Origin of the sequence: Halococcus dombrowskii (genome assembly GCF_022870485.1) — an archaeon.
Taxonomy (GTDB): domain Archaea; phylum Halobacteriota; class Halobacteria; order Halobacteriales; family Halococcaceae; genus Halococcus; species Halococcus morrhuae.
Genome location: NZ_CP095006.1, coordinates 1 through 115,343 on the forward strand (window position 1 = coordinate 1; position 115,343 = coordinate 115,343).

The 115,343-nt window shown below is 55.1% G+C and carries 99 protein-coding genes, 1 tRNA gene and 19 pseudogenes; 55 read left to right on the forward strand and 64 right to left on the reverse strand.

The window, feature by feature from the left end:
• Positions 1-453: 453 nt before the first annotated feature.
• Positions 454-552, forward strand: a pseudogene (locus MUK72_RS20425) (hypothetical protein); the annotation flags it as partial.
• Between the two features lie 98 nt (positions 553-650).
• On the opposite strand, the gene MUK72_RS14310 reads toward MUK72_RS20425, so the two are convergent.
• Positions 651-774 (reverse strand) — tRNA-Ile (locus MUK72_RS14310).
• Between the two features lie 327 nt (positions 775-1,101).
• Here MUK72_RS14310 and MUK72_RS20310 point away from each other — a divergent pair.
• The 5 genes and pseudogenes from MUK72_RS20310 (at position 1,102) to MUK72_RS14330 (ending at position 4,415) form a co-directional block, all read left to right on the forward strand.
• Positions 1,102-1,194 (forward strand): hypothetical protein, encoded by a 93-nt coding sequence (locus tag MUK72_RS20310; protein WP_342346242.1) that lies wholly within the window; start codon positions 1,102-1,104, stop codon positions 1,192-1,194.
• 29 nt (positions 1,195-1,223) lie between these two features.
• Positions 1,224-2,438: pseudogene (locus tag MUK72_RS14315) on the forward strand (IS701 family transposase).
• Between the two features lie 122 nt (positions 2,439-2,560).
• Positions 2,561-2,854, forward strand: coding sequence for a DUF8137 family protein (locus tag MUK72_RS14320; protein ID WP_244705716.1), 294 nt, complete (start codon positions 2,561-2,563; stop codon positions 2,852-2,854).
• A gap of 197 nt (positions 2,855-3,051) precedes the next feature.
• Positions 3,052-3,723: an RNA polymerase subunit sigma-70 gene (locus MUK72_RS14325; RefSeq protein ID WP_244705718.1), complete on the forward strand. Its 672-nt coding sequence runs from the start codon at positions 3,052-3,054 to the stop codon at positions 3,721-3,723.
• Positions 3,720-4,415 carry a nucleotidyltransferase domain-containing protein gene (locus MUK72_RS14330; RefSeq protein ID WP_244705720.1) on the forward strand — a complete coding sequence of 232 codons (696 nt, stop codon included), beginning with the start codon at positions 3,720-3,722 and terminating at the stop codon, positions 4,413-4,415. The genes MUK72_RS14325 and MUK72_RS14330 overlap by 4 nt, the downstream gene beginning before the upstream one ends.
• A gap of 162 nt (positions 4,416-4,577) precedes the next feature.
• Here MUK72_RS14330 and MUK72_RS14335 read toward each other — a convergent pair.
• Positions 4,578-4,837, reverse strand: a pseudogene (locus MUK72_RS14335) (DUF790 family protein); the annotation flags it as partial.
• A gap of 41 nt (positions 4,838-4,878) precedes the next feature.
• Entirely contained in the window at positions 4,879-5,973 is a 1,095-nt protein-coding gene (locus tag MUK72_RS14340; RefSeq protein ID WP_244706025.1) for an MFS transporter, read from the reverse strand.
• Positions 5,974-6,652: 679 nt separating this feature from the next.
• On the opposite strand from MUK72_RS14340, the gene MUK72_RS14345 reads away from it, so the two are divergent.
• Entirely contained in the window at positions 6,653-7,894 is a 1,242-nt protein-coding gene (locus tag MUK72_RS14345) for an MFS transporter (RefSeq protein WP_425311090.1), read from the forward strand.
• Positions 7,895-8,029: 135 nt separating this feature from the next.
• Here MUK72_RS14345 and MUK72_RS14350 read toward each other — a convergent pair whose 3' ends face one another.
• The gene (locus MUK72_RS14350) at positions 8,030-8,206 is read right to left on the reverse strand and encodes a hypothetical protein (protein WP_244705723.1); all 177 of its coding nucleotides are present in this window, start codon (positions 8,204-8,206) and stop codon (positions 8,030-8,032) included.
• A 274-nt stretch (positions 8,207-8,480) separates the two neighbouring features.
• Here MUK72_RS14350 and MUK72_RS14355 point away from each other — a divergent pair, with 274 nt between their 5' ends.
• Together MUK72_RS14355 and MUK72_RS14360 are read left to right on the forward strand one after the other, a co-directional pair.
• The gene (locus tag MUK72_RS14355) at positions 8,481-9,260 is read left to right on the forward strand and encodes a ParA family protein (RefSeq protein WP_244705725.1); all 780 of its coding nucleotides are present in this window, start codon (positions 8,481-8,483) and stop codon (positions 9,258-9,260) included.
• Between the two features lie 44 nt (positions 9,261-9,304).
• Positions 9,305-9,664, forward strand: a complete 360-nt coding sequence (locus MUK72_RS14360) for a DUF8160 family protein (RefSeq protein WP_244705727.1) — start codon at positions 9,305-9,307, stop codon at positions 9,662-9,664.
• Between the two features lie 201 nt (positions 9,665-9,865).
• Here the strand turns inward: MUK72_RS14360 and MUK72_RS14365 are convergent, their stop codons facing one another.
• Both MUK72_RS14365 and MUK72_RS14370 read right to left on the reverse strand, forming a co-directional pair.
• Entirely contained in the window at positions 9,866-11,494 is a 1,629-nt protein-coding gene (locus MUK72_RS14365; protein WP_244705729.1) for a transposase, read from the reverse strand.
• Between the two features lie 126 nt (positions 11,495-11,620).
• A pseudogene (locus tag MUK72_RS14370) lies at positions 11,621-12,810 on the reverse strand (RNA-guided endonuclease InsQ/TnpB family protein).
• Between MUK72_RS14370 and MUK72_RS14375 the strand changes: the two are divergent.
• The gene (locus tag MUK72_RS14375) at positions 12,745-12,924 is read left to right on the forward strand and encodes a hypothetical protein (protein WP_244706055.1); all 180 of its coding nucleotides are present in this window, start codon (positions 12,745-12,747) and stop codon (positions 12,922-12,924) included. The pseudogene MUK72_RS14370 and the gene MUK72_RS14375 overlap by 66 nt on opposite strands.
• Positions 12,925-13,110: 186 nt before the next feature.
• Here MUK72_RS14375 and MUK72_RS14380 read toward each other — a convergent pair whose 3' ends face one another.
• The 6 genes from MUK72_RS14380 to MUK72_RS14405 form a co-directional block, all read right to left on the reverse strand.
• The gene (locus MUK72_RS14380; RefSeq protein ID WP_244705731.1) at positions 13,111-13,266 is read right to left on the reverse strand and encodes a DUF7563 family protein; all 156 of its coding nucleotides are present in this window, start codon (positions 13,264-13,266) and stop codon (positions 13,111-13,113) included.
• A gap of 69 nt (positions 13,267-13,335) precedes the next feature.
• Positions 13,336-13,509, reverse strand: a complete 174-nt coding sequence (locus tag MUK72_RS14385) for a hypothetical protein (RefSeq protein ID WP_244705733.1) — start codon at positions 13,507-13,509, stop codon at positions 13,336-13,338.
• Between the two features lie 314 nt (positions 13,510-13,823).
• Positions 13,824-14,003 (reverse strand): hypothetical protein, encoded by a 180-nt coding sequence (locus tag MUK72_RS14390; protein ID WP_152420341.1) that lies wholly within the window; start codon positions 14,001-14,003, stop codon positions 13,824-13,826.
• Positions 14,004-14,377: 374 nt separating this feature from the next.
• Entirely contained in the window at positions 14,378-14,608 is a 231-nt protein-coding gene (locus tag MUK72_RS14395) for a hypothetical protein (protein WP_244705735.1), read from the reverse strand.
• A gap of 61 nt (positions 14,609-14,669) precedes the next feature.
• Positions 14,670-15,461 carry an RPA family protein gene (locus MUK72_RS14400; protein WP_244705737.1) on the reverse strand — a complete coding sequence of 264 codons (792 nt, stop codon included), beginning with the start codon at positions 15,459-15,461 and terminating at the stop codon, positions 14,670-14,672.
• Positions 15,462-16,388 carry a replication factor A gene (locus MUK72_RS14405; RefSeq protein ID WP_244705739.1) on the reverse strand — a complete coding sequence of 309 codons (927 nt, stop codon included), beginning with the start codon at positions 16,386-16,388 and terminating at the stop codon, positions 15,462-15,464. It lies immediately after the preceding gene.
• Positions 16,389-16,630: 242 nt separating this feature from the next.
• On the opposite strand from MUK72_RS14405, the gene MUK72_RS14410 reads away from it, so the two are divergent.
• Positions 16,631-16,783, forward strand: coding sequence for a hypothetical protein (locus MUK72_RS14410; protein WP_244705741.1), 153 nt, complete (start codon positions 16,631-16,633; stop codon positions 16,781-16,783).
• A 77-nt stretch (positions 16,784-16,860) separates the two neighbouring features.
• Here MUK72_RS14410 and MUK72_RS14415 read toward each other — a convergent pair whose 3' ends face one another.
• Complete coding sequence (locus MUK72_RS14415; protein ID WP_244705743.1) at positions 16,861-17,142, reverse strand: helix-turn-helix transcriptional regulator; 282 nt, start codon at positions 17,140-17,142, stop codon at positions 16,861-16,863.
• Between the two features lie 161 nt (positions 17,143-17,303).
• Between MUK72_RS14415 and MUK72_RS14420 the strand changes: the two genes are divergently transcribed.
• Positions 17,304-17,609, forward strand: coding sequence for a hypothetical protein (locus MUK72_RS14420; protein ID WP_244706027.1), 306 nt, complete (start codon positions 17,304-17,306; stop codon positions 17,607-17,609).
• A gap of 112 nt (positions 17,610-17,721) precedes the next feature.
• Here the strand turns inward: MUK72_RS14420 and MUK72_RS14425 are convergent, their stop codons facing one another.
• Complete coding sequence (locus MUK72_RS14425; RefSeq protein WP_244705745.1) at positions 17,722-17,865, reverse strand: hypothetical protein; 144 nt, start codon at positions 17,863-17,865, stop codon at positions 17,722-17,724.
• 852 nt (positions 17,866-18,717) lie between these two features.
• Between MUK72_RS14425 and MUK72_RS14430 the strand changes: the two genes are divergently transcribed.
• The 10 genes from MUK72_RS14430 (at position 18,718) to MUK72_RS14470 (ending at position 31,003) form a co-directional block, all read left to right on the forward strand.
• The gene (locus tag MUK72_RS14430) at positions 18,718-21,579 is read left to right on the forward strand and encodes a hypothetical protein (RefSeq protein WP_244705747.1); all 2,862 of its coding nucleotides are present in this window, start codon (positions 18,718-18,720) and stop codon (positions 21,577-21,579) included.
• Positions 21,579-21,791 carry a hypothetical protein gene (locus MUK72_RS14435; protein WP_244705749.1) on the forward strand — a complete coding sequence of 71 codons (213 nt, stop codon included), beginning with the start codon at positions 21,579-21,581 and terminating at the stop codon, positions 21,789-21,791. The genes MUK72_RS14430 and MUK72_RS14435 overlap by 1 nt, the downstream gene beginning before the upstream one ends.
• Positions 21,792-21,842: 51 nt before the next feature.
• Positions 21,843-23,180, forward strand: coding sequence for an ISH6 family transposase (locus MUK72_RS14440; protein ID WP_425311096.1), 1,338 nt, complete (start codon positions 21,843-21,845; stop codon positions 23,178-23,180).
• 483 nt (positions 23,181-23,663) lie between these two features.
• The gene (locus MUK72_RS14445) at positions 23,664-24,659 is read left to right on the forward strand and encodes a ParA family protein (protein ID WP_244705753.1); all 996 of its coding nucleotides are present in this window, start codon (positions 23,664-23,666) and stop codon (positions 24,657-24,659) included.
• Positions 24,656-25,141, forward strand: a complete 486-nt coding sequence (locus tag MUK72_RS14450; RefSeq protein WP_244705755.1) for a DUF7970 domain-containing protein — start codon at positions 24,656-24,658, stop codon at positions 25,139-25,141. Before MUK72_RS14445 ends, MUK72_RS14450 begins: the two co-directional genes overlap by 4 nt.
• A 276-nt stretch (positions 25,142-25,417) precedes the next feature.
• Positions 25,418-26,569, forward strand: a complete 1,152-nt coding sequence (locus MUK72_RS14455; protein ID WP_244705757.1) for a DUF7282 domain-containing protein — start codon at positions 25,418-25,420, stop codon at positions 26,567-26,569.
• Between the two features lie 4 nt (positions 26,570-26,573).
• A complete protein-coding gene (locus tag MUK72_RS14460; RefSeq protein WP_244705759.1) occupies positions 26,574-28,337 on the forward strand; it encodes a hypothetical protein in 1,764 nt (587 codons plus the stop codon).
• Positions 28,338-28,519: 182 nt separating this feature from the next.
• Complete coding sequence (locus MUK72_RS20430) at positions 28,520-29,269, forward strand: DUF7282 domain-containing protein (protein WP_425311097.1); 750 nt, start codon at positions 28,520-28,522, stop codon at positions 29,267-29,269.
• 124 nt (positions 29,270-29,393) lie between these two features.
• Complete coding sequence (locus tag MUK72_RS14465) at positions 29,394-30,383, forward strand: hypothetical protein (protein WP_244705761.1); 990 nt, start codon at positions 29,394-29,396, stop codon at positions 30,381-30,383.
• Positions 30,384-30,436: 53 nt separating this feature from the next.
• A complete protein-coding gene (locus MUK72_RS14470; protein ID WP_244705763.1) occupies positions 30,437-31,003 on the forward strand; it encodes a PH domain-containing protein in 567 nt (188 codons plus the stop codon).
• Between the two features lie 74 nt (positions 31,004-31,077).
• Here MUK72_RS14470 and MUK72_RS14475 read toward each other — a convergent pair whose 3' ends face one another.
• Positions 31,078-31,755: a DUF8159 domain-containing protein gene (locus MUK72_RS14475; protein ID WP_244705765.1), complete on the reverse strand. Its 678-nt coding sequence runs from the start codon at positions 31,753-31,755 to the stop codon at positions 31,078-31,080.
• Positions 31,756-31,920: 165 nt separating this feature from the next.
• Here MUK72_RS14475 and MUK72_RS14480 point away from each other — a divergent pair, with 165 nt between their 5' ends.
• The 4 genes and pseudogenes from MUK72_RS14480 to MUK72_RS20560 all read left to right on the forward strand — a co-directional run.
• Positions 31,921-32,367 carry a hypothetical protein gene (locus tag MUK72_RS14480; protein WP_244705767.1) on the forward strand — a complete coding sequence of 149 codons (447 nt, stop codon included), beginning with the start codon at positions 31,921-31,923 and terminating at the stop codon, positions 32,365-32,367.
• Between the two features lie 301 nt (positions 32,368-32,668).
• Complete coding sequence (locus MUK72_RS14485; RefSeq protein WP_244705769.1) at positions 32,669-34,030, forward strand: TrbL/VirB6 family protein; 1,362 nt, start codon at positions 32,669-32,671, stop codon at positions 34,028-34,030.
• Between the two features lie 257 nt (positions 34,031-34,287).
• Positions 34,288-34,719 carry a hypothetical protein gene (locus MUK72_RS14490; protein ID WP_244705771.1) on the forward strand — a complete coding sequence of 144 codons (432 nt, stop codon included), beginning with the start codon at positions 34,288-34,290 and terminating at the stop codon, positions 34,717-34,719.
• Positions 34,719-35,093: pseudogene (locus tag MUK72_RS20560) on the forward strand (TraC-like domain-containing protein); the annotation flags it as partial. The gene MUK72_RS14490 and the pseudogene MUK72_RS20560, both read left to right, overlap by 1 nt.
• 72 nt (positions 35,094-35,165) lie before the next feature.
• Here MUK72_RS20560 and MUK72_RS14495 read toward each other — a convergent pair.
• Positions 35,166-35,594, reverse strand: coding sequence for a hypothetical protein (locus MUK72_RS14495; protein ID WP_244705773.1), 429 nt, complete (start codon positions 35,592-35,594; stop codon positions 35,166-35,168).
• 123 nt (positions 35,595-35,717) lie between these two features.
• Between MUK72_RS14495 and MUK72_RS14500 the strand changes: the two genes are divergently transcribed.
• The 4 genes from MUK72_RS14500 to MUK72_RS14515 all read left to right on the forward strand — a co-directional run bounded on the left by MUK72_RS14500 (position 35,718) and on the right by MUK72_RS14515 (position 41,091).
• Positions 35,718-38,195, forward strand: a complete 2,478-nt coding sequence (locus tag MUK72_RS14500) for a VirB4 family type IV secretion system protein (protein WP_244705775.1) — start codon at positions 35,718-35,720, stop codon at positions 38,193-38,195.
• A 661-nt stretch (positions 38,196-38,856) separates the two neighbouring features.
• Positions 38,857-39,153 (forward strand): hypothetical protein, encoded by a 297-nt coding sequence (locus MUK72_RS14505; RefSeq protein ID WP_244705776.1) that lies wholly within the window; start codon positions 38,857-38,859, stop codon positions 39,151-39,153.
• A gap of 154 nt (positions 39,154-39,307) precedes the next feature.
• Positions 39,308-40,687, forward strand: a complete 1,380-nt coding sequence (locus MUK72_RS14510; RefSeq protein WP_280518326.1) for an IS701 family transposase — start codon at positions 39,308-39,310, stop codon at positions 40,685-40,687.
• 101 nt (positions 40,688-40,788) lie between these two features.
• Positions 40,789-41,091: a hypothetical protein gene (locus MUK72_RS14515; protein WP_244705778.1), complete on the forward strand. Its 303-nt coding sequence runs from the start codon at positions 40,789-40,791 to the stop codon at positions 41,089-41,091.
• On the opposite strand, the gene MUK72_RS14520 is transcribed toward MUK72_RS14515, so the two are convergent.
• The 4 genes from MUK72_RS14520 to MUK72_RS14535 form a co-directional block, all read right to left on the reverse strand.
• Positions 41,088-42,425: an ISH6 family transposase gene (locus tag MUK72_RS14520; protein WP_244705599.1), complete on the reverse strand. Its 1,338-nt coding sequence runs from the start codon at positions 42,423-42,425 to the stop codon at positions 41,088-41,090. The two genes, MUK72_RS14515 and MUK72_RS14520, sit on opposite strands and share 4 nt — an antisense overlap.
• 370 nt (positions 42,426-42,795) lie before the next feature.
• Entirely contained in the window at positions 42,796-42,948 is a 153-nt protein-coding gene (locus tag MUK72_RS14525; protein ID WP_244705780.1) for a hypothetical protein, read from the reverse strand.
• Positions 42,949-43,199: 251 nt separating this feature from the next.
• Positions 43,200-45,173, reverse strand: coding sequence for a transposase (locus MUK72_RS14530; RefSeq protein ID WP_244705782.1), 1,974 nt, complete (start codon positions 45,171-45,173; stop codon positions 43,200-43,202).
• Positions 45,174-45,360: 187 nt separating this feature from the next.
• Positions 45,361-45,972 carry a site-specific integrase gene (locus MUK72_RS14535; RefSeq protein ID WP_244705784.1) on the reverse strand — a complete coding sequence of 204 codons (612 nt, stop codon included), beginning with the start codon at positions 45,970-45,972 and terminating at the stop codon, positions 45,361-45,363.
• A 288-nt stretch (positions 45,973-46,260) separates the two neighbouring features.
• Here MUK72_RS14535 and MUK72_RS14540 point away from each other — a divergent pair, with 288 nt between their 5' ends.
• Positions 46,261-47,502, forward strand: coding sequence for an MFS transporter (locus tag MUK72_RS14540; RefSeq protein WP_244705786.1), 1,242 nt, complete (start codon positions 46,261-46,263; stop codon positions 47,500-47,502).
• A gap of 272 nt (positions 47,503-47,774) precedes the next feature.
• Here MUK72_RS14540 and MUK72_RS14545 read toward each other — a convergent pair whose 3' ends face one another.
• The 7 genes from MUK72_RS14545 to MUK72_RS14575 all read right to left on the reverse strand — a co-directional run bounded on the left by MUK72_RS14545 (position 47,775) and on the right by MUK72_RS14575 (position 51,902).
• On the reverse strand, positions 47,775-48,731 hold the full coding sequence (locus MUK72_RS14545; RefSeq protein ID WP_244705788.1) for a LysO family transporter: 957 nt from the start codon (positions 48,729-48,731) through the stop codon (positions 47,775-47,777).
• 105 nt (positions 48,732-48,836) lie between these two features.
• Entirely contained in the window at positions 48,837-49,124 is a 288-nt protein-coding gene (locus tag MUK72_RS14550) for a hypothetical protein (RefSeq protein WP_244705790.1), read from the reverse strand.
• Positions 49,097-49,459, reverse strand: a complete 363-nt coding sequence (locus MUK72_RS14555; RefSeq protein WP_244705792.1) for a DUF7718 family protein — start codon at positions 49,457-49,459, stop codon at positions 49,097-49,099. Before MUK72_RS14555 ends, MUK72_RS14550 begins: the two co-directional genes overlap by 28 nt.
• 78 nt (positions 49,460-49,537) lie before the next feature.
• A complete protein-coding gene (locus MUK72_RS14560) occupies positions 49,538-50,254 on the reverse strand; it encodes a ParB N-terminal domain-containing protein (RefSeq protein WP_244705794.1) in 717 nt (238 codons plus the stop codon).
• Positions 50,255-50,337: 83 nt separating this feature from the next.
• Positions 50,338-50,745 (reverse strand): DUF8115 family protein, encoded by a 408-nt coding sequence (locus MUK72_RS14565; RefSeq protein ID WP_244705796.1) that lies wholly within the window; start codon positions 50,743-50,745, stop codon positions 50,338-50,340.
• Positions 50,742-51,617 (reverse strand): ParA family protein, encoded by an 876-nt coding sequence (locus MUK72_RS14570; RefSeq protein WP_244705798.1) that lies wholly within the window; start codon positions 51,615-51,617, stop codon positions 50,742-50,744. Before MUK72_RS14570 ends, MUK72_RS14565 begins: the two co-directional genes overlap by 4 nt.
• A gap of 114 nt (positions 51,618-51,731) precedes the next feature.
• On the reverse strand, positions 51,732-51,902 hold the full coding sequence (locus MUK72_RS14575) for a hypothetical protein (RefSeq protein WP_244705800.1): 171 nt from the start codon (positions 51,900-51,902) through the stop codon (positions 51,732-51,734).
• 92 nt (positions 51,903-51,994) lie between these two features.
• Between MUK72_RS14575 and MUK72_RS14580 the strand changes: the two genes are divergently transcribed.
• Entirely contained in the window at positions 51,995-52,294 is a 300-nt protein-coding gene (locus MUK72_RS14580; protein WP_244705803.1) for a hypothetical protein, read from the forward strand.
• Between the two features lie 285 nt (positions 52,295-52,579).
• Here MUK72_RS14580 and MUK72_RS14585 read toward each other — a convergent pair whose 3' ends face one another.
• The 4 genes from MUK72_RS14585 to MUK72_RS14600 form a co-directional block, all read right to left on the reverse strand.
• Positions 52,580-52,759: a hypothetical protein gene (locus tag MUK72_RS14585; protein ID WP_152420341.1), complete on the reverse strand. Its 180-nt coding sequence runs from the start codon at positions 52,757-52,759 to the stop codon at positions 52,580-52,582.
• Between the two features lie 142 nt (positions 52,760-52,901).
• Positions 52,902-53,132: a hypothetical protein gene (locus MUK72_RS14590; RefSeq protein ID WP_244705804.1), complete on the reverse strand. Its 231-nt coding sequence runs from the start codon at positions 53,130-53,132 to the stop codon at positions 52,902-52,904.
• 61 nt (positions 53,133-53,193) lie between these two features.
• Complete coding sequence (locus MUK72_RS14595) at positions 53,194-54,003, reverse strand: RPA family protein (protein WP_244705806.1); 810 nt, start codon at positions 54,001-54,003, stop codon at positions 53,194-53,196.
• Positions 54,004-54,930 (reverse strand): replication factor A, encoded by a 927-nt coding sequence (locus MUK72_RS14600; protein ID WP_244705808.1) that lies wholly within the window; start codon positions 54,928-54,930, stop codon positions 54,004-54,006.
• A gap of 238 nt (positions 54,931-55,168) precedes the next feature.
• Between MUK72_RS14600 and MUK72_RS14605 the strand changes: the two genes are divergently transcribed.
• The gene (locus MUK72_RS14605) at positions 55,169-55,321 is read left to right on the forward strand and encodes a hypothetical protein (protein WP_244705810.1); all 153 of its coding nucleotides are present in this window, start codon (positions 55,169-55,171) and stop codon (positions 55,319-55,321) included.
• Between the two features lie 76 nt (positions 55,322-55,397).
• Here MUK72_RS14605 and MUK72_RS14610 read toward each other — a convergent pair whose 3' ends face one another.
• Positions 55,398-55,679 carry a helix-turn-helix transcriptional regulator gene (locus MUK72_RS14610; RefSeq protein ID WP_244705812.1) on the reverse strand — a complete coding sequence of 94 codons (282 nt, stop codon included), beginning with the start codon at positions 55,677-55,679 and terminating at the stop codon, positions 55,398-55,400.
• Positions 55,680-55,841: 162 nt separating this feature from the next.
• Between MUK72_RS14610 and MUK72_RS14615 the strand changes: the two genes are divergently transcribed.
• Complete coding sequence (locus tag MUK72_RS14615) at positions 55,842-56,147, forward strand: hypothetical protein (RefSeq protein WP_244705814.1); 306 nt, start codon at positions 55,842-55,844, stop codon at positions 56,145-56,147.
• 116 nt (positions 56,148-56,263) lie between these two features.
• On the opposite strand, the gene MUK72_RS14620 is transcribed toward MUK72_RS14615, so the two are convergent.
• The 3 genes from MUK72_RS14620 to MUK72_RS14630 form a co-directional block, all read right to left on the reverse strand.
• A complete protein-coding gene (locus MUK72_RS14620; RefSeq protein WP_244705816.1) occupies positions 56,264-56,572 on the reverse strand; it encodes a hypothetical protein in 309 nt (102 codons plus the stop codon).
• 213 nt (positions 56,573-56,785) lie between these two features.
• Positions 56,786-56,953 (reverse strand): DUF1931 domain-containing protein, encoded by a 168-nt coding sequence (locus MUK72_RS14625; protein ID WP_244705818.1) that lies wholly within the window; start codon positions 56,951-56,953, stop codon positions 56,786-56,788.
• 104 nt (positions 56,954-57,057) lie between these two features.
• The gene (locus tag MUK72_RS14630) at positions 57,058-57,696 is read right to left on the reverse strand and encodes a CPBP family intramembrane glutamic endopeptidase (protein ID WP_244705820.1); all 639 of its coding nucleotides are present in this window, start codon (positions 57,694-57,696) and stop codon (positions 57,058-57,060) included.
• 480 nt (positions 57,697-58,176) lie between these two features.
• Here MUK72_RS14630 and MUK72_RS14635 point away from each other — a divergent pair, with 480 nt between their 5' ends.
• The 4 genes and pseudogenes from MUK72_RS14635 to MUK72_RS20440 all read left to right on the forward strand — a co-directional run bounded on the left by MUK72_RS14635 (position 58,177) and on the right by MUK72_RS20440 (position 62,799).
• Positions 58,177-59,307 carry an ISH3 family transposase gene (locus tag MUK72_RS14635; protein ID WP_244706029.1) on the forward strand — a complete coding sequence of 377 codons (1,131 nt, stop codon included), beginning with the start codon at positions 58,177-58,179 and terminating at the stop codon, positions 59,305-59,307.
• A 949-nt stretch (positions 59,308-60,256) separates the two neighbouring features.
• A pseudogene (locus tag MUK72_RS20565) lies at positions 60,257-60,541 on the forward strand (transposase); the annotation flags it as partial.
• Between the two features lie 132 nt (positions 60,542-60,673).
• The gene (locus MUK72_RS14645; protein WP_244705824.1) at positions 60,674-61,648 is read left to right on the forward strand and encodes a transposase; all 975 of its coding nucleotides are present in this window, start codon (positions 60,674-60,676) and stop codon (positions 61,646-61,648) included.
• Positions 61,649-62,457: 809 nt separating this feature from the next.
• Positions 62,458-62,799: a histidine kinase N-terminal 7TM domain-containing protein gene (locus MUK72_RS20440; RefSeq protein WP_425311091.1), complete on the forward strand. Its 342-nt coding sequence runs from the start codon at positions 62,458-62,460 to the stop codon at positions 62,797-62,799.
• Here MUK72_RS20440 and MUK72_RS14650 read toward each other — a convergent pair.
• The 8 genes and pseudogenes from MUK72_RS14650 to MUK72_RS14685 all read right to left on the reverse strand — a co-directional run.
• Entirely contained in the window at positions 62,722-63,720 is a 999-nt protein-coding gene (locus MUK72_RS14650; protein ID WP_160135853.1) for a transposase, read from the reverse strand. The two genes, MUK72_RS20440 and MUK72_RS14650, sit on opposite strands and share 78 nt — an antisense overlap.
• Positions 63,666-64,622: pseudogene (locus MUK72_RS14655) on the reverse strand (MFS transporter); the annotation flags it as partial. The pseudogene MUK72_RS14655 and the gene MUK72_RS14650, both read right to left, overlap by 55 nt.
• Before the next feature lie 225 nt (positions 64,623-64,847).
• Complete coding sequence (locus tag MUK72_RS14660; protein WP_244706031.1) at positions 64,848-66,191, reverse strand: IS4 family transposase; 1,344 nt, start codon at positions 66,189-66,191, stop codon at positions 64,848-64,850.
• A gap of 351 nt (positions 66,192-66,542) precedes the next feature.
• Positions 66,543-67,388 (reverse strand): DUF7260 family protein, encoded by an 846-nt coding sequence (locus tag MUK72_RS14665; RefSeq protein ID WP_244705828.1) that lies wholly within the window; start codon positions 67,386-67,388, stop codon positions 66,543-66,545.
• A 148-nt stretch (positions 67,389-67,536) separates the two neighbouring features.
• The gene (locus MUK72_RS14670; protein WP_244705830.1) at positions 67,537-68,784 is read right to left on the reverse strand and encodes an RNA-guided endonuclease InsQ/TnpB family protein; all 1,248 of its coding nucleotides are present in this window, start codon (positions 68,782-68,784) and stop codon (positions 67,537-67,539) included.
• Positions 68,785-69,109: 325 nt separating this feature from the next.
• The gene (locus MUK72_RS14675; protein WP_244705832.1) at positions 69,110-69,496 is read right to left on the reverse strand and encodes a DoxX family protein; all 387 of its coding nucleotides are present in this window, start codon (positions 69,494-69,496) and stop codon (positions 69,110-69,112) included.
• 308 nt (positions 69,497-69,804) lie between these two features.
• Positions 69,805-71,079, reverse strand: a complete 1,275-nt coding sequence (locus MUK72_RS14680; RefSeq protein ID WP_280518327.1) for an IS701 family transposase — start codon at positions 71,077-71,079, stop codon at positions 69,805-69,807.
• A 124-nt stretch (positions 71,080-71,203) separates the two neighbouring features.
• Positions 71,204-71,641, reverse strand: a pseudogene (locus MUK72_RS14685) (IS4 family transposase); the annotation flags it as partial.
• 369 nt (positions 71,642-72,010) lie between these two features.
• Here MUK72_RS14685 and MUK72_RS14690 point away from each other — a divergent pair.
• Positions 72,011-73,123 (forward strand): annotated as a pseudogene (locus tag MUK72_RS14690) (IS4 family transposase); the annotation flags it as partial.
• A 38-nt stretch (positions 73,124-73,161) separates the two neighbouring features.
• On the opposite strand, the gene MUK72_RS14695 reads toward MUK72_RS14690, so the two are convergent.
• The gene (locus tag MUK72_RS14695) at positions 73,162-73,377 is read right to left on the reverse strand and encodes a hypothetical protein (RefSeq protein ID WP_049913308.1); all 216 of its coding nucleotides are present in this window, start codon (positions 73,375-73,377) and stop codon (positions 73,162-73,164) included.
• Positions 73,378-73,845: 468 nt separating this feature from the next.
• Between MUK72_RS14695 and MUK72_RS14705 the strand changes: the two genes are divergently transcribed.
• A complete protein-coding gene (locus MUK72_RS14705; RefSeq protein WP_244705836.1) occupies positions 73,846-75,792 on the forward strand; it encodes an oxidoreductase in 1,947 nt (648 codons plus the stop codon).
• A gap of 192 nt (positions 75,793-75,984) precedes the next feature.
• On the opposite strand, the gene MUK72_RS14710 is transcribed toward MUK72_RS14705, so the two are convergent.
• The 4 genes from MUK72_RS14710 to MUK72_RS20245 all read right to left on the reverse strand — a co-directional run bounded on the left by MUK72_RS14710 (position 75,985) and on the right by MUK72_RS20245 (position 78,174).
• The gene (locus tag MUK72_RS14710) at positions 75,985-76,536 is read right to left on the reverse strand and encodes a transposase (protein ID WP_080503492.1); all 552 of its coding nucleotides are present in this window, start codon (positions 76,534-76,536) and stop codon (positions 75,985-75,987) included.
• Positions 76,508-77,044 carry a winged helix-turn-helix domain-containing protein gene (locus tag MUK72_RS14715; protein WP_244705838.1) on the reverse strand — a complete coding sequence of 179 codons (537 nt, stop codon included), beginning with the start codon at positions 77,042-77,044 and terminating at the stop codon, positions 76,508-76,510. Before MUK72_RS14715 ends, MUK72_RS14710 begins: the two co-directional genes overlap by 29 nt.
• A 29-nt stretch (positions 77,045-77,073) precedes the next feature.
• Positions 77,074-77,957, reverse strand: a protein-coding gene (locus MUK72_RS14720) for an IS1595 family transposase (protein ID WP_244705840.1) whose coding sequence is annotated in 2 segments (ribosomal slippage) — positions 77,074-77,495 and positions 77,495-77,957 — 885 coding nt in all. Because the reading frame shifts where the segments join, the coding sequence is not laid out codon by codon here.
• Between the two features lie 82 nt (positions 77,958-78,039).
• Positions 78,040-78,174, reverse strand: coding sequence for a hypothetical protein (locus tag MUK72_RS20245; RefSeq protein ID WP_280518328.1), 135 nt, complete (start codon positions 78,172-78,174; stop codon positions 78,040-78,042).
• Between the two features lie 542 nt (positions 78,175-78,716).
• Between MUK72_RS20245 and MUK72_RS14725 the strand changes: the two are divergent.
• The 3 genes and pseudogenes from MUK72_RS14725 to MUK72_RS14735 form a co-directional block, all read left to right on the forward strand.
• Positions 78,717-78,945: pseudogene (locus MUK72_RS14725) on the forward strand (RNA-guided endonuclease TnpB family protein); the annotation flags it as partial.
• Between the two features lie 1,094 nt (positions 78,946-80,039).
• Complete coding sequence (locus MUK72_RS14730; protein ID WP_244705842.1) at positions 80,040-80,972, forward strand: ParA family protein; 933 nt, start codon at positions 80,040-80,042, stop codon at positions 80,970-80,972.
• The gene (locus MUK72_RS14735) at positions 80,965-81,393 is read left to right on the forward strand and encodes a hypothetical protein (RefSeq protein WP_244705844.1); all 429 of its coding nucleotides are present in this window, start codon (positions 80,965-80,967) and stop codon (positions 81,391-81,393) included. The genes MUK72_RS14730 and MUK72_RS14735 overlap by 8 nt, the downstream gene beginning before the upstream one ends.
• Positions 81,394-81,735: 342 nt before the next feature.
• On the opposite strand, the gene MUK72_RS14740 is transcribed toward MUK72_RS14735, so the two are convergent.
• Positions 81,736-83,160 (reverse strand): IS4 family transposase, encoded by a 1,425-nt coding sequence (locus MUK72_RS14740; RefSeq protein ID WP_244701885.1) that lies wholly within the window; start codon positions 83,158-83,160, stop codon positions 81,736-81,738.
• 276 nt (positions 83,161-83,436) lie between these two features.
• On the opposite strand from MUK72_RS14740, the gene MUK72_RS14745 reads away from it, so the two are divergent.
• Positions 83,437-83,835 (forward strand): SWIM zinc finger family protein, encoded by a 399-nt coding sequence (locus MUK72_RS14745; protein WP_244705846.1) that lies wholly within the window; start codon positions 83,437-83,439, stop codon positions 83,833-83,835.
• Positions 83,799-83,950: pseudogene (locus tag MUK72_RS14750) on the forward strand (helix-turn-helix transcriptional regulator); the annotation flags it as partial. The gene MUK72_RS14745 and the pseudogene MUK72_RS14750, both read left to right, overlap by 37 nt.
• A gap of 196 nt (positions 83,951-84,146) precedes the next feature.
• Here the strand turns inward: MUK72_RS14750 and tnpC (MUK72_RS14755) are convergent.
• The gene (gene tnpC / locus MUK72_RS14755) at positions 84,147-85,574 is read right to left on the reverse strand and encodes an IS66 family transposase (RefSeq protein ID WP_244705848.1); all 1,428 of its coding nucleotides are present in this window, start codon (positions 85,572-85,574) and stop codon (positions 84,147-84,149) included.
• Positions 85,575-85,899: 325 nt separating this feature from the next.
• Positions 85,900-87,336 carry an IS66 family transposase gene (gene tnpC, locus MUK72_RS14760; RefSeq protein ID WP_244705850.1) on the reverse strand — a complete coding sequence of 479 codons (1,437 nt, stop codon included), beginning with the start codon at positions 87,334-87,336 and terminating at the stop codon, positions 85,900-85,902.
• Positions 87,337-87,638: 302 nt separating this feature from the next.
• On the opposite strand from tnpC (MUK72_RS14760), the gene MUK72_RS20315 reads away from it, so the two are divergent.
• Both MUK72_RS20315 and MUK72_RS14770 read left to right on the forward strand, forming a co-directional pair.
• Positions 87,639-87,764, forward strand: coding sequence for a DoxX family membrane protein (locus tag MUK72_RS20315; RefSeq protein ID WP_342346240.1), 126 nt, complete (start codon positions 87,639-87,641; stop codon positions 87,762-87,764).
• Positions 87,765-87,951: 187 nt separating this feature from the next.
• Positions 87,952-88,377, forward strand: coding sequence for a hypothetical protein (locus MUK72_RS14770; protein ID WP_244706057.1), 426 nt, complete (start codon positions 87,952-87,954; stop codon positions 88,375-88,377).
• 206 nt (positions 88,378-88,583) lie between these two features.
• Here the strand turns inward: MUK72_RS14770 and MUK72_RS14775 are convergent, their stop codons facing one another.
• The 6 genes from MUK72_RS14775 to MUK72_RS14800 all read right to left on the reverse strand — a co-directional run bounded on the left by MUK72_RS14775 (position 88,584) and on the right by MUK72_RS14800 (position 97,855).
• Positions 88,584-89,774: an ISH3 family transposase gene (locus MUK72_RS14775; RefSeq protein WP_049912841.1), complete on the reverse strand. Its 1,191-nt coding sequence runs from the start codon at positions 89,772-89,774 to the stop codon at positions 88,584-88,586.
• A 244-nt stretch (positions 89,775-90,018) separates the two neighbouring features.
• Positions 90,019-90,159, reverse strand: coding sequence for a hypothetical protein (locus tag MUK72_RS14780; RefSeq protein ID WP_244705852.1), 141 nt, complete (start codon positions 90,157-90,159; stop codon positions 90,019-90,021).
• A 1,135-nt stretch (positions 90,160-91,294) separates the two neighbouring features.
• A complete protein-coding gene (locus MUK72_RS14785) occupies positions 91,295-92,641 on the reverse strand; it encodes an orc1/cdc6 family replication initiation protein (RefSeq protein ID WP_244705854.1) in 1,347 nt (448 codons plus the stop codon).
• Positions 92,642-93,607: 966 nt separating this feature from the next.
• Positions 93,608-94,945, reverse strand: a complete 1,338-nt coding sequence (locus MUK72_RS14790) for an ISH6 family transposase (protein WP_244705599.1) — start codon at positions 94,943-94,945, stop codon at positions 93,608-93,610.
• Positions 94,946-95,765: 820 nt separating this feature from the next.
• On the reverse strand, positions 95,766-96,431 hold the full coding sequence (locus MUK72_RS14795) for an RraA family protein (RefSeq protein ID WP_244705856.1): 666 nt from the start codon (positions 96,429-96,431) through the stop codon (positions 95,766-95,768).
• Positions 96,432-96,556: 125 nt separating this feature from the next.
• Positions 96,557-97,855, reverse strand: a complete 1,299-nt coding sequence (locus MUK72_RS14800; RefSeq protein WP_244705858.1) for an IS4 family transposase — start codon at positions 97,853-97,855, stop codon at positions 96,557-96,559.
• A gap of 787 nt (positions 97,856-98,642) precedes the next feature.
• Here MUK72_RS14800 and MUK72_RS14805 point away from each other — a divergent pair.
• Positions 98,643-99,995 (forward strand): annotated as a pseudogene (locus MUK72_RS14805) (IS4 family transposase).
• Positions 99,996-100,518: 523 nt separating this feature from the next.
• On the opposite strand, the gene MUK72_RS14810 reads toward MUK72_RS14805, so the two are convergent.
• The 4 genes and pseudogenes from MUK72_RS14810 to MUK72_RS14825 form a co-directional block, all read right to left on the reverse strand.
• A complete protein-coding gene (locus tag MUK72_RS14810) occupies positions 100,519-102,162 on the reverse strand; it encodes a sodium:solute symporter family protein (protein WP_244705861.1) in 1,644 nt (547 codons plus the stop codon).
• Between the two features lie 61 nt (positions 102,163-102,223).
• Positions 102,224-103,652 (reverse strand): annotated as a pseudogene (gene tnpC, locus MUK72_RS14815) (IS66 family transposase).
• Between the two features lie 227 nt (positions 103,653-103,879).
• On the reverse strand, positions 103,880-105,343 hold the full coding sequence (xacF, locus tag MUK72_RS14820; RefSeq protein ID WP_244705865.1) for a 2,5-dioxovalerate dehydrogenase: 1,464 nt from the start codon (positions 105,341-105,343) through the stop codon (positions 103,880-103,882).
• Between the two features lie 8 nt (positions 105,344-105,351).
• Positions 105,352-106,629, reverse strand: a complete 1,278-nt coding sequence (locus MUK72_RS14825; RefSeq protein ID WP_342346241.1) for a saccharopine dehydrogenase family protein — start codon at positions 106,627-106,629, stop codon at positions 105,352-105,354.
• A 498-nt stretch (positions 106,630-107,127) separates the two neighbouring features.
• Here MUK72_RS14825 and MUK72_RS14830 point away from each other — a divergent pair.
• Positions 107,128-107,688 (forward strand): annotated as a pseudogene (locus MUK72_RS14830) (transposase); the annotation flags it as partial.
• Positions 107,689-107,732: 44 nt separating this feature from the next.
• Positions 107,733-107,894 (forward strand): annotated as a pseudogene (locus MUK72_RS14835) (IS1595 family transposase); the annotation flags it as partial.
• Between the two features lie 106 nt (positions 107,895-108,000).
• Here MUK72_RS14835 and MUK72_RS14840 read toward each other — a convergent pair.
• Complete coding sequence (locus MUK72_RS14840) at positions 108,001-109,218, reverse strand: IS701 family transposase (protein ID WP_244705869.1); 1,218 nt, start codon at positions 109,216-109,218, stop codon at positions 108,001-108,003.
• 79 nt (positions 109,219-109,297) lie between these two features.
• On the opposite strand from MUK72_RS14840, the gene MUK72_RS14845 reads away from it, so the two are divergent.
• The 4 genes and pseudogenes from MUK72_RS14845 to MUK72_RS20445 all read left to right on the forward strand — a co-directional run.
• The gene (locus MUK72_RS14845) at positions 109,298-110,470 is read left to right on the forward strand and encodes an ISH3 family transposase (protein WP_244705871.1); all 1,173 of its coding nucleotides are present in this window, start codon (positions 109,298-109,300) and stop codon (positions 110,468-110,470) included.
• A gap of 286 nt (positions 110,471-110,756) precedes the next feature.
• Positions 110,757-111,055, forward strand: a pseudogene (locus MUK72_RS14850) (transposase); the annotation flags it as partial.
• A gap of 145 nt (positions 111,056-111,200) precedes the next feature.
• Complete coding sequence (locus tag MUK72_RS14855; protein WP_244705873.1) at positions 111,201-111,965, forward strand: IclR family transcriptional regulator; 765 nt, start codon at positions 111,201-111,203, stop codon at positions 111,963-111,965.
• A gap of 363 nt (positions 111,966-112,328) precedes the next feature.
• Positions 112,329-112,415: pseudogene (locus MUK72_RS20445) on the forward strand (IS6 family transposase); the annotation flags it as partial.
• Between the two features lie 834 nt (positions 112,416-113,249).
• On the opposite strand, the gene MUK72_RS14860 reads toward MUK72_RS20445, so the two are convergent.
• Positions 113,250-114,554, reverse strand: coding sequence for an IS4 family transposase (locus MUK72_RS14860; RefSeq protein ID WP_244705875.1), 1,305 nt, complete (start codon positions 114,552-114,554; stop codon positions 113,250-113,252).
• Between the two features lie 59 nt (positions 114,555-114,613).
• Between MUK72_RS14860 and MUK72_RS14865 the strand changes: the two are divergent.
• Positions 114,614-114,793 (forward strand): annotated as a pseudogene (locus MUK72_RS14865) (ISH3 family transposase); the annotation flags it as partial.
• A 203-nt stretch (positions 114,794-114,996) separates the two neighbouring features.
• On the opposite strand, the pseudogene MUK72_RS14870 reads toward MUK72_RS14865, so the two are convergent.
• Positions 114,997-115,190: pseudogene (locus tag MUK72_RS14870) on the reverse strand (IS701 family transposase); the annotation flags it as partial.
• Positions 115,191-115,343 lie beyond the last annotated feature (153 nt).

Below are 115,343 nucleotides of genomic sequence, written 5' to 3' on the forward strand. Positions count from 1 at the left end.
CTCCCCGGACGAATCCATGCAGGTGGTAGTACCGGGGGTTTGTGTAAGACAGAGGAAGATCAAATAACTTCTGGCTGGTTGGTACTCATCCGATTTATGTCGCCTCGAAAACGTAGGGTAGAGGCGGTATCATGTCACCTCCCTACGTTTTCCCCCAATGGCAGTAGTACGGGGATTAGCACAAAGGAGCCAGAGCATGAAAAGCTTGTGGACAATAATTATACTTTGGGTTGATAGAATTTTCCGACACTATATCCCCCAGCGAAACTGTGACTGAACATGAGCAGCAATTGCCTTATCGGACGATCGGTACACGATATTGCAGCTGCAATCCGTGATGGCGATCAATACCACAGGAACTCGTCGAGAGAACACTGGACCGTATCGCAGCCTCCGGCGAACTGAACGCCTTCATCACAGTCACCGATCAATCGGCGCGTGAACGCACACAAGATGGATGCAGCAGCCGCACGCGGTACAGATCTCGGCCGACTTCACGGAGTTCCCATCGTCATCAAAGACCTCCGCAATCGGAAAGTTGGGATTAGACATACGATGGGTCTCGCTCCTCTTGCCGAAAACATCGCCCAAACCGATTCGATGTCGATCAACCCGTTGGGAGGCGTCACGTGTGTTGTGAGGTGGCGCGATGGGCCCTGTCGGATTCGAACCAACGACCACTCGGTATCTCCCGGCAGCGGCATCCATGTGATAGCACAGTGGACCCAGAGTGCCATTATGAGCCGAGCGCTCGTACCACTGAGCTAAGGGCCCGCGACTGTGTCGCTACGAGAACATTCTACGACAGCCCCATAGTGGTTCCGGGTTCTGGCGATGAATACTGCGGTGGGACCCCCATTTGCGGATATAAATGTACGAATAAAAATGCTAATTCAAAAGATGGGTATTATGTGAAAATATATATCCTCTGCTGGGATTTTGCCCGAATGCAATTCGACTTCCGAGAAGATTTTTCAATCAAATTTTACAAATGAGGGCGGTGAGATGCTCATTGTCGGGACAACTTGACACCTATGCGGCCGAGAGCTACCAAGTCAGTGTTGAAGCTGATGGGAAACGCTGTCTGAAGTCTCGACACTGATCGATAACGGAGCCGTCGTTCCATCAATTGCAAAAGTCTACCCGCTCGCAGATGCAACCGATGCGCACAACTCAGCTTTGCACGTTAAGTAGCGCCGCGTTGTAGGCGAGGGTAGCGGACGATGCTGCCAATCACAGATCTTCTGTCGTGTACGGAGCCAATCGACGAGTTCGAGTCACTGTCGCCCGAGCAACAGCATCACGCGAAAACCTACACCACAGGTCTTGTTGCCGCCAGCAACAAGACCGTGGCTGGGATCGCACGCGAGGTCATTCCCGCACAGGGCAAACGAGCAGTCAACAAGTTCCTCACCGAGTACGATTGGGACGAGGATCAGGTAAACCACGAACGCCTCGAAGAGTTGCAGAAACACGGTGAAACGCGCTGGTCACAGGATGGCTACATCATCCTCGATGACTCGGTGAACCACAAAACCGGGAAGGAACTTCCCGGTGTCGGCAGATTCTACGATCACGCCGAAGGCGAGACTGTTTGGGGACAGAATCTCGTCTACGCCTTCTACGCTGACGACAAAACCGCCTATCCGCTCGCCTTCCGGCTCTACGATGACGACGACCGCACGAAGTACGATCTTGCCAGAGAGATCATCACGGAACTCGAAGACGAGGTAGGTGTCCCGGCGGACACCTACCTCATGGATTCGTGATTCACTCACGATTCGAATCTCATCGACCACATCGAATCATACGACAAGGACTGGATCGGCCCGCTTCGCAGCAATCGGCAAGTGACCTACGGTGGCGAGGAGATCCGCGTCGATGCGCTGGCAGAGCGCATCGACACGGTTGAGCGAGAGATCGACGATGAAACCTACAAAATCTGGACTCAGAAGCGGTCTGTCTCGGAATTGGGCGAGGTACGACTCCTCATCGCGGAGAAAGTCACAGAGGAGGACGACGAGAATCCGGTAAGGTATTTCGCCTCGAACAAGATCGGCGCACCGTCTGAGCATTTGATCCGGTCGTACTCATTCAGATGGCCGGTAGAGGTGTTCTTCGAGGATTCGAAGCAGGATCTGGGCTTTGGAGACTGCGAGGTACGGGATGAGGGAGGTGCCAGTCGGCACTGGCACCTCCAGATGCTGGCCTACAGTCTGCTCCGGCTTGGTCCTGAATCGAGCGCCTCGGGAACGCAGTGCTCGAAAGCGTCGTCGATCCAAGTCCAGCTGGAATACGCTCTGAAGGAAGTCGTGTACAACCTGTTTTCGTGGGTGCGAGACCATCCAAAACAGGCTCTTGACGAACTGATGGAAGAGATCGAGCATCTCTTCCTTCACTCGGACGGCTCAGACGGTTCAAAAGGGTGGTATCTCTGAACGTGCAAAGCTGAGCGCACAAGTAATTCAAAAATGGCCACGCTCGTGGAAAGCTCGTCTTCGAACCCGACAACGATGCCGACAATTAGACCAATGCCCGGGGTAATATCGACGACCAGTACATGGACGTCGACCTTCTCGAACGGATGATCCATGACGATGCAGTTCAACACGAGATCACATACCGGCTGAATGAAACGATTACTGGGGCACGCTGGCTCTTGGATGCACCTGCTGGAGCCGCCAGTGATCAGTTCTGGCCCACGAGTCCACGGTACTGGGACTGGCACGACAACATCGGATTTGACTTCCAACTGGAGGACGACGTAGAACACCGCATCCGGAGCCTTGTCAGAGATGAGGGACTGGAAGATGATCTTTCACAGGATTGGGGAATTACTGACCTCACGCTCTGAGAAGGATTACGACTGCGACCATCTGTCTTAGAGTCCGCTTTTAGGGGAGATTGGCGTCCCTTCGAGCAACTTACGTCTCAGATGACCTCCAGATGGTACTCGGCAGGTTTCGAGCCTCCTACTGCAGACAGTCGTACTCCAAGCCAATCTTCTAACGACAAGTATTTTACTGTTGCACACAGTTGTGTAACTATACGATGTTCGAACAGTGTGGTAAAGCAGAGCTCAAGACACTCCTCGCCATCAAGCCGGGCGACTCCATCTCGGGTGTGGCTCGCAAGATCGATGAGAACCGCGAGACGATTCGTCGTACCGTGAACCGCCTCGAAGACGCAGGTTACGTCCGATACGATGGTGGGTTGTCTGTCGTTGACGACGCCGTCCGAGAGGCAGCTCTCGCCTTCCTCGCGGCCGCGGCGTCTGTCTCTTCGCCCACCATTTCGGAGGCGTACGTCCTCCCCCAGTTCGCCGACATGGAGTTTGCCTACACCGCTATCGACGCCGTTTACGTCTGGACTCGGGGCGGCTACCAGGTCGCACGTGATGAGACGGATTATCCGCTATTCATTGCCATTCGTGAGACTGATCTCGCCGACTGGGAGTGCTTCTTCGAACGATTCGAGATTCCAACTGCTCAACAGCGTCAGCCAGTCGGCGAGATTCCTGGGCCGCTGCAGGTCGTTCTCGAACCGCGTGCGCGGGTTGATGCGGAAGCTGTTGACGGGCGACCGGTTATCTCACAGTCTGAGACCGTGGCGTTCGCGCGAGAGCACTATGCGACCTTCGAGTCGGCACTGAACATCCTCGATCGTATGTACGACGACATCGAAACCGAAGCTGACTCCCACACGACGCCAGCCTTGCCATGAGCCAAGAAGAACGGAGCGAAGCCCTCATCGACGTGCTTGCGGACTTAGAGCGCTCTACTATCGACTTTGTCCTCGTCGGGGGTTACGCCGTCTCGCAGTTTGAGACGCGCTTTTCGACCGATCTGGATCTCGTCATCGCGCCCGAAGACACCGATGCCGTGGTGACGTTCTTAGAAGACCACGGCTTCGAACGAAAGAACGAACTCGAAGTACCGCCGGAAGAAACCACGTACGACCGCGAAATTGAACTCTTCGAGCGGACAGAAGGGCTTCCTTACCCAATCGGCGTTGATTTGTTGGTGAACGGTCTGGGGTGCCGCCAGACTGAGGCCGAGTGGTCATTCAACCACCTTCGCGATCACAGCTCCGAGACGACCATTTCCGGAGGAACACGGTCAACCACCGCTTCCGTCGCCGACGGCGAGGTCCTGGTGGCTGCCAAACTTCACAGCGCCCGCAAAACAGATCTGGCTGATATCCTCGCTGCCGTCCCCTACGTCGACTTTCCGACCGTGACATCGCATCTTCATCGAGGAGACGAAAACGCACTCCAAGCTCAGCTCAACGACGCTCAGGAGTTCATCGAAGGCGGTGGGCTAGACCACCGATTCAAAAGCATGTTCGGTCGATCATCGGCCTCGCCAGAGGACATCGACGCTTTGCTCAAATTCCTCCGGCAGCAACAGTACTGACCGATTTGGCGTTAGATTGTAGACCGCACTTGCCAACCACCATTCCCGAACGAATCGAATGGACTGTCCCTACTCAAGGATCAGCAGAGAGGGCCTGAAATTGCATACTTCTCTGCGAGGTCGACCACATCGTGACATGGATACCAGTTTTGAACCAGAGCACTCGCGCGGCTCGGCTGCCGCCACCGTCTCGAAGTCATACTTGTCACGCAGCAATTTCGCCAGCCCCTGGATGGTCTTGTAGTCGGTATCTGCCACCATCAGCAGGTCGATTGCCGTATCGAGATCCGCCTTTGGCTCACCCACGTGCGTCTCGAACAGTTCGTTCGCCGTTTCCCGATATCGTGCATCATCGGGATTGATGAACAGCGGCGTCACCTCGCGTCAGATATCCGCGAGCGCACGAGATTGGCCGTCAGCATGGCTCCAGTCCCACTCTACCGGTCATGGTCACGCTCTCGCTCTACTCTGTTTCACTGGGGAGTCGGAGAGTGAGCAGCGTGACAAGCGCCATGAGTAGTGCCAACGAGAGATAGCCCTCATCGAAGAAACCACGTTCGGCGATCGCGCCGAAGAGCACCGGTCCCAGAGAGGCCAACAGAGAAGCACTTGACCGGACGGCTCCCAGTCCAGTACCCTCAATCTCCGGTGGAATCGTCTCCGAAAGGTACGACTGAGTGATTGCACCCGAGCCGAGCATCGAACTGATCAGAACCGTATCCCCTGCGAGCAACCAGAATCCGTTGAGAAACGGCAGCAGGGCAAATCCAATGATGGCTCCACCGAGTACGAGTGGCAGCGAACGCCGAATACCGATCACGTCGTATGCAACACCAGCAAGCGGCTTGGCAGCGATGCCGAACGCGAAAAACAGACTGAACAATGCGCTTGCTGCCGTTGAGGAAAATCCCTTGTCGTGGATCAGATACGTGGGATAAAACGCCGAGAACGTCTGTAGGACGCCGATATACAGAAACAGAATAATCGCCATGACTACCAACGTTGGATGGTAAAGTTCCCGGAAAACAGTCCTTGCCCGCTGGAGAGACAGCTCCGTGCGTGCTGTGTCCGACGAGACGGTTGGTGGAAGAACTCGCCAGACAGCGATCGCAACAACCACGAGGAGTGGCACGACAAAGACGAGACCCACCTGCCACGTGAGACCGATGAGGACGCCAGCAATCAACGGCAGGACTGTCTGACCAGTGTCACCCGCTGCCATCGTTATTCCCAGCACACGACCGATGCGATCGGGGTAGAGGTCCGAAAGAGCAGTGATCCGTGCGACCGGGTACAAAGACAGTCCGACGCCGATCAATCCGGTTGCAGCGAACAGACTCCACGTCGTCGAAGTAAGAACCACCAACGACACGGCAACAGTGACGATCACCAATCCCGTTGTCAATATCGTCCGCTCACCGTACCGGTCAGCGAGAACACCGCTTGGTACCTGACCGATGGCGTAGGTGACCCAGATGAGCGTTACTAACAGCCCAGCAGTAGTGAGCGTGAGGTCGAAGCTCTCGCTCAACGATGGTAACAACACCGGATAGATCATCCGAGTTCCGTTTAGAAGGCCCCATCCGAGGGCAATCGCGATCAGCTTCTTTCCTTTTCCATCGGCCCATAGTGCGCCTATTTCCTGTTGTAGAGAAGGCAGTGTATCCATCAATTCCAGTTGTTCGCTTGTAGCCAACCTGGTTGCAAAACGCTTGCAGTGCCAGCACAAAAATCCGGTTGTCATATCGCCCTGGTCAGTATGGTCAGTAGTGAGACGAGAAAGATATCGGGAGTTTTGTGTAATCAGGTGAAACAGTCGTCCACGAATCAAGGGAAAGGGAGGGGACTGAGCACTATCTCGTCGGAAGACACTCCTAGCGAGAGTGGCTCTTGGCGGCGACGAGTAACTCGGTGAAAACACCTGGCGCAATCTCAGAAACGTAGGAATGAGGACCGACCATGATGCCCTTCCCACGCTCTCCCGGTATGATAGCGAGGTGGCTGTACCGGGATTTGCTCAACGACGGCAAAGTATCAAAAAGTTCCGGCCGACGAATCCGCTACTATGTTCTGGGCCTCGTCTTCTCAGAAGCATGAGGTTAGGGAACATATGACAACCAACGCTTCCCTATGTCTCCCGAATTAGCGAAGACCTTACAGAGTCACCAAGAAAAGTTGATTTCTCAGAACATCATACTGCAATCATCGGCTTCATGGTTCATAGTTCCCAACGATTAATGGACAGTATGGACCACAACGACCGGGCGATCACCAGTCTCGTGGTGCTTTCGCACTCGTTGGTGCACACCTACGAGTTCGCCATCCCGATTTTCATTCCGGTCTGGCTTGCACAGTTCGACGCGACGGCGGCGTTCGTAGGTGGCACTGTCACCGTCGGTCTCGCGCTGTATGGCATTGGCTCGCTTCCCTCGGGAATCCTCGCTGACCGCGTTGGCTCACAGCCGCTGTTGGTCGGCTGTCTTGTCGGTATGGGAATCGCTTTCGTCGGGGTTAGTGCTGCGCCGAATCTACCCGTGCTGGCAGTCGTGCTCGCTATCTGGGGAGCCGCGGCAAGCGTCCACCATCCAGCAGGATTGACGCTCATCACGAAAGGGGCGAACACCCGCGGCGACGTGTTTGCCTATCACGGAATGTCAGGGAACATCGGCACCGCCGTCGGTCCGCTGCTGGCAACGCTCCTCCTGGTTGTATTCCGTGACGAGTGGCGGCTTGTGGCGCTCGTACTGGCACTGCCAGCGCTCGCGGGAGCCATACTCGCCGCACGTATCGATATCGATGAGACTGCAGCCGTCGGTGCGGTGACCGATGGCGGGCAGGCTCACACGGGCGTGGAATCGATGGGTGAGTTCATTGAAACATCGAAGCTTCTGTTTGCGAGCGCGTTCGTCATCGTGTTTGGAATGGTAATGAGCTACGGACTCTACTATCGTGGCTCGCTCACATTCCTCCCGGAGCTATTCGCTGGGTTCAGTGCAATTCAGCCGATTCAGGCCTTCGGAGCGACGTTCGAACCGGGAAATTACGTCTTCGCTGGCCTGCTCGCCATGGGAATACTCGGCCAGTACATCGGCGGGAAACTCACTGATCGAGTTCCTGTTGAGGTCGGTCTCATCACCGGCTTTATCGCGCTGGCGTTGCTCGCTATTGGCTATCTCCCCGCGGCGAACGCCGGCCTCGGGCCGTTGCTCGTGCTTTCTGCCGTATTCGGGTTCGTTCTTTTCTATATCCAGCCGTTTTATCAGGCGTCCGTCGCCGAATACACCCCGCCAGCGGCCCGTGGTCTCTCGTATGGATTCACCTATCTTGGCGACTTCGGCATCGGGGCACTCGCCGCCTCGCTCGCCGGAGCGGTTCTCACCTACTTCTCACCGTTGGTTCTATTTGCGTTGCTGGCCGTCTTCGCCGTGTTTGGCGGGGGATTCAGTGCGTATCTGTTCATGCGGGCCAGCCCTGAGTGACCGACAGTCTGCGATCATGCTTCAATGTCGAATGGACACTCCAAACGGCTGCTTTTGGAACATCTCCTGGTCGCATTCACTGGAGACGAGTGCACTCGAAAGCGGTTTGTGCCGCAAAATCTCGTCAGTACAGAGCTACGCGCTTTCGCCATAGAACTCCTCAGCAGGCATTAATCCGCCGTCGCTGTCAGGCATCAGATATTCCTCAATGGCGGCATTGAGTTCTTCGACGCACATATCGAAGTCATCAGCGCGGTGCTGTTTGAATCGTTGTTCGACCTTCTCAGCATCGCCCTGAACGACGGTGGTCACACCATCCTCGTGAATGACGAGACGGGCCTCGTCTTCGGGGAGGTCGTTGCGATCAAACGAGATGTCGAGATCGCGGTCGTCGATTACCGATCCGTTTCGTGAAACGGATTCCTGCTTCTACTCTCTCCGTATTCCCACTCAAAGCCCGCGGTCAATCATCAGTCTACTGGTGAGGCCGCACACTTCAAAATGTACTGCATTATATAATTCAGAAATTTATGAAATGCTCTCCACCACAAGAATTATTGCATCTTCTAATGAATGACGTTTTACAATGCAGCGAATCGCGATCACCAATCAGAAAGGCGGGGTCGGGAAAACGACGATTGCCGCACACCTCGCTGCTGGTCTCGTTCAACATGGGAACGATGTCCTCGCTATCGACCTTGATCCACAGGGGTACCTCATGGCTCATTATGGGCTGCGAGAGGACCTCTACCGAGCGGAAGCTGACAACTTGGCGCTGCATCTTGTCAATGAAAGCGAGAACCCATTCGAGGATCTTGTCGTCACAACTGACGAGGGCGTTGACCTCATCCCGAGCAATTACGACATGCGCGGCGTCACTGACGCATTGCACAACGCTCGCAATCGAGAGCGGCGGCTTGAGACACTACTTTCGGACCTCCCGGAAGATGCGTACGATTTCGTCGTCATTGACAGCCCACCGAACCTCGGCGTACTCACAGATAATGCAATCCTCGCTGCGCAACGAGTTCTTGTCCCAATTCAAGCTGAAGATTCCTCGCTCGATGCGCTCGATATGGCACTTGATGAGTTCGAAGAAATCGAATCAGCGTTCGGTATCGACGTCGAGATTCTTGGCATCGTTCCGAACTTAGTGCCTCGTGACGGGATTGCCGACTCAACACTCGAAACGCTTCGGGCAACGGATGGACTCCAGGATCTCGTCTTCCCGTACGAAGTTCGTAAACGGGCCGACATCAAATACGCTATGCGCCACGGGCAAACGCTCTATACCTACAACGATGGGTCAGATATGGTTCCCGTCTTCGACCAGCTCACAAGCGATGTAGAGGAAGCAGTACATTAAATAATGCAGTGCCTCATATAGTGCAATAGATCAAGAGATCCACAATGCCAAACGATAACAACACAAGCGACCTCGAACGATCCAGTGACCGCCTCGGCCAGCGCTTCTCGAACGCATCCGAATCAGACGCCAGCGAAGACACGGGAAACGGACCAGCGGAGAGCACCCAATCAACGAACGCCGATTCATCCTCCACTGAGGAAGCAGAGGTGACTGAGTGGAAGCCAACCACAGTCTATCTGCCGGAGGATACCCGCCGCGAATTCAGGCGATTTCTGAAACGGCTCACGCTCGACCATCCGGAGATCGAAGATGCCGAAAAACGTCAGCTCCACACAGCCCTCATCCGTGCCGGCATGGAGCATCCAGATGAAGTCGCAGAGCTTGCAAAAGAAGAACTATAGTCAGTCAGGTGTTCGGAATGTGCATCGATAGCTGATGAGCGTCGGTTAACTACACCGCCAGAGAATGAGGAAATTTGTCGAGGCTGATCTCATGCGTCAATCCAAGGCATCGATTACTCATTCCAACGCTATTTCTACCGAAAACAGAACAACTGGGTTTAGATATCTCTCACAAGGCGGCGTTCCGCCGCCGCGGAACGCCTACGTCACCGGGATGTCCTTGCGGACGATGTTCAGAAACGTCCGCGCAGGCACGCGTGGTTTGAGTCGCTGTTCGATATCGAGGTTGACCTGTATCAGCAGGTCAACCAGCAGCCACATATCGTATAGAATCACGGCAAAGCCGAAGTAGAACACACGAACAGCAGTATTCTGTGATGTCGTCCACGTGAGGAAATCCTTGATCGACTTGTAGCTGTTTTCGATTCCCCACCTATGGGCGTACCGCCGCATCACGCGGCGGGTACGCCCTCGCGCTTCCTTCGTCTCATCACTCACTGACAGATTCGTCACGAACGTCACCGTCGCGTCCTCCTTGCGGTCCGAGGGAACCCCGACCAACGTCGGGGTGACCGCCACCTTCTCTCCTCGGATGGTTTTCTCCATCTCGTGGGTTTGTTTCGCGGCGACGTCGTGGTCCATGTCATCCACGAATCGGTCGACCCGGTCGTCCGAGGATTTCCGGATGAGATAGGAAAATCCGGCTTCTTCGACCACATGCATCACGCCGATGCTGTCGAAGCCAGCATCGGCATACACCGTCCCGATCGAGACATGCTCACTCGCTATGTCGAGAAGTTGCTCCATGAGAACCCTTCGAGGCATGGAGGGAAAGCGGCGGCACAGCGGCCGCATCGCCAGCGTGAACTTCACCTCATCGCCCACGATCGAGATGGTCGCCATTTCGTAGCACCACGAGTAGGATTTGTTCGATGGTGCGCCTGTCGACATCTGAAACTCGTCGCGATCACCGTAGTACGCGATGTACGTGATATCGATCGCCACGTCGACGTGGCGATCTATCGAGTAGTACTTCTTGGCCACGTCCAGCATCTCCGCAATCGCTCCGTTGACCATCGACGCGATTTCCATCGCGTCGAGTTGTTTGATGTAATGGAGGTGGGTATCGCTATCTGGCCCACCGCTCTCGCGGGTGGTTTCCTCGTTGAAGAGTCGGCTTCCCTGGTTGGCGGCTGTATCCGTCAATCCAAGATAGCTCTGGAGCTCGAGGAACGCGGTATCGTCATATCGCGTTCCGTCGTCCGGCCGGTCGAGGTCCATCGCCGGAAAGACGTACTCACACAGCGCTTGCGTCACCTTCTTCGCCTTGCTATCGATGTAGCGCTGTTCGGACCGACTGGAGAGATCGCTCTTGTCTTCGGATTCGAGAGCGCGCATCCCGAGTGGGTTGCCCACTTCGTGGGCAACGCCGAGGATACGCTCAGCAGACGCCTGGATGAAGGTCTTGAGCCGCTCGGGAAAGCGCTCGCGCCACGCACGCCCGAACGTGGTCCGGCCCGGCGCAGTCTTGTTCGGGGCGAACTGATCGGGGTCGAAGCCGAGCGTGCGGGCACGCTCGGCGTCGGTGAGGTACTCGTGAAGCTCCTCGGTCGTGAACCCAGCGAGTTCCTTGCAGTAGAACGCCCGAACCATCGGTTTGTAACCGTAGCGAGCGTTCCACTCGATTTCGCTGACTTCGTAGACCTCAGCCTCGCTGAGGTCAAACCCACGAACTACCGTGAGAAGATCCGTGTCTTCGTGAATCGATTCCGCGGCTTGGCGTTCGAGCCGCCTGATGGCCGGCTCGAACTCGGATGTCTTCTGTGACATCCACTCGTGGTTAGAGATCTGTCGCGGTTAGCCGCCCGTCTCATGCACACAAACTGTCGTTCCGAACTCCTGTCAGTAGTACAAGCGGTTTGGTTCGATTAGCACCTTCGGTGACTTCCTCCCCACCTACCGCTCGCCCACGCACCGCGGCGAGCGCTTGAGGGTGGGGCTTCCCTGTTCGATGACGCGGTTTGCAGACACCTGCTGAAAGGAGGTGTCCGTAGGGACCGCAGTCTCCGAGGGCGTTGATTCGGCACTGCCCGTGCCTATATCTAGTTTCTCAAATCCACGCTGAAGCACGTTCCACGCGGCGTTTTCGTCCCTATCCGCCTCGAATCCGCAGGCGGGACAGGAATGTTCGCGCACCCACAGCGGTTTCTCAGTCTCGACACCACACTGAGCACACTCTTTCGTGGTGCCACCGGGACGCACTTCTGCGAAGTGCGTTCCTTCACGTTTGCACTTCCACTTCAACATCTGACGGAACGTTGCCCATGCCGCACTCGCACGGTTGTGCGAGTTCGACGGCAGTTCCATCATACTCTTTGCGTCCAACTTTTCGACCGCTACGAGATCGTAGGTCTCGGCGTACCACGTCGAGAGTTTGTGAAGGAAACCGTGCCGTTTCCGTGCGATATCGGCATGGCGGCGAGCTACCTTCCGCTGCTGCTCGCGGTAGTTGTTCGACCCGTGTTCTTTGCGGGAGAGAACGCGCTGTTCGTGCTCAAGTCGTTCTTGTTCTGCCGAGAGGTCCAACGACCCGACGGCATGGCCGTCGGTGTCGTGTGTGTATTTGAGTATCCCCACGTCGATACCGACGCACCGTTCTGGATTGTCGGGTTTCTCCGGCGGCCGTTCGTCGTCGTTGACGACGACGGACGCAAACCATTCGCCGGTCGGTTCCTGCTTGACGTGAACCTCTTTGAGTGCCGCATCGTCAGGAACCTCTCGGTGATAACCAGCGGAATATCGCCGATCTTTGAGAGGTGTAACACAGTCTGACCGCTCTTCTTGTCGAGCTTGAAGCCAGATTGTGTGTACGTGAACGAGCGATATTCTCGTGGCGGTTTCCAGTTCAGTGAACCGACGCTGTACCCGTTCGCTTTGAGTTCTTTCAGACTCTCAAGGTTGTCGTACAGTCGTTCGACGACCTTCTGCAACGCACGGGAATACACATCGGAAAGGTCGTTCCACCACTTCTTGAGATCCGGCAGTTCATCACGAAGTGTCGTCATTTCCGGCACTCCGTCATGCTGGTTGAGTCGGTACAAGAAGTGGTTGTATGCCTGCCGGTAGATGTCCCGATGCTCGACCAGCGTGTCACGCTGGTCGGTGGTGGGTTGCATCCGGAACCGGAAGGTGCGGAACACGACGTATCGACTTTAGGTCTGGTGGTTAGTGATTCTTCTGATTCGGTGAAAGTCAGATGATGACGGGCGCTGTATCCCCTCCCTACTTCGCGCTCCCGTTCCGCCGTTCGGCAGAACGTCCGCGATCGTTGAGGGAGGGGGCTTAGCGCCCTTCACCGCAGCTAAAGCTGAGTCTGACTCGATCTCATTTGAGGAAGGTATAGAAAGTAGAAGCAGAAAGACGCGAGCGAAAAGAGATAACCACTGTTATTGTCGCGAGGATTTCGCCTCGCGCACGCCACCACCTTCACGTACCATATCGGGACATTGCGGGCAGACCCGTACGGTGTCCATGCCGGTCGGCGCAAACACTCGTACGTACTGCTCGCTCACGAACGCACCACAGTGTTGGCATTCAGCCATACTCGGAGAGGTGAGTGGATCGCGTAATATATTTTTCGCATACTACACACATCAAACAAGTGATGGCCGTCAATTAGATGGTGTGAGCGTGACGTGCTCGAACTCGTCGCCACCGCACTCGTGACACCGCCCACCGCTCGCCGTGCTATCCGGGACGAGGTCGCCGTCGTTGGTCGGCGATCCCACGTACAGCTCACCACACTGTACGCAGCGGAGTAGCAGCCTCTTTTCGCCCGGTGCCATATTCATATTTCCAATCTCAGCCGAACTCAACTTTCCGGTGGACTGGAGAGCAGTGTCGTCATTCAGAGAAAACCAGACCGTAGCGGGATTTCACTCAGAACACGGTATGCGGTAAGACATCGGACAGCAGGAGCCCGGGAGGGAGCCGATCCCTCCCAAGCGAGGACCAATGCCTACCACACGAGGGCGGCAAGAGTCGGTTCTCGGCCCCAACGGATACGCGCCTCGGTCCGGCGGAGCAGTGGTCGCGGCCGACCTGCCCTGCAATCGGGGCTGAAAGCGCTCTCTTAATTGCTTCTCCACCCGTCGGAACGCTATTCCGATTCGTCACGCGGGGTGATCTGATCGACCTCCTCCGAGTACACGTGGATCAGGCGGCCGCTCTCTTCGTCGAGCAGCCACCCATCCGACTGCTCTTCGAGGAGCGTCCCACGGAGCGTGTCGCCGTCGGTCAGCTGCACTCTCACCGACGCTGGAAGCTCAGGAACATCCATACCCCGCGGTCAGGCCTACCAGCAAGTAAGTCCATCACCCGGTTCAAGAACTGAAACAAGTGCTCTATTGAAAATGCGGTACGGCGGCAGGATTCACTGATTTTGAACTGAGACGTCACGCATTTGAGTCAGAAAAATCATGAATTCCCCGTCTGATTTTTGCAGCGATCGACGTGATCCATCCGATTGGGTATATTCCAGGCAACGAAGGTCCGGATTATACCAAGGAGTAATCACCTATACCACCAAATCCCTACGCCGTCGTCCATTTTCAATAGAGCAGAAACAAGGACTCTCTATCGGCGGATAGTCTCCCTCACCAGCCGAATCATGCAGCGACGGAGAATCATATCTGCTATCGTTGTATCCGCTGGTCAGTCGTCAGTTGGGGTAATGTAAACCTGCTCATCGACGTAGTAGATATAGCCCCGACTCTGCAACACGTCAAGCGCGTACTCGGCGTCGGCTTCCGCAAACCGCTCGTCAGCGACCAGCGCAGTAGCCGCCTCGTCTTTCGACAGGCTCTCATCGGCATCACTGGCCGTCTCTCGCAGCAGCTCAAGAGCGTCTTCGGCGAACGGCGGAATTCGCCGCGGCCCGTTCATACAGGACGTGTCAACTCCTTCCATACGACACTCCCGCTGACCAGCAGATGACTACTCTGTCTCATTCGTACTCGCCGAGTCCAGTATCCTCGGAGGTCTCTTCAGACCCTGAGAGTTCAGCAGAACTGCTCCCCTCGCTCTCGACGCTCTCACCAGTCTCAGCGGGAGAGTGAGCATCCTCGCCGGCCTGTTCGGTATCGTCAGCAACCGAGTCGCTACCCACAGCGTCCGACGCTGTCTCGCTTGTGGCGGCAGCCGCCGAAGCATCGGTGGCATCGAGACTTTCCAGCGCTTCGATGGCCGCCTCTCGATACGGGCTGAGCCGCTCACCGTACTCATCACGGGCCATCTGCGCGTAATCGTTGATCTCCTCGTCAAACGATTGGAGTCGTTCGATAGTCTTGTCGGCCGTTTCGACCACCCAGCGATCCCGGGTCGCTTCATCCACTTGGGTGATCGACTCCGGACGCACGGCGACGTTCGTCTCGCCGTCGTCAGTCTCGTAGCTCCGGGGTTTTCCGACTACCGCCACATACGTGGGCGTCTCGATCTGCCGCAGCGCGCTCGCCGCCTCTGGCTGATACTGGCCCGCATAGACGTAGAACGTCCCCGTCGGATCGACCACGCGCCCCTGCCAGTATTCCGAGTCCGACCCGACATCGTTCGTCTCAGTCAGCGTGCCCGCGAAAAACAGCCGGTTGACACGCTCACCCGTCGGGAGCAACGTGTAATTCGGCGCGAGTTCATCCTCGGACTCTTTGAACGTGTACGATGCGTCGTTGAACTCCCGGGCGAACGACCGCTTGGCGACCTCCCGTCCCGTCGACTCGCCCGCGTCTGTGTTTGTACTCATCTACAGCGACCTCGCTGTGATCAGCACTTCCTCGGAATCCGTGCGTGCGCCGAGCTGTTCGAACTCGTCAGCTAGCACGTATCGCCCGAGTTCAGGTCCGTTGATCCGGTAGTACTGCCCGAGAACGTCGTCACTGATATCGTCGGCGACGACTGTCGTATCCAGCGCGTCCATCGCCCGCTCTTTCGCCTCTGCAAGTGTGATCCCTGTCAGTTCCTCGGTCATCTCTTGGTTGAAGATCACCTCATGGACCACGTTACCGTCATCGAGGACACCCTTGATCCGAAGGTCGAACTCGCCGTCTACCTCGCCGTGTTCGGAACACCGCCCGTTCTGGAGCACGCGCGTGCAGTCCTCGTGGGGACAGCGCTTGATCAGGCCGCTTCCGCTCTGGATGTCCACTAGTGCACCCTCAACCTCCGTGGTGTTGTCACCGACTTCGATCTCCTCGTCGACTTCCTCGATAGTGGTGGTCCGGTTGAGTTTTACCGAAAACTGGCCCTGATATTCGTCGGTGACGACGTTCGCGAGCTGGTACACTGCGCCCTCTTCGAGCGTGGGCAGGTCGGATTTCGCCCACGAGGTGAACTTGATCCGGCCGGTTTCGTCACCCACGAGGCCGACCTGCGCGATCGAATCACTCCGTGGCTCCCACAGTTCGACGACCTTCGCGGTGATGTCGATCCATTCTTCAGCCGTGTTGACACTGCCGATCTCGCGCTGTTCGTTCGCGTCACCCATCGATTCCGGATCGGCATCGGCTTCATCGTAGTAACTGCTGGTGACGCTGCGGCGCGCTTCGTCGATCGGCACCTGATACTCGTTAACGAGCGTGTCGAGGCGCTCTTCGACTTTCTCGACGGTAATGTCCATCTGGTCGGCGAACTGCTCGTGGATCTCTTCGGCATGTGAATGTACATCGGGCATGGTTTGGTCTCTGCCTCCGCGTGTGTTCGATGGGAGACACTGGCTGTTCGCCGCTCTCAAGCAAAAAAGCCCGGAAAGGGATGTGAAAGTGGAAGCGAGCCTCGACTGATGCGGTGAAGTCAGCTGGACCGTGACTCTGAACAGGGGTATCACCGGATCATGCCGGAGCGTTTCAGCGCTAGCAGTCCAGAAACCACCGAAAGCGACTCCACTGAGAATGACGATACGGTCAAGCACCGACCATGACCGATACGGACGACGTCCTCGCCCTCAGTAGTGGCTGGGGCGCATGCGAGGAATGTGGCGAGGACAAATCCGACGTACTACGCGTCGGGACCCTCACCGACAAGCGGATTCTCTGCAAAGAGTGTCGACAAGAGGATCGCCGACAGTAACCACCCGACTGACGCGACCAAACCACCGGCCGACAGCGGGCGGTAACTCGTTTCTGTAGCTGTGTCAGACAGCCGGCCTAAGCCTCGGCAGCCACGTACTGGTCTTCCCACTCGCGGCGAGCGTCGATCTCGCGGCGGCCACGCTGAGTAATCCTGTAGTAGTTGGTCCGCTTGTCACGTTCGCCCTTCTCAACCAGACCTTTCTCGACTAGTTCGTCGAGGTTCGGGTAGAGCCGGCCGTGGTGGATCTCGCTTTCGTAGTAGCTGTCAAGTTCATCCTTGATCGCGAGCCCTTTCGGCTCGTCCTGTCCTGCAATCGCGTACAGCGCGTCGCGCTGGAAGCCAGTCAGATCGTACATATCCAACTGTTGGTTATTATTGCAGTAAAATATATCGATTCTCGAAACGACTATTTAGCGGTGGAGTGGCCCTCATATCCATCGATCTCATCGGTGACGCGTCCCTCTCCATCCTCTTCGATGACAAGATTTACCTTATCCGAAATGAGATAACAGACACCATGATAGATCGATTGGAGAAAGAGGCCGATATGCTGGAACGGCATCTACAGGTGCTGCGGATGGTGATCGAGAACGAACCGATCGGCATCGTGAAGATGTCGAACGAAACCGGCTACGCCCATCACAAAATCCGCTACTCATTGCGTGTGCTCGAGGAGGAGAGCCTGATCGAGCCGACCAGCCAAGGCGCGACCACGACTGACCAGACGAGTGGATTCGTTGGCGAACTTGATGGACGGATCGACGCGGTGAGCACCAAACTCGCTGAGATGAAACTCGATACGACAGGCGAAATGAGCCAGTAGTCCGGGTCAGCAAGGCGAGCAGATATCGAATCGCCACCGAAAACACCGTCTCACACAATGTCCAGCGGCATCCCGAAGCGATCGTCTGCTTGGGATGGCTGACGCAAGCGTCCTATTCGGCGCTGTAGCGATAATACTCAACACCGCTACTGTCGGCGTGGCGTTCGAGGCTGGAGCCTTCGACTAACGGCTCAGCCAACAGTTCGAGATAGACTCGCCCGATTGCCTGCGCGAGACCTTGCTCAGTACTGCTCATGGAGATTTGTCCCCCGCTGCTTGAAGCCATGACGACTTCGGTTTCGTCGGCGATTTCTTCCAACGTGTACGCCTTCGGTGCGTTGTCTTCGAGGAAATCGCACATGATCGCTATCTATGACTTGTTTGGCCCTAGCTGCTCCCAGTCCGACTCATCAAGCGGCATGAGTTAATATGACCGATTTTATTAGAATATATGGTGAACGGTTGTCTACCCCAGACAACCGAACAAGCCAGCTAACTCCTTGGAATATGCATCATGCGAATCAACCATATACCACTATACCAACTGCCAAACTAGTGTTGAGCCAATTTTACGGCTTTTGACTATATCGTCATCTTCTAACTCATGCATCTTTACACGGGTAGTCTCACGTGAACAACCAACTTTAGATGTGATATCAGCTGTAGTAGCTTCCCTCTCTTTATCGTTCAGAGCCTGGATGAAAAGATCTCGTGGATATGGGCTCTGGTATCCTTCATTTTCACTTGTCATACTCTGTTACTCTCCCTATAGAGTAGGTGGAGTTGTAGGGATAATGGTTCTAGTGATGATCTGCAGGCCTCCAAAATTCTGTAGGGTTCCAGTGGTTTTAAGTTCATGGAGGGGAGTATGAGATACACCAAGCTAGGTCAACGTAAATAAGTGTCGGCGGGGAATCACCAGTTCCCCGACGAAGGGTCACAGCCAAGAAAGTCGTTCGTGATCCTTCTTTCCGGCCTCCGGTAATAAGGTTTGCCCTTGCACACAGCGGCGGCGCTGGCGTTTACATCGGTGGAAAGGTGCATAACTACCATTATCGGATTGGCACGACGGTTCCCGTCCGTCAGCACTGTAACATCGGGCTCTAATATGAGCCAGCATACACACGAACATACCGATAGCGGTGCGTCTTCACAACCCTCTGAAAGCGAAACGGGCATCTCGATCAGCCCATCCGGGAGCGGTGGGCAACTCACGCTCACCCAACAATCGCCACTCTCAGCCGTTACGACCGTCACGCTCGATGTACCTGTTGGCGGTATCTGGGAACGAATCACCACAACTGATGGGTTCCAGAGCGCACTCGAAGCAGCAGTGGAAGAGCTCGTTGGCGATAAACCCGCGGGCGCGCGTGCGTACGCGCTTGAGCAGTTAGGTGTGACAGCACTCGATGGTCTCTACGCAAGCGCCGTCGCCGCACTCGCTGATGAAAATCCGATCCACAACCGATGGCAAGAGCAAGCACTACAGCTCACTCAAGACTTCGGAAGTGCCGAACGGTCAGTCGTCGGTCTCCATGCACCCGTTGGGGAGATTGTCGACGGTCCGCTCGCTGTCCTCCGTGTTTCTACGGCAATGCCCACGGTTGCCGTCCGGGTCGATGATGCTTTCGACGAACTACGTGCTGATCAGCGGGCTGATATCGTTGAACTGCTTGCTGATCTCGCCAACACTGTCGATCTTCGAATCGTAGCGACAGGTCGCTGGCAACGCAAGCTCGCGCAGGAGTATCGCGAACAACTCCCTGCTGTTAGCGAGCAATGCAGTGCAGGCCCCTCAGCAGGAGCTATTGCTGCGACCGTCAAGAAAGCACGTACCGCTCTCGATCCCGATGGCCGGAAAGTCCGTATTCTCCATCAACTCGCCGAACAGACCTCAGAGACACTTTCGTACAACCAACTCTATGCGCTCCACGAGGTATCGGATGGGGCCATCCGTCAGTGTCTCACGACTGGCGATCCATCGCTCGCCGAACTCGGACTCGTCGAAACGTTCTCGCGAGCCGCAGGTAGAGGGAGCGCGGTCGAACTGCTTGCCGCTGGTCGCGAATTTCTCGATAGGCTCGACGCCGAAATCGGCAGACAGCAACGGCTTAAGTCAGTCGTTAGCGAGACCGGAAATCCGTCAGACGATAGCCGTGTAACCCCGCCCGCACACGAGGGCCGCCACAGCCCTGACGCGGAGGCGGAGGCTGTTGCGGGGCGGAGCGGTTGCGGTAGCGGTGCGGGAGTGGCCGATGACCGCGACTTTGACCGCCATCGGTTGCCGCATCATCATCAGGTGCGGTCGGCAGCACGCCATCGCTACGCAGCAACTGCTGGAACCGCCACTGACGGTGGAATCACGCTTGTAGACCATCCTATCTCAGAGAAGGACGACCGAGGCGAACCGCACTGGTACTATGACCACGAGGACGACCGTCTACTCGTTGGTGCCGAGTACGATAACCCCATGAAGGGGTGGGTGTGCATTGCGTTGGCGTTAGCTGACCCGCAAACGTTCCGCCACGTCCTTACGCCGGAGCGCTTCGAGACGGGCAAACTCAGTGATATGCTCGCCGATCACACCGACCTCCTTCGGAATTCACGATGTCTCGGCTATCTCGCCGACCGGAACGCGACCGCCGAGGACTACACCGATGCGCTGCTCGAAGCTGCCAACGATCTCCGCGAGCTCACCAAGGATTGGTATCATGGAAATTTCGAGGACTCCAGTCGGTTTCGAGCGACTATTCTCCGCGAAGCCCACGGTCTCGCTGGGACGATGGTCCATCTGTTGGACCTCGCTGATGTCGATCTCGTTCGGGAGTTCCGCCTCCCGAATTTTGCACGAGACTACGACGAGTCCGACCGCCACGATCTTGCCAAAACCATCGCCATCGGAGCGTCCATCCAGAGTCGCTACCGGGAGTTCACCGCGTATCGCCAGTTGTTCGAGTGTCGTGAGGATAAACGCGAGAGCGCCATTCCGCCGCGGGTGGACGCCGACGACCCGTTAGGCGAATGTGTCGGGTCGTTCGTCCTCGTCGGCAAGAGCGTTTCCAGCCTTGCCGACCCGCTCCGCCGACGGCTTACGAATCAGGAAGTTCACGACGATGCCCCGGAGTTCGGGATTCGTGTTCCAGTCGAGACCGCCGATAAACGCCGCCATATCGCTCAGACTGTCAAATGCATGTGTGACCAGAAGTCGATCCGACCGACCCGTGCAGCGACTTCGATGCTTGGAGCACTCACTGGAACGCCCTACGACGCAGCGAAAGCACTCCACAACCTCGGTTCAGAGACGAAAGCACCAGGGCGGAGAGTCCGTCTCGATGAGGTTCGGTATGCACTCTCGACACTCGATACGGACCGCATTCTCTCCGCGATGGAGAAACCAGCGCTCTCGAAGATTGTCCACGCCCTTCTCGTGGCTGAAACACCCCTTGTGCAAAGTGAACTCGCCGAGCGAGCCGGCGTCTCGGCACGCTCGATTCGCACCCATACCGAGCGTCTCGCAGCGTTCGATTTCATCCACGAAACCGACGCTGGATGGCGCTTCACGCTCCCACTTCGCGGCGACGGCAAGCATGATGAACGGGGCGACGATGTCCTCCCGTGGTTCGTGGCAACGTCGGATGAGGGTGACGAGCAAGAGCAGGATACGTTTGTTCGAGACGTGCTTGCCGAGGTAGTCCACGACCTGCTTCCGCCAGATCAGTATGCGGACCCAGACGATCCGATAGCTGGAGCACTGTTCTCCGAGCCGCGGGAGCGGATATCGACGCTCCGTGAAGCGTGGGAGTGGCTTGACCCGTGGCTTTCGGTAGCCCAGATGCTCTGCGATAGTACCACTACGGACTGCTCCCACGCCGGTAGTGAGTGCGATCCGAATTGTAGTGGGGAGATTGCGATGATTGGTGTCGAACCCGACCAAGCGAGTCTCGCAGCGGCCGCTGGAGGTGGTGGGTGATGTCTGTTGAGACCACCGATACTACTGATACTGTGGACACCGCTGGCGAACAGTCCGAGAACAAACTCGTCGCAGTTCTCTGTGGCTTGGACGAGAGCGCCGAACCCTGGAAACTTCGACCACCCGAGAATGGGGACGATCTAGCAAAACTGCTTGGTCGCGTCGGAAAATCGTTCAGAACCGTCTGGGCAGTCGCTGAAACGAAGTCGTAGCTGACTCCTCGAAGGAATGGGGACTAGTTGATGAACGTGAACGAGTCCCCGATTGAGGTTACGGTCACGATCCACTTCGTTCTGACTATTGACCCAACTGAACAGTACCCACTTGCCGCCTTCGCGGAGTTTCTGACCGAGCAGCGTCTCGAATCGACGCTGCTCGAAGCAATTATCGAGAGCCTCAACGACGTACTCGTTGAGGCGTACTGTGGCGAAAAACACGCACAGGGAAACGGAACCAACCGATTCCAACGCTCGACAACGAAGATTCGCACAGCGGTTACTACCGTCGGCGAGCACGAGTTCTCCCTTGGCTACGTCGAAGACACTGCGGCAACTGACGACGAGAACGCTCACTTCCGCCCCATCGAACAATTCGTCGATTTCAACGGAAAGAAGCGATATCAGCAGGATATCGCTGCGCGAACAGTCGATCTTGCGACGGTTCTCTCCTACCGTGACGCAGCCTCACATGCTGAAGACCTCGAAAGGACGCCCTCGAAGGACACCATCCGCGACCGCGTGACCGAGTGCGGCAGGAAACTCACAGAGTTCGTTTCCAGCCGCATTGCCGGGTCTGAAGCTGAAACCGTCATCCCTGACGGAACCAACTGCTACAGTCAGGACGAGGACCGTGAGTACCACGACGTACGAGTAACGCTCGCAGAAGACACCGAAACAGCGTCACGATCAGTGCTTGATGTCTCGGTGAACACTCCCTGGAGTGAGATTGCGGATACTCTGGATACTGCTGAGGCGATCACTGACGACGCGAAAGTCGTCAGTGACGCCGAAAAGAGCCTTGTTGGGGCCTTTCAAACAGACACACGCGATCATCAACTCGATTTGTCTCACGTTCCGCGCACACTTGGCTACAAGCTGTGGGACGACGGTGCGCTCTCATTGGAGGACCGTAACGAGATCATTTCGGAGGTCTCTGGAGAGTTGTTTCACCTGAAGAACTCTGTCGAGAAGCATCGTCCGCAAGAGGAGTATTCGGCGATCCGCGAGCGGATCGCCCGAACGAAAGAGCGCATAGGGAAGACAGCATGGCAGTTAGAGCAACTCTCCTCGCCGAAAGCAGCATCATACCTTCGTAGTGGACTGGATTCGATGGTGACGTTTGCTGAGGACGCGACAGACGGGTTCGAGGTGCCGTGGACCTCGAACCCTGTGGAACGAGCAATGGGAGAGGTAGCCAAGCGATGCAAGCGTGACTGGATGCAGTGGAGCGAAGAAGGGTTAGATACGCTGTTGCAGTTGTCCCTCACGAAATACGCCAATCCCGAATACTACCGCGAGTTCTTCGATGAGTTCCTCCAGCGGTCAACTCACGGAAAGATACGATGTAGCGTGTCGGTCAGAACGAACGGAGGTGAACTCTGAACGGTTTTCCGACGCGACCAACTGCTTGTCGGTGCGCGGGCAGATTTCGTGCGCGACCGTTTGGAAGACGCAGGCTACGAGGTGCGTGATCTCAAGCTGCCGGTCAGCGCGCGAGGCTGGCTTGTTGCGTGGGAAGTATCGTTTGGATAACGCCTCCCACTCACTGATGAGACCGTTCATTTCATGCCTTATGTAACGTTCACCAGTCTTATTTAGCACTAGCTGTTACATAAGGTCTCAAATAAAGTCAGCGCACGCAGATTGTGGATATCGAACTACCGGCCATGACTGGGCAATCGGATGGACTGCTCGACATTCACAGAGCCATTACAGACAGACATTACAGGCAGACATTACGGGCAGACATTACAGGCAGACATTACAGATGAGTATTACAGATAGCTGTAACAGATACCAGTTCGGTGTTTCTGTCTGGATTGTCTGACACAGATTTATACCACGGGAGACCAGACCTCAGTATGCATGATAACAGCTGTAATCTACTCCGAATCCGGTGGGACATACAAGACGACGATGACGGCCAATATCGCCGTCGCGCTAGAGCGGATGGGGCAAAACACTCTCGTATTGGATCTTGATCCGCAAGAGGGTAATTTGACCAGTCTCTTCGATGTCGGCAAGCACCGAAGCGACCCAGATGCAGACAATCTGGTCAAACATATCCTTGACATGCCAGACGGCGACTTTCAGGATCTGATCGAATCAACCGCTGAAGGCGTGGATATCATTCCGAGTCACGACATGCTCAGCGATTTCACCTCAAATCTGGAGCAGAAGATCTCCTACGAAACAGGGATGCAGAACATGAATCGCGAGGAGTATCCGCGCTTTGAACTCTTGTATGACCTGCTCTGGAACACGCACCAACTGAACGAAGAGTACGACGCCATCCTCATCGATCCGAATGCACGAGCAGAAGACCTGCTCTATAACGCGATTTTTGCGCTCCGGACGCTTATCGCCCCCGTCAAACCGGCTGGGAAAGGAAATCTCAGCCTCGAAGGTCTCGAGGAGCTTGTCGGCAATATGGGAACCCAGCTGGATATTGAAATCGGTCTATCCTGCGTTATTCCGGCTGGCGTTGGTCAAACCAATGCTCACCAACAATATCAGCAACAGTTTGAGAACACGGAAGCGTTTGCGACGCCAGTGACCATCGGGAACCGGGAAAGCCTCATGGACGCTATGTGGGAAGCGAGAGGCTCAGCATTCAGAGTGATCGAAGAGCGCTGGAAAACGTTCGAGAGAGACGACAAGATGGTGAGTGAATCCGGCCAGCGGCGGATACGTGACCGAGAGATTGCGACTCTACGGAAACTGTATGAACTCGCACGATTCATCGCAACCCACACCTTCGGAACTGATATCGACCCAGTGTTAGAACTCGACATCCGTGATCACGGAAATCGTGTTATCAATCTTAACACTGACGAAAAAACGGAGGCACGGACCGTATGAGCAACTTCAAATCCGGTTCCGGTGATCTCAACTTTGGTGATGGTGGCGAAGATGATGAAACCGACACAGAGACAACAGAGGAGCAGACACCAGAAGAGAACGTTTCCGAATCACCTGTGACGGAAGAGTCCACACCAAATCCGCCGGACAACACACTATCTAGTAGTGAAGCCTCATCCGAGCAATCGGTGTCGGGGCAAGTTTCGGCCGGAAATTCAACAACTACTACACCAGCAGAGAAATATCCATATTTCGTTCGACGGAATAATGTCGGAGACGAACGCGACAACCGTCTGGAGGTGTATGTGCGAGATAAAATCGCCAACCAAGAAGCTGATTTTCGGAACGTGCTTGCTGATCACCTCGAAGCCAGTGAAATTACAAAGACAGACGCACGAGAATTTGCCCTTCTTACGGCATTTCATCATCCTGAGCGCGTTGCTGAATTGATGGAGGATGAAGGGTTCAATGCTCTCGATTGAAATCCGAAGATAACCATACTGACCGTAACGACTTTCATACAGTAAAGCAATCATATCATTATGTTCAGCGGCGTCTTCACGCCATCTAGCCCTACAACACTCCACAACAACTCGTTATTTTTCGGTTTCTCAGGGTGGAACAACCAATGATTTCACTACGATTACTGAATCTCGGTATTCGATCAGGGATTACCGATCATGGGCTCTCATTCGACATCGTGTCCGGAATGGGAGATGTCGCCAGCGGTTTGCCACTCGTTTCGGGGTGGGAGTAGAATGCGTCCGGCAGCTGCGACACTGTTCGGGGGCAGCGTACTCGTTGTAGTGGTCGTAGGCACGATCATCTCCGGGGGTTTTGCCCCCATCGAGACTGCAGCCGGACAAACACAAACCCAAACTCAAGCACAGAACCAAAGCAACGCGTCGGTTGAGTTCGTTAATCAAACCACCAACGGGTCAGACGTCACCGTCGAATCAGTGACGCTTCCCACCAGTGGATTCGTCGTCATAGATCTGAGCGGTGCTGGAGTCGAAGGCCTCCTTGAGGAAGATGCCGTCGCGGTCTCCGAACAGCTTTCGGCGGGAACTCACCAAAACGTCACAATCCCAATCAATCAGAGTCCGCCTGGAGGAGTCGCCAATCGGACTTCGCTCAACAACACTGGGAATTACGAGGCGATCGTGTACGAGGATAGCAACGACAATGGCCGCTTCGACTATCTCACATCCGCCACAAGCCTCGACAAACCGCTCATCGTGGGGTCGGGGGCACAAGAGCGTCTCGTGAAAGATAGCGCTCGGCTTACCATCCGTGGTTCACGTGGTGATCCGAACGCAACACCCACCCCATCCGCGAGTATCCAGTTTTCCGATCAACAAACGGATGGATCAACCATATCGGTGGCATCGGTAACGCTTCCGCAAGGCGGGTTTGTCGTCGTTCACGGCGAACAGTACCTCCAACCCCAGAACGATCCAGTAACGAGCGCGATCGGTCTATCGATGTATCTTCCAGCAGGCACTCATCAGAACGTGACAGTCGCGCTCACGAACGGCAGCGTTCAACAGCCCCAGACGCTCGTTGCTATTCCGAGTCGCGACACAAACCAGAATCAGACCTACGACTACGTCACTTCCGGTGGGTTTCAGGATGTGCCATATACGGATGGAGAAGCCATCACGGATCAAGCATCTGTCAGCAAACTCGAAGCCACAACGACGGTCTCGACAAGCAACCAGTCACCAACACCAACACCGACAGCGACCATCGAGCGCACGGATACAACAACGGACACCAACCAGACCGAACAAGCAGCAGACTCCGGTGAGGATGGTGGAAGTGGGTTATCCGGAGTCACTTGGATCGTCGGGATTGTACTCGTGATCGTGATCGTTGGGGGTGGATACCTCCTCATCACACTTCGCTAACCAGATGACCAGAAAATTAGAATGCTCTCGACGGACGTTCCTGACTGCAGGAGCAGTTGGTGCGCTCTCTGGAGCGACAGGTGGTTCGATCGTCAAAGCGAGTGGGATCACCGGGGAGCAAGCGGAATCGGTGCAGTCGACGGGAAGCCGCTTCGAGCAACCCGGAAATCCTACACGGGGGGCTGAACGGGCATGGGCGGCAGCCGAATACGACCACTTGAAGCAGATGCGCGAGGGAGCTGCACAGCAGGGAAATTCTAGTGGTGGCAATCAAAGCGGGAGCGGGCTCGGCTCACCGACAGCACCGAATTTCAGTAACGTCGTGAACGCGGTCGACGATCTCGGTGCAGATCCAACGGGCGGTCGGCCTATCAGTCAAGATCTGGGTTCGGCCATTAAACCAGATACGCTCATTCTCTTTCCGCCCGGGAAGTATTTGCTTGATCAGGAATGGGGAGTGAGTGTTGACGGAACGTTCGGCATGGCTGGAGAAGGATATAAACAAGCCAGCAGCCCGCCGGAATCCGGAAAGAATGCTGCGACGTTCGTTGCAGCCGATAATACGCGCGCAGCCATCAACTTCGAAGCAGAGACCGGTTTGCTCGCCAATTTCGTCTTGGATCAGACCGGAAACAACAACAGCATCTCGATCCTACTCCGTTCATCCGGTTTCGCTCAGGCACGAGATATCAGGTACGTCGGGACACAGGATAACACCGGCTCACAAGCAGACGAAGACCAATCAAACCCGATGTGTCGGTTTGCAGCTGATGACGGTGCAACCGCGCGTGCGGAACGGCTCATTGGAAAGTACATTGGTCTTCCGGGCGATAAAAACAGCGGCGGCGCACCGTTCTTTTGGGTTGGCGAATCGAACAAAGGCACCGCACAGATGGGCAACTGTGTCTCGGTTGGGGCGGCCGACAACGGGCTCTACGGCGGCCGGACACCAGGACATGCACAGGTCAAAGGCGGGAAATACGTCAACAATGCCGTCTCACAGCTTCGATACGACGGTGCAAAGTCATGGGCTGATGGCGTCAGCATGGTCGTTGATGCGGACAACTACAGCGGACCCACAAATGGCACTCCGTACAACGAAAAATTCGGTGTGCAAGGACTAAAAACCGAACGCAGGAAATACCAGGAGAAAAAGCCCAGCGGTGCGGTGTTGAGAAACGCCGATGTCCGCGTCCGCAGCATCAACAGCAACATGGGTGCGCCGATATACATCAGAGGCTGGGCTGGCTCCCTCAAGATCGAGAACTCTCGGATCGTCAACCAGCTCGATCAGACAACCATCCGCGCTCAGGCACCAGGAGACGGGAATCCTGCTACGCAACCTCCGCACAACATTACGATCACCGACTCAGAGATCGTTAGCTCATATGCAGATCCTGTTATCGATATCCGGGGGCGAGAGAACTCGAGCATCCGGAACACCTGTATCAAAGTCCCCGGAGCGGGGCCGAGCAGCATCAACGGTATGGACATCGGTGAAAACGTTGGATTTGGAAAACAATGTAACAAAGGCGGTCTCAGCGCTCCGGACAAGGTCGGCGCATCGGGTAATCTCTCAGCGGTCAATTTCTCGGCAATGGACTCAGGCAATGGCTCTTCCGGAGAGAATGCTCAACAACACCAACAACATCGCAAACAGAAATTCTTCCAACGGGTCATGTCTGTGATATTCAGTATGTTCCTATTGATCGCTCTGGTTGTGGTGGGAGTGGTCGCTACTCTGTTCTATCTTATTTTCGGTGACTGAGGAATCAACCCTCACAATACACTATGCACAGAAGAAAACAACACCGGGCCATGATGGTGATGATCAGCGTCGTCCTCGCTGCTGGACTCTTGAGCAGCGTGATTGTCGCACCAACAGCGGCGGCAAGTGACGGCGGGGGAGACGGGCGTATGGAAATCACCGATCATTTCGCTCAAACAGAAATGACCACAAATGAAACTGCGGCCTCGAACGAGACTACAACCTCGAACGAGACTACGGCCTCGAACGAGACTACCACAAGTGCGTCACAGGCGTCCCGGCCTGCAAACGCCTCCCTCAGTATCGATGAGAATGGGACGACACCATCACGCGTCAGTCTTGCTTCGGTATCGCTTCCTACGAACGGGTTTATCGTCGTTCACAACGATAGCTATTCGCCAACGTCGCCGGAATCCGATTCGATCATCGGCCGGACACAGTACGTCCGGGGTGGCAATTTCACTGATGTCTACGTCCCGTTGTACAACATTTCTGGTCGCGAGTTCGATCGCTCTCAAATCACCGGTACTCAGCAGGTTCATGTTCTGCTATACAATGATTCGAACGGCAGCCAAGCATTTGACTCGGCAGACGATCAACCGTATCAGAACAGCAGTGAGTACCCTATTTCCGGTAGCACAACTATCGATGGGATCGACACCGGGCGGTTGGATTCTGGAACTGACTCTCCAACGCCTCAACCATCCCAATCTCCTCAGTCGTCTCAATCGTCTCAATCGGCTCCGTCATCCGAATCACCGACAACTGTAGCGCCAGACCAAACGTCGCCAGAACAACCATCACAGCGTGCTACTGGTGGTCACCAGAGCGCAGAGACATCAAGCGATGAATCCGGATTCTTGCAGACTGCGGCAAGCGTCATGCTTGTTGTACTCGGGAGTATCCTTGTTTATCGCGGACTACACAGCTGATCGGCATCAGCGACAGCTGGCACCGAGGACTGTCTCTGGCCCCAGTGATTTATGGTGGTACCGGATAAAATAACAGTGAGTGTAGGCGCATGATCCACAACCGCCATTGCAGAGCGGGGACACAGTGAAACGAGAAACTAGCGGGAACAGGGTATCGCGGCGGCGGGTGCTTCAATATGGTGGGGTCCTCGCAGGAAGTGCTTTTGCCGGCTGTTCCAGGTTGATATCAGATGCAACCCAACAAACTGTCGACACAGTCTCGTTTAACGAAGGACAACTGATTATCAATCTCAACCCCGACACTGATGCCGATACAATCGAATTCCGAAGTCCTGACGGCAAACTCCTCCAAACATCTCAAATCAGTCGAAAACAACAAGTCACGGTGCCATTGCTTATCAAACACGGCAACGTACCCGGTGTCAGCAAACCACTCCCAGCAGGCGACTATGGGCTTATTGCGACGAAATCCAGTGATGACAACGATCACAAGACCGTCAGTGAACAGACTGTTGAACTCACCTCTTCGTTTTCGGTCGCCGATGTGAATGTCCTCAAAAACAACGCTCCGAGCGATTACGACAATAACGTCCCTGCCTACGCAGACAATCTCCAAGTGACAGTGAAAAATGACGGCAACCTACCACTCGGGATCAAATATATCGGCGTCACCGATGGTGTCCCATCGCCGATACCTCCACCACAGGAAGTGTTAGGGGGCGGAATGAGGGCATCGGTGTTCGAGCTGGCTGATCACAACAGTACCGGTCCGTTCTACATCGACAGCAACTCGACGCTTGCGTTCAAAACAACAACTGGTCCACTCTCGTACTACGCATACTGGCAGAATCCCGAAGGCGGCGACAGTCCAGGACCGCACACGTGGGGAGCCCCAAAAAACGGTGCATCATGGGAGACTATCCAAGCTAACTACTGCACTGGAGATCAGCATCCCGCGACGATCGTCGTTGCACCCATCAACCTCGAGTCTCAGCAAGCGACTGTGACGCTTCGCTGGGACGGCAAAGCAACTCGACGTCAGCGGTTGGACACCGACTACGCGTGTACAAATGTAAGCGTATCTAATATAAGTAACAAAAATAGTTCAGCTTGATTCGATAAGACCCAATATGCCAGCGGGATGCTTTACTAGAAGGCACCTGTACAATGAGTGATCTCAGTCACCCCGGGGCACCAAAATGGCTACACCTATCAACTGAAGAACAAGTGCTCTGGTTCGGTCGACCGCACTGGATCACAATTCTCCCTACGATACTCCTCATGGTGATCATGTTTGCTATAGCGATCACTGGAACAGTTTTCTTGGATCGAATGGATGTGGGTGCTACTGTTGGAAGTGACTTCCCAGGATGGATTTCGTTGCTCCCACTGGTGATTGCATTGATCGGTTTGTTTGGAGGGGTGTGGGTGTTTCTCAAGTGGCGCTATACAGCATACGTGATCACTTCTGGTGAGATATATGAAAAAAGAGGAATCATCTCACAGAATATCGATCATTTTCGCATCGAACGAATACAAAATACGACTTGCGATCAGTCAATCATCGAACGGCTACTCTCATTTGGTAATGTCGTGATCTATACTGCTGGCTCTGGCAAGCAAGATATGATCCTTGACAATGTTCCGAACCCGAAACAGGTTGACCGAACATTGGCAGTACAATACGATGAATTACAGAAAAAGACCGATCAAAAGAGTCAAACTGCGAAATAGCCATGAATAAATCGAATAAAATTTATTTGACTATTCAACCGGTCAGAATTTTCCACGGTATACTGTGAACGACTTCAATTCGAAGCAGTTGTGCTCCTAACAGATGGTGTCGAATTTATTGTTTGCATAGTCCGATTTATGACTTCTTTGTTAGATATATCACCACGTTGGCGTTGTTTCACCCATTGTGTTTTCACCTGAAATGTTCCTTGGGATTGGCGATCCATGTTCAATACAGTTCCTTGTAGTTTTTTTACGCCCCAACCATTACTTACCAGTCCATCATAGGCCCCGGCAATATATCCGATATCCTCTGTGATTGCACGTGTTGTCATGTCATTTGGCACCCATTCTATATAAACAACATTTCCTTGTGTATTAATCGACACTATAGTGATATTAGTGTTTTTATTGATATATTGTTTAAAGCCTTTCTCGAATTCTGTGTTAGTAGGAGTAGCTTTAGATTCGGCTTGGGCTAGACCTTCTGCACTTGGTGTCGGCAATGAATCCTGTGATGGGGATTGTGTAGATTGTCCTCTATTAGCTGGGTTTGTGGGGGTACTCGTTGCTACAGAATCAGCTCCAGTTTCTGCAGGTTGCGATGACGAGGGTGACGATAATATGGGTAAGAACACGTTTGCGATAACTAGTCCCGCAATAACAACAAATACAGCGATATACATAGTGGCAAGCACTGCATTATAATACGTTTTTCCGGGCCGGAATCCTAGTCTGCTTGATCCTGTCATTAGTGCATGACAGTTGGGGAGCAGAATAAGTGTTACCCGAATATTTTACCTTTCCCGATCGACAAATCGAATGGGCCCGGCGTACGCGTCCTCGATGGGGGGGGGAGGACGATCATGTAGAATATCATAGGTAATGTTTAAGTGAACGCAAAATTAGTGTAGATTATGGGATTGATCAGCAAGAAGAGGTCCGCATCGAGGCGGAATAGTGTGCTGGTCGCGGTGATCGTCATAGCAATGGTGGCTGGCATGGCCATTGCCATGGAACCAGTAGCAGCTGCAGAAGGCGGTGGTGGCGGTGGTGGTGGATCTGGTGGTGTTGGGAGCAGCTTAGGCGAGGCATTATGCAACGCAGGGGCGGGAATCTTGTTGACAGCAGTGTTTTATATTGCATCAATTGCATTGATATATCTTGGTGTTATTGACGGAATCAAAGCCTTTGCCGAAGGTGGTGGTGATGATCCCCGTCGTCGCGCTGGGACAGGATCAACATGGCGATCTGCTGTGAAGAAGTTCATTGGTGGAGTGCTAGTGGCCTCAGCGCCAACAATCCTCAGTGCGATCGGCTTTACGCTTCTGAGCTGTGTCTCAGCCATCGATATAATTTCATAGCATAATCCCGGGCGAGAACATGGTCGCTGGTGAAAAATCATAACCACCCTCGAAAATGGACACTATATATGGCAGAAACACTGAGAACAGTTCCATTCAGAGGGGTGGGAAAACTTCTCTCAAGAAAATACGGTTTCTCCTATTGGTCTTGGTTTGCTTTTGTCTCACCATTTCCGTCATAACTTCACCCAGTGCCGCACAGAACGCTGCTGGCGATCACCCCCCATTATCGGAACCCACTGATGGTTCTACAGAAGCCCTCCAAGCACAGCTTGGAGAGTTGGATCATGGGCCTGCCAAAATGGAGATCGGTGGCTATGCCCAGGTGGAAAATGATAGTAATAACACAGGTGGAGGATCCAGTGGTAACAATACCAGTAATGGATCTAATAATAGAGAGAATCAATCAGGCGATGAAACGGAAAATAATAGTAATAATACAAACAATGAGTCTGGTGGGAAATTAGATGGGGTTAGATCTGCCTATAATCGGTATCTTGGGAATACAACTAGTCACTATGTTAATGGCACCAAAGAAGTAGGAGCTGCTGCAAAAAATGCGATGAATACAGATTTTGATAATGCATCTAAAAATGTGGGTAATGCAACAGACGAATATGCGAATGGGACTGTTGATCTAGCCAAAGGACATAATAGAGCGAGAGACGACGCTATCAACGCAACTGAAAATGCTCTTCCATCGGGATTTGGCCTCTCAGTCAATATAGCAACGGGCTGGTTTGAATCGGCGGAAAACCGAACAGAGAGCATGATCAATGATTTGGGATGGATGTTGGTCTCTGTGCCAGCGCCGGGCAATACTACAGAACCAGGAACTTGGTATCCGGGCTTTGCGAGCCCAGTAAATTCCACTAAAGTCAACAATACAGGTAATTACACGGCTAGTAATGATGTTGGCTCATTAGGAACAATAAATAAAAGAACAGATCCAATATTGCCGGGATGGATAAGTCTTGACAAATGGTGGGAATCTTCCTGGAAAATATATGTGGGGCTAGCAGCACTGGTGACCAGCCCACTCTTGGTGCTCGGTGTTTTCGCTTGGGCGAAACCGGGACGAGCGCGGGAGCGAGAGAAACGCTTACAGGATGTCTTTGTCGCATTTATGCTTGTCCTGTTTGGGGTGGTGGTTATGCCGGGGATTTTGCATGGGGCGAATTTGCTCTCAACAGGTGTCATTCCCGGTGGACAGGAATTGCTCCGGACGCCAGGGAATATGGCGAAGCTAGGGATTGGGCTCCTTTCGATCAATCTGGCGACGGTGGCTATCGCTCTCGTATTCGGCTTCATCCAATGGCTAATGCTGTTTTTCGTCGCAGCTCTGTGGCCATTGTATGCCGCGTTGTGGGCGTCCGGTAGTAAAACTGCAAAATCGTATTCGAAGCTCGGTTTCTCGCTCTTTGGCCTCCTTCTTGGACTGAAATTTTTACAAGCACTATGGCTCAGATTCATCTTTTGGCTTCCTCTTGGCTTTGGAGATCCAGTCACGTCTATCTTCTCGCTTTTCATCATAATTTTCGGAGTGTTTATCGGATTTGTCGTCTTCCCAATATATGGTGCGGTGAAAGTCGTACCGTCATTTGTCGTGAATATTGTCAAGCAACCACTTGAAACAGGAGGCAGATATTTAATGTACAAATGAGGACATCTCCACTGCTCTACGCCGTGTTTTTTTTGGTATTGATTGGGGAATATCCACACAGACACGATATCGTTATTGGTAGGAATGGATGGCCTCTCTTGCTCGCTCGTGGTGTTCGCCGTGCGCTTCCTTTAGCTGCGATTTCGAGGATGGCCTTTTGGTGGGGGAGAAAACATAAAGCCGTGGAACTGCCAAATTACACCGGACTAGATCGGCATCAAGTGCCAAACGAGCTGCAACCAGCACTATGGTCGCCAATGAGTGAGCAAGAATCAGATACAGACGAGGACACGACTAGCGAAGTTGACGACCGGCGGATGATCCTGCCCTATGTCAACACCGACACTCGGATTATCCCTGGTTTCCACGGGATAGAGCCAAAAACAGTTCGGGAAGGGGTCGTGTACGTCCCGGCCGGAATCGCTATTATTGCAGCGGGATTGGCGCTGTGGTTCGGGGCGTTCATAGCAACGTTTCTGCTTCTTGCGTTATCGCTGCCGTTGTTAGGCGTGGGGGTCCATCTCAATGTAATGATGTCGCGGGCGTGGTATCTTACTCCTGATGGGGTGCTGAAAGAGTACCTCTCATATCGGTTTCTGAAACAAACACTGCCGTGGGGACATAAGGAGACTGTCCGGAATACGCATAACATCCGATGCATCCACGATGATGGAGAGGAAGATAACTAATGGTAGAAGAAAATAGTACCACTGGGAGTGTCGAGCTACAGGACGGGCGTCGAGCAACGCTGTTGCGGGTCGAAGGGACGAATGCGAGTAATCTGTCAGCGGGCAAAAAACAGACGAAAGTCCAGCAAGCCACTGAGGGGATCGAAAACGCTGTCGCACCGGAAGAGCGATGGTGGTCATACTATTCGACGACTCGGCCAGCAACGACTGAGACTCTCATCGAGCGTCGGAAGGAGCGTGCAGCGGACCACAGTAATGCTCTGAATCCGAGTCAGCGTGACGCGCTCGAAGAGTCCGCGGAGTGGTTGGAAGAACAGGATGAGGAGTACGATGCCAACGAGCGCCGGGATTACATCGTCGTGGAAGCTGATCCTCGTGAGTCAGCGGTGCGGGCTCCTTCGGGGAGCCTCGTCGCACGGAACAAACAGCTGAAACATCGCACCAAATCAGCACTCAAATCGAAACTCGGGATCGGAAGCGATGGTGAGAAGACTGATAGCGACGGCGCAGACGCCACCTCGACCGATACCGATAGTCAAGACGATTCGTCCGACGCTGACGATGAGGACGGTCAGAAGCGTCCCAGTGATGCCAACGCGACGGCCGACAATGGAAGCGCCCACTCCGACGTGGAGAATAGCCGTAGCAGGGAGGACGATTCCGAAGAGGTGCTCACTGGCAAGCCGTTGGAAGACGTTCTCGCAAACCGTGCGACGAACATTAAGCAAGCGTTCGAAGCTATTGACGGTGTCGCTGTCGAACGAGTGGGGCCGCGTGAGCATGTTGAAGTGCTGCGGGCGTACTGGACATCGCTTCCGGAGAGAGCAGAGCCAGGATTGATGGATCTGTTCAAACGCGATTGGGGAGAAGACCATCAGACTCCGACCGAGCGGATTCTTGCGCGCGGGGGGTACGATGTCGATGGCGATACCGTTTGTCTGGGGAACACGTATTGTCGAACGTTTTGGATTTCGGAATGGCCGCTCTATCCGAGTGAGATGTTCCTGGATGAGCTGTTTACGATGACAGATGTCAATTATGACACGAAAATCCATGCCACCCCGATTCACCGACATAAAGCTGCAGGCGAAGTCGAAGAAGAAGCACTCGATGTGGACGCCGAGGGGATCGAACGCGAGGAGCACACGCCGTTGTCGGCGTTGACAGTCGAGTCGAAGCGGGAGGCGTACACTCGTGCGCACCAGAACGTGGCAGAGGGGAACGCCCGCGCGTGGTATATGAACGGGTATATCACGATTCGAGCGGATTCGCGAAGTCAGCTCGATGAAGATGCCGAGAAGGTGAAACGGAAACTCGAATCACCACCAGCGAAATGTGTGCCAGTCGCCCCCGGGAACAGCCAGCATGAGTGCTTCATGTCCGCATCACCGTTCGGTGATGATCTGTATAACGAGAAGGCATCACCAGCGCGAGAGCGGATCGTGTTTTCGGGAGGGCTGGGTGCGATATTCCCGTTCGTGAGCATGTCGTACGATGAGATGGACGGTATCCGTTGGGGCCGGAACACACATACTGACGAGCCAGTATACCTCGATCTGTTTGACCGCGGGACGGCACCGCATATCATCACGATCGGGATGTCACGGGCGGGGAAGTCACATTTCGTTATCGAAGCGCTTGCAGAGTGGTTTTTGGATCGCGATGACCGCACGTTGATCGTCTGTGATACCCAGAGCGGGTTTGGTGACTTGACGAATCTGTGCGACGGGGAGCGAATCGTGATCGATAGCGGTCAACCGATCAATCCGATGCACATCGAAGCCCCACCAGAGGAGTATTGGGGGGAGGAAGATGATATGGCGGATGGGCCCGCTAGCCGGTACAATAAAGCCGATATCGCTGACGAGGCGAGTGGGGGGTACAACCCCTTCGCGCAAAAAACAGACGAGGTAGCGCAGTTGGTCGTAAGCCTCACCCAAGCAGGGGAGTTCATGGCGGGTGAGGACGGGAATACGAGCAATGTGAGTATTGGCGATAAGTATAAGACAGCACGATACATCGCTGGGATGACCTATCGACGAGCAGGGATCAAGGAAGACGATCTCTCGACCCATGCATTGCCGTCACCGACACTTGATGATTATATTGAGACGGCGAAGGCAATGTACGACGGTATCAGCGAAGATTCGCATACGGTGGGGGGAACAACGAGAGAGATCGAGAATCGGAAAAAGCATATCGACGCGCTGTTCACCGGCTTGCTTGAAGTGATCGGGGAAGGTCGATTTACTCATCTGATGGGTGAAGGCTCGAACAGCCTCCTGAACGAGGACGTTCGAATGGCGTATCTCGATCTGCAGCAGTTTGCCGGCGATGCCAACGTTGAGAAGTCGATCGGGCTACAGATTGCCCTCTCGCAGATCACGCAGAAGATCAAGCAAGCGCCCGGTCAGACGATTTTCATGATCGACGAGGCACACGTTTTGTACGGATCGAAGCGGATCGTAAGATGGCTTGAGAGGGCGTCACGCGAGTGGGCACGGTATGAGGCCTGCATGTGGAGCGTGTCCCAATCACCGGAAGAGTTCGTGCATCGACTGGATTCAGTCAGTTCCGGTCAGGAGAACAAACGGCAGGTCATCCGCGAACAGACATCGATGCGGCAGGTGTTCTACAGCCCCGAAACGGATGTCGAGACGCTGTCGAAATTCGGGTTGGAACCGGGTCAGATCAACACAGCAAAGAACGAACTCACGCCGGGAAGAGGGCACGACCACTCCGAATCTCTCATCCAAACGAACGACTATGACGGGTGGATACGGACGAAAATCGAGACTCTGCCGCTGTGTGCCGACAAGAGCGAGACGACTGGCGAGCAGGAAGAGGACAAGTTGAGTGAACTCCTGGAGGTGGGAGGGGTCGGGAGAACCTACGGCAAGCAACTCTCCGCGGAAGGGATTGAGACGCCAGAGGATCTGCTCGCGACTGATCCAGGGGCAATGTTGTCAATCACGACTGCAAGCGCGAGCGAGGTCGACCACTGGCTTGAGAGCGCGCTGGAGATCACGAGCGGTGAGACCGTATCCAAACCGACGCCGACGCCCGAACCCGAGTCTGAGCCCGGCTCTGTGGGCGAAGGCGATGCTCCAAGTGGACAGGCTGCCAGCGTCGAACAGAGTGAGACAATGGAAACATCGGAGGCATCAACAGAATCCAAGACCACATCTGCCACTGATACGTCGCAATCGAACGGGACAGGTCCGTCGGCGACCGGGTCAGCATCATCCACCGAGTCGGTCGAAATCACAGATGTTGAAGGAATTGGGAACATCTACGGTGAGCGGTTGTCGGCAGAAGGGATAGAGACGTGCAGCGACCTGCTGGATGCGGACCAAGAGACGGTTGTCTCAATCACCGACGCCTCCTCGGGTGAAGTCGGCCGGTGGTACGAGAACGCAAAAGCTGACGGTGATGGCGTGGCCGCAGCGGACGGTGGCTCTCCAAACGACGGTTGACCACGAGGGGTCAACCGTCTTCAGCTAGAAAGGCTACGGCTCACCTGATCTATGGTCATTTACAAGCCAATCAGGATTCACCACGGAAGCTGCAGAACATCGCATTGACGCTAGAAAACTCAGTGGTCAGATTCGTCCACCAGAAACCACGTCAATGAGTTACCAATCTCTCGACGTTCGACTGCATCTTTGTCTGCGAGGTCGTTCAACCGGAGATACGCAGACTGTCGTGAACATCCCACGTGGTCAGCTACATCGCTCGTTCCTGCTATTCCATCGCAATCTCGGAGAGCTTCGAGGAAATCTTCATCTGACCATGAAGCCGTGTATCGGCCCGTTTCATCATCTCGTTCAGGGGGCACTGATAGTGTACTCATGCCTTGTCTTATGGCGCTTATGGGATAATCGTTCCGGGTGTTTACATAACGGGAACACTTATCACCTTTGGTCCCAAAGAAAAAGGAATAGAACCCCGGTCCCTCGGGACACGAGAGCGTGTCCGGGTGAAAGCACCACCCGGACCGGGGTTTGCACCAAACAAACCCATGGCTGTGTACGACCGCAGCCGACATGAGAGTGGTGGTTTTTGCGCTCTCTCGTCGGCCACGACTATCGAACCTGCAACCGCGAGCGACAGCGACCAGCAGGGGGTGGCGGCCTCATGCTAGTCGGTGCGTTCGGACGAGTTCTTGACGCCGAGGCTCCCGAAACCATCAGGTGTGCCGGCTGTCGCGGCACCGCTGAACGCCTGTCGAGCGCGTGGCAGGGCAACGGAACCGCATATCACAACTATCAGTGCCGAGGAGAGGACTGCCCGGCAGGCGGTGCGCTAGTCGAGCGCGAAGACGGCCACAACCGACGCACCGGCCCAGTGTTCGGCGATCGTGATATCGCTGTGCGACTCGCCACCCGAAAGCGTCCCGAGGTGCGCAGCGAGACGCAGGAGACTGCGCCATGACTCAGACGTGTCCGTACCATGGCAGATCCTCACGTTTTGTTGAGCACACAAACCTCGGCTTGGCAACTCTACATTACGCTCGCTGACTGGTCAGCGAGCAGTAGGTCATGAGACCGAACGGCGGTTGCCGGTGTAGTCCTGATGTCTTCGTCCCGTGCTCGGTGTTACTCATCTTCCGCCGTGGTTCGAACAAGCTTTCTCGACGTTTGAGTCAGCATTCTCCGACAGCCGCAACGTCGATTCGTTCAAGCACCTCGTGAGTGCGCTGATTCACAGTGAAACGCAGTGGACCGTGAGTGGACTCTCCCGAGGGATTTCGCGTCCCGACGCGGACGCGAAATCCCGCAGAGCCTACGACTACTTCTTCGGTGGTGCCGACTGGTCGGCCACCGATCTCGCTCAGCTCCACGCTGAGTACGTCTTTGACCAACTTCAGGTCGGTGCTGGTGACGACGTACTCCTTCACATCGACGATACGTTCGCTCCGAAAACCGGCGACGCCACCGATGGCGTCGCCCGGTTGTACAATCCCGTCGCTGCTGAGACCGAACTAGGCAACAAGATCGTCACGTCTTGCCTCCAGATCGGCGACGTCTACGTTCCGTATCTCGCGCGGATGTACGTTCCAGAGGATCTCGCACCGGATTTCGACGAACCGTTCAAGAAAAAGACCGAGATCGCCGTCGAAGAGATCGTGACGCCGCTCCAGCTGCCGGCTGGAGCGGCTCTCACAGTTGTTTTCGACGCCGCGTACTACGGTGACGAAAGAGTCGCTACGATCCAAAATCAGGGCCATGATGTCGTCTGTCGGCTGAAATCCGACAAACACGTCTCGCCACAGGGTGTCGTCTGGACCCAACGCGTCGACGCCTTCGCGTCGACGCTGGAGTATGAATCGACAACGATCACCGTTCGTGGGAAGGAGAAAACCTACGACGTCGCGAGCGAGGTCGTCGAAATCGAAGGCGTTGGTCCAGTAAAGGTCGTCGCAAGCCAGACCGAGGACACGATTCGGCACTACTTGAGTACGGATCTCGGCCGGTCAGCGGCCGAGATCCTCGAACGCGTCGAACACAGGTGGAACATTGAGACGGTCCACGAGGAATCGAACGCGAAGTTTGGCTTCAAGCAGTACCAGCTAGAGCGAAAACAGGCAATCGAGCGCTACGTCCAGTTAGTGTTCCTCGCGTGGACGCTGGTAACGTTCGCTGAACGGGCAAATGTAGCTTTTTGGGACGAACGAGGCGGACTGAGCGTCCGCCTCGATCACGCCAAAGAAGCGTACCTCGTGGAAACGTTGCTCGAAATCAACGACAGGGTTGCCCCGTCGCTCCCGCGAGCGGAACGACGGGAGCAACTACATGAACTGGTGCGTGAGTTCTCATGGACTTCTTTCGCGATTTCGTTTGTTCCAGCTGCCAAAATATATACTCCAGCAAACGATCAATATGGTTTTTATTGGATGTTAGTTCGTAGATCCAGCTATGGTGAAACGAATACAGAGTCTCTGGGGATTTTAGCCACAGTTCGCTGAGTCAAACGATCTTGCCAAGCCGAGACAAACGTGGTCACGCCAACTGACCATCACAACCACATCGGCGAGTGTGGTGAGTGCAGCTGGGAGGTGGTCGGAGGATGATCGACGACGCGCCGAGGAGCGAGCATGACGTATATCCCACCGACCGCAGCGAGGCGTGGCACGCATGGAAGGAAACCGACGACGGACGGAAGGTTCCGCGTGCGCCGTGGCTGAATCCCGACTGGCCGGACAAGTTCGTCAGCGCGCAGAACGCCGACGTATGGACCGACCGCGACACCGCCGCGAAGTGGTGCAAGCATCTGTCGGGCTACGGGCTTGCGCTCAATATCCGCGACCGCGAGGACCATCCCGACGAAGACCTCGTCCTCATCGATTGGTCGCGTCGCAAAGTCCTCTAGACTTTGCCTCTGGTAGCCTCGACTGTGAGGTCACAGCTCATGGTTGTTTTGGTTGAGCGGGTGAGGAGTTCGTCGAAGAACGCTCGGTAGTAGTCTGGATTGGCGTATTTCACGAGCCTGAGTTGGAGCAACGCCTCTAATCCGGCCTCTGTCCAGCGCATCCACTGGTTCTTGCAGCGCTTGGCGACTTCTCCCATCGCCCGTTCCACGGGGTTCGAGGTCCACGGCACCTCGAACCCCTCAAGAGCCTGCTCGGCGAACGTCACTATCGACGGCAGCCACCGCCGAAGATACCCCGCAGCCTTCCTCGAACCGTACTGCGAGAGCTGCCACGCTGTCTTCTCAATGCGCTTGGTCGTTCGCGCGATCCGTTCGCGGATCGCGGCGAACTCTTCCTCGGGGCGGTGCTTGGCGACCGAGTTCTTCAGATGAAACACCTCGTCGATCACTTCTGTGACGATCTCGGTGCGTCGCTCCAGGGAAAACACGCCGTCATCCCAGAGGTTGTAGCCTAGCGTCCGGCCGACGTGGACGAGGTCGAGCTGATGCTCGCGGTTTTCGTTGGTAAACGCCGTGACGATACTGGTATCTGCGTCACTGACGACCGCAGCGTCGTCAGTGACTGCGTTGATATCGTCGAGAGCGGCTGCTGTCTCGTCCCAGTTAGCGTTGACCGACAGATCCAGCAAGGAGTGTGAGTCCTCGGCAGTATCCTCGCCAAGCGTTGCTTGGACGGAGTGGTATGAGCGGTCTTTGTCCTGACTGTGGCACTTCGTCCCGTCGGCGATGACAGCGTCAGCGTCCGTTCCGCCAACACAGTCCGGAAGGAATTGCTTGAGCTTGGTGCCGTACTCTTTGGCACGGCGGTTGATGGTATCTGGCGACGGCATCGAAACGAAGCCGTCGCCGTGATCGGCGGCATCTCGATAGCTGAGAGAGGTAGCGAGATCGACGCTCTTGGCCGCGATATCCTGTTGATAGCGATTCTGCCCGTCGAAGTCGATGACGTCTTCGACGGGCCGAAGATAGCTCGGTTCGTCGTGGTCAGCGGCTGTATCTTCGACGTAGTGGAGGTCGAACTCGTGCTCGCCGGCGGTTGTAACGGCTGTGCGGGGGTCGGTGCCGCGGCGCTGGAACCGCTTATCACCGTTGCCGTGGGCGTATTTTTCACCACAGAGCGCCTCGACGCGGCCCGCGTCGAGGCTCTCGACCAGTTCTTCGAGAAGTACCGATTCGATGTTCTGGTCGGTGACGAACTCGGCGAGTACGGCGAGCGGTATGGTTTTGTCGTCGTCGGTACTGAGTTCGAACCGCACGTTGATTTCAGCGTGCATGGGGTGGTCTCGGTTTGGTCACCAGAGACAACCCCTTCCTGAGGGGAGTCAGTTGCTACCGAAGTCTAGACCGCTTTGCGACACGACCAACCGTTTGACGCTGACCTCGCGTAATCCAGCGTGAGTGGACTGGATTCGCGGGACTCCCCAGCTACAGCACTCGCGTTCATCGAGGATTTCGGAGCGCTCACCGCCGTGAGCGCTCCTGAGAACATACTGATCCCGTAATCATCGCCAACGAACAGTCCCGTTCTCCTGCTGAAGAGCAGACTCCAGCCCAATTCATCTCGGTCACGTCGGGATTAGCCTAGAACGGATGATGATGACGGTAGCCCTCGGGCGGTGCTGGCGGCCACTCTGCCGACATCGGTTACTCGTAGCAGTCCCATGCCGTTTCGCGGCGGGCTTGCCTGCTCTCGTTGTGCTGGGCGCACTCAATCCCGTGTTCGCAAGGTTCGACCGCATGCTGGTGGTCGTCCGATCGATCCTCCGTGTCGGCGAGATGGCGGCTGTCGTCGATCATGAATTGTGGGACGCTTGTATTATATTTCGCTATACTAATTGCGTCGGTTCAGCTGGCCAAGATAGAGCACTCAATGCGTGAGAATTCGACCGTTTCGAGGATCGATTCGGTTGCAAATCGGTCCGAAATTGCACGGTCAGTCACGACCAACCCAAGAAATGCCAGGTCCAGTACGTAAGTTCCGGTGATTCGGGGGAGGCGGGCCAGCGCGGCCGCTGGCCCGCCGGTCGGACCCGACGGCCGTCAGGCGATTAGTCTGGCGGATCGACACCGTAGTACTGTTTGGCGATTGTGAGGAATGTCGATCCACGCACGCGAGTGGCCGCTCGCTCGTCGCCGAGCGAGCGTTTCACCAGCATGTCCACGAGTCGCCACAGCGAGTACAGCAAACACGCGAAGATGAAATTGAAAAATCGGTAGCGATGGTCTGTACTGGTGGTATCAGCCATGAACGACTTGGTTGCCCTGTAGCCGTTCTCGATACCCCAGCGATTGGCGTACTGACGCGTGAATCGCGCGATCTTGTGGATGATCGCAATTTCGCTTGTTTCCCCTTCTGTGAGGTCCAGATCGGGATGGTTGGTCTCGAAGACGACGTGATGGACGCCGTCGTCGTCGACGGCGTACGTCTCTCTGTAGGACGCTTCCTCCTTCGAATCGACGAGATCCTCGTCGAGGGACCAATCGACTGATTCCTCGTCATCTTCGTTGAAGATGTCGAGGAAGTTCTCGACCAGTTCTTTGCGGATCGCCGCTTTGGTCGTGATCGGATCGGACGCCGACTCGGTGTCGGCGTCCTGTTCCTCGGCCTCGTCCGGCGGTGTACCCCCGTCTGGCAGCAACTCGTCACTCTGAACGTTGGCTCTCGGAACCCAGACACGCTTTCGCGGCGGCCGCCGGCCGGCCGCCGCGGCAGCGTCTCTCTCGATGGCAATCTCGTCCAGACACAGATCCTTGGCGGTCCGTTTCTCGTCTCCGTACATTCTCGACGGATTCAGGTAGGAGACGTTGTAGGCCTCACAGACGTCCTTGACGCCCTGGCTATCGAACTCTCGATCCATCAGGACGAGGTCGATAGAGACCATTTCGGTGGCGTGTTTGAGCAGTTCTTCGACGATCGTCGCCCGTTCCATCCCTCTCACGACCGGAATCCCATCCAGGACAACTGGCATCTCGGTGCCGACGATCTGGACGGTCGCGTACTGGTACGCGACCTCCCTGTTATTTTCCTTGGTGCCGAGAATTTGGTTCTTCAACGCCTCTGTGTCTCGTTTTCCGCGAAACGGATCGCCTTCGGTAATGTCGATCGCGACGTGCTGGTTGCGGTTCAGCTTCCCCTGTTGTCTCGCGCGGGCGATGACCTCGGTCATCGCCTCGCGGTGATTCCGTCGCTGTTGGTTGATCGTCAACGAGCGGATGCAGTTGCGGTGATACGAACCAGTTGGCGTTCGCTCTCGGGTTGTCTCCAGGGTGAAATCGACCGCGCCGGTCTCGGCACAGAGATCTTGTCGACAGCCGAGAAAGGTGTGTAACTCCAGGAAGGCGTTGTCGTGGATCTCTGTGTCGTCGGGCCGGTCGAAGTTGACGACCGGCCCGACGAGTGGCCGGGCAGTCTGCCAGACCTCTTTGGCGGTCTTGGTTGCGAGCCGTCGCTGGGATCGCGCGCTCCTGCTGGGATCGTCGTCCGTGGGTTCGTCGGTGGTAAAGCCACGCTCAGGGACGGAAACGTCGTGGTCGCGGGCGATCTCGACAACGGCTTCGACAGCCTGGATGAGGTCCTCGCGATAGGGTTCGGTGAAGCGATCATGCCAGGTGGTGTACAGCGTCGACTGGTTTGGCCGAGACTCGACGCCGAGCGCGTCGAGTCGCTCGGGATTGGCGTCGAGATACGTGCAGAGGGCCGTTTCGTGATCCCAGTTGTGGTAGAGGCGGATCAGGTGGAGCCGGGTGACGAGTTCGAAGTCGGTGGTGTTGGTGTGCCACGCGGGGTAGGGATCGTCGATCGGCGTGCCGCCGATCGTGATCGGAAGCCAGCAGAGAAACGCCTCCACGTCTGCATGCGCTGGGTGGGCAAACCAGTACGAGGCGAGCTGTTCAGCTCGCCACGATACTGGCTGCTGCTCGTGGTCCGGATCCAGAATCCCCCAGCACTGCCGGGCGTATGCTGCTGACTCCTCGTGCAGCGGGGCGAACGTTTCCGTTCGTGTCGTGGCGGTGTGTGCCATCGGCCGAGCCGATGGCCCACACGCCACTCACGCCGACGCATTGGAACTGTCGTTCGGGAGGATCGCTCATCTCCCAGTTCCGCCAAGATCCCACGAATTGAGACTGTCATCTCCGACTGTTCGTCGGTTCGCTAACTATTTCGCGCTGTCTGAGTGAAGCATACATTTCGATAGGGGAGTGTCGCGCTCACGCGAGATCAGCGGTTTCGAATTCGCCAACGATAGTTTCAGGGCTGGGCTTGTTCAGATACGGCTCAAGCGATTGGTAGTCATCCCAGCCGCCGATCTCCATGACGACGCGGGGATTCATCCGTTTCTCGACGAGGCAAGTGTGCGCGAAGTATCGCCGAAGGTCGTGCGATGACACCTGTTGAAAGTCGTCGTTGCCCGTTCGGTTGGCGGTTTCTTCGGCAATGGTCTTGACGATGCGCTGGACCGAGCGGCGCGTCAGGTCGATATAGGCGTCGTCACTGGCGATGTCCTCGGCGCGCTGGTAGCGGTGGAGGTCGCGTTCGACGCTTCGTGGGAGGTATGCATCGCGGGGCTTGCCCCCGTTGCCGGTCGTGTCTTTGCCCTCGGGCACGCGCAGGAAGTGGTAGCTGCCGTCGTTGATGACCTCTCGGCGTGGGTGCTGCGGGGTGATCTGTGGTATCTCGAACGAGCGCAGGCCGACCTCACCGCCGAGACGGATGATAAGCTCGTCGCGGTAGGCGGTGGTTGTCCGGCGGAGAGCTTGGTACTCGTCGGTTGTGAGCCAACACTTCTTGAACTGGCGATTAGCGGTACGTTCGATTCGCATTATCGTGTCGGGGTTCTCTAGGCAACCCCGACATTTAACTGTCAGGATTTCGGTGGGTGAGAGAGAGAATCGGTGCGAGAGCGGTTGATAGAGGGGTGGGGTTCGGTGGAGTGTCGGGGTTGTGTACTAACCCCGAAATCGGCTAGGAGTGAGTCAGCAATCTCATATCCATCCTTGAGAATCGTGCCCCCTCCGAGTTAGTGAAGTTCTTATCGACTTATTGAGCGATTACTTTCTCAGCTGATTAGCGCAATCAGCGGTTTCATGGACCATAGCTCCCATCGATTAATGGACAGTATGGATCACAACGACCGGGCGATCACCAGTCTCGTGGTGCTTTCGCACTCGTTGGTGCACACCTACGAGTTCGCCATCCCGATTTTCATCCCGGTCTGGCTTGCACAGTTCGATGCGACGACGGCGCTCGTGGGCGGCGCTGTCACTGTCGGTCTCGCACTGTATGGCATTGGCTCGCTTCCCTCGGGAATCCTCGCCGACCGCGTTGGCTCACAGCCGCTGTTGGTCGGTTGTCTCGTCGGCATGGGAATCGCTTTCGTCGGGGTTAGTGCTGCGCCGAATCTCCCCGTGCTGGCGCTCGTGCTCGCTATCTGGGGAGCCGCGGCAAGCGTCCACCATCCAGCAGGATTGACGCTCATCACGAAAGGGGCGAACACCCGCGGCGACGTTTTTGCCTACCACGGAATATCAGGGAACATCGGCACCGCCGTCGGTCCGCTGCTGTCAACGCTGCTCCTGGTAGTGTTCAATGACGAGTGGCGGCTTGTGGCGCTCGTACTTGCACTGCCAGCGCTTGCGGGAGCCATACTCGCCGCTCGTATCGATATCGATGAGACTGCAGCCGTCGGTGCGGTGACCGATGGAGGGCAGGCTGATACGGGCGTGGAATCGATGGACGAGTTCATTGGAACCTCGAAGCTCCTGTTTGCGAGCGCGTTCGTCATCGTGTTTGGAATGGTAATGAGCTACGGACTCTACTATCGCGGCTCGCTCACATTCCTACCGGAGCTATTCGCTGGATTCAGTGCAATTCAGCCGATTCAGGCCTTCGGAGCGACGTTCGAACCGGGCAATTACGTCTTCGCTGGCCTGCTCGCCATGGGAATACTCGGCCAGTACACCGGCGGGAAACTCACCGACCGGATTCCGGTTGAGGCTGGTCTCATCACTGGCTTTCTCGCGCTGGCGTTGCTCGCTATTGGCTATCTCCCCGCGGCGAACGCCGGTCTCGGACCATTGCTCGTGCTTTCTGCCGTATTCGGGTTCGTCCTATTTTATATCCAGCCGTTCTATCAGGCGTCGGTTGCCGAATACACCCCGCCTGCGGCCCGTGGACTCTCGTATGGATTCACCTATCTTGGCGACTTCGGCGTTGGGGCACTCGCCGCCTCGCTCGCCGGGGCGGTTCTCACCTATTTCTCACCATTGGTTCTATTCGCGTTGCTGGCCGTCTTCGCCGTGCTCGGCGGCGGGTTCAGTGCGTATCTGTTCATTCGGGCCAACCCTGAGTGACCCGCAGTCTTCAGTCATGCTCCAGTGTCGAATGGACGCTCCAGACAGCTGCTTCTGGAATATCTCCGTCGCAGTCACTGGAGATGAATCCACTCGAAACTGTTGGCGGCAGATCCAGAAAATCGAGCCAACCGTCTGTTTCGAACTCTCAATAAAATCAATAAGTGCCTCACAAACAGCTCTACCGACGCTCAACTCACCGCAAATCTATCAGTTTCTCTACTAAGGTCTATACCGCTCAAATCATCAGCAAAAGAAGCGGCTTTGACGATTCATCCACCGACACCGCCGGTCAGGATGACCGGAACGAAAAGCGTCGCGAACACCGAGAGAACGATACCGTTGATCAGCGCCGGCACCACGAACCTCTCGCCGGAAACACGCTGTACCATCGGCAGCGTCACATCCATTGTCGTCGCGCCGCCCGGCGCGATACTCGTCATTCCACCAAGGTACTTGGCGATGAACGGAAGCAGAAAGAACGTGATGAGTTCTCGAAAGAAATTCGCCAAAAACGCGACCGCCCCCAACTCTATCCCTCCGAGGTTCGAAACGACGACGCCGGCGTAACTGTACCATCCGAATCCTGCCGTGACCGCCGCGCTATCGATAACGGGAAAGCCAATAGCGATCCCCGAGAGGACGCCGCCAAGGATGCTCCCCACCGCCACAAGCAGGGGGATCGCAAGCACTCCCCAGCCAATCTGTGCGGTGTAAGTCAACACACCGCTGTCGCTTCCGACAGTAATGCCGACGCCGAACAACAACACCGGGAGTACGTACTCGGACGCCGACTCCAGCGTTCGGACAATGGATCCGGGAAGTCCGACTATCGAAACACCAACGCCAACCGCCAACGGAACGAGTACGAGCGCCATCGTCCTCCACTCGAAGCCATCGGCCGGTGAGTCCGATGGTTGATGCGGAGGGGAGTTCCGGCTCGCCAGCGATACGTCGGATACCCGGTCGATGATTCCGGCAGCGAGGTAGACACACACGATGCTCCCGATAACGCTCCCAATGCACAATACAAGCGCAACCCCACCGATTGTATTCACGTTTCGGAGAATCCGCTCGTCGGTTCCAAGCTGTACGCCGATCACGAAAAGAAGAATCCCAAGGGAGACCATCATAACCCCGTTACCGATGCGTTGAACCATATCGAAAGACCATAGATATCCAAAGACGCCACCGATCAGGAGTGCGAGAAGTAGGATACCGATGTTCACTTTCAGGTCTCGGATTCCGTCGGAAAAAGCCTTGTTGAATCGCTACATTACGCAGGGCTAGGCGTTCAAAACTGGTTTGTGACGCATATCCTCGTTAGTACGGAGTTACGCGCTTTCGTCATAGAAATCTTCGGCAGGCACTAATCCTTCGTCGCTGTCAGGCATCGGGTACTCCTCAATGGCGGCATTCAACTCTTCGACCGTCACACCGAGGTCATCAGCACGGTGCTGTTTGAACCGCTGTTCGACCTTCTCAGCATCACCCTGAATGACGGTGGTCACACCGTCCTCGTGAATAACGAGACGAGCCTCGCCTTTGGGGAGGTCGTCGCGATCAAACGAGATGTCGAGGTCGCGGTCGTCGATTATCGATCCGTCGTGAGATTGTGCCATTGTTCGTACCTCCTGAGTAGTCGAGACGCTTCGGTTTTGATGTACGATTCACAGTAGTCGGGCGCGTTTGATAACTCTACGGGTGGGAAATCCTCTCGGACGAGGTGTTGCTCTCCATCACGGTAGATGTCCATGTGGAGGCCTTCTTCAGTAAGATCGTGGCCATAGGTGCCCTCTGGGTTGTGGTCAAAGTGAACGACTGGCTGCCACCCACCGTCGACGCAGTATTCGAGTTGGACGAGGAATCGGGTGGGTGTCCCACGCTCGGTTTCGAGAACGAACCGAAGTTGAGCGTGGGAGTACTCAACCCAATCAGTGTAGGTAGTTTCTGGCACACTATATCTCCGCCCGCAGAGGATGATTGTTAGTCATGGAGTTGTTGACCGCTACTGGAAGCGGACACTTGTCGTCACTCATTCGCTTCCTCTGCCGTCGGTGAGATAGCCCTGCCGTATCCCTTCCCGACGTGTTGAAGCCAGTTTCTCTTCGAGATACGGCGCGAGTACCCCCATCTCACGGAGGCGGTCGTCAGCCCAGTCATCTCGCAACTGTGCGAGCATCCCATCGATTTCCTCTTGACCGTACATGTGCCGCTCGTCACCGCCCTGAATCGCCACGTGATCGTCCACGAACCGCTTGACTGCCTCCCATGCGTCGAGGTCCGCCACCCGCACTGCAATCGTGTCGAGGTCTGCACGCCGGGCGGTCTCGAATCGCCGATGGCCCGCTACTACCTCGTAGGCACGATTGTGGTCGCACTGCTTGTCGTCCGCCACTCGGCGCACGGTCGGATACGTGAGTAGATGTCCGCGATCGCGCGTGAGCTTCACGAACTTCTCGTGGTCGGCGTCGTCCATCGACCGTTCGGTGTACGGTGACGGAGCGATGTCCGTAACGCGGACCTCCTCGATAGGGTCCGTTGGTGGGAGGCGTTCGACCGTCTCCGGGTTGGAGACTGTGAGCGCACCGACCTGCTCACCGTCATCGCGTTCGGCATCGTACACGAGAACTCCATGTTCATTGTAGTGCCAGCGCCCGCACCATCCCTCGTAGATGTGCTCGTCTGTGTGAACGCGGACGCGCACACCGCGGAACGTATCGTCAACATCGTCGTAGAACGGATTGCCCATACTATCGACTCTCCCGCTGCTGTCGACTGTATTCTGTATCTCTGCGCATATAATGTTCCATATTGCTATCCATATATGGATCCCTATAACTGTTTGGCAGCGTCTCCAACCGCCTCGCGCCACGATTCAACGAGGTCAGGGTCAGCCTCTTGAAACCCAAGGCGTGTGGCAAGTTGGACGACTTCACTGCGGTCAATCGCTTCGGGATCGGGGTCGCGTCCGAGTGCCTCTTGCAGTTCCACACCGACCGCGCGCAATCGGTCGGGATCGGATTCGAGTGCATCGAGCAACCCCGCGAGTTCGCCGTCCCAGAACGATACTGTTCGCTGGCTCCCCGCTTCCTGCCGTTCCGCGAGTGCTGCGATGAGCGTCTGTTTGAACGCATCGGTGTCCTCGGTGTTCGCGTTCGCTGCGTCTTCTTGAAGGCGATTCCCGGTTTCGGTCTGTTCGCGGAGTGATTCGAGGTCAACGTCGCCGCTGTCTTCGCTCATAGTTGACCCGCCTCCGGTTCGGTCTCGGCCTTTGCCAGCGCGGGTGCGCGGTCGATGAGTGTACGCGCGTTTTCCCGATAGGCCGCGAGCGCGCGCTGTGCGGTCTGCGACGGTTGTTCTAGCTGGAAAATCGTCTGACCCTCTTGCTGGGCGTTCGTGATGTCCTGCGAACTCGGTATCTGTTCCGGTGCCAGCACCTCGCCGTAGTCGTCATTCAACTGCTCGAATAGCTCGCGATCAATCGTCTGGCGCTCGTCGTATTCGTTGATGAGCACCAGCGCGAGAGTGATGTCGATCTCTTGGCCGGCACGTATCTCGTCAAGATCAGCCTCCAACTGAGCCATCTGTTCCTGCTCGAACGGCCCCGCGCGGACGGGAGTGATAACGTGCCGGGCGGCCCACAATCCGTTGTACGCGATGTTCGACGTACTTCCCGGAAGGTCGAGTAAGAGCACGTCGTAGCGCTCGTCAAGGTACTCCGTCAGAAAGTGATCCAGCCGAGCGTAGCGCTCACTCGGATCGTCGATACTCCCGAGCAGGCTTTCGAGACCATCGAGACCTTCGTGGGCCGGAATCAGGTCGGGACCTTCCCCAGTCGGCATGATGAGTTGGTCCACCGCATCCGGCAATTGCTCGGCTATCGTGTCCCACTCGTCTTGGAAGACGGTCGTGATGTTTGGCCAGTCGTCGCTCTCTTTGGCCTGCTGCCAGAGGCCGAAGTGTTTGGTGAGATCACCCTGCTTGCCAGCGAGGTCGAGCAAGCATACACGATACCCCTCATCAGCGAGCGCAACTCCAACGTGGGCGACGGTGGTGGTCTTTCCGACTCCCCCTTTGTCGAGGAACGCTGCCGCGCGCATAGTGGAATCCATACGACGATCCATATATGGAAAGTCATATGCATAAATCTATGGGATGAACACCGTTTCTCAGCAGTCTACACATGAAATTCGGTGTGACGGAACCCCCGAAACAAGCGCTAATAATCACACGGATGGAAGCGTCACCTGCTCAAACTCGTCGCCACCGCACTGATGACATCGCCCACCGCTCGCCGCGCCATCCGGGATAAGCTCACCGTCGTCCGTGGGCGATCCCGGGTACAACTCGCCACACTGGACGCAACGCATGAGCAGGCTCGTTTCACCCGTTGGCATATCCTTCTGTTCGCTCTTACCCGAACTCAACTTTCTGGTTGGGCAGAACAGTGATGCATCCGCTGGGCTGTGGAAGCAACGGAAGCGGTGGTGTGGACGACTATCAGTGGCTCTCTTTGTCGTATCAAGCAGTTCGCTGGACATCTATTGTCGTAGAGACCCAAGTTGTCTCTATGGGGGACGAGATAACGGACACGGACACAGCGGTTGAGATAGCGAAGGACTATGCTGACGACGAATGTGTCGGTGAGCTTGGCGAGATATTGGACGCAAGACGGGAGAACAATGACTGGATTATCGAATTCCGCACCCACACGTTTTCGGACACGTACAAACATCGCGTGCAGATGTCACCCATCGGCAACGTGTTCTCGCATGACCGCACACCCTAGACCAACTGGCCCTCAAAGACATACCGACAGAGAGAGAGAGAAATCACCGATGGGACGCAGGATTTTCATTCGGAACGCAATGTGTCCGGCTACGCATCGGGTAGCAGGAGCCAGGAGGGAACCGACCCCTCCCAAGCGAGGACCGATGCCTCCCACACGAGGGCGGCGATAGTCGGTTCTCTGTCCGAACAGATACGCGCCTCGGTCGGTGGAGCAGTGGCCGCGGCCGACTTGCCCTGCAATCGAGATGAAAGTACAATCTCAATTGCTCCCCACCGCGGGACGCTATTCCGACTCATCACGCGGGGTGATCTGATCAACCTCCTCCGAGTACACGTGGATCAAGCGGCCGCTCTCTTCGTCAAGCAGCCACCCATCCGACTGCTCTTCGAGGAGCGTCCCACGGAGCGTGTCGCCGTCGGTCAGCTGCACTCTCACCGATGCTGGAAGCTCAGGAACATCCATATCCCGCAGTCAGGCCTACCAGCAAGTAAGTCCATCACCCCAGTTCAAGGACTGAAACAGGGATTCTCTGTCGGCGGATGATCTCTCATCCAGCCGAATCATGCAGCGACGTAGAGTCATATCTGCTATCGTTGTCCACTGGTCAGTCGTCAGTTGGGGTAATGTAGACCTGCTCGTCGACGTAGTAGATATAGCCCCGACTCTGCAACACGTCGAGCGCGTATTCGGCGTCGGCTTCCGCAAACCGCTCGTCAGCGACCAGTACAGCGGTCGCCGCGTCGTTCAACAGCCCCTCGTCGTCATCACCGACCGTCTCCTGGAGCACCGCAAGAGCGTCTTCGGCGAACGGTGGAATTCGCCGCGGCCCGTTCATACGGGACGTATCAACTCCTTCCGTACGACACTCTCGTTGGTCAGCAGGCGGCGACACTGTCTCATTCGTACTCGCCGAGTCCAGTATCTTCGGACGAATCCTCAACCCCTGAGAATTCATCAGCATTGCTCTCTTCGCTCTCGACGCTTTCGTCGCTCCCGACACTCTCACCAGTCTCACCGGGGGAGTGAGCATCCTCGTCGGCCTGTTCGGTATCGTCAGCAACCGAGTCACTACCCACAGCATCCGATGCTGCCTCACTTGTGGTGGCAGCCGCCGAAGCATCGGTAGCATCGAGACTTTCCAGCGCTTCGATAGTCGCCTCCCGATACGGGCTGAGCCGCTCGCCGTACTCGTCACGTGCCATCTGCGCGTAGTCGTTGATCTCCGCGTCGAACGCTTCGAGTCGGTCGATGGTCTTGTCGGCAGTTTCGACTACCCAGCGGTCGCGGGTCGGTTCATCCACTTGGGTGATCGACTCCGGCCGCACGGCGACGTTCGTGTCGCCGTCGTCGGTTTCGTAGCTGCGGGGTTTCCCAACCACCGTCACATACGTCGGTGTCTCGATCTGTCGCAGCGTACTCGCCGCCTCTGGCTGATACTGGCCCGCGTAGATGTAGAACGTTCCCGTTGGATCGACCACGCGCCCTTGCCAGTACTCTGAATCCGATCCAACATCGTTGGTCTCGGTCAGCGTGCCCGCGAAAAACAGCCGGTTGACACGGTCACCTGTCGGGAGTAGCGTGTAGTTCGGCGCGAGTTCATCCTCGGATTCTTTGAACGTGTACGTCGCATCGTTGAACTCGCGGGCGAACAATCGCTTGGCGACCTCCCGTCCCGCCGACTCGCTCGCGTCTGAACTCGCGCTCATCTACAGCGACCTCGCTGTGATCAGCACTTCTTCAGAATCCGTGCGAGCGCCGAGCTGCTCGAACTCATCGGCCAGTACGTATCGGCCGAGTTCAGGTCCATTGATTCGATAATATCGACCGAGAACCTTCTCACTGATGTCGTCAGCCACAACAGTGGTATCCAACGCGTCCATCGCACGGTCTTTCGCCTCATCGAGCGTAATATCCGCGAATTCCTCGGTCATCTCCCGGTTGAAGATCACCTCGTGGACCTCGTTACCGTTGTCGAGGACACCCTTGACTCGGAGATCGAACTCACCCTCGACTTCGCCGTGCTCGGAACAGCGGCCGTTCTGAAGCACACGTGTACAGTCCTCGTGGGGACAGCGTTTGATCAGCCCACTCCCGCTCTGGATATCCACCAGTGCACCCTCGATTTCGGTGGTGTTGTCGCCGACCTCGATCTCCTCGTCGACTTCCTCGATGGTAGTGGTCCGGTTGAGTTTCACCGAGAACTGGCCCTGATACTCATCGGTGACGACGTTCCCCAGCTGGTACACGGCACCCTCTTCGAGCGTGGATAGGTCGGATTTCGCCCACGAGGTGAATTTGATCCGGCCGGTTTCGTCACCAACGAGGCCGACCTGCGCGATGGAATCACTCCGTGGCTCCCAGAGTTCGACGACCTTCGCGGTGATGTCGATCCATTCTTCGGCTGTGTTGACACTGCTGATCTCGCGCTGTTCGTTTGCGTCACCCACCGATTCCGGATCGGCATCGGCTTCATCGTAGTAGCTGCTGGTGACGCTGCGGCGCGCTTCGTCGATGGGAACCTGATACTCGTTGACGAGCGTGTCGAGGCGCTCTTCGACCTCCTCGACAGTGATCTCCATCTGGTCGGCGAACTGCTCGTGAATGTCTTCGGCGTGCGATTGCACATCTGGCATGGTCTTTTCCGCCTCCGCGTGTGTTCGATGGGAGACACTGGCTGTTCGAGACTCTCAAGCAAAAAAGCCCGGAAAGGGATGTGAAAGTGGAACTGAGTCCTGACTGATGCGGCGCAGTGGCTGCACGTGACTTTGACCAAGGATGTCACTCGATCACGACGGAGGGTTTCAGCGCTGGCGGTCCAGAAACCACCGAAAGCGATTCCACTGAGAATGACGATATGCTCAACCACCGACCATGACCAATGCGGACGATGTCCTCGACCTCAGTAGTGGCTGGGGCGCGTGCGAAGAGTGCGGCGAGGACAAGCCCGACGTACTGCGCGTCGGAACCCTCACCGACAGGCGGACTCTCTGCAAAGAATGCAGGCAGAAGGATCGCCGACAGTAACTACCTGATTGACGCGATCAAACCACCGGCCGCCAGCGGCGGTGACTCGTTTCTAACACTGTGTCAGACAGCCGGCCTAAGCCTCGGCAGCGACGTACTGGTCTTCCCACTCGCGGCGAGCATCGATCTCGCGACGGCCACGCTGGGTGAGGTCGTAGTAGTTGGTCCGCTTGTCGCGTTCGCCCTTCTCGACGAGTCCTTTCTCAACCAGTTCGTCGAGGTTCGGGTAGAGTCGACCGTGGTGGATCTCGCTCTCATAGTAGCTGTCAAGTTCGTCCTTTATCGCGAGCCCTTTCGGCTCATCCTGCCCTGCAATCGCGTACAGCGCGTCGCGTTGGAACCCAGTCAAGTCGTACATATCCCAGTATTGGTCATTCCCACAGGAAAAGACATTGATTCTCGAAACGACTATGCAGCGGACGAGTAGCCCTCATGTCCATCGATTTCACCCGTGACGTGCTTCCTTGGTTCGTTCTTCGATAACAAGATTTACTTCATGCGAGATAAGATAACGGACATCATGATAGATCGATTGGAGAAAGAGGTCGATATGCTGGAACGCCATCTGCAGGTGCTGGGGATGGTGATCGAGAACGAACCGATCGGTATCGTGAAAACGTCGAACGAAACCGGCTACGCCCATCACAAAATCCGCTACTCATTGCGTGTGCTCGAAAAAGAGAGCCTGATCGAGCCGACCAGCCAAGGCGCGACCACGACCGACCAGACGAGTGGATTCGTTGACGAACTCGATGGACGGATCGACGCGGTGAGCACCAAACTCGCTGAGATGAAATCCGACACGACAGGCGAAATGAGCCAGTAGTCCGGGTCAGCAGGGCGAGCAAATATCGACGATATCGCCACAGAGAACATCTTCTCACGCAGTGTCCAGCGGCGTCCCGAAGCGATCGTTTGCGCGGGATGGCCGACGCAACCGTCCTATTCGACGTTGTAGCGATAGTACTCGACACCGCTACTGTCGGCGCGGCGTTCGACGTTGGCATCTTCGACTAGCGGCTCGGCCAACAGTTCGAGATAGACTCGCCCGATTGCCTGGGCGAGACCCTGCTCGGGACTGCTCATGGGGATCTGTCCTCCGCTGCTTGAGGCCATGACGACTTCGGTCTCGTCGGCGATTTCTTCCAGCGTGTACGCCTGCGGTGCGTTGTCTTCGAGGAAATCACGCATGATCGCTATCTGTGACTTGCTTGGTCCCAACTGCTTCCAGTCCGACTCATCAAGCGGCATGAGTCACTGGTCACAAGAGAAACACATAATACTCCCGTTCTCACCACGGCGGACTGGGTGCCACGCCCAACGATATCGCTTCGGCACCGGCAGCGGGGGATCGGCTGCTCCCAGACGAATGGTGAGTCCCCAGAGAGTCACTCACGCGACGAGCATCTCACTCTGGGACCGACTGATACGAGTTGAGAGAAGTACTGTCCCGATAATCCCTGCTCAGAGATCGCGCGGCTGGACAGTCTTGCGATCATTAGCATCAGATCGTCGTGTTGCATCCGCAAGCAAGTCCGCTACTTCGCTGTCGAGCGCGTCATAGAAATCCGATGAGATGTTCTGGTCTGCGAGCTGTTCTTTGACTGCCGCTTTGACGATGAGGTCCGTCATGCAGCCTGTACCCCCGGCTATTCGTACTTATACCTCATCAAAGCGTAGTGAAAGTAGACTCAGTACTTCGGTTTGGCAAGATCGTGTGGCTCAGCGAACGGTGGCTAAAATGTTGTCACGTAGGTTATGAGAAACAGAGTTGCATTGTAGAGCCCATGAGCGAGGATTGGAACGGACAGATTGTCGTATTTTTCGTACAGCGCACCCAGTATGACTGCGAGTGAGAACGGAGCGATACTCAGCAGAACAATCGCTTGGATCCCACCGAGATAGCCAATCGCATGCGGAATAACGAACAGAAGAGCGGCCACACCGACAGCAGCGGGTGTTCGCATACTCCGGGTGAGTCGTCGCTGAATCACACCACGAAACAGATACTCCTCGGCTGGCGCGATGACGACGAATGAAAGCACTGCCAGTATGAGTACCATCGTCGGATCTCCTGTGAGGAGTTCCTGGTCGGCACGCCCGATCTGGATGCCCGTTCTGGTGCTGAGTGCGCCGATTCCGCTTGCAATCCCGAGCATGACGAGTGTGCTGGCAATCACCCATCCGAACTGTTGTGGCGTCGGAATCTCGATTGACACCTTCTCAGTGAACCACCGGTGGACATACACCCATCCGGCGATGGCATAGCCCGCTTCCGAAAGGACGAACACGACGGTGAGCACAGCGAGACTGGTTCCGCCCACGAGAATCGGGACGATCGAAAGTACCGTCCCGATTGCAAAGGCCGAGATCACCAGTCCAAGTCCAATCGCGACAGCACGCCCGCGAGTTCTCCAGTTGGATCGTGGACGGGAGTCACTCCGACCGTCAACAGGTTGTGTACTGGCCATTGTTCATATGTTCCATCGGTATGTTATACAGCTATCGGAGAGAGACACTCTCGCGCTGCGATTTCCCGGCTTGTCGACGGTCATGACAAGGACCCTGCAATGAGGGACATGGATTATTGCAGTCTGCAACAAGTCTCGGTTCTTCATATAGCTAAAGGGACAGAGTGTCATAGAACGGTTGGCATGATTTTCACATCTCGGTCGAGAGGCGCGCTACCGCTGGCTCTGAATTGCGACAATACTAGGTAGTTCCCGACTGTGACTGAGCCGATTACAGTAATTCTTACTGTAATCTCAATCAGTGACCACTTCAGAATATGTCTAGTTCGGTGAACTGTGCTTGAAGAACTCACCGAACCAGACGAGCAGATTTCGGCGGACAAGATGGAAACGCTGTCGCTTGATCTCCTCTCAGCACTCCCTATGGAAGGCGTCGAGGGTTCGCCCCTCGACGCCGACGTAATCTGGAAAACTGTCGAACGAGCCGCCACCGACGCTACCTCTGTTCATCACGTCATCGAAAATACCGACGAAACGCCCGATGACGACGAAACCGTCATGGATTGGCTCCGTACCATCGATTCAGACGCGCTCGAAACCGTCGTTAACGACCTCCTCACCGAACACGCCACCACGATCCTCGACTCCGAGCGGTCGAGGATCGTGATCATCGATTTCGTCGATAATCCCTATCACGGGACGTATCTCCACCATCCACGCGAGATCTGTTCGATGAAGCCCCGTGACGGCACTACCGACTGTCACCGCTACTGTACCGCATTCGTCCTCGATACCAAGAAGCCGCTCACACTCGCTATTACGCCAGTCACGAGCGACGAGGACGCGGCCGACGCGGTCGGGCGCGTCCTCGATCGTGTCGAAGAGCTTCCGTTCGAGGTCAATGCGATCCTCGCTGATCGTGGATACTACCAAGAGCGCGTCATTCGACGCGCTCGAGCCACCGCTCCTGTCGTTCTCCCTGTCGTGAAGAAGGGCGAACAGCTGCGCGACCAACTCGACACGCACGCCTCTTACTGGACCAAATACGCGATGTACAAGGGCAAAGAGCGGGAACTTCGGTTCCCGCACGCGGTCTGTGTCTCGTACCAGAGCGGTGACCGCGGCAAGCATGGCGAGGTCGTCCGTGGCTACGTGGCGTGCGATCTGACCGATCGCACGCCCAAACAGGTCGAAGCACTCTACCGCAAGCGTTCAGCCATCGAAACCAGCTACCGTACCTACCGCGAAGCGAGAGCGGTAACTGCCACGCCAGATCCACTGATTCGCTTCGTATTCGTGGCTGTGAGCTTCCTCTTGCGGAATCTCTGGTTGGTCGTCCGTTGGGCGGTCGTCGCCCGCCCGCGGCAGGGCGGGCGCGACCTTCCGACCGAGTTCACGTTCGAACTGGTATGTGGCTGGATCAGAGATCATCTGAGCGCTGATCTCGGCTGGCAGTACACGTGGGAGACCAACGGCGTCGGTCTGCCACCGGGCTACGACCCGACCGCGGCCTGACTCCGGTCAGGCCGCTGGGCCGCCCCTCCTGAGCAGCAGCTCTCGGCTCAATGAATCGATACAGCCGCCGAGACGACGCTCACAGTCGTGAGCGTCTACTTCGTTCTCACCAAACTGCTCTCACTCTCGAATCGACCGTCAAAACCGGGTGTGAATGCGAGTCTAGGAAAATAGAATCGGGAACTACCGATACTGGCTGTTTCTTAGATACCGTTTCCTGGGCTCCTGGTGAGGTACGTGAAGTATTCTATGACACGCTAAAAAGGATGCAACCAAGAGCCAGAAACAGCGGAAATGATGGGTGGGAGTGATAGGTAGGCTATTCTAGCCAAAGCTGAAGTCAGGCAGATGGATTGCTCATGCACGATTGGATTCGAAAGATACACTGACACTCTAAATTTCCCAGATTGCTGTGCATGAGAAAACCAGTTAGCCGACCTCTGGACTGGGAGATACACGAGATTTCGAAGCGGAGAGATTGTCTTAGCAGCGGGCTCCTCATTTCACAGGGTGGGATCTTGTCGTTTTTTCGATTGTGTGGCTCGTTTCGTCGTCGTGTTCAATAGCAAAATACAGAGCCCGTTTGCCAGTGAATGCCGCCCCTGTAGTCCATCCGGACTCTGTGCGGCTGTACCACGTCATTTGGACTTGTTCGGTATGAATTTTCAAAGTGGAGTCATCATGCTAAGGTGGGATGTCTTGTTTTTGGTCGGTATGGTCGCGTCGGACGTGTTCCTTGAGGGGTTTGTAGCCTCTAGCAGCGATCTCGAATGTTCGATTGCAGAACGGGCAGGATTGGTAGATGGTCACTACCTTTAACGTCATAATAGAGCAAGCAAAAGAGCCTGTCCAAGAAACATCGGCAAGGAAATCAGATTCTACGGATTCTGAGTTCACATGACGTAGATTTTATCTAGCGGAAACTCCTGTATAGCGTAAGGATCCACACGTGACGTCTAACTTTATCCGATACGACCAAGATCAGCAACACCTCCTGCCGAAGAACGTCGCGGAGTGGGTCGAAGACGATAGCCTCGAACGCTACGTTTCCGACGTTATCGATCATCTCGACAACGAGGGCCGGCTCGATCCCTTCTATCCAGAAGATCGGGCGGACGGCCGTGGCCGGCCGCCCTTCCATCCCGTCATGATGCTCAAGATTCTCGTCTTCGGCTACTGTATCGGGGTCCGTAGTTCCCGCAAACTCGACCGTCTCCTCGAACGTGACGTCGCTTTTCGCTACCTTGCTGCGAATCAACATCCTGACTTCCGCACGATCAGTCTCTTCCGCAAGAACCACCGCGAGGAGTTCGAGCACCTCTTCGTTGAGATTCTTCGCCTCTGTCGGGAAGCTGGCATGGTTGAGATGGGTGAAGTCGCCTTGGACGGCCGGCGCGTCCAAGGCGACGCTGCCCTCGATCAAAATCGCACTCGTGAGCAGATCACCGACGAAATCCACGACATCCTCGACGAGGCCGACGAGATCGACGAAGCTGAGGATGACGAATACGGTCCGAAGCAGCGGGGAGACGAGCTCCCGGAGGAACTCCGGGAGCAAGAGGACCGACTGAACCGATTGCGGGAAGCCAAAGACCGACTCGACGCCAAGGAACAGCAACTCAAAGACGAACAAGCCGAGAAAATCCGCCAGCGAGAACAGGAAGAGGAAGAAATGGGACGAAAGAAACGTGGCCGGAAGCCCACACCTCCGGAGGAGGTGGAGCTTCCGGAGGACACGAAGGCAAACACAACAGATCCAGCGAGTCAAATTCTCAAAACCAGCAACGGCTGGAAACAGGGCTACAACGGCCAAGCAATGGTGGACTGCGACACACAGGTCATCATCGCGCAGGACATCACTACTGACGCAAACGACGTCCAGCAGCTCAAGCCGATGCTGGAGAACTGCGAGGAGGTGAACGGCAAGCGCCCGGAGATGGCGCTTGCCGACGCTGGCTACTGGAGCAAAGCGAACGCGCAGTTAGCGGATGAGCAGACGGAGCTGTTCATCGCTACGACCAAAGACTGGAAGCGACGGAAAGAACTTCGGGAGGCGGATCCGCCACGAGGGCGGATCCCCAAATGGTACGGGCTGAAAGAACGCATGGAGCGGAAACTCCGGACGAAACGGGGGAGAGGCATCTACCGCAAGCGCAGCCAGAGCGTCGAAGCAGTGTTCGGTCAGCATGTCACCCGCGGCTGCGACCGATTCCTGTTACGCGGGGAGACGGGGGCACAAGCGGAGTGGTCGTTGTTCTCAGCGACGCACAACCTGCTGAAACTGTGGCGGTCCGGCCAGGGGCCGGACGGCCACGAAGTGGCGGACGCGATCGCCGGATAACTGAGCCTGGTTCTCTTTTTTGTCGACGGATGAATCGGTCTGTCGAATCGTACAGCAGTATCTTCAGCTGTCGTCAGGGAACTGGTGCGGCGGAATTCTTGGACGGGCTCAAAAAGGTGATGAATACAATATGGGCAGAGCTATGGTTTTCGATTTGTGTTTCCAACTGAAAATTTGCCTGCGTCTACATCTGATAAAATCGGTGGTTGGGTCACATAGATTGCACATAATTCCGGTCGTTGTCTTGGTATTTTTGCATTATATATTTCAACTATACGCCCCTATGCTGGTATCGGATTGATATTGAGCGCACTTCTTGTATTCATATGGATTCGTGTCCGATCTGCGATACGCCTGTATCGACTGAGCGACCTCGGTATCAGGTCGTGCTTGAGGTTGAGGATACAACACGCTCGACACAATTCATGGAAGACGAAACCAACGTCAGACGATTCTCCACCGAGAAACAGTTGTGTCACGACTGTTGGGACGATCTGCGCGTAAAACTTTCTTGAGAGTCGCGTTCGCCGTTCCGAATCACGTGCTCGCTGTCATCGGCCAGAGCGAGAAGCGGCCCATACGTTAGATCTTATTCTGGATATTGTAGTCTCAAAGCACGAACTCACACGTCAATTTCCGAGCGTCGGTACGAAGAGAGGATGGAGGGCAACGAATCTGTGAATTCATTGCTTCTTGGATCGTATACTATTGGTGTTTGTTTGTATGAGATTAGTAGAACGGCCATTCGAAACCGACCAATCACTATGACAACTAATTTGTGTTAGCACAATAAAAACTGTCTCAGATATATGGACCAATGGGTTCTTCCTGCGTACACTTTCGCCGCAGGTGTCGGCAGTGCTGTCGGGATAGCACTTACGACATATCATGACCACAAAGAATCCGCGTTCATGTTTGGTATCTTTTCGTTGTCTCTCGCAGTGTGGGCTGCTTCGAATGCTGGACGCATGCTCGCACAAAACTTCGGATCGATGCTTTTGTTCACTCAGCTATCCTATATTGGTGTTTTGACGGCTCCTATTGCATGGTTTGAGCGTGTCATAGAATCCGTCTCATGCCGTGAGCATCTCGCGGCCCGGATTGTCTCCTCGTTCGTCGTTGGTGATTGCGACGACCACTCGAAGGCATAATGCAACGAACACCTGCGTCCGCGCATGGACGCGGCCTCGGGCACGGACGGGCCCGAGGCCGCAGTCCTTGACCGTATCATTCGTTCGTTCGACCTGTGTCCGGCGATTGTACGTCTCGTCTAAGACCGAGCGTTTGAGCTGTACGTCCTCGCTGTGCTTTTCGATGCGGTCTTCGACCCTGTACTCGATATCGAGCGGATCGTCGGTGTTTCGCGGGTTATACGGGGCGATTGGCACGATCCCTGCCTCCAGCAGGTGATCGTGCCAATCGAGCGTGTCGTACGCGCTGTCGCCAAGCATCCAGACCGGATGTTTGACGGCGAGCGCGTCACGCGTGACGCGCATCGCCGTCTCTTCTGGCGCTTGTTTCGCTGGCGTGAACTCCGCTGCGATGGGAATCTTTGCTCCCGCCGAGACGATCGTACAGCCGAAACCGTAGTAGTGCTCTTCAGCGGTTGAATCGTAGTTCCACGAGGCATCGTCGTTCCACGGAATCGCTTCGACGTGAGTCGAATCGATTCGGTACGTAGAGTCGAGCAGGCCCCGAACGGCGGCCTGCTCGACGAGGTGGTCAAAGACATCGTCAACGACGTGTTCGAGATCGGTGAGGAAGCGATCGACCGCGTCTCGCGACGGCGGTCGATCGAAGCCACAGCTGAGCCAGACCAGCGGCTTCTGGAGTTCTCGTGCGACGGGACGAGTGCCGTAGACGTCCTCGTAGTAGCAGTGGAGAAAGCCGCAGAAGAGTTCTGGTGGCTCATGAACTCGTGTTCGCCCCCGCTTGCAGGGGGCGAACACGTCGTACCCCAGCAGAAACTCGAAAGAGAGATACTCAAACAGCGGTACTGTCTCGGTCGCCGCGACATTCAAGAAGTCGTCGACAGAAGTGACGTTTTGCAGGGTCTGGGCGTTGTTGGACACAATTCCCACACCCTGCAACCTCGCACGTGACGCTTTCTATGACACGCTCCTGAAAGGTTATCCATAAACCGTGGGAGGAGCGCTGCGCCCCACCCCATCGAGACGCCGATGAGAACGATCCCGACGAGAAGCAGCGCCAATCGCGATCCGACGAGAAGCAGCGTGAATCCGCTGATCCCGAGCACTGCACAGAGCCCTGCCGTCTCCTCGCGACCGTACCGATCCGATAGTGATCCGATACCAGGCTGTGTGAGCCCCTGAATGACGAAATACGCCGAGAACAGCGTACTGGCGAACGTCACCGAGTAGCCGTGATACGCAATCAGAAACGTCGGGAGAAACGACGCTGTCGCTTGCCAAATAAATTCGAACAGAAACGCCAGCACAGCAGTGAACGCGATCTTCCGCCGGGAGAGCAACTCGATGACCGGTTTGAGTGCGAATCGATCGCTCATCGGCTGTTCGGGCCGCGCGGGTTCAGTTGGGCGTACCTTCCATCGAAAGAGAACGAACACCGGTAACGCAGCGGCGGCTCCGAGTGCGATCGCAGCCCGCCAGCCGAGCCACTGGCTGACAGCGGCCGCCGCGATCGGCGCTACCAATCCAGCCAAGGGTGCTCCGGAGTTGTGCAGACCGATCGCAGTGCCGATGTTGTTTAGTTGGCGAGTCAGGAGTGTCGTCGCAACGCTGTAGTGCAACCCTGCAACGCCACCCAAAACCAGTGTCAGGACGAGGAAAATCGGCATCGATGGCGAGAGCGCGAGCAGGGCGCTGGCAACTGTGGTCAATCCAATCGCCACAAGGATGACGATCCGTCCGCCGTATCGATCGGCGAGCACGCCGCTGGGGAACTGTGCGAAAGCGTACGCCATCCAGAGGCCGGTCAGAGCGAGTCCGAGAACACCGGTTGACGAATCATGCGTTCTAGATTAGTGGCGGTTTGATCCGGCATCTGATTTGGTGAGTTACAGGACGCAGCGAAAATCGAGCGTTCCTCGATCATTCGACTGCCACTTCTGCGCCAGCATGTTGTCGCCAAGGGAATGGGGCGGCGCACTCACCGCTGTGAGTGCGTCGCCGACCCAGAGCTGCCGCTGGTCGGGACGCGTCCCCGACCATGGAAAGCATCAGGCGAATTCTGGCCAGAATTCGCCTGATTCGACCCGTTCGTACAACCTCGGTCGATGTGGATTCGGGTTACGTGATGCCCACAGCAACAACGCATCCAGATCAGGCAGATCGTAACCCAGATCGAGCATCACGTACAGGTGGATCAGGTGAGAATGGCGTTCAACGATGGTCGAACCACGCCCACGTGGAATCCGCGTCGACGACGCCGCGGCGTCGTCGGCGCTCTCACGCTGTTGTGCGTCGAGTTTCTGGAGTTCGTCAACGATCACGCGGCTCATCATCAACGAGATCGCCGCAATGAGAATCAGCGCCTCGATCAGGTACGGGTCAGTGGTGTTGATCTCGTCGAGACCGAAACGTGATTTCAGCTCCTTGAATAGAAGCTCTACCTCCCAGCGCGCCCGATAGAGTTGTGCGATATCGGGCGCGCTGTACTCCTCTTCGGCGAGATTCGTCAAAAAGAGGTGATACTCGTCTTCGGTCGTATCACGGAGACCGACCATACGGAACGCTCGGGTCGTGCTGCGGCACGACCCTCGCTTGCGGTCGAAGGAGAGTTTGATATCGACATCGATTTCCTTGCGCTGCAGGTCGTCGATGACGTCCTGCAGCCGCTTGCCTTCGAGCGCGATGCTGTTTCCTCGGCGTGTTTGGAGTTGTTCGATGATTTCGAAGTTAGCGTTGGATTTGACGCGAGAGACGAACCAGCCGTCGTGGCCGTCAATCCAGTCGAACAACCAGAAATCGTAGAAACCGAGGTCGAAGAGAACGAGTGCGCCAGATGCCCACTCGCCGGTGGGCATCTGGCTGTTTTCGTGGGTCGAACCGTCTGTTGTCCGCCAATCAGTCGGAAGTCCCGTCGAGAGCGATTGCGTGAGATGGAGCTTCGCTCCAGCAACATCCTCGCGGAGGCTGTAGACGTCAGCTGCGTCGTTGTAGAGCGAGATGAACGTAGCATCGCGGATGAGGACGTCTCGAAAGTGTTCGAGACGGCCTCGGAGTTGGTTTCGGCCGGGATCGAGATCCTCGATGGCGTCATCGAGGATCTCTCGGAGGAGGGCAACGAATCCGGGCGAAAACCACTCGTAGAACGATGAGTAGCAGAGTTCAGTGAGATCAGCCATCTCGACATAGCGTTCGAAGAACGCTTGGATGGAGCGCTGGGAGCCAGCACCGAAGCCAAACGCGAGTGTGTAGAACAGTGCGACGACATCGAACTTGCGCTGTCGTTGGATGAGATTCGTTGCGCGAGCGCGCTCGCGCAACTCATCACCGGGAAACGCTCTTTGGATGCGATCAACAACGACCGAATCCGGTGGTTCGTAGGTCACACGTTCCACCGGGTCTCTCATTCCGGTAGCTCCGGCGGTCTCCAATCAGCGGACAGCAACAGAGCACGGCGCTAATCTAGAACGCATGGTTGACGAATCGAACGTCTCGACGATCTCGGGGACGACTGGACTGATGACCAACCGAGCGACCATTGTCGCGAAAACGCCAGCGTACAGAGAGCGACAAGCGTCACTCGATAGTCCCAGACTCGCTTCACTATTTGCGGTAGCCTCGTAGGCTGGTAAAACGTACTGACTCATCGCGGAACGCGTTGGTGTAGTTACCAGATTGCTACACCCTGGGCAACTAATCTCAGAGGGGCGGTAGCAGAGCCACGATTCCTCTCACTATTCGTACTTTCAGTCACACTTTCCGCGGGGAGCAGTGGCTAATTCTTCGTCGGAGTTGAGCTCTCGGGTAGTGAGTGCTTGTTCAACATTCTCGTGGGCGGTACGAAGGGTATCGATGAGACTGGTCGTGTCCGACACTACGGGATAGGTCACGGAGAGTGATCCGTACAGGTACTCGCTGAATTCGTGATCGATACGATGTGTACTGGGAACGCGCTGTTCGCTGAGAGTGGCTTGTCGATCGGTGAGCAGCTGCTCACATTCGTGTCTGCGCGAGCGCAGGCGTTCGTCAGCATCAACGAGTTCCCTGGCGGTCCAGTTCTCGAACGAGCGCGTCCCCACGATCCCGTCGAGAGCAGCCCCCAAGCGCGTCAGCTTCTCGTCGGCGGTCGCGAGAGCACTATATTCGCTGTTGAGACCTTGTAGCAGCGAATGGCGGCTCTCACGCGCTTGTTGGCTGCATGCAACAAGCCGATCACGGAGCTGTGGTGTGAGCTGATCGCTGGCTAGCACGGTGGTCGCGACCTCCGGTCCAAACTCCTGAGCAAGGCTTTCCTCGAGTGTATCGTCGTAGACGTCGGCGTAGTGATCGACAGCCATGACCGTCTCGCGATAGATGTCATGAACTTCCTCAAGCGAGGTAGCTGCATTCGAGTTGTAAGGCGATTGGGCCAACAGCTGTGTCGATGGCTGCTGGAACTCGTCGGTCGTCGGGTCGACTGCAGCCACATCGAGATCGGCAATGCGATCGGTGAATGTCGCGAACGCATCGCGCTCGTCGGTAGTCCATACACGATCACTCTCGACGACCTCTGTTGCGGATCGCGTCGTGGTCGGGATGAAACGAGTAGTCATTATTGACAATACGGCATGGGTTACTATAGTTCTATTTGCCGAATGCAACACTAACGAAACCTGCATATATTGTCGATCAGTCTCAGTCTTAGCCGCAGTGTAGAACAGCTGGCCGAAGGCTTTCGCGGTGAGTGTCAGCTTCTCCGCCCTAAAGGGCGGAGCTTGCAGGTGAACTCCCGCTCTGGCCGTCACGACTCTCGCCGGTGGCAGGTGAAAACTCACCATTCGCGCTCAGTGCTCCCTGCTTGAGGGCAAGCTGACGATTTGCCCGTCCGGACGGAGACTTTTGCCCCGACCGGACGTGTTTGAAGCCAACGTTCTTCGCGGCGTTGTAGTCGGCGTGAACCTCGTACCCACACTTCTGGCAGGAAAAGTCGGCTTGGGTGGGGCGGTTGTTCCGTGCCGTGTGGCCGCATCGAGAGCATCGGTGGCTGGTGTACTGTGGTGGCACTTTCGTCACGTCGATACCGACCGCTTCGGCCTTGTACTCGACGTATCCGTACAGCTGGTTGAACGCCCACGTGTGGAATTTCTTGGCTCTCGGCATCCGTTCGCGGATGCCGTTCAACCGCTCGAAAGCGATGGTCGAACAGCCGTGCTCAACGGCTTCGGCGACTAACTCTTTCGAGAGGTTGTGCAAGAAGTCCTCCGCCCATCGGCTCTCGCGGTCGCCGATGGACGCGATGGTATTGTGGGCCGATTCGGTCCCGGTCTGTTGTAGACCGCCACGCACCTGTTCGTACTGTTCGCGTCGGTGATTCAGCAATCCACCCGACCAGAACGTGCCGGTCGACGTGACCGCCACGTTCTCGATTCCGAGGTCCACGCCGAGGACCGTAGGGTGCTCGACGGGTTCGGTGTCGTCCACCTCCGCTGTTGTACGGAGGTGAAGGTAGAACGCACCGTCGCGGTGGTGAAGGGTCGCGCCCTTGACCGAGTAGTCGCCGGAGGCGACGTACTCGCCGAACGGCGTCCCATCCGTCTCGGGTGGTAGAACGTACTCCGCTTCGACTCTGCCGTCCACCGTCGAAAGCGAGGCGTAGTCCTCATGGAACGTGGCGCTTCGCTTGTCGTACTCGGCGAAGTCGGCAGTGAACGTCGGCAGACTCGCGTAGTCACCGTTCGACCACCGCGCGAGAACGCCTTTGAGGGCGTCCGCCGCCCGCGAGCGGGCGGCTTGGACGAGGTTCGCCTGTATCGACGTTCGGTCGCGGACTTCGGTGTAGGTGCGTTCGTGAAGACGTTGCTTGCTGGTTTCGATATTGCCGCTGTCGTCTCTCGCGTGAGAGACGACGTAGTTGGCGGCGTCTCGAAACTCGGCGAATGTATTGTGGAGGAGTTCGGCGTCGGCGTCGCTCACGTCGAGTTTCACCGGAACGGTGCGCCGAACGTCCATACTTCATATGCTGACCACCGAACCCACCGACGGCGGTTGCATAGTACCGAGAGACAGCGTACGCGATTCCTCCCTGCCGTAAACGGCAGGGTTTCCTCGCTGTATCAGGATGAGCTTAGGGATTTCAGGTGACCAGTACTGGCCGGGTGAATTGATGACAAGAACGGTGATACTCAGCCGACAAACCCAGACGCTCGGTGATAGTCGTCTGATCAGATCGCTGAGAGGTCTGGAGAAGAGCACCAGAGCCGCCGCAGCCCGACGGCGTGAGCGTTCACACAATGACAGCGGAGATGTGGCAGTGAGGCTTGGAGCGATGCGAGGGTCAGTCCTCGTTCTCGTTGGCGAGGAAGAAGAGTGCTCCACCGAGGATGATGAGGTTCTTCAGAAAGTGGACCTGCTGGCCCTCGCGCTGATCGTCCTCCATGTTCCAGAAGTCGTGCATCTGGGGCGTAACGGCGACGAACCACGTCACAACTGCTCCCGGTGCGAGCTGCTTGAATCGGCCGAGTGTGATACCGAGCCCACCAAACAGCAACATTCCACTCGAAAACGGCACCAGTGTCTCGGCCTCTGGAACACCCTTCGAGTCAGCGTAGCCAATTGACCCTTCCAAGTCACGGAAATTGTCGAGCGCCATGAACGCGAGCACGCCCCCGAACAGCGTCCGTCCGAGACCTGACGTCGAGAAACGATTTTTCCAGTCACTCATCAGATACCCACCTCTGTCTGGAACATCTGTCGATTTCTCTCAACTCCTCCGGGAACAGTAGTCGCCATCATACTGACCAATGATGATGAGTCAGTATATGTCTTTGTCTTAAGATGGTATGTGAAGTGATAGTTTCCAAAGAGCGGCACTGTTAACTTAGCCCGGCAGCTTCAACCGGCCTCGGCTTGGCAAGATCGTTTGAATCAGCAAGCTGTAGCTAAAATACTCAAATATCCCGCATTTGTTTCTCTGTAGATGAACCTCCGAACTAATATCCAATAGAAACCGTGCCAATTCTTTAATGGAGTTTATACTTCAATAACCGCAACAAACGAATTCGCGAGAGAAGACCACGAGAACTCACGCACCAGTTCATGCAGTTGCTCCGTCGCTCCCGCGAGCGGAGCGACGGGAGCAACCTTTTCGGTAATTTCGAGCATCGTTTCCACGAGATACGCTTCCTTGGCGTGATCGAGGCGGACGCTCAGTCCGCCTCGTTCTTCCCAAAACGCCACGTTCGCCCGTTCAGCGAACGTTACCAGCGTCCATGCCAGAAACACCAGCTGGAGGTAGCGCTCTATTGCCTGTTTTCCTTCCAGCTGGTATTGCTTGAAGCCGAACTTCGCGTTCGATTCCTCGTGGACCGTCTCGATGTTCCACCTGTGTTCGACGAGTTCGAGGATCTCGGCCGCTGATCGGCCGAGATCCGTACTCAGGTAGTGTCGAGTCGTGTCCTCGGTCTTGCTCGCGACGATCTTCACCGGACCGACGTCCTCGATTTCGACGATCTTGCTCGCAATGTCGTAGGTTTTCTCTTTTCCACGAACTGTGATCGTCGTCGATTCGTACTCCAGCGTCGACGCGAAGGCGTCGACGCGTTGGGTCCAGACGACACCCTGTGGTGAGACGTGTTTGTCGGATTTCAGCCGACAGACGACATTATGGCCCTGATTTTGGATCGTAGCAACTCTCTCGTCACCGTAGTACGCGGAGTCGAAAACGACGGTGAGAGCCGCTCCAGCCGGGAGCTGGAGCGGCGTCACGATCTCTTCGACAGCGATCTCGGTCTTTTTCTTGAACGGCTCGTCGAAATCCGTTGCGAGGTCCTCTGGAACGTACATCCGCGCAAGGTAAGGAACGTAGACTTCGCCGACCTGAAGGCAAGAAGTGACGAGCTTATTGCCAAGTTCTGTCTCGCCTTCGACTGGATTGTACAACCGGGCGACGCCATCGGTGGCGTCGCCGGTTTTGCCGGCGAACGTATCGTCGATGTGAAGGAGTACGTCGTCACCGGTACCGACCTGGAGCTGGTCAAAGACGTACTCAGCGTGGAGTTGGGCGAGATCGGTGGCCGACCAGTCAGCTCCCTCGAAGAAGTAGTCGTAGGCTCTGCGGGATTTCGCGTTCCCGTCGGGACGCGAAATCCCTTGGGAGAGTCCACTAACAGTCCACTGCGTTTCGGCGAGAATCAGCGCGCTCACGAGGTGTTTGAGCGAATCAGCGTTGCGGCTGTCGGAGAAAGCTGGCTCAAACGCTGAGAGAGCTTGTTCGAACCACGGCGGGAGACGAGTAACGCCGAGCACAGGACGAAAACATCAGGATCGCACCCGGAACCGCCGTTCGATCTCACTACCGACTGCTCGCTGACCAGTCAGCGAGCGTAGGGAAGAGTTTCCAAGCCGAGCCAGCAACGTCCTCGCGGAAATTGTACACATCAGCTGCGTCGTTGTAGAGCGAGATGAACGTAGCATCGCGGATGAGGACGTCTCGAAACTGTTCGAGGCGGCCGCGGAGCTGGTTGCGACCGGGATCGAGATCCTCGATAGCGTCATCGAGGATCTCTCGGAGGAGAGCAACGAATCCGGGAGAAAACCACTCGTAGAACGATGAGTAGCAGAGTTCAGTGAGATCAGCCATCTCGACATAGCGTTCAAAGAACGCTTGAATAGAGCGTTCAGAGCCAGCACCGAAGCCAAACGCGAGGGTGTAGAACAGTGCGACGACATCGAACTTGCGCTGTCGTTGGATGAGATTCGTTGCGCGAGCGCGCTCGCGCAACTCATCACCAGGAAACGCTTTTTGGATGCGATCAACAACGACCGAATCCGGTGGGTCGTAGGTCACACGTTCCACCGGGTCTCTCATTCCGGTAGCTCCGGCGGTCTCCAATCAGCGGACAGCGGCAGAACACGGCGCTAATCTAGAACGCATGCTTCCAACACAAAGTGAGCCGATCCGGGTGGATAATCTTTGAATTCACTCACGAGAGCCTGCTCACCGGCTCTACTTTTACTACAGTCTATAATAGAGCCACCAAGTTTTCAATACCATACCGGCTCAGTGAATAGTGAATCTCTAACTGAATATGCCCTCCATAAGATGTAATCTACTATCCTCAACTCTCATTCGTCTTTAGCTAAGAGAGTAACCGCATGACTGCGGCTGGAAGCGAAGTCGGCTCATGAACGGAGTGAGGAGGAGTTCGGTGTGACTCCAGAACCCTCCTCGGATCGGATTGAACGGCGGCTCACTACGCTCTTTCCATCGAGTGCTCTCGAAGACCACGCCGAGAGCCTCGGCGTGGTCGAACGCGACAGCAAGTTCCAGGTTCCAGCGATGGTCTGGGCGCTCGTGTTCGGCTTCGCCACCGGCGAGAGCCAAACACTCGCTGCGTTTCGCCGCTCCTACAACGCTACTGCTGACAAAACACTCTCGCCCGGCGGCTTCTACCAGCGGTTGACACCGCTGTTCGCCGCGTATCTCAGCGACCTCGTCGAGTTCGCGCTCGACGAGGTCGCCGTCCCGCACACTGTGAGCGATGAGTTCGACCAGTTCAGAGACGTGATGATCGCCGATGCAACCGTTCTGCGATTGCATCGGTTCCTGAAAGAGCAGTACCAAGGACGACGCGAGGAGCAGGCTGGAGCGAAGCTCCACCTGCTCCACAACGTCACTGACCGAACCATCGAGAAAATCAGAGTTACCGGCGAACGTCCTCACGACAGCACCGAGTTCGAGACTGGGTCGTGGCTCCGTGGACGGTTGCTGATTCTCGATCTGGCGTACTTCAAATTCCGCCGCTTCGCGCTGATCGACGAGAACGGCGGCTACTTCGTGAGTCGTCTCAAGACCAACACGAAACCGGAGATCGTCGCAGAACTGCGGGAATGGCGCGGCCGCGCCATTCCGCTTGAAGGCGAGGAGGTCTTCGAGGTTGCAGAGGATCTCCACCGCAAATACGTTGACGTCGAGGTCGAAGTAGCGTTCAGACGCGGGCTGTACGAAGGCACGCGGTCATGGGATACGAAGCAGTTCCGCGTCGTCGGCGTCCGCAACGAGGACGCCGACGACTACCACTTCTACATCACGAATCTCCCGAGGAAGTGGTTCCTACCGGCGGATATAGCGACGATTTACCGCTGTCGGTGGGCGGTAGAGTTGCTGTTTCGTGAGCTGAAGACGCTGTACGACCTCGATGAGTTCGACACGAGCAACCCTGCGGTAGTGGAGATTTTGCTGTATGCGGCGGTGCTGACGCTGTTGGTGAGCCGCGAGTTGCTAGAGCTGGTGATCGAGCACGCGGACGACGAGGCGGTGTTCCCACCGGAACGCTGGGCGGCGACCTTTAGTCGTTGAGAGAAGTTCTGAAATGTTTACCGTAATTTCTACGGTAAACGGGTTTCGTCCATCTTATCGAGTCGTTCGTCGACCACCTGAACTAGTTCCTGTACGGTGATCTCATCCTCTTGAATGAGAGTTGTATCAGCAGCGTACTCGATCGCTTCAGCGTAACTGGCGTGATCATGGTCCGCCATGATCCGCGTCAGTTTCGTTGCTACGCTATCGCTGATTGTGACAGTTGTGTATCCATCTGGCGGCATATTCGCTAGGAGAGCGAATTTACAGTAAAACTTACGGTAAAATCACTCCGCTATCTTCATAACTTCCCTAAATGACTACCGGTCGCACGCCCAGCGGATCCTCAAGCGACTCAGCGACTACCTCGGTTACTCGCCACCGCCGCTGTTAGACCGAATGGCAGCCGACGCCCAGAAGATCCATCAACAGCGTCCAGTCCTACAGGAACAGTTCGCTACCGCCGCTCAACCAACCGCTGGAGTTAGCTAAAGACGAATGCCTCAACTCTATACGTGGCTCTATGCTTCAACAAATTATTTATCAAATGAGAACTCATCTCCTGATGAGATACAGCATGACATTGCCAAGTGAACTTCGCTTTGAATCGGTCATCTCGAACTTAAGGAATAGTCCTCTCGTAGGGCGATGTACGATGAACTCAGATATGAATCGCAATACTGATTCTATGAGATCTCCCTCCAGAAAAAACCATGAATGACGCCCTCTTCCAATCAACAGAATTAGGACCGGTTCAACTGCCGAATCGCATTATGAGTTCAGGCCACCAGACTACGCTCGTTCGGGATCACCTTCCCACAGACGATTTCTCTGCATATCACCTCGCACGAGCAAAGGGTGGAGCTGGACTGGTCGTCCTCGAAGCACATGCTGTGCACGAAAGCGGTCTGCTAAATGACCATACTATCGACGCAAGTACTGACGCTATCGTAGATGCTCACAAGCCGTTTACTGAAGCGATGCACAATGCGGATACCCGCGTGATGGTACAACTGTTTCACGGTGGCCGCGAACGCTATGCCGGCGAGTATGCGCCGCCAGCACTCTCAGCATCGGACAAGCCAACCGACCGCCTGCATGTTATCCCTCGACCGTTGGAGACGGCGGAGGTATACGAGATGATAGACGCTTTCGCCGACGCTGCGACTCGAATGGAACAGGCCGGTCTTGATGGGGTTGAAGTCGTTGGGTCTCACACTTACCTGCCAGCACAGTTCTGGAGTCCGAACGTCAACGAGCGAGATGACGAGTTTGGTGGTAGCTTAGAGGACCGATGTCGATTTACCACAGAGATTGTCGAGCGCATCCGCAAACGTACCAGTGACGAATTCGCTGTTGGCATCCGTCTAAGTGCCGAGGAACGTTCCGAGGAAGGTCTTTCCTTCGACGAAACCCTTCCAATCATTGAGCATATCGACGATTCAACATCGCCAGATTACTGGAGTGTCGTCGTCGGTAGCTCTAGTACGCAGGAAGGATGTAGCTACATTGTTCCGCCGGCCACAGAGTCAGAGGCAGTCACGCGGTCACCCGCTGCCGTCATTGACCAAGCCACCACTGGATCGACCATTGTTACCTCACGCATCAACACGCCAGAGAAGGCGACGCAAATGTTAGCGGAGACAGGGGCAGACGTGGTGGGGATGACTCGTGCTCTGATTGCTGATCCAGAGCTTCCGCGGAAAACCAAAGACGATAACTGGAATGACGTAATTCCGTGCGTCGCCTGCAATCAGGGCTGTATCGGGCGCTATCAAGAGGAATTACCGATTCGGTGTACTATCAACCCGATTACCGGGCGTGAGGCTGAGTACAGTGACCACAACCCCGTAATGGATCCTAAGTCTATCCTTGTGGTTGGCGGCGGACCAGCGGGGCTTGTCGCAGCCACGACCGCGGCCGAGCGTGACCATGATGTAACACTCTTGGAAGCCGCAGGCGAACTCGGTGGGCAGGTGACCTCCTACGCTGATCTTGATCACCGCGGGCGCTACCAGGACTGGCTAGAGACGCTCAACGCACGTCTCAATAAGTTCGATGTCACTGTCGAACTCAACATGCCGTTCGCACCTGATGACGTGGACGAGTACAATCCTGACGAACTCATTCTTGCGACAGGAGCCAAGGGTCGAGTGCCGGAAATACCGATATCTGACGAACTGGCCACGTACACCGCCGCAGAGGCGCTCTTGGCAGACGAACCATTCGGTGAGGCTGTCCTTGTTTCCGACTGGGATGGCAACGAAGCCGCCCTCGATGTAGCGATACAGGCTACCAAAGCAGGCGCGGAAGTAGAAGTCGTAACGTCAGCCTACACACCGGGCGAATCAGTTCAGCAGTACATTCAGAACTCGCTTCTCGGAGAACTCTATGCTGCTGACGTAACAATGACACCACACCACCAAATCGACGCCGTGGAGACCGAGGAAATCATTCTACAGAACATTTTCAACGACGAGCGTACCCGTCGCACCGGTGTCGATACCGTCGTTTTCGCTCACGGCGGTGAGACAAATTACGACATGTACCGTACACTTATGGACAGCGACGTGTCAGTCCACCGTATCGGTGACTCTTGGGCTCCACGAACACTCGACGAGGCGGTTTGGGAGGCGTTCAAAACCGCGACGGAACTCTAAGACCATCGGCTGATAGAAAATCACATTCAACACGATGACATTCAAAACACACCATACAGGAACGAACTGGGAAGAAGACGCCGATTTCTCGTAGGTGGCAACGGTCCCTGCAGACCACTCTCTTGTAGTTACGGCTGGACAAGTCGCCTATAACGACGATGCTGATAGGGTCGTTCATAAGTAATTGCCACATTACGGGCAGAGATAGTTCCAGATATTCGGTTCTTCGACTGTTGGCAGACCTCGCTGAATCTGCTGTTTCAGCGTCGATAGATCGGGCACGAGTCGGTGCTTGAACCATTCTTGGAGACGGTCCCAGCATCCCTCCACAGGGTTGAGTTCCGGCAATTTCGGTGGAAAATACCACACCTCAAGATCCTCTCCGCGCACGCACGCAACCGAACTGTCTCCGACAGTTTCGGTCGCTCGTTCACCACTGACGTATTCCCAGAGATCTCGTGTGTAGAAGTAGCTGGCACGATCCAGAAACACTACCAACTCTTCGCCAAATTCTTCTTGGAGTGCCTTGAGTAACCAGAGTCCATGCTGCGTCTTCAGGGAATCCTCCGTCCAGCAGTAGAAGCTCTCGCCGTCGTTGGTGACAGCGCCGAGCGCTGTCACCTTGTCCCAAGAGTTCGTCATCTCTATCGACGGATCTGAGCCGATCGGGTACCAACCAAGCCGCTGGACGGTACCAACACGCTTGGTGAACTGATCAACTACGACAACGGTTTTCTCGCTCAGCTCGGGCCGTTTTTTTTTGAACTGTCCGCTGGAACTCTTCTTTCTGCTCTAAATTGGCTTCATGATGGCGCGGCCGGGCTGTCCGGTAGGACAGTCCGGCCTTACAGAGGAGTTTGCGTGCATGACCGCCACTGTATTCGACGTCGTATGTCTCTTTGATGTGGTGGAGCAGCAGGCTTGTCGACCACGCCTGCTGCTCGTATCCGAGTTCAGTCGGCGGGTCTTGGAGATGTTCGAACAGCTGGTCGCGTTCTTTGTCTTCGAGTTTCGAGGGACGGCCTGGTCGCTGTTCATCGTAGGGAGCCTGCTCGATCGGTTCTTCGGCGAACCGATCGAGCCAGTTCCGGATGGTTTTCTCGACGACACCGTGACGTTCAGCAAGTCGCGGTAGCGTATCACCCTGCTTTCGACCAATCGCCGCGAGAACGCGTTCTCGCGGCTTCTCTCCGTCCGTTTGTTTTCGAACTTCGTGGAGATCTTCCAAGGTGATACCGTCCAGACGACCCATTACGTCATGTTCAGCCTAATACGGTACGCTCATCCCGATACATCGTAACACAGCAGTTTCTCGAACCAGTCGTTCGGTGAGTTGAGTTTCAGTCCGAGGAAGCCGAGGTATTTCTGGAGATGGTGCTTCGAGACCCCTCTAAACTTCGCCAGCCACTGGCGAAGGAAGCTATGGCGGTTCTCGCAAGTGTTCGTGTGAGCATCACCGATGACGTAGGTGTCGGAGTGAGTGACGGCCAGATGGCCGTCCACTCCCTCCTTGTCCTCGATGTCGTCGTAGATCGTGTAGCCGTCGGTGCAAAGGATCACGCTTCCGTCGCCGTACTCGGCGATATCTTCATCGGCGTTTTGCAGATCCTTACAGACGAGAAACCGAACTCGCCCGTCGTTCCGACGGACGAGTGTCAAGACTGGCGGTTTGTCTGCTGCGAAGGTCCCGCGTCCTTTTTTGAGAGTCCGCGCGAGCGCGGACTCCCGTCCTCGTCTTCGAGCCCTTTCTCACCAGCTGTGACGTAGACCTCGTCGGCTTCGCATACGCCGTAGAGGTCGAACTCGTCGATCTCACCGCTCACGTCCTGGACTTTGTGGACGAAGTTGAGGACAGCTTCGTAGTCGCGATCGAGGTCCCGAGCGATCTGAGCAGTCGGCTCAGATCGCATCTCCTTGACGGTGTAGAACATCTCTTCGAGGCCGAAGCGATGCTGGCCGAAGATCGTGTTCGTGAGGTCGTTGAAGTAGGTCTCGCACGCCTTACACCAGTATTGCTGGGCGTCTTTGCCGGTCGTACCCCGCTTGACGACAGCATCTTTCTCGCAGTGGACACACGTCACCGTCTCGCCGAATCGGGCGAGACGGAGACGCTCGAAGCATCGCTCACGCGGTGGAAGGAAGACCTGAGCTGACTCCTCGTCCATCGTTGACCGCCATGTGATCGCCAGCAGAATTGATGTTACGGTCTACCGGGATGAGCGTCAAATTGTACATAAGGTCTGACAGTCACTCGCCGCTCGTGACAGGAACGCGGTGGACACGATCGGAGTCGAGGAGATCGCGAGCGGTGTCGATCATGTCCGCCGTCCTGTGCGAGTCGTTGACGTGGATGGCCACAAGAGCGTCGGCGTACTTGGCCATCTCCTCGTTTCGAATGGGGAACTTGACGCCCGACCGTGAGTATCTTCAAACACCTCACCCTTCTGGGGTGCATAGATTGCCCCGTGTCGCGCCGAACGAATGGATCCACACTGGCTCTGCCCAGATTCACTCACTGCCAGCAAGTTGCGACGAAGCGTTTTCTCCCCTGACAACCCCCACCGTCGAACTGTTCCGCTTCGTATGCTTAGCCACAGTGATTCCCGATGGAAAGGCGATTCGTCCTCTAGCGCTGGGAGATAGGCTCCGATCATCGACGAGGTGAGTTCTGGGTCTTTGCCCGCGATGTCCCCGGCCTGGAATTACTGACAGCCGTTGCCGTACTTGTCGCTGTCTAAGAACGGACAACTGCGTTTTGAACGCGCTATTTGCGTGGTCGCGGTTCATCGGATGTCGTCATGGTCCCTTTTGCTGCTCACGGTCTTCAATGGCATTCATCAGCTGGCTTCTGCCTGTCAGCGCTGCCTACTTGTATATTTCAGGGTGAACGTGCTGTCTGGCTTATCGAATAAATTTGGGCTGGCCGCCGCGAGCTGCCTGATTTCAAGCAGTGGTGGACGGACCTGCAAGACGTGTATTCGCGCACCTTGCAGGTTGTGGTCGAACGTCTCTACGACAACCTCAAAGGGTTGTCGCGACTGAAAGAGGAAGGCTCATGTCGGTAGCCTGAACTGGAAAGTGTCACGAGAGTTTCGGTCGTTCACGTACAGCCAGCGCGGCTTCAAGCTCAACAAGGGCAGTCACACTGTTCTCCACCCGACGTTTCACGGTTCCTGCAAGTCGCGTCATCGAATAGGCAAACACCACTCTCAAGCGCTCGTCGTGGTGCGTAGGCGAACGGTAGGATGGGGAGGAAGTCACCGCGCTGTACGACTCTTTCACCGGCCCGTCACTGGGAAATGCAGTTGATGGGAATGGTTCGTCACGGCATCGTCGTCGGTCTGAAGAACTGCCTCTCGAGAGCTCTTCATAGAGATCAACGAAGCACAGCAGGATGAGAAGAACGACGCGGACGCGTCATCGCTCCTCCTTCGGGAACGGTGGGCACGAGCGTTCGGGCGGCACAGTGATCGGATTCTTCCCCGAGTCGCCAAGCGACTCGGCTATGAACCGCCGAAGTTGGTCGAATCGCTGATGAACGATGCACTGGACCCGAACGCTCACCGACTCTTGTTGCTCGACGAGGTGCAACACGAACCGTTTGATGTGGCCTCGCGTAATCCAGCGTAAGCGGACTGGATTCGTGGGACTCCACAGCTACAGCACTCGCGTTCATCGAGGATTTCGGAGCGTTCACCACCGTGAGCGCTCCTGAGCACATACTGATCCTGTGATCGTCGCCAACGAACAGTCCCGTTCTCCTGTTGAAGAGCAGATTCCAGCCTAATTCGTCGCGGTCACGTCGGGATTAGCCTAGAATGGATACCCTTCCCCCCAATAACCATGGCAAATAAATGTTATATTTTGTGAAGCCCTTGATATGAATGCTCTTGGAACTAAGTAAGCTAAGCTGACTAAGCTATGTTAGCAGACTTAGTTGGCTTAGCATACTAAGCTGACTTAGTGGAGTGAACACACTTAGCAGGTTATGCATAGCTTACTTTGTGTGCTGATGCAGCAAAACTCGCAAACTTTGCTGGGTACTTACAGTTCGCTGACTTATGTCTGACAAAGATTTATTTTCCGACCCAGCACAGGCAGAGTGTGGAGCACGTATCATCGGATAACTGCTCACAGGTGATCAGGAGGTCCCAGCGGCCAGAACCGCTAATTTCGGGCGAACAGCATCCCAGGGTCGATAATTATCCGGTCGCACTGGCTACACCGGTCGTGCCACAATACCAATCATGAGTACCGATTCACTTGAATTCCAGGAAGAGAAGGCAAAGCCGATTACGGGACAGGCAGTGAGCGTGAATATGCTAAAGGGGGGTGTGGGAAAGTCGCTCCTCGCGCTCAATCTCGCCGATCGGCTGTCTCAGCATGGCCACGACGTCCTGTTCATGGACCTCGACCCAAATGGCCATATCACCGAGAGTCTTGGCTATCACGATGTCTTTGAGGATCCAACACACGACCTCACGAATATCGTTATTCACGAGTACGGCGAGTTCGATGAGTACATCTTCCCCACTGGCTGGGAATGGGATTTCGTTCCGGCATCGGTCAAACTGAGCACTCTGGAGAGCGAACTCAGCGATAACAGTATCACGCTCCTAAAGAAGAATTTCACACAGCCTCTTCTCAACGACGGTAAGTACGATTACATAATCATGGATGGTGGGGGAGAGTGGAGCCATATCGCCAAGGCCGCGTATGGTGCGGCTGGACGAACGATTATCCCCATCCCACCAGGTGATATGAATCGGGCCGGGTTCAAACGAACATACAAGCGGGTTGTCGACAAGATGCCTGAACAGATGGATTTCAAGATCCTTGCGATCGTCCCGAACATGATCAGTGAGTACCTCAAGCACGACAAAGCAGATAGACGCCTTATCGAGAGTCTCAACCACTCAGAGCAATTCTCTCGGTATCTCCCCTCATTTGCGCGCATTCCGTCGGAGGACTGGGATGCGATCGATGCCGGGGAAATGGATCCCCCGAAACCAGGGCTCCGAAAGAATTCCACACTCGAAAACGCCTTAGAGGAAGAGAACATGCCGTTCGGTCGGTATCTCGAAAAGCAGGATTCGGTGAGTCAGAACGACCGGAAGACACTCAATCATCTAGATGAGCTGGTTCGCATCGTTGAGCAGGAGGGAGTTGCTAATGAGTGAGGGCGAGTTCGATGAATTCGTCGACCTTGATGGAGAAGAAGGTGGAAGTCATACCCCGAAAAAACCACGAGACGACTCCAAGGACCAAGACACCCCTCAACCATCGTCTCAAGCTGGAGTATCGGAACAGCAGAGCAGTGAAGAGGCAACCTCGCCGATCGAGAATCAGACAGAGAAGATCTCTGACAGTACTCCGATGGGGTGGGATCGCGAGCAATTTGCAATGTTCTTCAAAGAAGACGATGTCTTCGAGTACGAGAATCTGATTTACGACGCTGAAGGCCGTCTGAAGCGCCAGTACAGAGTCAGAAACAGCAAACGATACGAACTTGATCAGGCATTTATCGATCTGATTATGGATCGTGTGGATCCAGACGAGGTTGCGGATCAAGTCATCGAAAATCGGGGCTTCGACATCTGAGAACAGCGCAACTGCTAACTCAACCGTACGTAGTCGCCAGGCCTGATTCGATATTAGGTGCCCTCGACACAGCAACTGAGGCCGATCGTATCTGCTGCCGTGAAACGACACAGAGTATAACATCAGATCTGTCTTGACATCTTCCCCGCCCTGAAGGGCTGTCTCTTACCCATAACTCAGCGTTCTCAAGATAAATCATCTAATTCTGGTTTGAAGATATGAAATTAGTCAATATACTCTCACGAGTAAGACAGACTCACGGTTTCGAACAGGAATCAGTCTGCAAAACGGGGAATTATCTGAGTTCACAGTGAGTTCAGCTGAATGAGCGGCCGCTGGCGCTCATTCAGCACCGAGTTCGTAGCCTTCAGCCCACATCCGGAGCTTCTGAAGCCCTTTCCACATCGTCTGCCATCCTGGTGGAGGATCAGAGCCACGGTCCAGATATCCGCCAAGCTTCGCTACACTTACAGCGTAGGCTTTGCCGTTTTGACCGCTCAGTTCTGGAAATTTCGTTTCCAGAACTGCGCGCTCGGCCTCGCTCAACAAGACTTCTGGAGCAACCGATGGTTCTCCACGAGCTAGTTCTCGTAACTCCAGTACCTTCCACGCGATCACTGAGTACACACTCAGTAACACCTCCATACGCTCCCACGTCTGAAGTTGACGTTCTTCGAACCCACAGCCAGTCTTCAACGCTTTATGCCAATCTTCGATTCGCCAGCGAGCACGGTAATACTCAATGATGGTTAGAGCATCGTCGAAGTCTTCGACCGATTCAGTGGTGAGTAACACCCACTGAATCGGGTCATCGCTCTCGCTGATCTCGTCGATTCTCACGACGTTCACCGTGACCGGATCTTTACCAGCAGAATCGTTCCGGGGTGGAAGAAGGTCACATGTTCCTGTTGCAATCGACAACTCTGCTTGCCGTGCCTGTCTTCCGCCACCTTGCTGGATCTCGATGGTCGTGCGACCTTCCTGAGGAAGGTCGCCACTCCAGTCGAAGAGTTTGTCTAACTCACCGTCGTCCGTGTGTATCCGTCGATTTTGATTGGCTCGGACAACAAAGCCAGTGTTGTCCATCGTTTTGTTGAGTTCAGTGTACAACGAGAATGCGTCTCCGCCTCGGTCGTGGACGAAAATCGGCCGCACGTCTTCGGGAAGCCACTCGGTGGCTTCCCTGTCACCACGAATCCATTTCTCCTGTTCATTCTCAAGGAGAATTGACTCATCTTTCCCATTCGTGTCGTACGTATTGCCTGATTGTTGGTCTTCGATCAGCACCTGCTGATCGATGATCCCAGTCATACGCTGTGTTTCCGGGAGAATTCCAACCGAGGTATGGACTTTGACGCCTTCAACATCGATGTCAGCAGAGCTAATGTCACCAAGGCCCTCTTTAGCTGGGTGGCGAGGAAAGGTGAGATAGGTGGTGTCGGAGACGACCAACAGCTCGTCTCCGTCACCCAACCGTGAGTGCTGTGTTTGCTTGTGAGCAGAGAGAACCTCGTTGGGTTCCACACTGTCATTATCGCAGAATCGGTATGTAGCCTTTGTGGAGGCCCAGTCTTCGCAGGCGGCTGGGATGGACTCGGCAGGTGAACTGCCGAGTTCATCACCGATCTGGACTAATCGATCCGTGAGACGCTTATCGCCGAGATCAGCCGCCCGAAACTCCGTACGAATCCAATCTGATACATCCATATCATACAGTTCGCCATTCTCATCCAGTTTCGGTCGCCACCCCCTCGAACGACGCTCCATCTTTCGGTCTCAGTTCGTCAGCTACCGCGATAGCATTTGTGGGTAAAAGACAGCCCTGAAGGGCGAGGCTTTACGCCTGACTTTCACGTAATAGCTATCCAAGAGTATGAGTGACGGGCCGTGGCCCTGACGGAAACGATCGTTAGAGAACTAGCCAGATCTAAATCATATGATCGTGGACAGTCATACTACGAACGAGGAGCAGTCAGCAACGTGATTCGGGATGGTGAGACAATTAGAGCCAATGTCGAAGGGAGCCAGTATCAGCCCTATACGGTGACCATCGAATTCGACGACGCTGACGTCGCTCGGACCGTCTCTTCCTGCCCGTACGACCACGGTGGAATCTACAAGCATCGCGTTGTTGTGTTGTTGACGTACATCCGCGATCCTGAGTGGGTGAGTAACTGCCGACCGATTGCAGAGCTGATCGCCGACGCGAATCCAGAGATACTGCAGAATCTGCTTGTCGAGCTCGTCGACAGTCATCCGGAGATAGCTGACTGGGTTGAAACCTGTCTCACTACAACTAACGACGATATAGACACTAACTCATCGGTCTCGGCGAGTCTCGACTCGATTCGTCGGCAGGCAAATCACGTGCTGCCAAAGCCGGGACAGAGAGGATATACTGATCCTACGCTGACCTCGACGAACTGGTCGAGAAAGGACTGATTGAGAAGGACGAACACAACAGCGGACCAATTACTACAGACTTACTCAGCGTGGTCACCGCGAGATCGACGCGCGCCGCGAGTGGGAAGACCAGTACGTCGCCGCCGAAGCCTAGAGGCGATTGTCTGACACAGGTTTATATGCACCAAGCCAAAATGAGGGTATGAACCGAGAACGGCGTATTCCGCCGTTCGCCGAAGATGCTCTCGCCGTCTTGAACGAGGCAGTCTGTAATGTCGATGACAGGCTACGGAAAACCGAAGCAAAAGCTGTGTTGGTTGCCGATGACCGCTTTACTGAAGTGTACGTGTTTACTCCGAGGACGCAACAGCGGGTACAGCCTGAGATCGTGAAATCAGCTCATTGTCCCGGGCGACTCGCTTGAACTCTTCGTAGGGATTGCGTCCCTGCTGGCGCCAGGTCGCCAGCAGGGACAGCAGTGTCTCATGCACGAACATACCGTGGTCGTTCCGAAGTGTTCCAATGATCTTCCGGAGAACCACCGGCTCACGAAGCGCACTTTCAGCGGCGTTGTTCGTCGGAGAGACCGCTGGCTCACCGATGAAGGTGAGCCAGTGGTCGAGGCCTCCTTCGATCTTTCCGAGTAGTGTTGCCACTGGTCCGTCGGGAACTGACCGCTCTATCAGCGATTCAAGCTCTCTCCGCGCCACACGCTGGAGATCTGCTCGCTCACGGACTGTCAAGTCGCTCTCCAGCCGGGTCTGGAGAGCGACGTACAACTGTTTGAGGGCACGGTAGATCGGTTCGCCTTCTGCCTGCTTCTCGGCGGCATCTTCAGCTTCCCGTAGAATATGCGCCCAACACCGCTGGAGGTTGCTGCTGAAGGCAGGATATGCCGTCCACCCATCACAGACGACCGTTCCCGCGAAGTCCTCGCCGAGGACTTCTGCGGGAACATCACTCCCTCTACTCTCCCTGACCGCGTACAGCGTGTGGTTCTCGGTGGTGAACGTCCAGATCCATGCCTGTTCACCGTCTCGTTTGATTCCAGTCTCGTCAACGTGGACAACGTCAGCTTGCTGTATCTGGTTACGGATCTGCTCATACTCACAGCGACCGGCGCGCGCAGCGCGCTCGGTCGCGTGCCACGCGGACGCGCCTGAGAGTTCCAGCCCGTGCAGTTGCTCGAAACGGTCACCGATCTTCCGGTAAGGAAGGCGGTGATCATACCGAGAAAGTGCTGACTGAGCGATGACGTTCACCCCGAACTGCCCCCTATCGGGACAGTCGGGGTGTGAGGCGACAGTCTCTGTCCCACAGGAGTGACACTCGTAGTGGTGGCGGTTGTACTGGGTGACCTCTGGTGGCTGTGGATCTGGGAGTTCCTCGACGAGTCGGGGGCTGACGCCCGCCGACTCGTCAAATTGTTCGCCACACTCAGGACAACAGTCACACGTGACCTCGATTTCTTGGTCAGGGTCAGGAGCGTCGCGCCATTCTGGCTCGTGTCCGGCTTTTCGACCAGGCGTGCCGCCGTCAGTACGCGGCTGTTCGTCGTCCTCGTCCCCATCGGACGAGGACGACTCTTCATCGCCTGGTTGTTCCTTGCTTGGCGGAGTATGCGGTCCCTCGTACCACCGGAGTTTGGCCCTGAGATGCTTGTTCTCCTTCCGGAGCTCTTCGAGCTCCTCAACCTGTTCCCGAAGCTGCTGGTTCTCTTCTTCAAGCGCAGCAAGGCGGTCGAGTATCTCCTCTTTGGTTGGCTCTGACGGAGTCATAACCAGACGAGACGGGATGGTCTCCGGATCGGAGACCATCCCTCGAAGATGAACTCGTTCGCCTGTTGCATCGACCTACTGCACTACTCGTACGGGTCCTAGGAGAGACTACCGAAATCGCTCGGGGCTAAACACGTACACTGAAGTCAATGCCGAGTACGCGCTCGATCTTCTCCAGAATCGCGGTTACATCTACTATGTCGGTGAGTGCATGCGCATCATTCCCACCGATAGATAGCAACAAGAGCGAACGCTGGTGCCTCCGCTCTTGAACTGGTATATGGCATTCAAAGTGAACGATAATGGACCAGTGAATCGTACGTGTTTACCCCGAGGATGCAACAGCGGGTACAGCCTGAGCTCGTGAAATCATCTTGTTGTTTCGGGCGATTCGCTTGAACTCTTCGTAGGGATTGCGTCCCTGCTGGCGGCAGGTCGCCAGCAGGGACAGCAGCGTCTCATGCACGAACATACCGCGGTCGTTTCGAAGTGTTCCAATGAGCTTCCGGAGAACCACCGGCTCACGAAGCGCATTTTCAGCGGCGTTGTTCGTCGGAGAGACCGCTGGCTCACCGATGAAGGTGAGCCAGTGGTCGAGGCCTCCTTCGATCTTTCCGAGTAGTGTTGCCACTGGTCCGTCGGGAACTGCCCGCTCTATCAGCGATTCAAGCTCTCTCCGCGCCACACGCTGGAGTTCTGCTCGCTCACGGACCGTCAAGTCGCTCTCCAGCCGGGTCTGGAGAGCGACGTACAGCTGTTTGAGGGCACGGTAGATCGGTTCGCCTTCTGCCTGCTTCTCGGCGGCGTCTTCAGCCTCCCGTAGAATATGCGCCCAACACCGCTGGAGGTTGCTGCTGAAGGCCGGATATGCCGTCCAGCCATCACAGACGACCGTTCCCGCGAAGTCCTCGCCGAGGACTTCTGCGGGAACATCACTTCCTCTACTCTCCCTGACCGCGTACAGCGTGTGGTTCTCAGTGGTGAACGTCCAGATCCATGCCTGTTCCCCGTCTCGTTTGATTCCAGTCTCGTCAACGTGGACAACGTCGGCTTGCTGTATCTGGTAGCGGATCTGTTCGTACTCACAGCGACCGGCGCGCGCAGCGCGCTCGGTCGCGTGCCACGCGGACGCGCCTGAGAGTTCCAGCCCGTGCAGTTGCTCGAAGCGGTCGCCGATCTTCCGGTAGGGAAGGCGGTGATCGTACCGAGAAAGTGCTGACTGAGCGATGACGTTCACCCCGAACTGCCCTTTGTCGGGGCAGTCGGGGTGTGAGGCGACAGTCTCTGTCCCACAGGAGTGACACTCGTAGTGGTGGCGGTTGTACTGGGTGACCTCTGGCGGCTGTGGGTCTGGGAGTTCCTCGACGAGTCGGGGGCTGACGCCCGCCGACTCGTCAAATTGTTCGCCACACTCAGGACAACAGTCACACGTGACCTCGATTTCTTGGTCAGGATCAGGAGCATCGCGCCATTCTGGCTCGTGTCCGGCTTTTCGACCAGGCGTGCCGCCGTCAGTACGCGGCTGTTCGTCGTCCTCGTCCCCATCGGACGAGGACGACTCTTCATCGCCTGGTTGTTCCTTGCTTGGCGGTGTATGCGGTCCTTCGTACCACCGGACCTTGGCTCTGAGCCGCTTGTTCTCCTTACGGAGTTGCTGATTTTCTTGCTTGAGCTCCTCATTCTCCTGCTCAAGTTCATCTACGCGATTCTCGAGAGCAGTGATCCGCTCAAGCAGTTGCTCCACTTTCTCGTCAGTGACCATCACGACTCTCCCCGGCTAGTGCAGACGACACGGGACGGTCTCCCTGCCGGAGACCGTCCCTCGGAGCACACCCTGTCGTCTGCATTGCTCTACTGCGAGGTCAGGAGCAACTTACGAGAGAGTGGCGAAATCGTTCTGGGGGTAAACACGTACGGTTTAGCGTTAAGCCGCCTTGCATTGGGAATCATCTTCGTCGTATCCGGTGTTGGCAAGGTATTCGCTATTGGCCCGAAAACGTCGAGCATCGAGGCATTCGCTATTGCGCTTGTCCAGTTTGGAATTCCACTCTTTATTGTCGCCGCATGGGCATTGGAGTGCTTGAACTGGTAGGGGGGGGGGTACTTCTGCTGATCGGCTTGTTCACTCGCGTTGTCGCGGCTTTGCTTGCCGTTGACATGGCTGTGGCGACCGTGCTGGTTCCTTCCTAATGAATTTATAAGTACCGAATAAGGAGTACGAGTACACGCTCGCCCCCACGCTCAGTGCGCTCGGTCTCGCACTCAGTGGCCCTGGTGCGACCTCGGTCAAACGGACATTCGCCCGGACGGGTTCGTCTACAAGTGGGGGTCAGCGCTCGTTAGTAGTGTTCATCCGAATCGAACTAGAAACGTCGCTATGCCAGCATGGGCGAATCCTGAAGCACGAAAGAAGGTCGAGTCACTACTCACAGGCGGTGGGGAGGTTCTACGGGCTATTGACAAGGGAGCAGACACCGAAGAGGAAATCGCTACTCACATCGAGGAATCAGCCGACGCGATACCCCCTGAAGCACGGGCTGCACTCCTGTGTGCTCACGAAAACGCTGCGGTGATGCAGTTCCTTCAGAACGGTCCTGCGTCGAAAGAGGAGCTTGCCACGAAGCTCCACGAGCTTGAAACCCGGGTTGACGATGGCCTCGTTACCCATCTCGATTACCTCGGCGCCACTGTTGATGAGATGATAGCCAATCTCAGCGGGCACAACATGGTTCACGCTCGGTCGAACGGCGAGATTAAGCTCACGACGTATGGGAACGATATCTTCCAAGTCTATACTCGCTAGTTGTCCACTCTATCGATAACGCTGGCAGCAAAAGCCCGGTTTCACACCGGAGTGACGCCGAAAAAGAGACAAAGAACCCGACGAACGCTGCGGAGGAGCCAGAAGATATCGGATCAGATACGTATTCCTGCCGTGGCTGTCACTGAGACCACTCCCAGAACAGAGCTGTCGCTCCTCGCCAGCCTCGCTTCACGAAGCGAGGCGGCTCAGCCGAGTCCGTGCTCGTGTCCTGCTGGCAGTCCCTCTCCGTTCGTTCGATGCTTCTTCTTCCAGTTGAGCTCATCGTCCAACACCTCCTCGATTCCGTGGAGAAACGCATCACTGAACGCGAACTCTGTCGGGAGTGCTCGCCCACCACGTCGTGGCTGGGCGAGCACTGCCCACTGCAACACGATCCACAACTGCTCTAACAAGAAGCCAACACCCACGTAGAACAGCCGAATTGTCGTGGACGGCGTCGTTGTCAGTGCTCGCGCTTCCCGGAATTTCTCGTAGCTCTTCTCGATCCGTGACCGGTTGTTGTAGATCCGTGCTACTTGCGTCGGCGTGCGGTCTTCCAGACCGTACGCCGCGTATCCCGTCTGTTTGAGTCCTGATTTCCCTCGATCGCCGTTTTGGTACGTGACGTTCACCGCCAGTGGATACGTTTGCTCATGCGGTTTTCCTTCGCAAATCGTCTCCTCAGTCATGTACGACTTATTCGTTGTCAGCTTCTCCTCCAGCGAGTCTTTCCCGGTTTTCACCGGAAAGACTGGCGGCGCTGCCTCACGAAGCACACCGATCAGCTCTCCGTTGTAGGCTGCTCTGTCGATGAGAATCCGCTCAATCTCGAATGGATACGTCTCGACGCGGGCGAGCAGGCGCTCGACCGCGTCTGCCTTGTTATCATCGCCGTCAACTGGTTCGACCGCCAGCGTCAGCGGCTTCCCTTGTGCAAGGACGAACGCTGTGCAGTAGCGATGACACTTCGTGGTACCATCACGGGCTTGCATCCGGCGGAACTCGTCTTCATCCTCCGGATGACCATGGAACGGGTTGTCCATGAAATCGATACAGACGGTTCTCGACCCGCTGCGGTCGAGAACCGTCATCGCCACCAACGCAAGGATATCGTTGACAGCATCAAGCATCGGCTCGTTCTCCAGCGTGTGCAACCAATCCATCACGGTCTCCCGATTTGGTGTGTCCTCGGTGTTTGTCGTGACGCCGTTGACCGATGTCGTATCAACAGCAGCCCGTAGCACGACTTCCATGATTTCCTCGGAATCGAGGCCGGAGCCCTCGATTCCTTCCAACGGTATCAGCTCAAGCAATTCCATGCTAAGAGACTTCAACTGACCGTTCGAAATGAACTCGTCCGGATCTGTGAGGATGCGCTTGAGCTTTGGGAGCTTCATCACACAGAAATCAGGACAGCGGCTGAATCAGGCGACTGATTCAGTCATATCATTCTGACTACTACATGTCATCAACCGGGCTGTTGAGCCAGAGTGGACAACTAGCGATACTGAGTTCTGTGAGGATGTCAGAGAAATCGACGCAGATGAGTAGTGTGACCGTTAGCAAGGGTTCGCAGATCCTGCGAACACCACAATGTTTCTGATACCCGGCCTTTGACCGCCGTCACTATACACATACCGTTCAAGGGACGATGTCGATCACCAGCAATTCATCAAAGAAACACGCGAGCGCGGGCATCTCCTGACGTATCCAACCGTACGCCGGGTAGGAGCCGACGTACACCGCGGCCATGATCGTGTCTACGAGATGGTGGCGAGTCATCGACAGTTCAATACCGCCTGAAAGCAGGTTTCGACACGATTGCGGCGCGGGTTGCAGACCTCGATGCATGGGACACGGTCGAACGGTTCGTAGACAACCACGTAGCGACCCAGGGCGGCGACGAGCGGCACATGTATGGTCAAGAGGAGACCGGCTCTATGACGGGGCCGGAGGCTGATTCTATGAGAATCGCGCTAAAGTCCCTGAAGCGTGAAGCATGACAGGAAGCAACAAAGGTTGGTATCCTGCCTGCGCATCAAGCGCGGAGGGTTGACGGACCTGCTATGCGAAGGAACAAGAGAATTGGAAGGGCAGCCGCGACTGACCGAACGAGTCTACCGGGTCCTGCGTATTGTCCGGAAACATGGAACAAAGGAACGCACGACGACCATGACGCGTTCCTCACATCTCCGGTCGGTTGAGACAGCTGGCAGTAGCACCGGGATTTCAACCAAATCGCCGAACCGAAAAAGCTCGATGGGTAGATTTCTTTTATACTAGCAATAATATAAATTGATCGAATCGGATAAAAAATTTCTGAATTTCCAGAAATATTATACAAATTCTCTTTATACCTCCGATCCACTCAACCAGATATCTTCTCTAATCAGATCAACGCTTTAGCTCCACCTCTCAATCCAATTGGAAACTACCGATCCTTGCATGTATCCGTAGCGTTGAGCGATATCTTTCTATCGGATGCCGTCCTCTTCTTTCCAGTTGATCGCCGCCATTAGCCGCTGTGTAGGTTTCTCTCCTCTAATCTCCGCCAAGATATGGCGGAGATCTTCCGTAGAAACGTTCTTGAGATGAATCATGCGAGAACAACAGACTACGGTTTTAAACTTTTTATTTTGGTACAACTATGTCTAGAATATCCATTATGTGTCTATGAACGGCAACGAACTGTACCACCAGTAGCAGAAGGAAACGAAAGACGATAATAGAGACATACCGTGTGCGAGATGAATCCATCAATGAACACGACGACAGACACACCGTGTGCGAGATGAATTCTTGAGATAGCAGCAGTTGATGAAAAATCCGATTCGTATTGCCCCGTAATTATGCTTGGACTATATATTTCACTGTCTATACTAAAAACTCTGTTAGCAATGAATGACAGGTTTCTGTATTATTGCCCGTTGAAGAAGTCCTTAATCTGTGCATTGACAACTGACTCAACCAGATCTTCATTATTCTTGACCTCTTCAATACGAATATCAGTTTGGAGTGTTTCCGCAACTACCTCTGGATCATCAATAAAAGTGTATTCTTTGTGCACACCATTTCCATAACCCCGACCTCGCTTCTCGGAAGTTACGAAGTTGTACGTACCTGCTTCGTTCATATATCGCAGGTACGAATCACGTGATTTCTCGTCTGCATCCAACAAATTAGTGAGATATTGATAGACTCGATAAGCAACTGTACTAGGGACAGCGCTAAGACTCTGCCGAGAGTAAACAGGAACAATTGCAGTAGCATAAAGTGAGAGCTTCTTCTGTGTGGACAAACCCTGCATTTGAGTTAGAGTTCGATCACGTTCTGATTCTTTTTGAGCGTCCCGTACGTGGTATTCACTAACGATATCGTCTCCCTGTCGATCCGCTATCTCCCCCGCCTTTCGAAAGAGATCAATTGCTTTTCGTGCGTCGCCATGATCCTGGGCTGCAAAAGCTGAGCTGAGAGAAATAATCCCACCTTCGAGTACGCTTTCTCGGTAGGCATCACTCCGCCGTTCGAGAATGGCTTGAAGTTGCTCTGCGTCGTAGTCAGAGAAAACGACATCTTGAGGATTGAACGAACTCTCCGCCCGTCCATCAAGATCCTGCATAAACCGAGGGTCGTTCGTGAGAGCTGCAACAGACACGTGTCCTTCAATTCGACCTAACTGGGAAGCACGCGAGAGCTGGTAGAGGAGTTTCGAGTAGGCAGGTTCGTCATTTGGATTTCGTTTCCTTCCGATCAAGAGATCGATTTCATCCAGTATAATTATGGCCGAGGTAAAGTTCCCGCTTAAAATTTCATAGAATCGGTTTAGCTTTTGATCAGTCGATATACCGCTTTGGGGAACACCTACTTCGACATTAGCTTTCTCAGCAGCGTTTTCAACCAATCGGTAGACAGCACGGTCGTGGGAGTTGATTGTTTGGCAGTTGAGTGTGATGACACCAAAGTGATCACCTTGAGATTGCGCGAGTTCGAGTAGCTTCTGACAAACTGCATTGATAATGAGCGACTTTCCAGTGCCAGATGGACCATAGAGAAGCATATTGGGAGGACGGTTTCCTTGCAGTGCTGGCTGAAGGTAGGTGATGATGTCATCTAATTGTCTGTCCCGACCGACAATTCTGTCTTCATCAATAAGCGCATCAAGATCCAGGAGTCCTTTGTCTCGAAACACAGAATTTTGAATCCCCTCTTGTAAACGACCTTTGATGGACTGTGAAAGAGATCGTTGATTATCGCCGTCAGCCATATTAGCGCGATATCGCTCGTACTACAAATAGATTTGGGAACCGTGTACAAGGTTAAATCTCCCGAAAACAATAGATAGAGGAGGTTATTCGGCAATCAATTTTGGATAAGCGAGAACCGTGGGCAAGGTCAAGCTACAGGCACACCCACTGTGTGCGATATGAAATAGTGTCGGCTAGCCTATTTGTACTGTAACTAGCTGGTCAAATTCACGGATTGACTTTCTGACGGTCCCCACTCACCGTGTGCGATATGAATCTACTCCCAAGTCAACGGGTCATGCCAGTAGGGATGGTAGAGCGTGGTACTCCTAGTGGTTGTCCACAACCATGAAAGTGAGCAGAATGTCATAGAATTCTTCACACGCTTTAGTAGCACTCCGAGAACCGATGTCTGAGAACCATGCCAACTGTTCTATGACGCCCTAATGAACTTGAGCTCCAAAACAACGGAATATGGTGCGAATGTAAGAGGCCTTATTATAAACACTGAGGTGGTTATCACTCTTTCAGTTATTGACAGTGGAGATTTATCACAGGTATGTTGCCCTATCTCAGTTGCTGTTCGCGTTTCCTGTACCTAAAACTTTCGATTGACTAGGAACTACTTCATATCATTTGATCTCCAAATCAAAATTATGCCTCATAGCGTTCTGCTCGCAGATATTTGCAGATGCGAAGCCATTCCTTTGATCTCCAATTCATATCGCACACGGTGGGTGGGGGCTACTTCAGGAAGATAGTTAATGACTGATAAGATTACATCGTCATTGAAACGACACCCGCCGAAGACGCCGTCGATCCCAACAGCACCAGGATGCGACATCTAGACCAGCGGCTATCTTTCAGCAGCGAGAGAATCCTGTCCTGAACCCCGAAGGGTTGATCGGCAAGCGCGAATCGCGTAAGCTCTCCCATCATATAACCACCGACAACCCGGCAATGGATGGGTCGCGTCGCAAAGTCCTCTAGACTTTGCCTCTGGTAGCCTCGACTGTGAGGTCACAGCTCATGGTTGTTTTGGTTGAGCGGGTGAGGAGTTCGTCGAAGAACGCTCGGTAGTAGTCTGGATTGGCGTATTTCACGAGCCTGAGTTGGAGCAACGCCTCTAATCCGGCCTCTGTCCAGCGCATCCACTGGTTCTTGCAGCGCTTGGCGACTTCTCCCATCGCCCGTTCCACGGGGTTCGAGGTCCACGGCACCTCGAACCCCTCAAGAGCCTGCTCGGCGAACGTCACTATCGACGGCAGCCACCGCCGAAGATACCCCGCAGCCTTCCTCGAACCGTACTGCGAGAGCTGCCACGCTGTCTTCTCAATGCGCTTGGTCGTTCGCGCGATCCGTTCGCGGATCGCGGCGAACTCTTCCTCGGGGCGGTGCTTGGCGACCGAGTTCTTCAGATGAAACACCTCGTCGATCACTTCTGTGACGATCTCGGTGCGTCGCTCCAGGGAAAACACGCCGTCATCCCAGAGGTTGTAGCCTAGCGTCCGGCCGACGTGGACGAGGTCGAGCTGATGCTCGCGGTTTTCGTTGGTAAACGCCGTGACGATACTGGTATCTGCGTCACTGACGACCGCAGCGTCGTCAGTGACTGCGTTGATATCGTCGAGAGCGGCTGCTGTCTCGTCCCAGTTAGCGTTGACCGACAGATCCAGCAAGGAGTGTGAGTCCTCGGCAGTATCCTCGCCAAGCGTTGCTTGGACGGAGTGGTATGAGCGGTCTTTGTCCTGACTGTGGCACTTCGTCCCGTCGGCGATGACAGCGTCAGCGTCCGTTCCGCCAACACAGTCCGGAAGGAATTGCTTGAGCTTGGTGCCGTACTCTTTGGCACGGCGGTTGATGGTATCTGGCGACGGCATCGAAACGAAGCCGTCGCCGTGATCGGCGGCATCTCGATAGCTGAGAGAGGTAGCGAGATCGACGCTCTTGGCCGCGATATCCTGTTGATAGCGATTCTGCCCGTCGAAGTCGATGACGTCTTCGACGGGCCGAAGATAGCTCGGTTCGTCGTGGTCAGCGGCTGTATCTTCGACGTAGTGGAGGTCGAACTCGTGCTCGCCGGCGGTTGTAACGGCTGTGCGGGGGTCGGTGCCGCGGCGCTGGAACCGCTTATCACCGTTGCCGTGGGCGTATTTTTCACCACAGAGCGCCTCGACGCGGCCCGCGTCGAGGCTCTCGACCAGTTCTTCGAGAAGTACCGATTCGATGTTCTGGTCGGTGACGAACTCGGCGAGTACGGCGAGCGGTATGGTTTTGTCGTCGTCGGTACTGAGTTCGAACCGCACGTTGATTTCAGCGTGCATGGGGTGGTCTCGGTTTGGTCACCAGAGACAACCCCTTCCTGAGGGGAGTCAGTTGCTACCGAAGTCTAGACCGCTTTGCGACACGACCAATGGATGACCTTATAGTGGAGATCGTGCCCGATTCGGGAAACAAGCCCTATACTGATAATCTCGGCTGTTGCCTGAGCAAGCATTTTCAACGAGTAGGACGGTAGCGGCAGCAACGGGAGTAGTGCTCATCCTGATCGATGGATGGACACGGTAGGTCGACTGGTATGGTAGACCGTCCGTGTCCAACTAGATCTATGACATCGATACGAATAGTCTCAACTATTGTTCAGCTAAGGAGATGGGAACTGAATGATGGCAAACAGTACCCATCTTGATCGATCAGGATCGCCGGGCACGTTTGGTTGCATGAGAGGTGGCACCACCCGTGCCCAGTTTTGCTTCATGAGGTCGAAGCAGATAGATCTACCGCAACGAGTAGCGTTACGCCAATGAGTTATCCTCATGAGATTCATAAGAACGATAACGACGATACCAGGCGATTTACTCACTACTACTCGATAGATGCTTCCATTGTAGTCGTGTTAGTCGGTCTATTGTTCGCCTGGTGAGTCATTCACCTCAACCCAGGAACTGCTCACACTTTGACTAGACACTGCCCTACTGCACCAATCTTCTAAGAACATGATGTGTGGTGTCGCTGCGCGTAGCGATACCACCGCAATCCGCGACAACTTATCACTATTCGAGCATAGTTGCGCTCGTCCTCACCAACACTCTACTTGGTAGGGTCTGACGAGTATCAACATCAATTCGCATAAATGTGTATTGATCAGAAGGTGCCGTATTTTTCGTACGCTTCTAGAGGTGTCATACCTTCTGATAGCGATTCACGGACTTTGTCTTCAGAATCTACCATCTTTTCGGCATCATAAAGAATCTCTTCCGCGATTTTTTCAGGAACCACAACAACACCATCATCATCAGCAACCACGATGTCTCCAGGAGTGACTTCAACACCGCCAACCACCGCAGGAACATCCCAATCAAGAAGTTCCCACCGGAAAATGCAATCAACAGGTGACGTGTATTTATGAAATACCGGAAATCCTTTTTCGAGGATAGTTGAAGTATCTCGAATTCCACCATCAATAATTGCACCATTGCATCCCCGCGGTTGGAGTGAGGATACCTCTAATTCGCCGAGGTGAGCGGAAGAGTCGTCATTTGTATCATACATCAATAAATGGTTGTTTGAAATATCTTCGTGCATTTTGAGAAATGTTCGAAGGCTTTCATCTGCATCAACACTCCGATTTGGTTGTCCGATGATTGGGAACGCGATACCGGTAGCTGAGACACCGGTCTCAATTGGTGTGATGTCGGGGTCAAGCGTCTGTTCTTCATATCCGTGTTCATGCAATACATCAGTAATTGCTGCGGTGTATATTCCGTCGTATCGCTCACAAAGTTCCTGCCTTGTGATCTCATCTGTCATGCCAATAAGTGATCTCAGCGTATAATGATAAAACTACCGTGTAATATGTTCATCATGCACAAAAATAGTCAGTACGGCATTGATGGTATGAAAGCCTGCTAAGTCCCCAGAGCATCCGTGTTCGGTTAAGGTCTCATCTCTGTGTTGAAGGCGTGAGCCACTCGTTTGTTCAGGGTGAGGCGTGATCTCTCTGGTTGGCGTGCCTCACGACGCACCAGTTCAGGGAGATTCGGTGGTGGATGACCCAGAGCAACGCCGAGATCACCAAGCACTGGCTGGGCGACCGACCGGAAGGTCGTCGCCCAGCGTTCTTCTGGATACTCCACGTCAGGATCGAGCTCCTGAAACACTGCCAGCAAGGCTCTGCTGACCAGCAGTGTCAGCAGAGCCGCCACCACAAGTAACTCTGCAATCGCTTTGTCGCCCGTTTCGAACTTCTCCAAGCCGTACCGCGACTTCAACTCGCGGAACAGCAACTCAACCTTCCACCGAAAACTGTACAGCGCCGCTACTTGCTCCGGCGTGAACTCATCCGGAAGGTTCGTCACGTAGAGGTGGTAGTCGTCGGTGTCCTCGTTGCGGACACCGACGACGCGGAACTCTCTGGTGGCAGCTGATCGGCTTTCACCGTACTGCCGTCGCTTGAACCCGAATTCGCCAGTTACGTCGATATGCTTCCGCTTGAGTTTCGAGAGATGATCTCGAAGGTGGCTCCCGGTCAAGGAAATGGCGCGCCCGCGCCATTTCCGCCGCTCGTCCACGATCAACGGATTCGCGTTCGTCTTTAACCGACTCACGAAGTAGCCGTCGTTCTCGTCGATCAACGCGAAGCGGCGGTAGCCGTAGAAGCCGAGATCGAACAAGAACAGCCGCCCACGCAGCCAGTTCCCGGTGCGGAACTGGCTGCTTTCGTGGGTTCGTTCGTCAGTGAGTTTGAACTGTGCAAGCGTCTGCTTTGTGACGTTGTAGACGAGGTGCAGTTTGGCACCAGATTGGTCGTCGTGAGTGGCTGGAAACGCAGTAAGGAGCCGATGCAACCGGAAGACGGTTGCATCGGCGATCATCGTATCGCGGAACTGGGTGAGTTGGGGCGCAATAGTGTGAGGAACCGCGACCTCCTCGAGCGCGTGCGCGAGGAGGTCGCTCAGGAGATCGCCAAGCTCTGGCGTAAATCGGTCGTAGAAGCTTGACCGAACCACGGTCTGGTTGGTGGCAGTCTGGTAGGCACGTTGAAACGCAGCGATAGAGCGGGTTTCGCCGTCCACGGCGAAGCCCAAGATGAGCGACCAGACGAGCATCGTAATGTCGATTTTCCGGTGGCGCTGGACGGCATCGCGCTCGCGCGCGATGCCTTCGACGAGCTCGGCGGGAAAGAGCGAAGTCAATCGGCGTCGTATGAGCGTTGGAGAGAGTTCGGGTATCACAACCTCTCTCTACGCGGTTCTTGAAGATAACCCTATCACGACAGCGCCGTCTGCGTGTTTTGCTCCTTAACCGAACACGAATGGTCCCCAGAGCATAGAACAAGAATGGGATGGCAAAGGCTGACAAGTTAACAGCGCCTCGAACGTTGTCGTAACCGCTTTATACCACAAAACGAACCAGCGATCAACAGAGGAAACAATGTCTTTCACAAGAGCGTCTGCTCAAACAATACAGTGTTTCTGACGCCACGGAATTAAAGACAATTCTACGAAAGGTCATACTGCGATATTGCTGAATTTATCTATTTCAATATTCAACCTATTAATTGATATTAAATCGTTTCTGTAAAAATTAAAAGTTCAATAAGTCCACTATGAAGAATGTTGTCTTTTTTCCAAATTTCTTTCTGATTCTGTTGTGGCTCTGTACTCTCGAAGTATTAACCAGCGAATAGCTATTGTTACACTAAGCAACATTCCACCATAATAAATGGTGAAAATCAGCTCCGGATCAATTAACATTTTCACCAATCCGAATTTCGTTCAGCGCCAATCGATAGTAAGCGGTTTTTTCTCCGCAATGTCCATTCTCCAATTTTGACAACAACTTCCCCATATGATTGTCATGACAACACATTACACTCTATGAGAGGGATTTCAGATATATATATGTTTGGATCCAGAATATCATCAGACAGATCATAGACAATCAATTGAACCCATGCGTTCTAGATTAGCGCCGTGTTCTGCCACTGTCCACTGATTGGAGACCGCCGGAGCTACTGGAATGAGAGACCCGGTGGAACGTGTGACCTACGACCCACCGGACTCGGTCGTTGTTGATCGTATCCAAAGAGCGTTTCCCGATGATGAGTTGCGCGAGCGCGCTCGCGCAACGAATCTCATCCAACGACAGCGCAAGTTCGACACCGTCGCACTGTTCTATACCCTCGCGTTTGGCTTCGGTGCTGGCTCTGAATCCATTCAAGCGTTCTTTGAACGCTATGTCGAGATGGCTGATCTCACTGAACTCTGCTACTCATCGTTCTACGAGTGGTTTTCTCTCGGATTCGTTGCCCTCTTTCGAGAGATCCTCGATGATGCCATCGAGGATCTCGATCCAGGTCGCAACCAGCTCCGCGGCCGTCTCGAACAGTTTCGAGACGTCCTCATCCGCGATGCTACGTTCATCTCGCTCTACAACGACGCAGCTGATGTATACAACCTCCGTGAGGACGTTGCTGGGGCAAAGCTCCATCTCACGGAGTCACTTTCAACAGGTCTTCCAACTAATTGGCGGACGACAGACGGATCAACCCATGAGAACAGCCAGATGCCCACCGGTAAGTGGGCATCTGGCGCACTCGTCCTCTTCGACCTCGGTTTCTACGATTTCTGGTTGTTCGACTGGATTGACGGCCACGACGGCTGGTTCGTCTCTCGCGTCAAATCCGACGCTAACTTCGAAATCATCGAACAACTCCAGACACGCCGAGGAAACAGCATCGCACTCGAAGGTAAGCGGCTGCAGGACGTCATCGACGACCTGCAGCGCAAGGAGATCGACGTCGATATTGAACTCTCCTTCGACCGCAAGTGAGGGTCGTGCCGCAGCACGACCCGAGCGTTCCGTATGGTTGGTCTCCGCGATACGACCGAAGACGAATATCACCTCTTCCTGACGAATCTCTCTGAAGAGGAGTACAGCGCGCCCGATATCGCACAGCTCTATCGGGCGCGCTGGGAGGTTGAGCTTCTATTCAAAAAGCTGAAGTCACGTTTCGGTCTTGACGAGATCAACACTACCGATCCGTACCTGTTCGAGGCGCTGATTCTCATCGCGGCGATCTCGTTGATGATGAGTCGCGTGATCGTCGATGAACTCCAGAAACTCGACGCACAACAGCGTGAGAGCGCCGACGACGCCGCGGCGTCGTCGACGCGAGTCCCACGTGGTCGGGGTTCGACCGTTGTTGAACGCCACTCTCACCTGATTCATCTATACGTGATGCTCGATTTAGGCTACGATCTCCCTGATCTGGATGCGTTGTTGCTGTGGGCGTCACGCAACCCGAACCCACATAGACCGAGATTGTACGAACGGGTCGAATCAGGCGAATTCTGGCCAGAATTCGCCTGATGCTCTCCACGGTCGGGGACGCGCTCCCGACCAGCGACAGCTCTGGGTCGGCGACGCACTCACAGCGGTGAGTGCGCCGCCTCATCCTTCGATGACAACATGCTGGCGCATGAATGATCCTCGGGTGACGGAGGATGGAACAATTTTCGCTGCATCACGGAACTTACCGGACTAGATGCCGGACCAGGCCGCCACTAATCTAGAACGCATGGTGCGCGAGTAATCTTCTGCGCCCGGTGGACGCCGTGCGATGTAATGCCGTTCAGTGTATCGTGCTCTTCCTCGGTCAACTCGATTGGATACGTCGACTGGGACATACCACCAGCCCACGATCCACGACAAAATAGGTTTTTCAGCTCACGGCTGATAGTACACTAGTTGGCGACCATTACACTTCCTTTCGTACTTCACGCTTGAGGAACCTGAGCAGAATTCTCAGAGAATTAGCCCCTCTTCCCGAACGATTAAACTGCCGCCGGTAGTGTGCTCAGCCAACTAAATTCTAGAGATCTGCGATCCATGTTTATATTATACTGTTGTACGGGAGGTAATAATAAATAAATATTACTACAGACAAAAGTATACTTACCACGATCGCGACTGACGTATAATTGAGGGTAGTTCGGAGTTTTTTAGGGCTTACTGATTTCCCAACACCGCTTACCATGTCTTGCCGACGCTTCTTTTCTGTTGAAGATGGACCATTGATATAACTACCTATCAAAACACTCGCCAAACTCACAAAGAATCCCACGGCCTCAGGCGGAAGATAGACCGGGAAAGACAGAATACCAGAGGTATCCAATCCGTAAGCGATGAGTGTGACAATAAACCCGAGTGAAATTCCCCATAGTGCTCCTGTTTTTGAAGTCTGTTTCCAGTAGACGCTAGCAAACGCAATGGGCCCCCATGAAGCTGCGAAAAGTGAAGCAGCGAAATAACCAAGCGATAAAACGGCAGGTGGTTGATAAAATCCAACGGCAAATACCAAAACTGCGACAACAATCATAAACAGCCGACTAAATCGCAGTTGGTCTTTGTCACTGTCACGCTCAGGGAAGATCGAAAAATCAGTTTCTTCGAACAAATCATGGGAAAAGCTAAATCCAACTAGAGACAAAAATGTCGAACAAGAGGATATACCAGCAGCGACGATACCACACACTACGACGACTCCTAACCAAAGTGGCAACATATTTTGGGCTGCCCAAATAAGTGCTCTCTCAGAAGGTACTATATTAGAGTTAACAAGCGATATTACAGGTGCATTTAAATGGAGTATGACATAAAAACAGGCGATAATTATCATAGTTGCTATACCAGAACGAAGTATCGTCTGTTCGTCTTTCGCCATGATGTAACGACTCGTTTGCCAGGGACTGACGGCAACAACAACCATCCAGATGAGACCGAATGTAATAGCATAAGCCAGAGACTCCCACGGGCTGCTATATTGTGCACTCTCTCCTGTCACGATCCCATGCCAGCTTAGGATCTCAGGGCGAGGTGGATAATTGATAAGTTGATGAATTACGTCTGGCCATCCTCCAGCACTATTAACAATATATGGAGCTGCAAAAACAGCTGCAAAAGTGAAAACAAGGAACATTATTGTGTCTGTTATTATGACGCCCTGTGAGCCAGAAGCAAAAGTGAAAATAAGGATAACACCGATAACGACAAAAAGACTTATACCATAACTAAGATCCGTTATATTTGCTATAACGACAGCGACTCCTTGAGACATGGCTATCAGATACACGCCAAGACCTGTGACAAGAGTGAGTGCAGCAGCAACACGCACTTTGTCTGAATCGAATCGTTGACCAAAATAATCAGGGAGTGTAACTGGTTCCATTTGATAAATGTATCTCCCAAAGAAATATGCACCGATAGCATATCCAGATACATTTAACGGCATTAAAATAAGCATGACAATCGGGTATCCGCTATAGCTAAAGCCCATCTCTCCCAAGAATGAGACAACACCAAGAAATGAAGCAACAAGTGAACCAACAATTAAAATTGTCGGTGCATTTCGGCCGGCTACATAGTAGTCCTCAACGTTCTTAACCAATCTTCCTGCATAGCCTCCAATAAGAAGATAAAGGATGATCGACACAACAACACCAATGAAGAACCAATTGGTTCCGTCAACGAGTGGCATACTCTCCCATATAAGAGTAGTATATTAAAAGTGGCGATTGAGATAGCTCTATCGTATGTGTTTACCCCGACGCAACTTCGGGAACTGCCTGATCGGGCGAGATCATCTCGTTGTTTCGGACGACCCGCTGAAGTTCCTCGTATGGATTCTGACCCTGCTGGCTCCACGTCGCCAGCAGGGTCAAGGCCGTCTCGTGGACGAACATCCCGCGCTCGTTGCGAAGCGTCCCGATGAGTTTGCGGAGGATCACCGGCTCTCGCAGAGCATTTTCGGCAGCATTGTTCGTCGGCGAGACGGCTGGCTCTCCGACGAACGATAGCCAGTGATCCAGTCCACCTTCGATTTTCCCGAGGAGTGTTGCCACTGGTCCGTCGCTCACTGAGCGGTTAACGAGCTCTTCAAGCCCCTTTCGGACCGATTCTTGCATTCGCGTTCGCTGACGGTCGGATGGGTCGGTCTCCAGCCACGACTGGAGACCGACGTACATCTGCTTGAGCGTCCGGTAGATCGGTTCGGCTTGGTCGTGATCGTCCGCCACGTCTTCAGCTTCTCGCAGAATGTGCGCCCAGCACCGCTGGAGATCCCTGCTGAAGGCTGGATACGCTGTCCAGCCGTCACAGATGATGGTCCCGTCGAAGTCCTCTCCGAGGACTTCTTCGGGCACGTCACTGCCGCGACTCTCGCGGACAGCGTACAGCGTGTACTGATCGGTGCGGAATGTCCAGATCCAGGTTTGCTCTCCATCGAGCTTGTGGCTGGTTTCGTCAACGTGGACCACGTCGGCGTGCTGGATCTGGGTGCGAATGTGCTCGTACTCGCAGCGACCGGCGCGCGCAGCGCGCTCGGTCGCGCGCCACGCGGACGCGGGCGAGAACTCCAGTCCGTGGAGTTGGTTGAATCGATCCGCGATCTTCCGATGGGGTAGCCGATGCTCGTACTTGGAGAGGGTTGCTTGCGCAACGACGTTCACCCCAAATTGTCCCTCATCGGGACAGTCGGGATGTGAAGCAACCGTTTCAGCACCACAAGCGTCGCACTCGTAGTAGTGGCGGTTGTACTGAGTGGCTACTGGCGGCTGTGGGTCGGGAATCTTTTCGACGAGTCGAGGGCTGACGCCCACGGACTCGTCAAAGTCCTCGCCACACGCTGGACAGCAGCCACAGGTGACCTCGACTTCCCTGTCCGGATCAGGAGCGTTTCGGAAGGCTGGGTCGTGTCCAGGTTTACGTCCGGGTGTTCCACCGTCAGTGCGAGCGGAATCGTCGTCGTCCTCGTCACCCGAGGACGATGACTCATCAGCGTTCGATTGGTCTTTGCTGGGTGGTGTGTGCGGTCCTTCGTACCACCGAAGCTTGGCCCTGAGTCGCTTGTTCTCTTCTTCGGGCGCAGCGATCCGCTCAAGCAGTTCTTCATCAGAATCGTTGGAGGTCATCGAACAAGACCTCCATTGAAAACAGACGACACGGGATGGTCTCCACGCCGGAGACCATCCCTCAGAGACCCCCGAGTCGTCTGCTGCATTGATCTACGGAACCGATCAGATGGCAGCTACGAGAGAGTGACGAAATCGTTCTGAGGGTGAATAAATACGAACACCGGAAAGCACGATTAGCGGCTGTCCGTCATGCTCTTCCCTGAGAGCTACGATTTCAACTTGGCTGTTCCTCTAAAAGATACGATTGACTGGTGATCAATCGCAGAAGTACAGGCAAGAGAGTCAGTAGTTGTCATAGATAGTTTTGATGATGGTGAAATAATTCATCCCTTCCTCACCCTGCTCACGATAGGTCTCGCTCGACGACGCATCCATCCCACCAAACGGAACATGGAGTTCGAGCCCGGTCGTGGACTCATTGACCTTCACGACGCCGAAATCGACTTCGTTTACGAACCGATTTGCTTCGCTATGGTTATCGGTAACGATACCTGCTGCCAGTCCAAATTCGACATCGTTAGCCAGTGCAAGCGCTTCATCGATGTCGCTTGCAGTCATTACGCCGACGAACGGACCAAACACTTCCTCTTGCATCACAGCCATATCCGACTCCACATCAGTCAGAATAGTTGGTTCGATGAAATTCCCGTTCTCGTATGTCTCACCATCTGGTTCTCCACCACCATAGAAGACAGTCGCACCCTCCTCTTTGGCAGTTGTGATGTCGTCGAGTGTGCTATCGAGTTCGCTTCTGTTGGCCTGGGGCCCCATATCAGCCCCGTCGAGAGCTGGACCGATTTCCAACGAATCGGCATACTCAGCGAGTTCACTGACAAACTCGTCGTGGACAGATTCGTGGACAATCACTCGCTCGGTCGCTGTGCAGGCCTGGCCAGTGACGCCGAAGGCACCGTTACCGACAATCTCTGCGGCCTCTTCAGGATCAGCGCTCTCCGAGACCACTGTCGGGTTCTTCGAACCGAGCTCGGTCTGGACCCGTTTGTGAGCGTCGGTGGCCTGCTCGTAGATCATATCGCCGACCGACCGGCTGCCTGTGAACGATACCGTGTCCACTTGCTCGTGGGTGACGATCGGTTCGCCAATTTCGCTGCCGCTACCGGTCAGTACGTTCACCACACCATCGGGAGCGTCCATAGCATCAGCGGCCTCGGCGAGACATTCGGTGGCCTTCAGGAACACGGTTGGCGCATCCCGCGAGAGCTTGCAGACCACCGTGTTGCCGGTAGCGAGTGCAGGGGCCATCTTCCACGATGGAATGGCGATGGGGTAGTTCCATGGGACAATGAGCCCAGCAACCCCCATCGGCTCACGCACAGTGTAGAGGTTCTGTCCGTCTGCATTCGGCTGGCTCCGTTTGCCAGCGTAGTCCATCGCCTTCTCGGCATAGTAATAGAAGATGTCGATCGCACGGCCGACTTCGCCGCCGGCTTCACCTAGCGTCTTCCCTTCTTCACGAGCGAGTGTCTCGGCAAGTTCGTCATGCCGATCGTCCATTCGCTTGGCCGTCTCACGTAAGAGTTTCCCCCGTGCGGGACCCGGTGTGTCTGCCCAGGCATCCTCGGCTGCAGCGGCTGCCTCAACTGCCTCATTGGCGTCTCTCACACTCGAATCCTGGCATTTGGCGACGATTTCCCTCGTATCCGCCGGGTTCCGTACGTCAAAGATCTCGCCAGTCTCACTAGCACTCCACTCGCCGTCGACGTAGTTCTCGTATGTGTTCGCCATTTATGTGGTTACTTTTCAGTCAATTCGAAGCCGCGCGATTCCATCTCTTCGAAGTACTGTTCAGCATCGAGACCACTGGTTTCGGTGACAAAGATGCCTTCCTCATCAACCGAACCGTCGGCCATGAGTTGAAGGGTTACCGACAACGGTACGCCCACGTAGCAGCCGTACTCACGCATCGTCGTGATATCGTTGCCATCGAAGAACGGGTAAGGCTGCTCAAGATGGTGAACTGCGACGCCATCCTCCCCGTCATTCGATCCAGTGACTTCCGAAGAGAGGATCGTCTGTGGCGTCCAGTCGGTCTCGGTCGACAGTTCTTCAGGTGGCTGCCACTCGGCTTCCCGCTCACGGCCGGCACGTTTAACCTGTTCTTGGGCCACTTCGACCGGGTCAACATCGCCGCCTTCGACCTCAATGGTGTCGGTGTCGAAGGCATCCATTGCGTGGAGGGTACGCTCGTACTCGGCCCACTCTTCGTGCCAGACACCACGAGTAATGATGCGTTCGACATCGGTTTCCTCGGCAATGGGCGCGTTCGGGAACGTGATAGGTTCGGGATGTGAGATGACGTACGTCTCCTGCTCACCGACAGGATCAGGAAATTCGAAACTTCGCTCTTGAGAGAACGGAGGCAGATCATCAATGACCTCACCATCCTCCCACCGTGCACGCTCATCGACATTCGGATCGTGTTCGTGGGTGACCGTGGCAGTGAGACCGGTGGTTGTTTGGGTGAGTAGCCGCCACATTCCCCAGTAGAAATTCACGTCTTCGACGCTCTCGAATCCCTCACAGCCGACCATCCCCAGTGCGATGGTGCTGACGAGACCCCCGTTTGCGAACCACAGCGAACAGTCTGCCTCTGTGAGCTCTTCGGAGCGGTCAAGTACCGCATCGAAGTCGAAGGCGTTCAAATCGACGCCAGTGAGGCCACCGACATCGGCGATGGCATCGAGAACAGTTTCCTCGAAGAAAAATGGGAGTCCATTCACCACGTAATCAGCATCGTCGAGAACGCGCGCGATGTCCTCAACATCGGTTGCGTCAACCGGCTCGAAACGCACACGCTCGTCGTCAATCATCTCCACCAATCTTTCAGCGTTCACCTCATCAGCGTCCGCGACGACGATTTCGTCGAAGTCACTCGTTTGATACAGGTCGTACACACAGGACGAAGTCATCGCCCCTGAACCACCAAGTATTACAACTTTACTACACATTTCCAGTCCAAAGTTGACACTCAGACTATTTATGCTCGTTGTTTCAGATGTCACTACTCGCATGAACACAAATTCACCTGTATATCGCGATTATAGTGTTAGCAGCCGACAGCTGTCACTGTCGGTAGTTCCCAACTGAGATCTCACCATCTCCTCTAAATCGGTGAGATGTTGAAGTAATCGTCGCAGTGAACCGGTTCACTGGAGCTCAGAAGCACCGCTGCGTACTCAACGTTCACACCACCAACGCTTCACGAATCCAGCCGACAGTTGGTGCTCACGAATGGCACCCCCCGAGGCCGCGGGCTGGCTCAGCCCACGGCCGAGGTATACGCATCTGGCACGCCTACCCCGTTCACTCGGCTTGGAAACTCTTCCCCACGCTCGCTGACTGGTCAGCGAGCAGTCGGTAGTGAGATCGAACGACGGTTCCGGGTGCAATCCTGATGTTTACGTCCTGTGCTCGACGTTACTCGTCTCCCGCCGTGGTTCGAACAAGCTCTCTCAGCGTTTGAGTCAGCTTTCTCCGACAGCCGCAACACTGATTCGCTCAAACACCTCGTGAGCGCGCTGATTCTCGCCGAAACGCAGTGGACTGTTAGCGGACTCTCACAAGGGATTTCGCGTCCCGACGGGAACGCGAAATCCCGCAGAGCCTACGACTACTTCTTCGAGGGAGCTGACTGGTCGGCCCCCGATCTCGCCCAACTCCACGCTGAGTACGTCTTTGACCAGCTCCAGGTCGATGCTGGTAACGACGTGCTCCTCCACATCGACGATACGTTCGCCGGCAAAACCGGCGACGCCACCGATGGCGTCGCCCGGTTGTACAATCCAGTCGAAGGCGAGACGGAGCTTGGCAATAAGCTCGTCACTTCCTGCCTTCAGGTTGGCGATGTCTATGTTCCGTACCTTGCGCGGATGTGCGTTCCAGAGGACCTCGCGCCGGATTTCGACGAGCCGTTCAAGAAAAAGACCGAGATCGCTGTCGAGGAGATCGTCACACCGCTCCAGATCCCGGCTGGAGCGGCTCTCACCGTCGTTTTCGACTCCGCGTACTACGGCGACGAGAGAGTTGCTACGATCCAAAATCAGGGCCATGATGTCGTTTGTCGGCTGAAATCCGACAAACACGTCTCGCCACAGGATGCCGTCTGGACCCAACGCGTCGACGCCCGTCGCGCTCGCGTAGCTTGTCCACGCGCGGGCGTGGGACCTATACTGAAGACAAACCACCAGTGTTCGTTCTGGTTGATCGTGGTACTGGCCAGCGCTACGTGGTGCCTGCGAAGACAGCGGACGAAACGACGATTCGACTCCTGCTGGCTTGAGTGATCTGGGCAACGTTTGGATGGTAGAGGAGTGTCGGTAGTTCCTAATAGAGTTGAGAGGCGGAGCTAAAGCGCCGGTCTGATTGGACTCAGCTTTGCACGTTCAGAGATACCACCCTTTTGAACCGTCTGAGCCGTCCGAATGAAGGAAGAGATGGTCGATCTCTTCCATCAAATCGTCAAGAGCCTGTTTTGGATGGTGTCGTACCCATGAGAACAGGTTATACACGACTTCTTTCAGAGCGTACTCCAGCTGGACTTGGATCGATGACGCTTTCGAGCACAGTGTTCCCGAGGCGCTCGATTCAGGACCAAGCCGCAGCAGACTGTAGGCCAGCATTTGAAGGTGCCAGTGCCGACTGGCACCTTCATCATCCCGAACTTCGCAGTCTCCAAGGCCTAGATCCTGCTTCGAGTCCTCGAAGAACACTTCTACCGGCCACCTAAATGAATATGACCGGATCAAATGCTCAGACGGCGCACCGATCTTGTTCGAGACGAAATACTTCACCGGGTTCTCTTCATCCTCCTCTGTAACCTTCTCCGCGATGAGGAGCCGTACCTCACCCAACTCCGATATAGGACGCTTCTGCGTCCATATTTTGTAGGTTTCATCATCGATCTCTCGCTCAGTCTTGTCGATGCGCTCTTCCAGCGCATCGACGCGAATCTCCTCGCCACCGTAGGTCACTTGCCGATTGCTTCGGAGCGGGCCGATCCAGTCCTTGTCGTATGATTCGATGTAGTCGATGAGATTCGAATCATGGGTGAACCACGAATCCATGAGGTAGGTGTCTGCTGGGACACCTACCTCCTCTTCGAGTTCGGTGATGATCTCTCGGGCAAGATCGTACTTCGTGCGGTCGTCGTCATCATCGTAGAGTCGAAACGCGAGCGGGTAGGCGGTTTTCTCGTCAGCGTAGAATGCGTAGACGAGGTTCTGTCCCCAAACAGTGTCGCTTTCGGCGTGATCGTAGAATTTGCCAACACCGGGAAGTTCCTTCCCGGTTTTGTGGTTCACCGAGTCGTCAAGGATGATGTAGCCATCCTGTGACCAGCGAGTTTCACCGTGTTTCTGTAACTCTTCGATGCGTTCGTGGTTAACCTGATCTTCGTCCCAGTCGTACTCGGTGAGGAACTTGTTGACTGCTCGTTTGCCCTGTGCAGGAAGGACCTCGCGTGCGATCCCAGCCACGGTCTTGTTGCTGGCGGCAACAAGACCTGTGGTGTACGTTTTCGCATGATGCTGCTGTTCGGGCGACAGTGAATCGAACTCGTCGATTGGCTCCGTACACGACAGGAGATCTGTGATCGGTAGCATCGCCCGTTACCCCCACTTACATCGCGGCGCTACTTAACGTGCAAAGCTGAGATTGGAGAAGATGTCTGGATGGGTGAGTGTGTTACAGCTACCCCAACCAGACGGGTTCCTTTCGGCGTGGGATGTCAAAGGTGTAGCGGCGGATGTGATCGGAGAGCTCCCCCTGCCAGGGATCGAGGGCTTGCCCCTCGATCCTGGCGACATCTGGTCCGTCGTTATCCTCGCCAGCGTCAATCAGACCTCCGTTCGAGAGGTCTGCGCCGAGAATCACGAGGCTCCCTGCAACGATGCCGTCTTCGATTGGCTCCACACCCTCGATCGAGGCTGGCTCGAGTTCGTCGCCAATCTCCTGTTCATGCAGTTGGCCATGACGATCCTCGACCGCTCGGGGTCGAGGATCGTCTCCATCGATTTCGTCGATAACCCCTATCACGGCACCTACAGCGATGAGGTAGGCGAACTCTGCCGGATGAGCCCCAAAGACGGTACCACTACCTGCCACCGATATTGCACCGCCTACCTCGTCTCGAACGGGAAGCCGGTCACGCTCGCGATGACCTACGTCCGCAGCGACGAGAAGCAAGCCGACGCGGTCGAGCACGTCCTCGACCGCGTCGAGGCCTATCCTTTCGAGATCGAGCTGTTGCTGGCTGATAGCGGCTTCTACAACGAGCGCGTCATCCGCCGCTCACGGGAAATCGCCGCGACAGTCGTGCCGGTCGCCGAGAAAGGCGACCGGCTCGAAGAGAAGCTTGAGACGCACAAATCGTACATGACCACCTACCGGATGTACAAGGATAGCGAGCGGGAACTCCGCTTCCCGCTCGCGGTTTCAGTCTCGTATCAGAACGGCGATCGCGGCAAGCACGGTGAAGTGGTTCGAGGGTACGCGGCGTGCGATCTGGACGATCGCACGCCTACACAGGTCGAACACTGCTACCGAAAACGATCAGCGATCGAATCCAGCTATCGGCTGTTTCGGAGCGCACGAGCGGTAACGTCGACGCAAGATCCGATCGTGCGGTTTGCGTTTGTGGTCGTGAGCTTCTTGCTGGAGAACCTGTGGTTGGTGCTACGGTGGGCGGTCGTCGCCCGCCCACGTCGGGGCGGGCGCGACCTGCCCGAGGAGTTCACGTTCTCGGTGTTCTGTGACTGGGTTCGACACGCGCTGGAAGAAGAGTTAGAGCGGCGGTGGAGGATCGAGATGAACGGAGTCGGCGTGCCGGATGCGTACACGGCGGCCGCGGGCTGAGCCAGCCCGCGGCCTCGGGGGTGCCCTTCGTGAGCACCAACTGTCGGCTGGGATCTTGGGAGAAGCCGGTGCAGGAAGCTCCTGGAACGCAGCCACGACGTTGTGGTCTGGCAAACCGGTCCACCACGACATTCACCACAACAGTCCACCGGTTCAGAGGATTTGCTGAGATCTCAATTGGGAACTACCGAGTGTGGCTGCTTCTATGGGATAAAAAATCGACCGACGGTAGTGAATTCGCTGGTTCACCCGCTGACCAACATTCATTTCTTACGCAGACCACTCCCGCCAGCAGGAGTCGCTAACTGTCTATATCGATGATTTTCGGGCGTACGATCCACTTGAGGACGATACTGCGTTCGATCGTGAATTCGTGATCCACGGAGATGGCGAATACGTTGATGGGAAGTTCACGTCAATACCTGCGAGAGCCATGGGTCGCTGCTGCGCCCGTGGCACTCGCCCCATCGGGGTGTCTCAAAAGACACGCTCACTCAGTATCTTCGAGCGTTTCAGCTCCGCAGAGAGATATTCGACCAGCCTGGTCGAAAAACGCTCAAGCACGCTGTCCGAGCCACTCTCTGAGATCAACAATGTGCTACACATGAGCGACCCGGCTAAGGTTAGCAGATTTCCCCATCGAGTCAGCACCATAGAATCACATATTTGTTGAATGAGAGACGTTCGGTATTGCGAAACAAATTTACGAATGGGCCTTATAGGCTACCATGTGCAACCAAAAGCAAAAAATCCAGTGAAATCAGACATGATGTTATTTGATATCCTTGAGGCATTAGAATCTGCTAAAGAGGCAAGATTGACAGAAATTGCTGACCAGGTGAGAACTACAAAAAGTACCGTACACAACCATCTGAACACACTCCGGGAAAGAGGGTATGTAGTAAAACAGGGACAGAAATATTCTTTGAGTTATAGGTTTCTAAAGATGGGGGAGCAGAGCAGATATCGAACTCCATTGTACGAATTTGCACGCCCTGTCGCGGATGAACTTTCTCACGAAGAAAATCTACTTGTTAATATTTGTGTTGAAGAAAACGGGAAATCAGTTCATTTGTACCGCACGAAAGAAAATAGTGAGCTACGGTTTTCCACGCAAGCAGGTGAAGCAACATACATGCATTGCGTCAGTGTTGGAAAAGCAATATTATCACAACTCCCTCGAGAAAGAGTCAATAATATTGTCTCCCATTACGGACTTCCATCTCGAACAAAAAACACAATCACTAACAAAAACGCTCTCCGCGAAGAGTTAGATAGTGTTGAAGATGCAGGGGTAGCGTTTGATAACGAAGAGTATGCGGAGGGATTATGTTGTGTAGCGTCACCCATAGCCGGAACCGATGGTTCAATTCTGGGCGGTATTAGTATCACTGGCCCAGCAACCGATTTAACGGGCGAATATTACCGAAAAGATTTACCAAGTAAAGTACAACGAGCTGCCAATATAATCGAACTAAATTTAAACAAGTATTGAACTTGCAAGAATTTCGTCATACAAAACGCGAATCCACACATTTCTGACTTTTGGCGAAAAGAGCGGTAGGAGTGATCTTGTAGGCGGTATAATGGAAGTCAGTCACATGTTGTTCATTTCGACCAAAACCATAACAGATACAAAAGCCCAAAATCGTTCTAGTGAACAGTAATTCACCGATCCACGGACTGCTAGATGAGATTGAACTGAGCGGAGTTCTTCGAGGTGGTTGGGACGATGCTCAAAGAATTCCAAGTGAAGGCCACGAATTCCCCGGACGTACCGTTTTTGGACGCGGATCGGACGAGCACGCCAGCCTGGCTGAGATCAGACTAGCATGCGCTGCTCATGCCACTGCAGCGTCGCTGGCTGACTGCCTACACCGCCTACTACAACCATGATCGGAGCCACCAAGCACTGGAAAATCAAACGCCAATCGAAGCACTCGAACTGGGGGTTCAATCTAGTAGTGCCCGATCCATCAATTTCCCAACCCTGCTAGATGATTGTGTCTTGGATTCGTAGGATCAATCATCTACTAAATAATCAATGTACAAAGCTGAGTTAGCCATTATGGCAGTGGAATAACCCGGTTTGTTTCGTATCATGAAACAACCTTGCGTTTCAACCTCAGATTAAGAGGCGCTGACTCTATGAAATCCTGCTCAAGTCCCTCAAGCGTGAAGTACGAAAAGAAGTGTAAAGGTTGCCAACTAGACCGCGCTTGAAGCGCGGGGCACTGACTGACCTCACATACGAAGGAACCGAAGAATTGGGTGTAAATCGGCTAACGTGAGTGATCAGCGCAACTTCTGAATATTCGTCAGGAAACTTTCGCTCCAGTTAACAGCAAAGCTCACGCGGTGGTTCAACCGAAGAAACGTCTTGGTGAGGAATTCTCTGAAGTGATCTTCGTTCTCGTAGATCTCTGGCGGGATCTCTCGCTTGAGACTCTTCCAAAGTGGTTCGATCGCGTTCAGTGTCGGCGAATACGGTGAGATAAGACGAACTCGATGCCGAGTTCGTCAGCCCGTTCCCGCGTGAGAGCGAAGTCAATCGGCGTTGTATGAGCGTTGGAGAGAGTTCGGGTATCACAACCTCTCTACCATTCGTATTCGCTTAAGATGAGAAACTGCCACATAGTCCGGCATTCACCTCCTCATAGCGCGTCATAGAATACTTCACGTACCTCGCCAGGAGCCCGAGAAACGATATCTGAGAAACAGCCAGTATTGTCGCAATCCAGAGCCAGCGGTAACGGGCCTCTCGACCGATACGTGAAAGTCATGCCAACCGTTCTATGACACTCTGCTCCTCAAGCAAGATGAGTCGTGATGGCGATGGCTGCTTGGCTTCGTGATACAGAATCTCGCCGAGGTTTGGTCGACGATACCCGTAGCCAGCGGCGATCTCCCGAAGGATTAGCTGGGCGAGCGACCGGAAGGTCGCCGCCCAGCGTTCTGGTGGGAATACGCACTCGTCGCCTTGCTCCTCGGCGTACTCGACGAACTCTCGAAGGATGGCTCTGCTGACCACCAGTGTCAGTAGAGCTGCCACTACCTGAATCTTCACGATGTGAGTCTTCTCGGTTTTGAACTCACCCAACGAGTACCGAGACTTCAGCTCCCTGAACAGCAACTCTACCACCCACCGTGCTCGGTACAGCGTGGAGATTTCGTCGGGGCTGAACTCATCATGCGGTAGATTCGTGATGTACAGCCGATAGCCGTCGTCGGCGTCCTCGTCGCGGACGCCGACGACTCGCAACCGCTTGGTGTCCCACGACTTCACCCCGTTGTACACTCGTCGCTGGAAGGAAACCTCGACTTCAACGTCGATGTGTTCCCGGTACAGGTCTCCAACTACGTCGTAGATTCGCTCGCCCTCAAGCGGAATGGCCCGGCCGGGCCATTCCTGCAACTCTTCGGTCACTACCGGGTTCGAACTCGCCTTGAGACGGCTCACGAAGAAGCCGTCGTTTTCGTCGATTAGCGCGAACCGACGGAACTTGAAGAAGCCACGATCCAGCAAGAACAGCCGCCCAGACAGCCACGAACCCGTCTCGAACAACGTGCTCTCGTGGGTGGTTTCGTCGGTGATCTCGTCGGAGATCACCGACTGCTCGGTCACATTGTGGACGAGATAGAGCGTCAGCCCTGACTCGTTTTCATGAGTAGCTTTGAACTCTGAGAGAAATCGGCACAATCGCACGATTGTCGCGTCAACAGCGATGACATCGCGGAATTGCTCAAACACAGGAGTGAGAGTGTGAGGGACAGCGACCTCTTCGACGGCGTGGTCGAGGAGGTCGCGGAGGAGTGTGGCCAGCTCTTCGGTAAATCGGTCGTAGAAACTTGAGGGATAGATCGAGTGGTCGGTTGCAGCTTCGTAGGCACGGCGATAGCCAGCGATAGAGCGGGCTTCGCCGCCGACGGCGAAGCCCACGACGAGCGTCCAAACGGGCATCCTGACGTCGATTTTCCGGTCTCGGATGACGACCTCGCGCTCGCGCGCGAGGTCTTCGACCATCTGTGAGGGAAACAGCGAAGTCAGGAGAGAACGGATCGCTTCTGAGGAGAGGTCGTCCATTTCACCCTCTCCTCATCGCTACCGCCACAGGTAGCCGTCGGCTTGCGATTCACCTCCTTAACCGAATACGAATGCTCCACTGGGAGTACGTGGCGTCGCCGCGCCGAGGCGCGCGACGCCTCTGGCCGTGACGATTCGACGAGTTTCTCGGAATGATACAGAGAGCAGCGGAGACGGCGCTCGCTGTGCGTCGCGCCGTCCCCGCGAACAAGCCACCGGACGACCGCTTCGAGCGGTAATTCACCAATCGGGACCGCCTGCTCGGCGAGTGGTAACACCGTCGCGTCGGCGGCATTCTGCCGCCGACTGCGACAAGTTTGATGCTCTTGAAGTCAATCTGCTTTCCTCAGCAGTTGCTCGGCACCGGTTTCTCCACCGAACTCACGTCCCAGAAGCAAGTCAGTCGACGAGCTTTGTGAGGTACTGAGACTTGGTAGGGTCATTTGGTGAGGAACTTGTTGAGGGCGCGTTTGCTTCTGGCCGGAAGAACTTCGCGTGCGATGCCCGCCACGGTCTTGTTGCTGCAGCAACAAGACCTGTGGCGTAGGTTTTGGCGTGATGACGTTGCTCCGGTGACAGCGATTCGAACTCGTCGAACACGTGCGTGCACGACAGAAAGTTCGTGATCGGCATCATCCGTCTTCGTCGTTACCTACGTCACGCACGCACTTCAACGTGCAAAGCCGAGACGATAAGTTCATCACGACAGCGCCGTCTGCGTGTTTCGCTCCTTAACCGAACACAGATGGATTGGGGACGTTCAAGATCGGTGCGCCAACCGCCTGCATA

What these genes read in the sequence shown, in the direction of transcription:
- MUK72_RS14320 (WP_244705716.1), top strand. Translation starts at nt 2,561, where the DNA reads ATGGACGTCGACCTTCTCGAACGGATGATCCATGACGATGCAGTTCAA.
- MUK72_RS14325 (WP_244705718.1), top strand. Translation starts at nt 3,052, where the DNA reads ATGTTCGAACAGTGTGGTAAAGCAGAGCTCAAGACACTCCTCGCCATC.
- MUK72_RS14330 (WP_244705720.1), top strand. Translation starts at nt 3,720, where the DNA reads ATGAGCCAAGAAGAACGGAGCGAAGCCCTCATCGACGTGCTTGCGGAC.
- MUK72_RS14340 (WP_244706025.1), bottom strand. Translation starts at nt 5,973, where the DNA reads ATGATCTATCCGGTGTTGTTACCATCGTTGAGCGAGAGCTTCGACCTC.
- MUK72_RS14345 (WP_425311090.1), top strand. Translation starts at nt 6,653, where the DNA reads ATGGACAGTATGGACCACAACGACCGGGCGATCACCAGTCTCGTGGTG.
- MUK72_RS14355 (WP_244705725.1), top strand. Translation starts at nt 8,481, where the DNA reads ATGCAGCGAATCGCGATCACCAATCAGAAAGGCGGGGTCGGGAAAACG.
- MUK72_RS14360 (WP_244705727.1), top strand. Translation starts at nt 9,305, where the DNA reads ATGCCAAACGATAACAACACAAGCGACCTCGAACGATCCAGTGACCGC.
- MUK72_RS14365 (WP_244705729.1), bottom strand. Translation starts at nt 11,494, where the DNA reads ATGTCACAGAAGACATCCGAGTTCGAGCCGGCCATCAGGCGGCTCGAA.
- MUK72_RS14375 (WP_244706055.1), top strand. Translation starts at nt 12,745, where the DNA reads ATGCTGGTTGAGTCGGTACAAGAAGTGGTTGTATGCCTGCCGGTAGAT.
- MUK72_RS14380 (WP_244705731.1), bottom strand. Translation starts at nt 13,266, where the DNA reads ATGGCTGAATGCCAACACTGTGGTGCGTTCGTGAGCGAGCAGTACGTA.
- MUK72_RS14385 (WP_244705733.1), bottom strand. Translation starts at nt 13,509, where the DNA reads ATGGCACCGGGCGAAAAGAGGCTGCTACTCCGCTGCGTACAGTGTGGT.
- MUK72_RS14390 (WP_152420341.1), bottom strand. Translation starts at nt 14,003, where the DNA reads ATGGATGTTCCTGAGCTTCCAGCGTCGGTGAGAGTGCAGCTGACCGAC.
- MUK72_RS14395 (WP_244705735.1), bottom strand. Translation starts at nt 14,608, where the DNA reads ATGAACGGGCCGCGGCGAATTCCGCCGTTCGCCGAAGACGCTCTTGAG.
- MUK72_RS14400 (WP_244705737.1), bottom strand. Translation starts at nt 15,461, where the DNA reads ATGAGTACAAACACAGACGCGGGCGAGTCGACGGGACGGGAGGTCGCC.
- MUK72_RS14405 (WP_244705739.1), bottom strand. Translation starts at nt 16,388, where the DNA reads ATGCCCGATGTACATTCACATGCCGAAGAGATCCACGAGCAGTTCGCC.
- MUK72_RS14410 (WP_244705741.1), top strand. Translation starts at nt 16,631, where the DNA reads ATGACCGATACGGACGACGTCCTCGCCCTCAGTAGTGGCTGGGGCGCA.
- MUK72_RS14415 (WP_244705743.1), bottom strand. Translation starts at nt 17,142, where the DNA reads ATGTACGATCTGACTGGCTTCCAGCGCGACGCGCTGTACGCGATTGCA.
- MUK72_RS14420 (WP_244706027.1), top strand. Translation starts at nt 17,304, where the DNA reads ATGATAGATCGATTGGAGAAAGAGGCCGATATGCTGGAACGGCATCTA.
- MUK72_RS14425 (WP_244705745.1), bottom strand. Translation starts at nt 17,865, where the DNA reads ATGAGCAGTACTGAGCAAGGTCTCGCGCAGGCAATCGGGCGAGTCTAT.
- MUK72_RS14430 (WP_244705747.1), top strand. Translation starts at nt 18,718, where the DNA reads ATGAGCCAGCATACACACGAACATACCGATAGCGGTGCGTCTTCACAA.
- MUK72_RS14435 (WP_244705749.1), top strand. Translation starts at nt 21,579, where the DNA reads ATGTCTGTTGAGACCACCGATACTACTGATACTGTGGACACCGCTGGC.
- MUK72_RS14445 (WP_244705753.1), top strand. Translation starts at nt 23,664, where the DNA reads ATGATAACAGCTGTAATCTACTCCGAATCCGGTGGGACATACAAGACG.
- MUK72_RS14450 (WP_244705755.1), top strand. Translation starts at nt 24,656, where the DNA reads ATGAGCAACTTCAAATCCGGTTCCGGTGATCTCAACTTTGGTGATGGT.
- MUK72_RS14455 (WP_244705757.1), top strand. Translation starts at nt 25,418, where the DNA reads ATGCGTCCGGCAGCTGCGACACTGTTCGGGGGCAGCGTACTCGTTGTA.
- MUK72_RS14460 (WP_244705759.1), top strand. Translation starts at nt 26,574, where the DNA reads ATGACCAGAAAATTAGAATGCTCTCGACGGACGTTCCTGACTGCAGGA.
- MUK72_RS20430 (WP_425311097.1), top strand. Translation starts at nt 28,520, where the DNA reads ATGACCACAAATGAAACTGCGGCCTCGAACGAGACTACAACCTCGAAC.
- MUK72_RS14470 (WP_244705763.1), top strand. Translation starts at nt 30,437, where the DNA reads ATGAGTGATCTCAGTCACCCCGGGGCACCAAAATGGCTACACCTATCA.
- MUK72_RS14475 (WP_244705765.1), bottom strand. Translation starts at nt 31,755, where the DNA reads ATGACAGGATCAAGCAGACTAGGATTCCGGCCCGGAAAAACGTATTAT.
- MUK72_RS14480 (WP_244705767.1), top strand. Translation starts at nt 31,921, where the DNA reads ATGGGATTGATCAGCAAGAAGAGGTCCGCATCGAGGCGGAATAGTGTG.
- MUK72_RS14485 (WP_244705769.1), top strand. Translation starts at nt 32,669, where the DNA reads ATGGAGATCGGTGGCTATGCCCAGGTGGAAAATGATAGTAATAACACA.
- MUK72_RS14490 (WP_244705771.1), top strand. Translation starts at nt 34,288, where the DNA reads ATGAGTGAGCAAGAATCAGATACAGACGAGGACACGACTAGCGAAGTT.
- MUK72_RS14495 (WP_244705773.1), bottom strand. Translation starts at nt 35,594, where the DNA reads ATGGTCTTCTCCCCAATCGCGTTTGAACAGATCCATCAATCCTGGCTC.
- MUK72_RS14500 (WP_244705775.1), top strand. Translation starts at nt 35,718, where the DNA reads ATGTTCCTGGATGAGCTGTTTACGATGACAGATGTCAATTATGACACG.
- MUK72_RS14505 (WP_244705776.1), top strand. Translation starts at nt 38,857, where the DNA reads ATGCTAGTCGGTGCGTTCGGACGAGTTCTTGACGCCGAGGCTCCCGAA.
- MUK72_RS14515 (WP_244705778.1), top strand. Translation starts at nt 40,789, where the DNA reads ATGATCGACGACGCGCCGAGGAGCGAGCATGACGTATATCCCACCGAC.
- MUK72_RS14520 (WP_244705599.1), bottom strand. Translation starts at nt 42,425, where the DNA reads ATGCACGCTGAAATCAACGTGCGGTTCGAACTCAGTACCGACGACGAC.
- MUK72_RS14525 (WP_244705780.1), bottom strand. Translation starts at nt 42,948, where the DNA reads ATGATCGACGACAGCCGCCATCTCGCCGACACGGAGGATCGATCGGAC.
- MUK72_RS14530 (WP_244705782.1), bottom strand. Translation starts at nt 45,173, where the DNA reads ATGGCACACACCGCCACGACACGAACGGAAACGTTCGCCCCGCTGCAC.
- MUK72_RS14535 (WP_244705784.1), bottom strand. Translation starts at nt 45,972, where the DNA reads ATGCGAATCGAACGTACCGCTAATCGCCAGTTCAAGAAGTGTTGGCTC.
- MUK72_RS14540 (WP_244705786.1), top strand. Translation starts at nt 46,261, where the DNA reads ATGGACAGTATGGATCACAACGACCGGGCGATCACCAGTCTCGTGGTG.
- MUK72_RS14550 (WP_244705790.1), bottom strand. Translation starts at nt 49,124, where the DNA reads ATGGCACAATCTCACGACGGATCGATAATCGACGACCGCGACCTCGAC.
- MUK72_RS14560 (WP_244705794.1), bottom strand. Translation starts at nt 50,254, where the DNA reads ATGGGCAATCCGTTCTACGACGATGTTGACGATACGTTCCGCGGTGTG.
- MUK72_RS14565 (WP_244705796.1), bottom strand. Translation starts at nt 50,745, where the DNA reads ATGAGCGAAGACAGCGGCGACGTTGACCTCGAATCACTCCGCGAACAG.
- MUK72_RS14570 (WP_244705798.1), bottom strand. Translation starts at nt 51,617, where the DNA reads ATGGATTCCACTATGCGCGCGGCAGCGTTCCTCGACAAAGGGGGAGTC.
- MUK72_RS14575 (WP_244705800.1), bottom strand. Translation starts at nt 51,902, where the DNA reads ATGCCAACGGGTGAAACGAGCCTGCTCATGCGTTGCGTCCAGTGTGGC.
- MUK72_RS14585 (WP_152420341.1), bottom strand. Translation starts at nt 52,759, where the DNA reads ATGGATGTTCCTGAGCTTCCAGCATCGGTGAGAGTGCAGCTGACCGAC.
- MUK72_RS14590 (WP_244705804.1), bottom strand. Translation starts at nt 53,132, where the DNA reads ATGAACGGGCCGCGGCGAATTCCACCGTTCGCCGAAGACGCTCTTGCG.
- MUK72_RS14595 (WP_244705806.1), bottom strand. Translation starts at nt 54,003, where the DNA reads ATGAGCGCGAGTTCAGACGCGAGCGAGTCGGCGGGACGGGAGGTCGCC.
- MUK72_RS14600 (WP_244705808.1), bottom strand. Translation starts at nt 54,930, where the DNA reads ATGCCAGATGTGCAATCGCACGCCGAAGACATTCACGAGCAGTTCGCC.
- MUK72_RS14605 (WP_244705810.1), top strand. Translation starts at nt 55,169, where the DNA reads ATGACCAATGCGGACGATGTCCTCGACCTCAGTAGTGGCTGGGGCGCG.
- MUK72_RS14610 (WP_244705812.1), bottom strand. Translation starts at nt 55,679, where the DNA reads ATGTACGACTTGACTGGGTTCCAACGCGACGCGCTGTACGCGATTGCA.
- MUK72_RS14615 (WP_244705814.1), top strand. Translation starts at nt 55,842, where the DNA reads ATGATAGATCGATTGGAGAAAGAGGTCGATATGCTGGAACGCCATCTG.
- MUK72_RS14620 (WP_244705816.1), bottom strand. Translation starts at nt 56,572, where the DNA reads ATGCCGCTTGATGAGTCGGACTGGAAGCAGTTGGGACCAAGCAAGTCA.
- MUK72_RS14625 (WP_244705818.1), bottom strand. Translation starts at nt 56,953, where the DNA reads ATGACGGACCTCATCGTCAAAGCGGCAGTCAAAGAACAGCTCGCAGAC.
- MUK72_RS14635 (WP_244706029.1), top strand. Translation starts at nt 58,177, where the DNA reads ATGGAAACGCTGTCGCTTGATCTCCTCTCAGCACTCCCTATGGAAGGC.
- MUK72_RS14645 (WP_244705824.1), top strand. Translation starts at nt 60,674, where the DNA reads ATGGGTGAAGTCGCCTTGGACGGCCGGCGCGTCCAAGGCGACGCTGCC.
- MUK72_RS20440 (WP_425311091.1), top strand. Translation starts at nt 62,458, where the DNA reads ATGGACCAATGGGTTCTTCCTGCGTACACTTTCGCCGCAGGTGTCGGC.
- MUK72_RS14665 (WP_244705828.1), bottom strand. Translation starts at nt 67,388, where the DNA reads ATGACTACTCGTTTCATCCCGACCACGACGCGATCCGCAACAGAGGTC.
- MUK72_RS14670 (WP_244705830.1), bottom strand. Translation starts at nt 68,784, where the DNA reads ATGGACGTTCGGCGCACCGTTCCGGTGAAACTCGACGTGAGCGACGCC.
- MUK72_RS14675 (WP_244705832.1), bottom strand. Translation starts at nt 69,496, where the DNA reads ATGAGTGACTGGAAAAATCGTTTCTCGACGTCAGGTCTCGGACGGACG.
- MUK72_RS14695 (WP_049913308.1), bottom strand. Translation starts at nt 73,377, where the DNA reads ATGCCGCCAGATGGATACACAACTGTCACAATCAGCGATAGCGTAGCA.
- MUK72_RS14705 (WP_244705836.1), top strand. Translation starts at nt 73,846, where the DNA reads ATGAATGACGCCCTCTTCCAATCAACAGAATTAGGACCGGTTCAACTG.
- MUK72_RS14715 (WP_244705838.1), bottom strand. Translation starts at nt 77,044, where the DNA reads ATGGGTCGTCTGGACGGTATCACCTTGGAAGATCTCCACGAAGTTCGA.
- MUK72_RS20245 (WP_280518328.1), bottom strand. Translation starts at nt 78,174, where the DNA reads ATGGCCAAGTACGCCGACGCTCTTGTGGCCATCCACGTCAACGACTCG.
- MUK72_RS14730 (WP_244705842.1), top strand. Translation starts at nt 80,040, where the DNA reads ATGAGTACCGATTCACTTGAATTCCAGGAAGAGAAGGCAAAGCCGATT.
- MUK72_RS14735 (WP_244705844.1), top strand. Translation starts at nt 80,965, where the DNA reads ATGAGTGAGGGCGAGTTCGATGAATTCGTCGACCTTGATGGAGAAGAA.
- MUK72_RS14740 (WP_244701885.1), bottom strand. Translation starts at nt 83,160, where the DNA reads ATGGAGCGTCGTTCGAGGGGGTGGCGACCGAAACTGGATGAGAATGGC.
- tnpC (WP_244705848.1), bottom strand. Translation starts at nt 85,574, where the DNA reads ATGACTCCGTCAGAGCCAACCAAAGAGGAGATACTCGACCGCCTTGCT.
- tnpC (WP_244705850.1), bottom strand. Translation starts at nt 87,336, where the DNA reads ATGGTCACTGACGAGAAAGTGGAGCAACTGCTTGAGCGGATCACTGCT.
- MUK72_RS20315 (WP_342346240.1), top strand. Translation starts at nt 87,639, where the DNA reads ATGGGCATTGGAGTGCTTGAACTGGTAGGGGGGGGGGTACTTCTGCTG.
- MUK72_RS14770 (WP_244706057.1), top strand. Translation starts at nt 87,952, where the DNA reads ATGCCAGCATGGGCGAATCCTGAAGCACGAAAGAAGGTCGAGTCACTA.
- MUK72_RS14775 (WP_049912841.1), bottom strand. Translation starts at nt 89,774, where the DNA reads ATGAAGCTCCCAAAGCTCAAGCGCATCCTCACAGATCCGGACGAGTTC.
- MUK72_RS14780 (WP_244705852.1), bottom strand. Translation starts at nt 90,159, where the DNA reads ATGACTCGCCACCATCTCGTAGACACGATCATGGCCGCGGTGTACGTC.
- MUK72_RS14785 (WP_244705854.1), bottom strand. Translation starts at nt 92,641, where the DNA reads ATGGCTGACGGCGATAATCAACGATCTCTTTCACAGTCCATCAAAGGT.
- MUK72_RS14790 (WP_244705599.1), bottom strand. Translation starts at nt 94,945, where the DNA reads ATGCACGCTGAAATCAACGTGCGGTTCGAACTCAGTACCGACGACGAC.
- MUK72_RS14795 (WP_244705856.1), bottom strand. Translation starts at nt 96,431, where the DNA reads ATGACAGATGAGATCACAAGGCAGGAACTTTGTGAGCGATACGACGGA.
- MUK72_RS14810 (WP_244705861.1), bottom strand. Translation starts at nt 102,162, where the DNA reads ATGCCACTCGTTGACGGAACCAATTGGTTCTTCATTGGTGTTGTTGTG.
- xacF (WP_244705865.1), bottom strand. Translation starts at nt 105,343, where the DNA reads ATGGCGAACACATACGAGAACTACGTCGACGGCGAGTGGAGTGCTAGT.
- MUK72_RS14825 (WP_342346241.1), bottom strand. Translation starts at nt 106,629, where the DNA reads ATGCGAGTAGTGACATCTGAAACAACGAGCATAAATAGTCTGAGTGTC.
- MUK72_RS14840 (WP_244705869.1), bottom strand. Translation starts at nt 109,218, where the DNA reads ATGCTACCGATCACAGATCTCCTGTCGTGTACGGAGCCAATCGACGAG.
- MUK72_RS14860 (WP_244705875.1), bottom strand. Translation starts at nt 114,554, where the DNA reads ATGGACGACCTCTCCTCAGAAGCGATCCGTTCTCTCCTGACTTCGCTG.